Origin of the sequence: Nocardioides furvisabuli (assembly GCF_021083185.1) — a bacterium.
GTDB classification, from domain to species: domain Bacteria; phylum Actinomycetota; class Actinomycetes; order Propionibacteriales; family Nocardioidaceae; genus Nocardioides; species Nocardioides furvisabuli.
The window spans coordinates 281,755-394,564 of sequence record NZ_JAIGQB010000001.1 but is presented as its reverse complement, the minus strand read 5'-3'; the positions used below and the strand labels follow the sequence as shown (position 1 = coordinate 394,564).

Below are 112,810 nucleotides of genomic sequence, written 5' to 3'. Positions count from 1 at the left end.
GCGCTCACTCTGCTCCTGAGCGACTCATGCACAGCGGAACACCTCCCGGCCGGCGGCGGACGCCGCATCCTGCACCCGCAACGTGTCGCGGACCACCCCGAAGATCTCGTCGAGGTCCAGCGGCGCGTCGGCGATGCGCATGTGGGGGTTGGTCACCGCGACCGGGTGCCACCAGGCGCCGTCGGCGGTGATCACCGGCTCGGGCTCCAGCGAGTCGATGGAGACATGGATGCCGCTGTCGGCGAACCCCTCGGCGGCGACGGGCCGGATGACCCGATCCTCCTGCGCGATCCCCTCGGCATCGAGACGCTCGTGCAACTCCCGCACCCCCTCCGGGTCCTCGTCGAGCCGCGTCGCGGCGATCTTGACCCGGAAACCCAGCGAGTGGGCCAGACCAATCCCGTCCAGCGCTCGTGCCCATGATCCGGCGCCGCGCATCCTGTCGTGGATCTCGGGCGTCGCGGAGTCCAGGCTCACCTGCATGACCACGTCGCGGTCGATCGACTCGAGCAGCTCGCGACGACGCCCGCGGCCGAAGACCATCGCGTTGGTGAGGATCGTGCGCTCGAGGCCGGCGGCCGCATCGACGAGCTCGCCGAGCTGGGGGTGCATGAAAGGCTCACCCCCCGTGAGCAGCAGCTCCCTGCCCCCCTGGTCGCGGAACTGGGCGAAGAGCGGCCCGACGACCTCGGGATCCAGGCGCCGGGCATCGGCCTTCGGGGAGGACTCGGCGCAGCAATAGAGGCAGGCGAGGTTGCAGTCGAAGTTGGTGTAGGCCCAGAGGCGATGGCCGACGGGCGTCCGGCCACCGGTGCTGAACACCGTCCCGGCCTCCGGGCGGGCGACCCCATCGGCGCCCGCACCGTCCTTGCGCACCGCGAACCACCAGGGTCCGCCCCGGGTCTCGGCCAGCTCGACGACGACCTCGTGGCCGACCAGCTCGGCCCACACCGGGAGGTCGGTGACGACACTGGCCTCCGCGCTACGAACAGCCAGCAGGTCTCCACTGTCGAGCCGCCGCATCGCGCGGGTGATGAGCAGCAGGAGTCCGCTGCCGCAGTCCATGTCTCCCCCGTCGATCAGGCGAGCCACGTCACCGACGGGAGTGGTGGTCGGGGCTGAGCCGGGAGTGACCATGGGACCAACCTACGTCTCGTGTGCCCGGCTGGCCCACGGTCGACTCCTCACCGATCGGTGACAGGCGGCCGTTGACCCCGGTGCGGCGCCCCGGCATAGGGTCGGATGCATGGAACCTGCCGCTGCTCCGATCAGACCCGCGGATGGCGTCGCCCGATCCGACTACTGGGAGAACGTCCACGACGGGAAGCCCGAGGACGGTGTCTCGTGGTGGCAGTCCGTGCCGGAGCTGTCGCTCGGGCTCGTCGACGAGACCGGGCTCGGACGCGAGCGCTCCGTGATCGACGTGGGTGCGGGCTGGTCGACGCTGGTCGACCACCTCGTCGAGCGGGGCTACACCGACCTCACGGCGATCGACCTGTCGCTGACGGCCCTCAACACCGTGCGCGATCGGGTGGGCGAGGTCCCCGGACAGCTCGTCCTCGACGTGGCCGACGTCCTCGACTTCCGCCCTCCCCGGCAGTTCGCGCTGTGGCACGACCGCGCGGTCTTCCACTTCCTCACCGAGGAGGACGAGCGCGACGACTACCGGCTGTCTCTCGAGCACTGCCTCGAGCCGGGCGGCTTCGTGGTGGTCGCCACCTTCGGTCCCGACGGACCACTGACCTGCAGCGGTCTGCCGATCGTGCGCTACACCCATGCCGAGCTTGCCGCGGAGTTCCCCGGCTACCGACTCGTGTCGACCAGCGGGGAGGACCACGTCACACCCTGGGGCACGCGCCAGCAGTTCACCGCCATCCTGCTCCAACGCCAGGGCTGAGCGGCTGCCGAGGCCGGCGGCGCGGCCCGCTCAGGTGAGCCGCACCGCCAGCACTTCGTAGGTCGGGGGCACCCTGTCACGTCCTGGGGGGAACCGGCCGGGTGACGGGAGATCGACCGACCGGGTGCGACAGGTGCTCCCCTGCGACGCCTTTCGCATCCCTACTGCAGACGAGACGGTCCCGCCCCCGGGACATGACGCAGAACCGTGACGGAGATCTGCGGCCGCCTCACCAGCTGTCGGTGAGCCCCATCAGCGCGCCGACGAGGAAGACCACGGCCCGCACCGGGTCGTCTGGCAGCGGGGCCGCGCCGATCTCGGCCACGGCCTGGTCGTCCGCACCGCGGCCCGCGGCATAGAGCGCGCAGTCCTGGGCGAGACGGCGCAGCGACGACGCGTGGGCGGTGAAGGCTGTGGGTCGGGTCGCGGCCAGCACGACCGCCGCCGCCCCCGTGACCCGGGCCGCGGCGAGGATCGCAGGGATCGGGGTGTCGGCACCCAGGAAGCGGGCCCGGACCCCGCGCTCGCGCAGCATCAGCGCGACGCACAGCAGCACCAGGTCGTGACGCTCGCCGGGCGGGCAGGCCAGCAGCACCACGGGCGACGGCGCCGAGGCGTCGTCCAGCACCTGCTGCGGCGGGACCGCGGCCAGGGCAGACAGGGTTCGGCGCAGCATGTCGGTGACGAAGTGCTCGTGCGCCACCGACAGGGTGCCGGCCTCCCAGCGGTCGCCGACCTCGCGGAGGAACGGCAGCACGACACCCGTGACCGCCCCCGACAGCGGCACGTCCCACAGCAGCCGCGCGATGGCGACCTCCGCAGCCTCCGCATCGAAGGTCTCGACCGCGGCCCAGAGCTCGTCCGCCGTCGTCGTCGAGGTGTGCACAGACGCACGCTAGTGGCTGCGGGGCTAGCACGCGCCCCCACGGCGTACGCCCTCACCCCTCGGGGCGCCCACCCGGCCGGGGCCCGATCGACATGACCCCTGTCACACCGCAGGCGTGGAGGCCGTCCCACAGGGCAGGAAGCCCCGGTCGGCGCGGGACCGGCGGCTATCGTCTCTGCTTGTGGTAGCACCCGAAAAAGAGGTCAAGCAGCTCGACCGCGTCATCATCCGGTTCGCGGGCGACTCCGGCGACGGCATGCAGCTCACCGGAGACCGGTTCACCCAGGAGACCGCGGCTTTCGGCAACGACCTGGTGACGCTCCCGAACTTCCCGGCCGAGATCCGCGCGCCCCAGGGCACGCTCCCGGGAGTCTCGTCGTTCCAGGTGCACTTCGCCGACCACGACATCCTCACCGCGGGCGACGCCCCCGACGTGCTGGTCGCGATGAACCCCGCCGCGCTGCGCGCCAACCTGGGCGACCTGTCCAAGGGCGCGACGATCATCGTCGACACCCACGACTTCACCGCGCGCAACCTCACGAAGGCCGGCTACACCGAGAACCCCCTCGACGGCGACACCCTCGCGGAGTACGCCCTCCACACCGTCGACCTCACCGGCATGACGATCGAGGCGGTCAAGGAGTTCGGCCTCTCGCGCAAGGACGCCTCGCGGGCCAAGAACATGTTCGCCCTCGGCCTGCTGTCGTGGATGTACGGCCGCCCGACCGAGACGACCAACGCCTTCCTGGCCAAGCGCTTCGCGAAGGTGCCCGACATCCGCGACGCCAACATCGCGGCCTTCAAGGCAGGCTGGAACTTCGGCGAGACCACCGAGGCCTTCGTCGTCCGCTACGAGATCAAGCCCGCCAAGATGGCGCCGGGCAACTACCGCAACATCACCGGCAACCTGGCGCTGTCCTACGGCCTCATCGCCGGCGGCGTGCAGTCGGGGCTGTCGGTCTTCCTCGGCTCGTACCCGATCACCCCGGCCTCCGACATCCTCCACGAGCTCAGCAAGCACAAGGGCTTCGGCGTGACGACGTTCCAGGCCGAGGACGAGATCGCCGGCGTCGGCGCCGCGATCGGCGCCTCCTTCGCCGGACAGCTCGGCGTCACCACCACCTCCGGCCCCGGTGTCGCGCTGAAGTCCGAGGCGATCGGCCTCGCGGTGATGACCGAGCTCCCGCTCGTGGTCGTCGACGTCCAGCGCGGCGGCCCCTCGACCGGGCTGCCGACCAAGACCGAGCAGGCCGACCTGATGCAGGCGATGTTCGGCCGCAACGGCGAGGCGCCCGTGCCGATCGTGGCGCCGCAGTCGCCCGGCGACTGCTTCGCCGCCGCCGTCGAGGCGGTGCGGATCGCGGTCACCTACCGCACCCCCGTGATGCTGCTCTCCGACGGCTACCTCGCCAACGGCTCCGAGCCGTGGCGCATCCCCGGACTCGACGAGCTGCCGGCGATCGACCCGGACTTCGCGACCGAGAAGAACCAGGGCTCGGGCGACGACGCCGAGTTCTGGCCCTATCTCCGCGACGAGGCCACGCTGGCGCGTCCCTGGGCGATCCCCGGCACGCCCGGCCTCGAGCACCGCATCGGCGGGCTCGAGAAGGGCGACGGGCACGGCAACATCTCCTACGACCCCGCCAACCACGACTTCATGGTCCGCACCCGCCAGGCGAAGGTCGACCGGATCGCCAGCTCGCTGCCCCCTCTCGAGGTCGACGACCCCACGGGCGATGCGAAGGTGCTCGTGCTGGGGTGGGGGTCGACGTACGGCCCCATCGGCGCCGGCGTACGCCGGGTGCGCAAGGCCGGCTACCACGTCGCGCAGGCCCACCTGCGCCACCTCAACCCCTTCCCGAACGACCTCGGCGAGGTGCTGAAGCGCTACGACAAGGTGCTGGTGCCCGAGATGAACCTCGGCCAGCTGTCGCTGCTGCTGCGCGCGAAGTACCTCGTCGACGTCGTCGGCTACAACGAGGTCCGCGGCCTGCCCCTCAAGGCGGCCGTGCTCGCCGACGTGATCGGCGGCCTCGTCGCCGAGGCCGAGGGCATCGACATCGACCTCACCCCCGCGTCCATCCAGCAGGAGAGCCACGATGACTGACCTGGGACTTCCCGCCCTCCGCTCCGGCACCGAGTCGGTCCCGACGACCGACGAGAAGCAGACGGGCAAGGACTTCACCTCCGACCAGGAGGTGCGCTGGTGCCCCGGGTGCGGTGACTACGCCGTGCTCAAGGCCGTGCAGTCCTTCCTGCCCGACCTCGGCCTGCGCCGCGAGAACATCGTCTTCGTCTCCGGCATCGGCTGCTCGTCGCGGTTCCCCTACTACCTCGACACCTACGGCATGCACTCGATCCACGGCCGCGCGCCGACGATCGCGACCGGCATCGCCACGGCCCGCGAGGACCTCTCGGTGTGGGTCGTCACCGGCGACGGCGACGCGCTGTCGATCGGCGGCAACCACCTGATCCACACGCTGCGCCGCAACGTGAACATGACGATCCTGCTGTTCAACAACCGGATCTACGGCCTCACCAAGGGGCAGTACTCCCCCACCTCGGAGACCGGCAAGGTCACCAAGTCCACCCCGATGGGCTCGCTCGACCACCCGTTCAACCCGGTGTCGCTCGCGCTCGGCGCCGAGGCGTCGTTCGTCGCCCGCACCATCGACTCCGACCGCAAGCACCTCACCTCGGTGCTCGCGGCCGCTGCGGCGCACCGCGGCACGTCGCTGGTCGAGATCTACCAGAACTGCCCGATCTTCAACGACGGCGCCTTCGACGCCATCAAGTCGCCCGACACCAAGGCCGACGCGATCATCCCGCTCGTCCACGGCGAGCCGGTGCTCTTCGGCGCCCAGCTCGAGGACGGCCGCGGCGCGAAGGCATTGGTGCGCGACGAGGAGACCGGTGGCGTGAAGGTCGTCGCGACGGCCGACGTCCCTGCTGAGGACATCCTCGTGCACGACGCGCACAACCCGGACCCGACGATGGCGTTCGCGATCTCGCGCCTGACCGACGCGGGCTACCTCAACACCTCGCCGATCGGCATCTTCCGCCAGGTCCAGCGCCCGACGTACGACGACGCGGCCCGCGAGCAGGTCGCCACCGCGAGCACCGTGCCCGGGAACGACGACGCCGCCGACCGTTCCGCGCGGCTGGCGGCACTGATCGGCGGCGGCGACACCTGGACGATCCTCTGAGCGCTCCCACATGGGAGGCTCAGGGGATCACCCCGGCGAGCATCACTTGAAGTAGAGCGTCCAGACCTTGCCCTTGGTGTTGCTGAACCCGTTGGAGTGGTCGACCTTCGAGCGCCACTTCCAGCGACCCTTCTCGGGCGCGTAGATGCGGGTCTTGAAGACGCCGGCGTCGTCGGTCTTGATCTTCTTGACCGTCTTCCACTTGCAGGTGCCGCACTTCTTCTTGAGGATCTTCACCTGCTGGTTGGCGTAGGGCAGCACGGTGCCGTCGACCTGCGGCTCCAGGACGGTTCCCTTGAGCTTGAAGGCGTTGTAGGTGACCTGCTTGTTGCCCGGCGGCCTCTCGTCGATGATGCGCTCGGGCAGCGAGCCGGCGGTGGCGCCGGTGCTGAGTGCACCGGTCATGAGCAGTGCGGCCACGAAGGCCGCCAGGACGGCGCGGAAGACCCGCATGTTGAACTCCCCCTCGAGAGACGACGTCTGGTCGGACAGCGCGGGGTCCCAACCCCGAGCCCCCTCATCGTAGGCGACGGCCCCGCCCTAGACTCCCCGAGTGCCAGAAAGCCGTCGCGGCCTGATCCTCGGCGCCCTGGCCTACACCCTCTGGGGCACCTTCCCGCTCTACTGGACCCTGCTCGAGCCCGGCGGCGCCGTCGAGATCCTCGCGCACCGCATCGTCTGGTCGCTGCTGACCATGGTGCTGATCCTCGTGCTGTGGCACCGGGTCGACCAGCTCAAGGCCCTGCTCCGCGACCGCCGGAAGCTGCTCCTGATCAGCGGCGCGGCCGTCGTCATCTCCGTCAACTGGGGCGGCTACATCTGGGGCGTCAACAACGGCCGGGTCCTCGAGACGTCGCTGGGCTACTTCATCAACCCGCTCGTCACGGTGCTGATGGGCGTGCTGGTCCTGGGCGAGCGGTTGCGCCGGCTGCAGTGGGTCGCGATGGGCATCGCCTTCGTCGCGGTCGTGGTGCTGACCGTCGACTACGGACGTCCGCCGTGGGTGGCGCTCGTCCTCGCCTTCTCCTTCGGCACCTACGGACTGCTGAAGAAGCAGGCCGGCGTCGGCGCGGTGGAGAGCATCACCCTCGAGACCCTCGTGCTCGCACCGATCGCGATGGCGTACGTCGCATGGCTGGTCGCGACCAGCAGCTCGAACTTCGGCTCGCACGGCCTCGGCCACGCTCTCCTCTTCACCACCACCGGCATCATCACCGCCATCCCCCTGATGCTCTTCGGGGCCGCCGCGATCCGGGTCTCGATGGTCTCCCTCGGTCTGCTGCAGTACCTCGCACCGACGATCCAGTTCGCGCTCGGCATCCTGGTCTTCGAAGAGGCCATGCCCGCCAGCCGCTGGATCGGCTTCGGCCTGGTGTGGGTCGCGCTCGCGATGTTCACCGTCGAGGCCCTCAACCACCGCCGCCGCCAGCTGCGGCTGGTGGCCCACGCCAGCGCCGCCTGACCGCCCCTCATCGCTCTCGGTGATCGAGCGCTTCCCCCGCTGGTCGAGCAGCCGGAGCGAGGAACGAGCGAGGCATGTCGAGACCCCACCCCGCTGTCGGACCCCTTCTCTAGACTCGAACGCATGATCGAGGAACTGGAAGCAGGGGCAGAGGCCGGGGCAGACGCCCTCGGCCCCGCGGCCCTGCTCGCCTCGATCCGTTCGGCTCGGTCTGTCGAAGACGCTGCCGCGGCGGAGCAGCTCGACCTCGCCGCCCGGTGGGCCGACCTCCACCCACCCGAGTCCATCCACTCCGCCGCGACCTTCACGGTCGTGGGGTGTGAGCACGAGGAGCCCATCGCAGGACCGGGTACGCCGTTGGTGGCGGAGTTCTGTGTCGCCGAGCTCGGCACTGTCCTGGGCATCACCTCGGTGTCGGCGAAGAAGCTCATCGGCCACGCCCTCGAGCTGCGCCACCGCCTCCCGAGGTTGTGGGCGCAGGTCCACTCCGGACGCGTGCCGGCCTGGCGGGCCCGCGCAGTCGCCGAGGCCACCGTCCACTCCACACCGGCCCTCACCCGTGAGGCAGCCGGGTTCGTGGACGCGCAGGTCGCCGCGGTCGCAGGTCGGATCGGCCCCGCGCAGCTCGACCGCCTCGTCGCCGAGACCATCAAGCGCTACGACCTCGCGACCGCCGACCCGGCAGCTGACCCGGAGGACGGCTACCTCCACGTAGACCCGCGCCACGTCACGATCCACGACCAGGACGTCCACTTCGCCGGCACCGTGCGGCTCGAGGCGGAGGTCGACCTCGCCGACGGACTCGACCTCCACCAGGCCCTCGCCCACCGAGCCGCCACCCTCAAGGCCCTTGGGTCCGTGGAGTCGCTGGATGCCCGCCGCGCGAAGGCGCTGGGTGACCTGGCTCGTACGCAGACCGCGCTCGACCTCTTCCAGCACGGACACACCAACAGCTCGGACGACGGGCAGGCTCTGCCGGTCGCGCGGGAAGTCGTGCTCCACGCCCACGTCGACGCCACCCTGTCCGGCGACACCACGGTCTTCGGGCCGACCGGGCGGCTCGAGGAGGGACAGCGGCTGCTCCTGCTCGAGCAGCTGAAGTCCTGGTGCGGCGACTCCCGCACCAAGGTCACCGTCAAGCCGGTCATCGACCTCAACCAGCCGAAGGCCGCGCCCGGCTACGCGATCCCGGACCGGATCCGTGACCGCGTGGTCCTCCGCGACCGCGCCTGTGTTTTCCCGTGGTGCGGTCGCCCCGCAAGGGGTTGCGACGTCGACCACGTCACCGAGTACGACCATCACGCCGACGCAGAAGGCCGACCCCAACCCGGCCCCACGCACACCGACAACCTCGCGACCCTGTGCCGGTTCCATCACCGGTTGAAGACCCACTCCGCCTGGCACTACCGGATGACCGCGCCCGGGGTCTTCGAGTGGACGTCCCCGCACGGGCACCGTTACCGACGCGACCACACCGGCACCATCGCACTCGACCCACTCGACCTACCCGAAGCAGGTCCAGGCCCACCCCGGATCCCGTCACCCCGAAGATGACCCCGCCCCGCACCCCGCCACCATGTGATGGCGGGGTCACAGGCACGGGTGCCGGTGGAGTCGTGGCATCAGGCGCGCGCGGTGCTCACACTCGGGCTCGCTCCGCGAACCACTGCGCAGGCATGACGGCGCGGGCAGCCGGCTTGTCGACCGCGCGGACCACGGGCTGCCAGACCCGGGCCGGGACGCCCTCCGCGTACCAGCCGAAAGACCGGCGCGCGTCGAGCACCACCGAGCACCGGGATGGTGGCCAGTCGTGCGTGGGCCCGTCCGGATCAGGCGGAGCGGTTGGCCACGATGTCGGCGAACGACTCCAGCGCCTCGCGCACGGGGCCGGGGTCGAGCACCTCGAGCAGCTTCTTGGCCTGCGCGGCCTGCCCGAGGACGTAGTCGCGGGCCCGCACCATGGCGGGGTGCGCACGCAGCAGGGCGAGGGCCTCGGCGTGCTCGGCGTCGTCGGTGAGCGGGCGGCCGAGGAGCTCGAGCAGGCGGGCGTCCGCCGGGTCGGTCGAGGCCTGCGCCATGAGCACCGGCAGGGTGGGTACGCCCTCGCGGAGGTCGGTGCCGGGCGTCTTGCCCGAGGTGTCGGACTCCGAGTCGATGTCGAGGATGTCGTCGGAGAGCTGGAACGCCGAGCCGACGATCTCCCCGTAGGCGCTCAGCGCCTCGACGACCTCCTGGCGGGCACCGGCGAACATCGCGCCGTAGCGGGCCGACGTCGCGATGAGGGACCCGGTCTTGCCGGCCACGACCTCGAGGTAGTGGGCGAGCGGGTCCTCCCCCGGCTCCGGCTTCACCGTCTCGAGGATCTGCCCCTCGACCAGCCGGGTGAAGGTGCGCGCCTGGATGCGTACGGCGTCGGGACCGAGGTCGGCGGTGAGCTCGGAGGAGCGGCCGAAGAGGAAGTCGCCGGTGAGGATCGCGACGTGGTTGTCCCAGCGGGCGTTGGCCGTGTCGGCCCCGCGGCGCAGGGCCGCCTCGTCCATGACGTCGTCGTGGTAGAGCGAGGCGACGTGGGTGAGCTCGACGACGCACGCGGCCGTCTCCACCTCGTCGGCCTCCGGGTGCGGGCCGACCTCAGAGGCGAGCAGCACCAGCAGCGGCCGGAAGCGTTTCCCACCGGCCATCATGAGGTGCGTGGCGGCCCGCGTGACGTACGGCGTACGGCTGCGGCAGTGGCCCTCGAGCAGCTCCTCGATGCGCGCCAGCCGGCCGACCAGCCGCTGCTCGAGCTCGGCGTCGACGACGGGCAGTGCGAGGGGCGAGTCGGTCACCTGATGAATTCTCCTGCAACCCCCGCCAGGTCGAGCACCGGGCCCGGGATGACGCCCAGGACGAGGGTCAGCGCAGCGCCCACGGCGATGGTCGTCGCGGTCAGGACCGACGGGTAGGCCACGCTCGGACCGGCCCCGACGGGCTCGTCGAAGTACATGACCTTGATGACCCGGACGTAGAGGAACGCCGCGACGATGCTGGCGAGCACGGCCGCCACCACCACCGGCCAGGCGCCCGCAGCGAGCGCCGCGGAGAACACCGCGAGCTTGCCGACGAAGCCGGACGTGAGCGGGATGCCCGCCATCGCGAGGAGGAAGAAGGCGAAGACCGCCGCCACCACGGGCGACTCCTTGCCCAACCCGGCCCACCGCTCGATGGCCGTCGTCTCGCCTCCGCTGTCACGCACGAGGCTGACGACGGCGAAGGCGCCGATCGTCGCGAAGCCGTAGGTGGTGAGGTAGAAGAGCACCGCCTGGAGCGAGGTGATCTCGCCGACCGCGAGCTGGTCGGAGGCCTGGACGCCCAGCACGCCGGTCAGGATGAAGCCGGTGTGCGCGACCGAGGAGTAGGCCAGCAGGCGCTTGATGTCGCTCTGGGTGATGGCCAGTGCCGCGCCGACGAACATCGACAGGATCGCGATGATCCACAGCATCGGCTGCCACGACCAGCGGTCCGCGCCGAGGGCGACGTAGAACAGGCGCATCAGCGCACCGAAGGCCGCGACCTTGGTGCCGGCGGCCATGAAGGCCACCACGGGAGTCGGCGCGCCCTGGTAGACGTCGGGGGTCCAGGCCTGGAAGGGCACCGCACCGACCTTGAAGAGCAGGCCGACCGAGAGCAGGCCGGTGCCGATGAGCAGCAGGCTGGAGCTGCCGACGTCGTTGCGCACGGCCTCGTTGATGGCGGCGAAGTCCATCGACCCGGCGTAGCCGTAGAGGAGCGCCGCGCCGTAGAGGAAGAAACCCGAGGAGAAGGCACCGAGCAGGAAGTACTTGAGCGCGGACTCCTGGCTCAGCAGGCGACGACGACGGGCGAGGCCGCTCAGCAGGTAGAGCGGGAGGGAGAGCACCTCGAGGCCGACGAACATCGTCAGCAGGTCGTTGGCCGCGGGGAACAGCATCATCCCGAACACCGCGAACATCATCAGCGGGTAGACCTCGGTGTGCTCACGCCTCGCCGCGATCGCCGCGGTCTCCGCGTCGGTCCCGGGCACCGTGGCCGCCTGGCCGGCGAAGGCCGAGACGCCGCCGTCGAGGTGACGCTCGGCGAACAGCAGCACGCCCGCGATCGCCAGCGACAGCACCAGGCCCCAGATGAACAGGCTCGGGCCGTCGACGGCGATCGTGCCGCCGACCGCGAAGACACCGCGGGCGGCGCCGTCGTCGTACGACTGGACGTCGCGGGCCACCAGCACGACGCCGACCAGGGCACCGACGAGGCCGAGGAGGGCCACCGTGACCTGGGCGGTGTAGCGCACCGCGCGCGGCGCGAAGGCCTCGATGACGACGCCGAGGCAGGCGACGCCGAAGACCGCCAGCAGGGGCCAGAGCTCGAAGTACTGGATGCTCGGCTTCACGAACTCGGTCACTGGGGACCACCCTCCTGGCCGATGCCCACGCTCGCGAGCGAGTCCTGGACGAACGGGTTGATGACGTCGAGCAGCGGCATCGGGTAGAAGCCGAACAGCACGAGCGCGAGCAGCAGCGGGGCGAGGATGCCGACCTCACGCCGGTCGAGGTCGGGCACCACGGCAGCGCCCTCGCGACCGGGGCCGGTCATCGTGCGCTGGTACATCCAGAGCGCGTAGAACGCGGCCAGGACGATGGCGAGCACCGCGACCGAGCCGACCAGCCAGTGGTGGTCGAAGGCGGCGATGATGACCATCATCTCGGAGACGAACGGCGACAGCCCCGGCAGGCCGGCGGCGGCGAGGCCGCCGACGAGGAAGAAGCCCGCGAGGACCGGGGCGGCCTTCTCGACGCCGCCCATCTCGCGGATCGACGCCGTGCCGGTGCGCCGGATCAGGAACCCGGCCACCAGGAACATCAGCGCGGTCGCGATGCCGTGGTTGACCATGTAGAGAATCGCCCCGGCGCTGCCGGTCGAGCTGAAGACGAAGATGCCCAGCACGATGAAGCCGAAGTGCGACAGCGACGTGAGGCCGATCAGGCGCAGGACGTCGTCCTGGCCGATCGCCACGAGCGCGCCGTAGATGATCGAGACCAGCGCGAGCACCACGACCACCGGCGTGGCCCACTGCGAGGCGTCGGGCAGCAGCCCGAGGCAGAAGCGCAGCATGCCGAACGTGCCGATCTTGTCGAGGATGCAGACCAGCAGCACCGAGGTGCCGGTGGTCGCCTTCTCGGTCGTGTCGGCCAGCCAGGTGTGCACCGGGAACATCGGTGCCTTGATCGCGAAGGCGATGAAGAAGCCGGCGAACAGCCAGCGCTGCGTGATCGGGTCGATGTCGATCGCGGCGAGGTCGCTGATGAGGAAGCTCGGGTTGCCGGCGTCGGCGGAGACGACGTAGAGGCCGATCACCGAGGCGAGCATGATCAGTCCGCCCGCGAGCTGGTAGATCAGGAACTTGGTCGCCGCACGACCTCGACCGGCGCGACCGAACCCGCCGATGAGGAAGTAGGCCGGGATGAGCGTGGCCTCGAAGACGACGTAGAAGAGCAGCACGTCGGTGGCGGTGAAGACGGCCAGCGACATCGCCTCGAGGGCGAGGGTCCAGGCGAAGAACGCCTTGGCCCCGCTGTTGCCCGGCTCGTCGGACTCCTTCCAACCGGCGAGGAGCACGATCGGCACCAGCACGACGGTGAGCAGCACCATCAGCAGGCCGAGGCCGTCGACGCCCAGGGCGTAGTGCACCCCGAGGGACTCGATCCAGACGTGGGTCTCGGTGAGCTGCATGCCGCCGCCCACGGAGTAGCGGGTGGCGGTGACGACGCCTGCAAGCAGGGTCGCGGCCGCGAAGCCGAGGCCGACCAGCCGGGCGAGCGCACCGGGCACGAAGGCCGTGACGACCGCGCCGACCAGCGGCAGCAGAATGAGGATAGTGAGCATCATCCGAGGTTCACCGCCAGGAGGGCCAGGACGACCAGCAGGGCCCCGGCGAGGAGGGACAGGGCGTAGGAGCGGACGAAGCCGTTCTGGACACGTCGCAGCGTGGAGCTGAGCCCCCCGACGGCAGCGGACCCGCCCTCGACGGCACCGTCGACGCCGACGCGGTCGAAGGTGGCCAGTCCACCGACGAGCGAGGCACCGGGACGCACCACGACGGCGTCGTTGATCGCGTCGCCGTAGAGGTCGGCGCGGGCCGCACGGGTCGCGAAGGACACGTCCTGCGGGGCCTCACGCGGGATCTCGCGTCGGCCGACGAGGAACCAGGCGGCAGCGACGCCGATCGCGACCACCGCGGTGATGATCAGCGTGATCACGAGGGCGGGCAGCGGCGGCTCGTGGTGCTCCACGGTCCCGGTGACCGGCTCCAGCCAGGTCTTGATCCAGTCGCCGAGCAGCAGCACGCCACCCAGGACCGAGAGCGCCGCCAGCACGATGAGCGGGAAGGTCATCACCTTCGGCGACTCGTGCGGGTGGACGTCCTGGGCCCAGCGCTTCTCGGTGAAGAACGTCATCAGCATCAGGCGGGTCATGTAGAACGCGGTGATGCCGGCTCCGAGCAGGGCGAGGAGCCCGACGAACAGGTTCTCGGCGAGCGCGGTCTCGATGATCCGGTCCTTGGACCAGAAGCCCGAGAAGCCGGGGAAGCCGATGATCGCGAGGTAGCCCATGGCGAAGGTCAGGAACGTGACCGGCATCGCCTTGCGCAGCGCGCCGTAGTGGCGCATGTCGACGTCGTCGTTCATCCCGTGCATCACCGAGCCGGCTCCCAGGAACATGTTGGCCTTGAAGAAGCCGTGGGTGAGCAGGTGGAAGATCGCGTAGGGATAACCGGCCGGGCCCAGTCCTGCGGCCAGCATCATGTAGCCGATCTGGCTCATGGTGGAGCCGGCGAGCGCCTTCTTGATGTCGTCCTTGGCGCAGCCGAGGATCGCACCCCACAGGAGCGTGACCGTCGCGACGACGACGACCGCGGTCTGGGCGACCGGGGTGAGCTCGTAGATGAAGTTGGACCGGACCACGAGGTAGACACCGGCGGTGACCATGGTCGCCGCGTGGATCAGGGCGGAGACCGGGGTCGGGCCCTCCATCGCGTCGAGCAGCCACGCCTGCAGCGGGACCTGCGCGGACTTGCCGCAGGCACCGAGGAGGAGCAGCAGGCCAAGGGCGTTGAGCGTGCCCTGGTCGGCCTCGCCGGCCACCTCGCTGACCGCCGCGAAGTCGGTGGTGCCGAAGGTGGCGAACATGAGGGCGATCGCCAGCGAGAGGCCGATGTCACCGACGCGGTTGATGACGAAGGCCTTCTTGGCCGCGGCGGCAGCCGAGGGCTTGTGCTGCCAGAAGCCGATGAGCAGGTACGACGCCAGGCCGACGCCCTCCCAGCCCAGGAACAGGCCGACGAAGTTCGCCGAGAGGATCAGCGTGAGCATCGCCGCGACGAAGAGGTTGAGGTAGCCGAAGAACCGGCGGCGACGCGGGTCGTGCTCCATGTAGCCGATCGCGTAGACGTGGATCAGCGAGCCGACGCCGGTGATCAGCAGCAGGAACAGCGCGGCGAGCGGGTCGTAGAGCAGGTCCATGCCGACGCTGATCGTCGCCGTCTCGAACCACGTCCAGAGCTGCTGGCCGACCTGGCGCTCCTCCTCGCCGCGACCGAGCAGCGAGACGAACAGCACCAGGCTGAGCACGAAGGACGACACCGAGGTGGCGGTGCCGAGGAGGTGGCCGTGCTTGTCGAGTGCCGCCTTGGGTGAGCCCTTGAGGAAGGGCGCCACGCCGAGCAGCAGGAACGCGCCGAGCAGCGGCAGCGCGATGACCAGCCACAGCAGGTCGAACACACCACCGGCGCCGGCGTCGGGTGCGACCACCGGGATCTCGGTGCCTTCGGCCGCGCGAAGGACCGACTGGGACAACAGGTTCACGAGCTCTCCCTCAGTACTTCAGCAGGCTGGCGTCGTCGACCGAGGCCGAGCGTCGCGTGCGGAAGATGGTCATGATGATCGCGAGGCCGATCACGACCTCGGCAGCCGCCACCACCATCACGAAGAAGGCGGTGATCTGGCCGTCGAGGTTGCCGTGCTGCTTGGCGAAGGCGACGAAGGCGAGGTTGCAGGCGTTGAGCATCAGCTCCACGCACATGAACACCACGATCGCGTTGCGGCGGGTGAGGACACCCACGCAGCCGATGGTGAAGAGGATCGCCGACAAGACGATGTACTGGGTCACTTCTCCTCGCCCTTCTGCACGTCCTCTTCGGTGTGCGCCGGCGCGCCGGCCTTGCCGGAGGTCTCGGGCATCGTGGTCGGGTCGCCGTGCCCGTCCAGGCCGCCGATCTGGCGGCGTACGTCGTCGATGTCGTCGGCGAGCGCCGGGGCCGAGCGCACGGTGCCGCGGGCGACCAGGACCCGGGACACCGACGACTCGGCGGCGGTGCCGTCGGGCAGCAGGGCCGGGGTGTCGACGGCGTTGTGGCGGGCGTACACACCGGGCGAGGGCAGCGGGCCGAGGTGCTTGCCGTGCTCGGCGTAGTCACGCATGCGCTGTGCCGCGAGGTCGGCCTGGCCGAGCTTCGGGGTCAGACGCTCGCGGTGGGCGAGCACCATCGCACCGAGCGCGGCGGTGATCAGCAGCGCGCTGGTGGCCTCGAAGGCGAAGACGTACTTGCTGAACAGGATGTTGGCGATGGCCGGGACGTTGCCGCCGGCGTTGGCCTCGTCGAGGCCCACCACGGTCCCGAAGGTGACCTGGCCGATCCCGACGACCAGGACAATGCCGAAGAGCAGGCCCAGGACGACGGCCATGACCCGCTGGCCGCGGATCGTCTCGACGGTGGAGTCGGAGGCGTCGACACCGATCAGCATCATCACGAAGAGGAACAGCATGAGGATGGCGCCGGTGTAGACGATGATCTGCACCGCGAAGAGGAACGGCGCGTCCAGCACGGCGTAGAGGACCGCCAGGCTGATCATCACGACCGCGAGCAGCAGCGCGGCGTGCACGGCCTTGCGGACGAACAGGATGCCGAGCGCCGCCGCCACCATGAGCGGGGCGAGGAGCCAGAACGTCATCGTGTGGTCCCCCTGTAGTAGTCGCCCTCGTCGTCGCCCAGGCGCATCGGGTGCGGCGGCTGCTCCATGCCGGGCAGCAGCGGGGCGAGCAGGTCGGACTTCTCGTAGATCAGGTCGGCGCGGTTGTCGTCGGCCAGCTCGTACTCGTTGGTCATCGTCAGCGCGCGGGTCGGGCACGCCTCGATGCACAGCCCGCACAGGATGCAGCGCAGGTAGTTGATCTGGTAGACGCGGCCGTAGCGCTCGCCGGGGCTGAAGCGCTCGTCCTCGGTGTTGGAGGCACCCTCGACGTAGATCGCGTCCGCCGGGCAGGCCCACGCGCACAGCTCGCAGCCGATGCACTTCTCCAGCCCGTCGGGCCAGCGGTTGAGCTGGTGCCGACCGTGGAAGCGCGGCGCCGTCGGGAGCTTCTCGAACGGGTACTGCTCGGTGACGACCTTCTTGAACATCGTGCGGAAGGTGACGCCGAAGCCCGCGATCGGGTCCCAGACGCGCTGCTTGGCACCCTCCGGGCTCGTGGGGTCCTGGGACTCACTCATGGTTCTCCTCCGCTGCAGCGGTGACGGTGGTGCGGCCCGACTCGAACGTCAGCGGCGCGGCGCCGCCGCGTACGGCACCGCCCTGCGGCATCGGCGGGACGGGGAAGCCGCCCGCGAACGCGTCGTGGGGCTCGCGGTCGGCCTCGACCGGCGCCTCCTCGCCCTCGCCGTCGCTGTCGCCCAGGAACATCAGGCCGACGGTGATCACGAGCAGGACCGCGATCGCGGCCACGAGGTAGGTGCGGTTGACGTCGCCCTCGAGCGAGATGACGCGGATGGTGGCGACGGCCACGATCCAGGCCAGCGAGACCGGGATCAGGACCTTCCAGCCCAGCGCCATGAACTGGTCGTAGCGCATGCGGGGCAGTGAGCCGCGCAGCCAGACGAACATGAAGATGAAGAGGAAGACCTTGCCGAAGAACCACAGCAGCGGCCAGTAGCCGGAGTTGGCGCCGGCCCAGACGTGCTCGACGCCCCACGGCGCGGCCCAGCCGCCGAGGAAGAGCGTGGTGGCGATGGCCGACACGGTCGCGAGGTTGATGTACTCGGCCAGGAAGAACAGCGCGAACTTCAGGCTGGAGTACTCAGTGTGGAACCCGCCGACCAGCTCGCCCTCGGCCTCCGGGAGGTCGAAGGGGGCGCGGTTGGTCTCGCCGACCATCGAGATGACGAAGATGACGAAGGACGGGAGCAGGATCAGGCCGAACCAGAGGTCGTCCTGGGCGGCGACGATCTCGGAGGTCGACATCGACCCGGCGTAGAGGAAGACCGCCACGAGCGCCAGGCCCATCGCGACCTCGTAGGAGATCATCTGCGCGCTCGAGCGCAGGCCGCCGAGGAGCGAGTAGGTCGAGCCCGAGGACCAGCCACCCAGCACGATGCCGTAGATGCCGATCGAGGCGATCGCCATGACGAACAGGACGGCCACGGGCATGTCGGTGAGCTGGAGCGGCGTGCGCTCGCCGAAGAAGCTGACCTCCGGGCCGAACGGGATGACCGACCAGGTCACGAAGGCCGGCACCACGGCGATGACCGGCGCGAGCAGGAAGACGACCTTGTCGGCCGCCTTGGGGATGATGTCCTCCTTCAGCGCCAGCTTCACGCCGTCGGCGAGCGACTGGAGCAGGCCGAAGGGGCCGTGCACGTTGGGGCCGACGCGGTGCTGCATGCGGGCCACGACGCGGCGCTCGAACCAGATGTTGAAGAGCGTCAGCAGCACCAGGACCAGGAAGATGAAGACCGCCTTGAGGACGATCACCCACCACGGGTCCTGACCGAACTGGGCCAGGTCCGCGTCGGGCAGCGAGGCCGCCAGGGGCAGGATGGGCATCACTTGGCTCCCTTCACGATCACCGAGGAGCCCGGCGAGGCGAGATCGGCGAGGACACCCCGGCCGACGGAGCGGGCCGGGACCCAGACCACGTCGTCGGGGAGGTCGGCGACCACCACCGGCAGCGTGATGCTGCCGCGGTCGCCGGAGATGGTGGCGACCGGGTCCTGGCCGGCGTCGAGCATGCCGAACACCGACTCGTACGTCGCCCGGCTCAGGCGCGCCACGGGTGTGCGAGCGGTGGCGCGCAGGTGCGCTTCACCGTCCTGCATCGAGCCGAGGTCGATCAGCTGCTTCCAGGTCGCGAGGGCGAGCGCACCGGCCTTCGCCTTCGGGGCCTTCGGCGCCTTGCCTGCGTCGAGCGCCGGACGGGCGCCGTCCCACGGGCCGAGGGCCTGCATCTCCGCGCGCACCTGCTCCACCGTGCGGAAGCCGAGCGGGCGGCCGAGCTCGTCGGCGATCCCCGACAGCACGCGCAGGTCGGGCAGGGACGCAGGGTTGCTGAAGACGGCGACGAAGTCGCGGGTGCGGGCGTCCCATGTCACGAACGTGCCGGACTTGTCGGTGACCGGCGCGACCGGGAGCACGACGTCGGCGGCACGGGTCACGTCGGTCTCACGCAGCTCGAGGCTGACCACGAAGCCGGCCGCGCCGAGGGCGGCGCGGAAGGCGGCGGGGTCCGCGGTGTCGTCGGGGTCGACACCGGCGACCACGAGGCCGCCGAGGTCGCCCTTGACGAGCGCGGCGACGATGGCGTTGCCGTCGCGACCGACCTGCGCGGGCAGCGAGTCCACGCCCCACGCGGCGGCCACGTCGACCCGGGCCGAGGCCTCGGTGACGGGGCGACCGCCCGGCAGCAGGTTGGGCAGCGCGCCGGCCTCGACCGCACCACGGTCACCGGCGCGACGCGGCACCCAGGCGAGCCGGGCGCCGGTGCTGCGGGCGAGCTCCACCGCGGCGGTCAGCGCCCCGTGGGTCTGCGCGAGGCGCTCGCCGACGAGGATCACGGCGTCCTTGGTGACCCCGTGCTCGGCGTCCCGGAGCGAGCCGATGGCCTCGACCTCGGCGCCCGGCGCGGTCGCGACGAGGCGACCGTTCATCTTGCGCAGGCCGCGCGAGGTGAAGGGCGCCACGGACACGACCTGCGTACGCCCCGTGCGGGCCGCCTTGCGCAGCCGCAGGAAGATGGTGGCCGCCTCGTCCTCGGGCTCGAGGCCCAGCAGCACCACGACCGGGGCCGCCTCGAGGTCGGAGTAGGTCACGTCGCCGGACAGCGCGACCTGCGAGGCGAGGAAGCTCGCCTCCTCGGCGCTGTGCGGGCGGGCGCGGAAGTCGACGTCGTTGGTGTCGAGCGCGACGCGGGCGAACTTGGCGTAGGCGTAGGCGTCCTCGACGGTCAGCCGACCGCCAGTGAGGACCGCGGCCGCCCCCGCGTCACGCAGCCCGCGGGCGGCGACGGCGAAGGCCTCGGGCCACGAGGCGGGGCGCAGCACGCCGTCCTCGCGGATCCGGGGGTAGGTGATGCGGTCCTCGACCTGGGTGTAGCGGAACGCGAAGCGGTCCTTGTCGCTGATCCACTCCTCGTTGACCTCGGGCTCGTTGCCGGCGAGACGGCGCATCACCTTGCCGCGACGGTGGTCGACGCGGATGGCGGCGCCGCAGGCGTCGTGCTCGGCCACGCCCGGCGTCGAGACCAGGTCGAAGGGCCGCGAGCGGAACCGGTAGTCGGCCGAGGTGAGCGCGCCCACCGGGCAGATCTGGATCGTGTTGCCGGAGAAGTAGCTCTCGAAGGGCTCGCGCTCGTAGATCGCTACCTGCTGGAGCGCACCGCGCTCGGCGAGGGCGATGAACGGGTCGCCGGCGACCTGCTCGGAGAAGCGGGTGCAGCGCGCGCACAGCACGCAGCGCTCGCGGTCCAGCAGCACCTGCGCGGAGATGTTGATCGGCTTGGGGAAGGTGCGCTTCACGCCACCGGACTCGTTGAAGCGGCTCTCACCGCGCCCGTTGCTCATCGCCTGGTTCTGCAGGGGGCACTCGCCGCCCTTGTCGCAGACCGGGCAGTCGAGCGGGTGGTTGATCAGCAGGAACTCCATCACGCCCTGCTGGGCCTTGTCGGCCACCTCACTGGTCGCCTGGGTGTTGACGACCATGCCCTCGGCGACCGGCAGCGTGCAGGAGGCCTGGGGCTTGGGGAAGCCGCGGCCGTTGCCTGCGTCGGGGATGTCGACCAGGCACTGGCGGCAGGCGCCGACCGGGTCGAGCAGCGGGTGGTCGCAGAAGCGCGGGATCTGTACGCCGACCTGCTCGGCGGCGCGGATGACCAGCGTGTCCTTGGGGACGCTGACCTGGACGCCGTCGATGGTCAGGGTGACCGTCTCGACCTCGGTGCGCTCAGGAGTGGTGGTCATGCAGTGGCTCCCACGGGTGCGCTGGTGCTGGACGGGAAGGCGGTGGAGGCGGCGGGGTCGAACGGACAGCCGCCGTGGGTCAGGTGTGCGAGGTACTCGTCGCGGAAGTGCTGGATCGAGCTGGAGATCGGGCTGGTGGCACCGTCACCGAGGGCACAGAAGGAGCGGCCCAGGATGTTGTCGCACTGGTCGAGCAGGAGGTCGAGGTCGGACTCGCTGCCCTGCCCCTTCTCCAGCTTCGCCAGCGTCTGGGTCAGCCACCACGTGCCCTCGCGGCACGGCGTGCACTTGCCGCAGGACTCGTGCTTGTAGAACTCGGTCCAGCGCAGCACCGCGCGGACCACGCAGGTGGTCTCGTCGAAGAGCTGCAGCGCCCGGGTGCCGAGCATGGATCCTGCGGCTCCCACCGACTCGAAGTCGAGGGGGACGTCGAGGTGCTCGGGGGTCAGCAGCGGGGTGCTCGAGCCGCCGGGGGTCCAGAACTTCAGCTCGTGGCCCTCGCGCATGCCGCCGGCGAGGTCGATGAGCTCGCGCAGCGTGATGCCGAGCGGGGCTTCGTACTGGCCGGGGCGGGTGACGTGGCCCGAGAGGCTGAAGATGCCGTAGCCGTTGGACTTCTCGGTGCCCATGCCGGCGAACCAGGCGGCACCGTGGTTGATGATGCTCGGCACCGAGGCGATCGACTCGACGTTGTTGATGACCGTCGGGCTGGCGTAGAGCCCGGCGACGGCGGGGAACGGCGGGCGCAGCCGAGGCTGGCCGCGACGGCCCTCGAGGCCCTCGAGCAACGCCGTCTCCTCGCCGCAGATGTAGGCGCCCGCGCCGGCGTGGACGATCAGGTCCAGGTCGTAGCCCGAGCCGTGGATGTTCGTGCCGAGGTGGCCGGCGAGGTAGGCCTCCTGCACCGCGCGCTGGAGGCGGCGGATGACGTGGATGATCTCGCCGCGGACGTAGATGAAGGCGGTGTTGGCGCGGATGGCGTACGAGCTGAGGATGACGCCCTCGACCAGGGTGTGCGGGCTGGCCAGCATGAGCGGGGTGTCCTTGCAGGTGCCCGGCTCGGACTCGTCGGCGTTGACGACGAGGTACTTCGGCTTCGGGTTGTCCTGCGGGATGAAGCCCCACTTCATGCCGGTGGGGAAGCCCGCGCCGCCGCGGCCGCGCAGGCCGGACTCCTTGACGGCGTTGATCACGTCGTCGGGGGCCATGGCGAAGGCCTTGTCGAGTGCGGCATAGCCGCCACGCTCCTCGTAGGAGGCCAGGGTCCAGGCGCGCTTGGCGTCCCAGTTGTCGGTGAGGACCGGGGTGAGGGTGTCGGTCACTGGTCGTCTCCCTTCGTGGGCGTGGCGTCCTGGTCGGAGGTGTCCGTGCCGGCCGTCCAACCGTTTTCGCGCGCGATCTTGAGGCCGACGAGCGACGGCGCGCCGGCCGCGGGGCCCTCGTCGGCGCGGTCGTCGGGGAAGCCGGCGAGCACCCGCTCGGCCTCGCGCCAGGTGCCCAGGCGCGGACCGCGGGTCGAGTGGACCTCCTTGCCGGCGCGCAGGTCGTCCACGACCCGGACGGCCGACTCGGGGGTCTGGTTGTCCATGAACTCCCAGTTGACCATCATCACCGGGGCGTAGTCGCACGCCGCGTTGCACTCGACGTGCTCGAGGGTGATCTTCCCGTCCTCGGTCGTCTCGTCGTTGCCGACGTCGAGGTGGTCCTTGAGCCGCTCGAAGATCAAGTCGCCGCCCATCACCGCGCACAGTGTGTTGGTGCACACACCGACGTGGTAGTCACCGACGGGCTTGCGCTTGTACATCGTGTAGAAGGTCGCGACACCGTTGACCTCGGCAGCGCTGATGCCGAGCACCTCGGCGCAGGCCTCGATGCCCTCGGGGGTGATGCGCCCCTCGACCGACTGCACGAGGTGCAGCATCGGGAGCAGGCCCGAACGGGCCTGGGGGTAGCGGGCGGCGATCTCGCGCAGCTCGGTCCAGGTCTTCTCGTCGAGGCCGGTCGTGGGCTCGCTCATCGGTCGACTCCTCCCATGACGGGGTCGATGGAGGCGATGGCGACGATGACGTCGGCGACCATGCCGCCCTCACTCATCACGCTCGTCGCCTGGAGGTTGGTGAACGACGGGTCCCGGAAGTGCGCGCGGAAAGGACGCGTGCCGCCGTCGGAGACGACGTGCGCGCCCAGCTCGCCGCGCGGGGACTCGATCGGGACGTACGCCTGGCCGGCGGGGACCCGGAAGCCCTCCGTGACCAGCTTGAAGTGGTGGATCAGCGCCTCCATCGACTCCCCCATGATGTGGCGGATGTGATCGAGGCTGTTGCCCATGCCGTCGCTGCCGATCGCGAGCTGGCTGGGCCAGGCGATCTTCTTGTCCGACACCATCACCGGAGCGCCCTCGAGGCCGGCGAGGCGGTCGGCGCACTGCCCGACGATCTTCAGCGACTCCCACATCTCGTTGAGGCGGATGCGGAAGCGGCCGTAGGAGTCGCACGTGTCCCAGGTCTGGACCTCGAAGTCGTAGTCCTCGTAGCCGCTGTAGGGCTGGGTCTTGCGCAGGTCCCAGGCGTAGCCGGTCGAGCGGAGCACCGGGCCGGTCATGCCGAGCGCCATGCAGCCGGCCAGGTCGAGGTGACCGACCCCCTCGAGCCGCCCCTTGAAGATCGGGTTGGCGTTGCAGAGGGCGGCGTACTCGGGAAGGCGCTTCTTCATCAGTGCGATGAAGTCGCGGATCTCGTCGAGCGCGCCGGGCGGCAGGTCCTGGGCGACACCGCCGGGGCGGAAGAAGGCGTGGTTCATCCGCAGTCCCGTGATCAGCTCGAACAGGTCGAGGACCAGCTCGCGCTCGCGGAACCCGATCGTCATGACGGTCAGCGCGCCGATCTCCATGCCGCCGGTCGCGATCGCGACGAGGTGGGAGGAGATCCGGTTGAGCTCCATCAGGAGCACGCGCATGACCTGCGCTTTCTCCGGGATGTCGTCCTCGATGTCGAGCAGCCGCTCGACGCCGAGGACGTAGGTCGCCTCGTTGTAGAACGGGGAGAGGTAGTCCATGCGGGTGCAGAAGGTCGTGCCCTGCACCCAGGATCGGTACTCCATGTTCTTCTCGATGCCGGTGTGCAGGTAGCCGATGCCGCACCGTGCCTCGGTGACCGTCTCACCCTCGAGCTCGAGGATGAGGCGCAGCACGCCGTGCGTCGAGGGGTGCTGCGGTCCCATGTTGACCACGACCCGCTCCTCGGCGGCGTCGCCGATGCTCTGGGTGATGGAGTCCCAGTCCTGACCGGTGACGGTGAAGACGCGGCCCTGGCTCGTCTCGCCGGGAGCGGCGTACAGGTCCTGCTGGTTGGCGGTGCTCGTCTCGGTGCTCATCAGCTGTAGCTCCTGCGCTGGTCGGGCGGAGGAATGCTGCCGCCCTTGTACTCCACGGGGATGCCGCCTAGCGGGTAGTCCTTGCGCTGCGGGTGGCCCGGCCAGTCGTCCGGCATGAGCACCCGGGTCAGAGCGGGGTGACCGTCGAAGATCAGCCCGAACATGTCGTACGTCTCGCGCTCGTGCCAGTCGAGCGTCGGGTAGATGCTCACCAGGCTCGGCACGTGCGGGTCGCTGTCCGGCGCGGTCACCTCGACCCGGATGCGCCGGTTGTGGGTCATCGAGGTGAGGTGGTAGACCGCGTGCAGCTCGCGCCCGGTGTCCTCGGGGTAGTGCACGCCGCTGACGCCGGAGCAGAACTCGAAGCGCAGCGCCTCGTCGTCGCGCAGCATCTGCGCGACGAAGGGCAGGTCCTCGCGACGCACGTGGAAGGTGATCTCCCCGCGGTGGACCACGACGCTCTCGATGGCGGCGGTGAGGTCGGTGGCCGACAACCGGGCCTCGAGGGCGTCGGCGACCTCGTCGAACCAACCGCCGTAGGGGCGCTGCGACGGGGCCGGGAAGACCGTGGCACTGACCAGGCCGCCGTAGCCGGAGGTGTCGCCGGTGCCGGACGCACCGAACATGCCGTGGCGTACGCCGACCGCGCGGACCTCGCCGGTCGGCGCGGGGACGTTCTCCGGGGACTGCTCCGGCGCGGGCTCGGCGACGCCGCTGCCGGTGCCGGTCTCCTGCTTGGCCTTCTCGAGGTTGCTCTCCTCGGCCGGTCGGGCTGCCTTGTTCTGGTCGGTCTTGTCGTCGCTCACCGCAGCAGGCCCTTCATGTCCGAGGTCGGCAGGGCGCGCAGCGCGGCGGTCTCGAGCTCGGCGATCTCGGTGCGGCGGTTGACGCCCAGCTTGGTCTGCTGGACCTGGTCGTGCAGCTTGAGGATCGCGTCGATGAGCATCTCCGGGCGCGGCGGGCAGCCGGGGAGGTACATGTCCACGGGGACGACGTGGTCGACGCCCTGGACGATGGCGTAGTTGTTGAACATGCCGCCCGACGAGGCGCACACGCCCATGGCCAGCACCCACTTGGGCTCGGGCATCTGGTCGTAGATCTGGCGCAGGACCGGGGCCATCTTCTGGCTCACGCGACCGGCGACGATCATCAGGTCGGCCTGGCGCGGGCTCGCGCGGAAGACCTCCATGCCGTAGCGGGCGAGGTCGTACTTCGGGCCGCCGGTGGTCATCATCTCGATGGCGCAGCAGGCCAGGCCGAAGGTCGCGGGCCAGAACGAGGCCTTGCGCATGTAGCCGGCGACGCCCTCGACCGTGGTCAGCAGGACCCCGTTGGGCAGCTTCTCTTCAAGTCCCATGAATCAGTCCCAATCCAGTCCGCCGCGTCGCCACACATATGCGTAGGCGACGAAGACCGTGCCGATGAAGAGGACCATCTCGACCAGCCCGAACAGCGCCATCGCGTCGAAGTGGACGGCCCAGGGGTAGAGGAAGATGATCTCGATGTCGAAGATGATGAAGAGCATCGCGGTGATGAAGTACTTCACCGGGATGCGGCCGCCGCCGATCGGCTGCGGCGTCGGCTCGATGCCGCACTCGTAGGAGTCGAGCTTTGCCCGGTTGTAGCGCTTGGGGCCGGTGAAGGCGCTGATGACGACGGAGAAGACCGCGAAACCCGTCGCGAGCAGCGCCAGGGCGAGGACCGGGGTGTAGAGCTCCATCGATTCCCTTCCGGTGTGACCAGCGCCGGGCGGAGTGAGGACATGTGACTTTGTGAATGTCTTCACGAGTGGCGCGGGCCACAGTCTAGGACTCGGATGCGGCGTGCGTCACGCCGGGGTGGTGACCTGCCTCACGCACCCTGACCTGCAGATTTAGGCACGATCACGTGCGCTAAATCGCGGCAGGATCAGGCGGTCGCCCGGTGCAGGGCCACGATGCCGCCGGTGAGGTTGCGCCACTCCGGGCGCTTCCAGCCCGCCTCGGCCACCAGGTCGGCGAGGCCCGCCTGGTCGGGCCAGGCGAGGATGGACTCGGCGAGGTAGACGTAGGCGTCGCTCGCGCTCGCGGTCACCGACGCGATCCGCGGCAGCGCGCGCATGAAGCCGTCCATGTAGAGCGACCGGAAGGCGCCGTTGGTCGGGGTGCTGAACTCGCACACGACCAGCCGGCCGCCGGGGCGGGTCACGCGGAGCATCTCCCGCAGGCCCTTGACGGGGTCGACGAAGTTGCGCAGGCCGTAGGAGATGGTGACGGCGTCGAAGGTGTCGTCGAGGAACGGCAGCCGCGTGCCGTCGCCGGCCACGAACGGCAGGCCCGGCCGGTCCTTGCGACCCTGCTGCAGCATCCCGACGGAGAAGTCGCACGGCACCGCAGTGGCACCGTGGGCGGCGAAGGGTTCGCTGGAGCACCCCGTGCCCGCGGCGAGGTCGAGCACCAGGTCGCCGCGCTGCGGGTCGACCGCCGCGACCATCGAACGCCGCCAGCTGCGCTGGATCCCGGCCGTCATGAGGTCGTTGGTGAGGTCGTAGCGCTTCGCGACGGTGTCGAACATGCGACGTACGTCGGTCGGTTGCTTGTCCAGGTCAGCGCGGGCCACGCGCCGAGCGTAGGCGTCCCAGCCTGAGGCCGTGCAACGCGGGGGTGTCCGCGCGCGTCCCTATGATCGACGCGTCGACCGCCCGGTCGACGGCCCTCCGGGGGAGGAACCTCATGCCGCACCACACCTTGCCGCACGCCTCGCGCGTCGTCACAGTCCTGCTCACCCTGCTGTGCACCGTCGCGGCGCTCACCGCCGTCGGGTCGTCCCCGGCGACGGCGGCCCCGTCGACCGGCGCGTCGGCGCGCGGCTTCGAGCCGATGAGCCCCGGGGACACGGGTTGGCGGGTGCGCGTGCTCCAGAGCCGGCTGCACCAGCTCGACCTGCACTCCGAGGTGGTGACCAACCGATTCGACGAGCAGACCCGGACCGGGGTGGCGACCTTCCAGCGGCGCCGCGGCTGGACCGCCGACGGGGTCGTCGACGAGCGCACCTGGCTCAAGCTCGTCTCCCTCACCACGAAGCCGACGACGGAGGCGCTGCACAACGTCTACACCCCCGGTCGCGCACTGCTCGAGCGTGGCGACACCGGGATGTGGGTGCGCCAGGTCCAGGCGCGCCTCAAGCAGGTCCGGTGGTACGACGGCCGGGTGAGCGGCCGCTACGCGCGCTCGACCGTCGAGGCCGTGCGGGGCTTCCAGTCCAAGCGCCGGATCCCGGTCACCGGCCAGGTCGACCGCCGCACCCTGACGCGCCTGAAGGACATGACCAGCACCCCCACGAAGGCCGAGCTGTTCAACATCGTGCCGCAGGGACCCGCGCTCGACCCCCGCTGCACGACGGGCCGCGCGATGTGCATCGACAAGTCGTCGCGCTCGCTGCGCTGGGTGGTCGACGGCGTGGTGCTGAAGACCATGGAGGTGCGGTTCGGGTCCGACGAGCTGCCGACGCGCGAGGGCGCGTTCGCGGTCTCGCGCAAGTCGCGTGACCACGTCTCGAGCCTCTACGACACCCCCATGCCGTTCGCGATGTTCTTCTCAGGCGGCCAGGCCGTGCACTACTCCCCCGACTTCGCCGCCAACGGCTACAACGGCGCGTCGCACGGGTGCGTCAACGTCCGCGACCGTGCGGCGGTGGCCTGGCTGTTCGACCGGGTCCGGCTCGGCGACAAGGTGATCGTCCACCGGTCCTGACCTCAGCTCCCGGGGGCGCCCGCGAGGGAGAAGGCGCTGTCGAGGTCGCTGGTGCGGCCGCCGCGCCGGGGCAGCAGCTCCGAGGCAGCCTCGACCATCGGCGCCGCGGGGACGTGCACCACGGCGTGCTCCCGCGCCAGGTCGAGCCGGACCGCGGGATGGTGCGCGATGCGGCCGATGCGGAAGCCCAGCGTCGTGGCCAGGCCGCTGATCGTGCGGTTCACGCGTGCGTCCAGGGCGAGCACCCGGACCCGACCGCCCCACCACGGCACGAGGGCGACGACCTCGTCGGCGAGCTTGCGGCCGCGCGATCCCAGGCGGGCCTCGGCCACGCGCGCCGAGGTCGCCTCGAGGACCTCCCGCGGGGTCGGGTGCCACGGGGCACCGTCGATGATCCCGCCCTCGATGAGGTCCTCCAGGACCCGGGCGACAGTGTGGTCGAGCAGGACGTGGGTGGGCGAGAAGCGCGCCAAGGCCGCCTCGAGCCGCTCGGGACCCTCGACCCAGACCAGGGCGCAGCCGGCGCTGAGGTGCGCGTCGCGCACGACGGTGGTGAAGCGGTCGGTGGCCTCACCGGTGAGCACGACGACGTCGTCCACGGCGAGGTCGGACAGCGCGCCGGACGACTCGGGGCGGAAGAGCCAGGCCGGGCCCTTCTCACGCGGCAGGCCGAGCACGGCGCTGCTCGGGGCGTCGGCGCGTACGCCGTCCACCCAGGCGAGCACGTCGGGCTGGCGCTTGCGGCGCTCGAGGCCCATGCCGCGCAGCCGCTCCCAGGACCGGTCGTCGCACTCGAAGAGCTGCGCCTCGGCGAGGGCCGCACGGCGCAGCAGGGTCAGACGGCTCTCGTGGTCGACGATCACCAGGCGCACCTCGATCTCGTCGAGGAGCCGGCCGACCTCGGCGGGGTCGAGGTGCTCGGGCAGCAGCAGCGGCACGGCGCCGGCGATGCGCGTGGCGAGCTCGAGCTCGAGCAGCCGGATGCCGGTGGGCACCCGGATGACGACGACCGAGCCGGGGTCGACCCCGGCCTCGATCATGCCGGCGGCGCCGTCGATGACGCGGCGGTAGAGCTCGTTCCAGGTCAGCGTCGACCAGGACGCACCGCTCGGCTCGGCGACGGCGACCTCGAGGGCGCGGGCGCGGGCGTGGCGCGTGAGCCGCGTGAGCGGCGATTCCTGAGCAGGCACGGGTGTCCCCTTCACTCCCTGGTGTACCGCCGCAACCTAGGTCAGCACCTGCCGTCCTGTTCACGCTTTGCGCCATCTGCGCGCCAGCGGTTCGGACCACCGGCGTAGGCTGCCGCATCGTGACGACCCCCGCGTCCGCCGCCGTCCCCGGACCCGCCGCGCCCCTCGTGGTGCGCACCGTGCCGGTCGACCTGGCGGACCTGCCGCTCCTGGACCTGCTGCCCCAGCAGGAGCCGGTCAGCTGGCTGCGCCGCGGCGAGGGCCTGGTGGGCTGGGGTGTCGCCGCCCGCCTGGAGACCTCCGGGCACACCCGGTTCAGCGACGCGGTGAAGTGGTGGGCCGAGACCGTCGCCCGTGCCGAGGTGGACGACAGCGTCAACGAGCCCGGCACCGGGCCGGTGTGCTTCGGCACCTTCGCGTTCGCCGACGAGCCCGGCGAGTCCGTGCTGGTGGTCCCGCAGGTGATCGTGGGCCGACGCGGTGACCGCACCTGGCTCACCACGGTCTCGGTCGAGGAGCCGGTGCTCTCGCCCGCCACCCCGCCCGACCCGCCCGTGGGCCTCGTCTTCTCCGACGGCGCGCTCAACGGCGAGGAGTGGATGTCGGTCGTCGCCGAGGCCGTCGGCCGCATCGGAGCGGGTGAGCTCGAGAAGGTGGTCCTGGCCCGTGACCTGATCGCCACCACCGACGTCCCCCTCGACGTGCGCTGGCCGCTGCACCGCCTCGCCGAGCACTACGAGATGTGCTGGACCTTCCACGTCGACGGCATCTTCGGCGCCACCCCCGAGATGCTGGTGCGTCGCGAGCGGGGCCTGGTGACCTCGCGGGTGCTCGCCGGCACCATCCGGCGTACGGGTGACGACGACCGCGACCTGGCGCTCGCGGCCACGCTCGCGCGCTCGTCGAAGGACCTCGAGGAGCACGAGTACGCCGTGCGCTCGGTCGCCGACTCCCTGGAGCCGCACTGCTCGTCGATGAACGTGCCGGAGGCGCCGTTCGTCCTCCACCTGCCCAACGTGATGCACCTGGCCACCGACGTCAACGGCGTCGTCCACGACGAGGCGACGTCGCTCGAGCTCGCGGAGTCGCTGCACCCCTCGGCGGCCGTCGGCGGCACCCCGACACCCGCAGCGACCCGGCTGATCGACGAGGTCGAGGGCATGCCGCGCGACCGCTACGCCGGCCCGGTCGGCTGGATGGACGCCTCGGGCGACGGCGAGTGGGGCATCGCGCTGCGCTCGGCGATGGTCATCGAGGAGGGCGTACGCCTCTTCGCCGGGTGCGGCATCGTCGCCAGCTCCGACCCCGAGGCCGAGCTCGCGGAGTCGCAGGCCAAGTTCGTCCCGGTGCGCGACGCGCTCAGCGCCGGCTGAGCAAGACGGAGCCGGCGCGGTCAGAGCCGCTGTCCGGGCTCCCGGAGCTCGAAGGACTGCTCTGCGGGCAGCAGGTTGGCCATGTGCGAGGCCACCATGTCGAGACCGATGTCGCTGTAGACGCGGTCGTGGATGCCGAGCGACGTGGGCGCCCCCACCTCGCGCACGAAGTCGACGGCCTCCGACACCTTCAGCCACGGCGCGCTCACCGGCGCCAGCAGGACGTCGACCGCTCGCCCGGGCGGCGTGAGGGCGTCGCCGGGGTGGTAGACGCTGGTGCCGCCTGACTCCAGGACGTAGCCGGAGTTGTCGAAGCGGTCGTAGTCGGGATGGATCACCGCGTGCTTCTCGCCCACCACCTCCACCGACGTGCCGGCGACGGTGAGGCGGTCGCCGGGGCGTACGACGGTGACCCGCGCCGCGACGTCGGGCGCCTGCTCGCGCAGCAGCCGGGCGACGGCCTCGATCGTCCAGACGGGCACGTCGGTGTCGCGCAGGTGGTCGGGGTGCACGTGGTCGGCGTGCTCGTGGGTGATGAGCACCGCGTCGGCGCCCTCGAGCGCCGAGGGGTCGGTGAAGACGCCCGGGTCGATGACGACGACGCCGCCGTCGCCCCGGACCCGGACGCACGCGTGGCCGAGCTTGGTGATCTGCACGGGACCAGACTAGAACGGGACCGGGCCCGACGAACCTGCCGGGAATCGCACGACGGGTGGGGCGCGAGGTTAAGGTGTGACCAGCTCCCGACTGGGTGGAGTGCCCTGGGGAACACCTGATCGCACCCGAACGAAGAGAGTCCACATGTCTGCACGCCGCGTGCTCGCAGGCAGCGTCGCCGCGCTGCTCCTGCCCGCGTCCCTCCTCCTGTCGACCGAGACCGGGTCCGCCAACGACTCCGCGGCGCGTTCCGCGTCGGTCGCGGTGACGAAGAAGGCGAACCAGAAGATCTCGCTGGAGGTGCTTCCCCAGATCGTCCAGCAGGGCAAGCGCACCGCCAGCCCCAACTCGGCCAAGGCCGGTGTCACCGCCACCATCAAGCCGGTCAAGGTCGGCCGCAAGGTGGTCCTCGAGCAGTTCAACGGCTCGTCGTGGAAGAAGGTCGGCACCGCCAAGCAGGAGAAGTCGGGTCGCGCCCACTTCTCCGCCGCCGTCTCCAAGGGCGGGGCGGCCGTGACCTACCGGGTCGTCGCCCAGAAGTTCAAGGGCCTGAAGAAGGTCGCCAGCGACGGTGCTGACACCTCGCAGTGGCTCGTCCCGACCTTCACCGACGAGTTCTCCGGCCGCACCCTGAACCCGGTGTGGAGCATGCGCGGGCAGGACTACGAGCCGACCAGCAAGCGGGTGTGCTCCAAGGGCGACCCCAAGGCCGTCAAGGTCACCGGTGGCGCGCTCCGCCTGAGCGTCATCAAGGACAGCTCCAAGAAGGGCAAATGCGTCGCGAAGTCGCGCAAGTTGAAGAAGCGCATCGCCTACCGCCTCAACGGCCACGTCGGCACCAAGGAGGGCTTCAGCTTCAGGTACGGCGTCGCCGCGGCCCGCATCAAGATGCACAAGAGCCAGGGCCAGCACGCCAGCTTCTGGTCGCAGCCGACCAACGAGAACGGCCCGCACACCGACGGCCACGAGATCGACGTCATCGAGTACTTCGGTGACAAGCACCCGCAGGGCGGCCTGACGAGCTTCATCCACTGGTACAAGGGCAACAAGCTCATCAAGACCGGCTCGTGGATCAAGGACTCGAAGTCGTTCCTGAAGAACAAGCGCGACGGCTGGTCGAAGAACTACCACGTGTTCTCGGTCAAGTGGGACCCGAACAAGATCGTCTTCTACATCGACGGCAAGGAGACCTGGCGCACGTCGGCCCGCGTCTCCAAGGAGCAGCAGTACCTCATCCTGAGCCTGCTGGCCTCCGACTACGAGGCGCTGGAGATGAACGACAAGAAGCTCCCGCAGCACATGTACGTCGACTGGGTCCGCGTGTGGGAGACCCCGCAGGCCTGATCGACCGAACGACCGCGCACGACCACGATCCGCGCGTTGGCCCCCTGGTTCAGGGGGTCAGCGCGCGGATCTTCTCGTCCAGCTCGCGGCGGTTGTCGCGGCGTACGCGCGCCTCGACGACCTCGATGCCGCCGTTCGGCGAGGCGAGCGCCTGCTCGAGCTCCGGCAGGCTGTCGACGCGCAGGTGCGGCACGCGCGCGGCTGCGCACAGGCTGGCGAGGTCGACCCCGTGCGGGGTGCCGAAGAGGGTGTCGAACCGCTCGGCGTGCTCCGGTGCGCCCTGCTCGAGGGTGGCGAAGATGGAGCCGCCGTCGTCGTTGACCACCACGATCGTCAGGTCGGGACGCTCCTCACGCGGCCCGAGGAACATCCCCGTCGCGTCGTGCAGGAAGGTCACGTCACCGACCAGCGCGATCGCGCGCGAGGACTGCGGCCGACCCAGCGCGGCGCCGATCGCGGTGCTCGTGGTGCCGTCGATCCCCGCCAGGCCGCGGTTGGCGATCACCTTGCGACGCCCGCCCACCTCGTAGGGCGCGACCATCAGGTCGAGGTCGCGGACCGGGTTCGAGGCGCCGACGACGAGCAACCCGCGCGCCGGCAGCGCCCGGCTGACCGCCCCGGCGACCTCGTGGGGCGTCAGGTCCGGCTCGGCTGCCAGGAGGCGGTCGAGCTTGCGACCGACGGACCGGTCGACGAGCTGCCACTCCTCCAGCCACGCGGGGTCGTCGGCGACCGTGACCCTGGCACCGTCGTGCTCGCCCGACACCGGGAAGGGCCGGTCCGACCAGGTGCCGCGGTGCCGGACCGACACGACCTCGACGTCGTCGCGGGCGAGCAGGCGCGCCACCGGGCGGGACAGGGTCGGGTGGCCGAACACCACCACGCGCTGGACCCGCTCGCCCAGCTCGGTGCCGAGCAGGAGGCGGTAGGTGCGGATCGCGGCGTCCCCCGTGCGGCAGCCGCTGGACGGCTCGGCCAGCAGCGGCCAGCCGGCGCTCTCCGCGAGCTGACGGGCCGGCGGGCCGGCGTCGTCGCCGGCGACCACCACCGTGCGCGGGCCCGGGGCGAGCTCGGCCACGTCCCGATCGGTCGCCTCCGGGGTGACCCCCCAGGTGGGCACGTCTCCCCCGTCCCAGCCGTCGTCGTCGGGCAGCAGCGGGTCGTCGAGCTGGACGTTGAGGTGGACCGGTCGCACCCACTCGTGGGTGCGGACGAAGGCCAGCAGCTCGTCGAGGTCGGCCACCGTCACGTCGAGCGTGGGGGCGAAGGCGCCGAAGATGCCGACCTGGTCGGTGGTCTGGTTGGCGCCGGTGCCCCGCAGGCGTGCGGGACGGTCGGCGGTGACGACCACGAGCGGTACGCCGGCGTGCGCGGCCTCGACCACCGCGGGCAGCAGGTTGGCCACGGCCGTGCCCGAGGTGCAGACCATGGCGGCCGGTCGCCCGGTCACCTTGCCGAGGCCGAGCGCGAGGAAGCCGGCCGTGCGCTCGTCGATGCGGGTGTGCAGCCGCAGCCCGCCGGCCTGCGCGGCGTCGTACAGCGCGAAGGACAGAGGCGCGTTGCGCGAGCCGGGTGCGAGCACCACCTCGCACACCCCGGAACCCCGGAGCGCGGTCACGACGGTGCGGGCGAGCGCGGTCGACGGGGTGGTCATGTCCGGGGATCCTGCCCTACCGACACCAGCCGCGCGCGCCAGTGGGCGACCCGGTCGTCCGCGGCGGCGACCCCGGCCAGGGCGGCCTCGTCGACGTCGGGGCGGGCGACGACCAGCATGCCGTCGACCGGCAGCAACGGCTGCGCCACGACGTCGCCGGTGAGCATCTGCACGGTGGCGAGGCCGCTGGCGTGGTGGAGCTCGGGGAGCGCGGCCGCGAGGGCGACCCCGGCGGCGATGCCGATGCTCGACTCGATGGCGCTGGAGACGACCACGGGCAGCCCGATGTCCTCGGCGATCCGCAGGCAGGCGCGGACGCCGCCGAGCGGCTGCACCTTGAGCACGGCGATGTCGGCCGCCTCGAGGTCGCGCACGCGGTAGGGGTCCTCGGCACGCCTGATCGACTCGTCGGCGGCGATCGGCACCGAGACGCGGCGGCGTACGACGGCGAGGTCCTCGACCGAGGCGACCGGCTGCTCGACGTACTCCAGCCCACCGGCAGCGCGGGCGAGGGCGGCGATCGCGCGGACCGCCTCGTCGACGTCCCAGGCGCCGTTGGCGTCGACGCGGACCAGCCCGTCGGGACCGAGGGCGTCGCGGACGGCCTCGACCCGCGCGAGGTCGTCGGCCAGCACCTGCCCGCGCTCGGCGACCTTGACCTTCGCGGTGCGGCACCCGCCGGCCGCGACGATCGCGTGGGCCCGCTCGGGATCGGTCGCAGGGACGGTGACGTTGACGGGCACGCGGTCGCGCAGCGGCGTCGGCCAACCCACGTCGGCGGCCTCGCGGGCGGCCGCCAGCCACGGCCGCGCAGTGGCGTCGTCGTACTCCAGGAAGGGCGACCACTCCCCCCAGCCGGCCTCGCCGCGCAGGAGCACTCCCTCCCGCACGGTGATGCCGCGGAAACGGGTGCGCAGCCCGATGGCGAAGACGTGCAGGTCGCGCATCACAGGCCTGCTCGGACGGCCTGGCGGTCGACCTTGCCGTTGGGCAGCAGCGGGAGCTGCTCGACCCACCGGAACTCGCGCGGGGCCCACGAGCGCGGGTGCTCGGCGCTGATCCAGTCGCGCAGCTCGGCGTCGTGGGCGGTGCCGACGAGCACCGCGACGAGCTTCTGGCCCCACTCGGGGTCGGGCACGCCGAAGACCTCGGCCTGCTGCACCAGCAGGTGGCGGCGCAGCCGCTCGGCGACCGTGGTGAGCGGGATCTTCACCCCGCCGCTGATGATGACGTCGTCGACGCGGCCGAGGACCTGCAGGCGCCCGTCCTCGTCGAGGCGGCCGGCGTCGGAGGTGACGTACCAGCCGTCCACCACGGTCTCGGCGGTGAGCTCGGGGTCGTGGTCGTAGTGGCTGAACAGCGTGGGCCCGCCGATGCGGATGCGCCCCTCCGGGCCGAGGGTGACGGCCACGCCGTCGAGCGGCACGCCGTCGTAGACGCACCCGCCGGCGGTCTCCGAGGAGCCGTAGGTCGCGACCAGCCGGACGCCCTGCTCCTCGGCGCGCCGGCGCAGGTCGGGGTCCAGCCCGGCCCCGCCGACGAGCACGGTGTGGCAGCGCGCGAGAGCCGCCACCTGGTCGGGGTCGGTCATGATCCGGTGCAGCTGGGTCGGGACGAGGGAGACGAAGGTCGGGGTGTCGCCGTGGTGGGCAGCCGAGGCGCGCCCGACGTCGAGCCCGTCGACGACCACCGGCTCGTGCCCGGCCACCAGGGAGCGCACGATCACCTGCACCCCGGCGACGTACGACGACGGCAGCGCCAGCAGCCAGCGGCCCGACGCGCCCAGCCTGCGCGCGGACGCCTCGACGCTCGCGAGGACGGCCCGGCGGGGCAGCACGACGCCCTTGGGCCGACCGGTGGAGCCGGAGGTCTCGATCAGCAGCGGGGCGGGGGTGTCGGCCTCGAGCCAGCGCGACAGCTGCCTGATCGCGACCGAGGGCTCGTCCGAGGGCCGGAGGTGACTCACACGCCGAACGCTAGTGCTCCGTAGGCTCTGGGGCATGAGCGCCTACTGGATCTGCGTCTACAAGGCCGTGCACGACCCCGCCAAGGTCGCGGCGTACGCCGAGCTCGCGGGGCCGGCCATCCGCGAGGCCGGCGGCCGGTTCCTCGCGCGCGGCAACCCCGAGGTGACCTACGAGCAGGGCGAGCAGACCCGCACCGTCGTCATCGAGTTCGCGTCGGTGGAGGCCGCCCGCGCCGCGCACGACAGCGAGGCCTACCAGGAGGCCCTGCGTGCCCTGGGCGACGGCGCCGACCGCGACCTGCGCGTGGTGCCGGGGGCCTAGCGTGGACCTCTTCCGGCTCGTGCTCGTCGTCCTGGTGACGACGGGCGTGGTCGTGGCCGTCCTGCTGTTCGAGAAGCGACGTGCCGAGGGCATCCGCCGCGACACCCGGCGGATGGCCGAGGGACGTGACGAGGACGACTCCCGCGACGGGTAAATGACAGGACGCCCGGCGCCCTCGCGGGAGAGGATGACCGGCGATGCTCACCGCCCTGAAGAACTACGCCACGCCCCCGTCCACCCTCGCCCGGCGACTGTCGATCCAGTCGCTGCTCTTCGCGTCCGGTGACGGCACCTTCCTCGCCGGGTCTGCGGTCTTCTTCACCCTCGTGGTCGGGCTCTCGCTGGCCGAGGTGGGCATCGGGCTGACCATCGCAGCGGTCGCGAGCTTCATCGTCGCGGTGCCGATGGGCAAGCTGGTCGACCACTTCGGTCCCAAGCGGATGTGGACCCTGTCGGCGGCGGTGCAGGGCGCGCTCTTCCTCGCGTGGCCCTTCATCGACAGCTTCCCCGAGTACGTCGCGCTCGCCGTCGCGATGGAGGTCGCGGGCACCCTGGGCGGCACCGCGCACGGCGCCTACGTGATCGACATCCTGCCGCCGGCGGAGCGGGTGGAGTCGCGCGCCTACCTCTACTCCGCGCTCAACGTGGGCTTCAGCATCGGCGCCTTCCTCGGCGCAGGGGCCATCGCCTTCGGCACCGAGGCCCTGCGATGGGCGCCGCTGGTCAGCGCGGTGCTGTTCCTCCTCAACAGCGCGGCGATCCCACGACTGCCCGACGCCACCCACGACGTACGCAGCTCCGAGCCGCGGGCGAAGCCCGAGGGCATCCCCGCCATCCGCAACCGCAGCTGGATCGCGGTCACCTTCTTCACGGGCGTCATGTGGACCAACCAGGTGCTGCTGCACACGGTCATCCCCGTGTGGCTGGTGACCGAGACCGACGCCCCCAAGGTGCTGGTCGCGGTGCTCTTCGGCACCAACACGGTGATGTGCATCGTGCTCCCGCGGCTGGCCTCGCGCGGGATCCGTGACGTGGAGACCGCCCTGCGCGCCGTACGCCTCTCGACGCTGTTCTTCGTGCTGACCTGCCTCGTCACGCTGGCCACCCACGAGACGACCGGATGGCTCACCATCGTGCTGTTCTTCGTCGGCCACATCGTCCTCACCTGGGCCGAGCTGTTCCTCTCCGCCTCGGGATGGACGCTCGAGGCCGAGCTGATGGACCCCCGCCGCCGCGGCGACTACCAGGGCGTCTCCGAGCTCGGCGGCACGCTCGGCCGGTTCTGGGCACCGGCGGCCTACGGCTTCCTCGCGATGGAGTGGGGCGCCTTCGGCTGGCTCACCATCGCGGCGATCGTCACCGTCGGTGCGGTCGGCCTCCACGCCTCCGCGCACTCCGGACGACGCTTCCTCGAGCAGCACGTCCCGGCCGACGTCCTCGCCGACGCGCGGGCGAGCGGACCCGAGCCCGCGGCCGTCGCGGTCTCGCAGGAGCCCTTGCCGATGGAGCCGGACGGACCCCTGCCAGAATCCACCGGTGACCTCCACCGCTGACTGGCTCGCCGGCGCCCGGCCGCGCACCCTGCCCGCCGCAGTCGCCCCGGTGCTGGCCGGCACCGGCGTCGCGGCGTACGCCGACCAGGCGGTGTGGTGGAAGGCCCTGCTGGCCCTGGTCGTCAGCCTTGCACTGCAGGTCGGCGTCAACTACGCCAACGACTACTCCGACGGCATCCGCGGCACCGACGCCGACCGGGTGGGGCCGATGCGGCTGGTGGGCTCGGGCGCGGCGACCCCGGGGGCGGTGAAGGCCGCGGCCTTCACCGCGTTCGGCGTGGCCGCCCTGGCCGGGCTGGTCCTCGCCGCGACGACCGCCTGGTGGCTGGTGGCGGTGGGCCTGGTGTGCGTCGTGGCGGCGTGGTTCTACACCGGCGGCAACAGGCCCTACGGCTACCTCGGGCTCGGCGAGGTCATGGTGTTCGTCTTCTTCGGCCTCGTCGCGGTGGTCGGCACGACCTACGTCCAGACGCAGACCTGGGAGTGGGCGGCCCTCTACGCCGGCGTCGGCATCGGCGCGCTGGCGTGCGCGATCCTGGTCGCCAACAACCTGCGCGACATCCCCACCGACACCGTCGCCGGCAAGCGCACCCTGGCCGTGCGCCTCGGCGACGAGCGCACCCGCCACCTCTTCGCCTTCCTCGTGCTGGTCGCAGCCGCAGCGGTCGTCGCGGTCGCCGCCGCCACGACGTGGTGGGCGCTGATCGGGCTCGGCTTCCTGGCCCGCGCCAGCGTCCCGACCCGGGCCGTCCTCGGTGGCGCCACCGGCCCCGCCCTCATCCCGGTCCTCGCTGCCACCGGCGCCTCCGAGCTGGTGTGGTCGGTGCTCGTCGCGGCGCCGCTGTTCCTGCTCGGATAACCCGTGGCGGGCCCACCGGGCCGCTCACTAGCGTGGACGGGTGGACTACGACTTCGCCCTCCTCGACCTCTCCGACGACTCCCCCGCCGCGGCCGCGCGCCGTCGCGGGTGGATCGAGGCGGTCCTGCGCGGGTTCCGCGACGACCGCCCCGAGGACGACAGCGTCGAGCGGTGGGTCAGGCACTACCGCACCGACGACGTGACCGTCCGCGGCGCCTGGCTGCCCGAGGGAGAGCTCGGCGCCGGTCCCATGCCCGTCGCCACCTACGCCAGCCTCGACAAGACCCTCAACGCCGGCCGCGAGCTGCTGCCGCTTCGGATGATCACCGACGTCACCACCAGCGCGGCGCACCGCCGCAGGGGACTGCTGCGCCGGCTCATCGAGGACGATCTCGCCGACGCCGTCGCCCAGCGCGTGCCGATGGCCGCCCTGACCGCGGCCGAGGCCACCATCTACGGCCGCTGGGGCTTCGGCCCGGCCACCTTCCGCACGGGCGTCAGCGTCGACACCACCGCCGGCTTCGAGCTCCGCGACTTCCGCGACCCCGGCCGCGTCGAGCTCCTCGAGCCCGCGGAGGCGTGGCCGCACGTCAAGGCCGTCTTCGACGCCTTCCACGCCCGCCAGCGCGGATCGGTGGACTGGCCGGCCCAGTACGAGGACATGCACACCGGCGCCTGGGACCCCAGCGGCGGCGGCGCCAACCGCAAGATCCGCGTCGTGGTGCACCTCGACGCGAGCGGCGCGGTCGACGGCTTCGCCATCTGGAAGCCCGGTGAGGACAAGACGGTCAGGGTCGACGAGATGGTGGCGCTCACCCCGCAGGCGCAGCTCGCGCTCTGGTCCTTCCTCGGCCACATGGACCAGACCGCCAAGGTGACCTTCAACCTGTTCCACCCCGAGGACCCGCTCATGTGGGCCCTGACCGACCTCGACCGGGTGAGCACCACCGAGGTCCAGGAGTTCCTCTGGCTGCGGGTGCTCGACGTCCCCCGCGCCCTCGCCGCCCGCCCGTGGGCCGCCGACGGGTCGGTCGTGGTCCAGGTCGACGACCCGCAGGGCCACGCGGCCGGACGTTTCGCCGTGACGACCGTCGACGGCGTGGCGACCACCGCCCGCACCGACGACGCGTCCGACGTACGCCTCAGCGCCGAGACGCTGGGCTCGCTCTACCTCGGTGCCGTGCCGGTGCGGCAGCTGCACCGTGCCGGGCGCCTCACGGGCTCGGAGGACTCCGTACGCCGCTTCGCAGCGATGGCGGACCTCAGCGAGCCGGCGTACAGCCTGACGGGCTTCTGAGCACGGGGCCCAGCAAGGGTCAGCGCGGGTCCTCGTGGTCGTCGCGGTCCTCGCGGGCCTTGCGCTCCTCGAAGGCGGCGGCCGCGCGGGACGCTCGCTCCTCGACGCGCCGGGCGAACGCCTCGCGCTGCCGGTCGAGGATGAAGTAGGAGGCGATCCCGGAGATCAGGAAGGCGAGCACCACGGCCCAGAACAGGTTGTAGCGCCCGCCGAGGAACAGCGCCATCAGTCCGACGACGACGCCGAACGAGGCCAGGAACAGCACGATCCGCAGGACGGTGTAGACCACGAACTCCTTCACGGCCACCAGCCTAGGTGGACCCGACTACATTGGAGGAATGCTGAAGGTGCTGCTCGTGGTGGCCGCGATCGCGGTCGTCGTGTGGGTGCTGGTCAAGCTCGCCCTGCGCCGCCTCGACGGCGGCAGCGGCGGGGCGTCAGCGCCGCGGGTGATCGGCCCCGACGACGACCCGGACTTCCTCCGGGGCCTCGACCGGCGCCGCCGCGACCCGGAGGACGACTGAGCGCTCCGCACCCGCGCCCTCGGCGTAGGAGTGCTGGCTGGAGCTGCTGAAGAAGTTGATGCCGATGAAGTTGAACCACAGCGTCGCGGCACCGACCAGCGCCAGGATCGCGGCGTTGCGCCCGCGCCAGCCCACGGTCGCACGGGCGTGCAGGTAGGCGGCATAGACCACCCAGGTGATGAAGGCCCACACCTCCTTGGGGTCCCAGTTCCAGTAGGCGCCCCACGCCTGGTGCGCCCAGATCGGGCCGGTGATGAGGACCGCGAACGTCCACACCGGGAAGCCGAAGGCGTGCATCCGGTAGGACAGCCGGTCGAGGACCTTGGGCTCGGGCACGCGGGCGAGGTAGCCCGTGGTCGCGCTCGAGCGGGCCTTGACGAGGTAGAGCACCGAGAGCAGCGCGCCGATGGTGAAGGCGCCGGTCGAGATCACGGCCGAGACGACGTGGATCACCAGCCACGGCGAGTTGAGCGCGTCCGGGAGCGGCAGGACTGCGTCGTCGAGACCGAGGAACGCCGCCATCAGCGCGGCCACGACGAAGGTGGAGACGAGCGGGCCCAGCCACTCGATGTCGAGCTTGATCGTCGAGAGCACGAAGATCAGCGCCACCACGAAGGTGCCCGAGATCGTGAACTCGTACATGTTGCCCCACGGCACCCGGTTGGGGTCGGCGGCGAGCCCGCGAGCCACGAGCGCCACGAGGTGGACCACCACGCCGAAGACCGACAGCACCAGGGCCAGGCGGCCGGCCATCGCGGTGCGCTGGTCCTGGACGTCCTCGTCCCTCGCCACGCTCCGCAGGCCCGCCAGCTCGAAGAAGTAGGCCAGCATCGCGAGGAAGTAGAGCACTGCCGCGGCGATGACGCCCTGGTAGCTGAAGACCTCCCACTGTGCGTCGGTCACGACTGCTCCTTCCTGCTCCTGCTGCTCGTCGGCTGCGCACCCGTCGGGGCCTGCAGTGATGCCACGATCTCGGCGAGCTCGGCCGCGCCGTCCTCGGGGTCTCCCCCGGACGACCGGTCCAGCCGCGCCACCTCGACCCGCGTGGTGCCGTCGTCCTGCCTGCGCGCGCGCACCCACATCCGGCGCGGGCGGATGAAGAGCGAGCCCAGCAGGCCGACCAGGGCGAGCACCACGCCGCCGAGCGCCACCAGCTTGCCGGGGCTGCGGCTGATCTGGATCTTGTTCCAGCGCTGCACGCCCTCGAACGTCACCGTGCCGAGCCCGTCGGGCAGCGTCACGGTGTCGCCGGGGCGCAGGTCCATCCGGAACGGCTGGCCGTCGTCCTTCAGGACCTGGGTCGCGTCGGCCTTGTCGAGGACGTAGACCGACGAGGCGGAGCCGTCGTCGACGCCGAGGTCACCGGTCCACAGGCTCATCGAGACCAGCGGGTCGAGCGCGTCGCCCCACACCGACGCCGGCATGGTGAGGTTGCCGTCGGCGTCGCGGCCCATCGCGAAGGTCGGGTAGAAGGTTCCCTCGAGGCCGATCTGCTCGGGCTCGGCGAAGGGCGCCTTGACCACGCCGAACGACTCGAAGGTCTGGCCGTTGGTCGGCAGGAACACCACGGGGCCGGACTTGGTGACCTCACCCTCCCCGTCGCGGATCGTGATGACTGGGGCGTAGCCGTGGCCGATGAGGAAGATGTCGGTGCCGCCGATGGTCAACGGGTGGTTGACCCTCAGGTCGTAGTCCTGGGTCTCGCCACCGGGCTCGGTCTCGTAGGCGAGCTCGGCGACGAACTCGCGCGCCATGCCCGCCCGGTCGCCCTCGGTGAGCCAGTCGACCTGGAAGTCGGTGATGCTGAAGGAGAACGGCTCCATCACGTCGGGGTCGAACAGCGAGCCCGGGGCGAAGTCGTCGTACTGGGTGAGGTTGTTGGAGAAGCCGTAGTCCTCGCCGTTGAGCATGATGACGCCGCCCTTGTAGCCGAAGAGGCTGCCGACGGCGACGCCGACGAGCACCACGATCACGGCGAGGTGGAACAGCAGGTTGCCGGCCTCGCGGAGGTAGCCGCGCTCGGCGGACACCGCGTCGGCCTCGGTCGACGTCTCCACCCGGAACCGCTTGCTCCGCAGGGCGTCGGCGGCGCGCGCCAGCACGTCCTCGGGGGCCTCGTCGGTGGTGTACGCCGTCGAGTCGGGCAGGCGGGTGAGGTGCCGGGGAGCGCGGGGCGGCCGGGCCCGCAGCGCGCGGGCGTAGACGAACAGGCGCGGGATGATGCAACCGACCAGCGAGATCATCAGCAGGATGTAGATCGCGGAGAACCACACCGAGCCGTAGACGGAGAACAGGTCGAGCCGGTCCCAGATGGGCGCCAGGCGCGGGTGGTTGTCGCGCCACTGCGAGACCGCGAGGGAGTCGATGTCCTCCTGCGGGATCACCGAGCCGGGGATCGCGGCGAGCGCGAGCAGCAGGAGCAGCACGAGCGCGGTGCGCATCGAGGTGAGCTGGCGCCATGACCAGCGCGCGAGCTCGCGCGCGTTCAGGTCGTTGGGCAGCGACGTGGCCTGGCGGTCGTCGGACGACCGCTGGTCGAGGTGCGTCTGGAGGTCGGTCACACCGGCACCGCGAATCCCTGGACGACCTGGAGCTGGAGCCACTGCACGATCCGGTCCCACCAGCCCGAGACGAGCAGGAGGCCGACCAGGATCATCATCGCGCCGCCGAGGCGCACGACCAGCACCTGGTGGCGCCGGATCACGGCGAAGGCGCCGAGCATGCGGCGGTAGGCCAGGGCGGCCGCGATGAAGGGCAGCCCGAGGCCGAGCGCGAAGACGGCCGAGAGCAGGGCCCCGCGGGCAGCGGTGCCCTCGCCGACGGACAGGACGTTGATGGCCGCCAGCGTCGGGCCCACGCACGGGGTCCAGCCGACGCCGAAGAGGAAGCCGATCAGCGGGGCGGCGGCGAGGCCGACGGCGGGGACCTTGTGGATCCGCCAGTCCCGCTGGAGGAAGCCGAAGGCGCCGAGGAACGCGACCCCGAGCAGGATCATGATGACGCCGAGCACCCGGTTGAGCTCGCGGACGTGGGTGAACAGCCACGCCCCGGCTGCACCGGTGAGGCTGCCGAGGAGGACGAAGACGACCGAGAAGCCGAGCACGAAGAGGACCGCGCCGAGCACCAGCCGGCTGCGGCGGGCGTGCTCGAGGTCGCCACCGGAGATGCCGGTGGCGTAGGAGAGGTAGCCCGGGAGCAACGGGATCACGCAGGGGCTGAAGAACGAGATGAGCCCGGCGGCCAGCGCCACCGGCAGCGCCAGCAGCATCGACCCGGACAGCGCCGTCTCCTGGAACCAGTCACTCATCGAGGACCGCCTCCACCAGCGAGACCAGCGTCTGGGTCGTGGGGATCCGGCCGTTGACCGACGCCGCGATCCGGCCCTCGGCGTCGAGCACGACCGTGCTCGGGATCGAGCGCGGGGTGAGGGTGCCGGCGAAGGGCAGCAGCGCCGCGCCGTCGGCGGAGTAGATCGAGGGGTAGGGCACCTCGAGGTCGCGGACGTAGGCCTGCGCGTCCGCGGGCGAGGCGTCGCGGATGTTGAGGCCGACGAAGGACACCTGGTCGCCGAGCTCGTCCACGGCCTCGTTGAGGTCGGGCTGCTCGCTGATGCACGGCGGGCACCACGAGGCCCACACGTTGACCACGACCGGCTTGCCGCGAAGGTCGGCGAGGTCGAGGTCCCCGCCCTCGAGGTCGGTGCCGCTCAGCTCGATCGGCTCCCCGCGGTCCACTGCCTCCACCTCAGTGGGCACGCCTGTGCCGGAGATGTAGCCCTTCTGACCGGTGCCGGACAGGCCGGAGCAGCCTGTCAGCGCGAGCAGGCAGGCGAGCGCCACGAGGGGCGCAGCGAGGCGGCGCGGCATCGTCAGGGTCGCTCCCCCTCCGAGGCCCCGCCCGCGGAGAACGGCGCGGAGCGGTCGCCGACCGGGATCAGGTCGCCGGCGGGCTCGGAGTAGCGCACCTGCACCATGCGGTCGCCGTCGAAGACGACGCTGGTCAGCGAGCAGAGGGTGCACTGACGGTTCTTCGGGTGGTGGAGGTAGCTGCGCTTCTCGAGGAAGAGCCGCGTCGTCCAGATCGGGAGCTGGTGGGACACCACGACCGCCTCGTGGCCGCGGGCGGCGTCGCGGGCGTCGTGGATCGCGGCGACCATGCGCCCGGCGATCTCGTCGTACGGCTCCCCCCACGAGGGAGTGAAGGGGTTGTAGAGGTGGCGCCACAGGCGCGGGCGCTTGATGATCGTCATCGCGCCGTCGCCGAAGCTCAGGCCCTCGAAGGCGTTGGTGGACTCGATCACGCGCGGGTCCACGACGGGGGTCAGGCCACGGGCCTGCGCGAGCGGGGCGCCGGTCTCCTGCGCACGCTCGAGCGGCGAGGTGCGGATGTGGACGATGTCGCGCTCCCCGATGGTCTCGGCGATGCGCTGGGCCATCTGGTGCCCGAGGGCGGAGAGGTGGAACCCGTCGCGGCGGCCGTAGAGCACGCCCTCGGGGTTGTGGACCTCACCGTGGCGCAGGAGGTGGACGATGGTCTGCTCGGCCATCTCAGTGACCTCCCGCCACGGCGGCGGCCAGTGCGGCGGCCGGGAGCGCGTCGAGGACGGTGGAGACCGCCCGCTCGTCGTGGGCCGCGGAGACGAACCACGCCTCGTAGGCCGACGGCGGGAGGTAGACGCCCTGGTGGAGCATCGAGTGGAAGAACGCGGCGTAGGCCGCGGTGTCCTGCGTGGAGGCCTCCGCGAAGTTGCGGACCGCCTCATCGCGGAAGAACACCGAGAACATGGTGCCGGCTGCCTGGACGACGTGCGGGACGCCCGCGGCCGCGAGGTTCTCGGCCACGGCGGTGCGGATCGTCAGCGCGGTCGCGTCGAGCTGGGCGTAGACCTCGGGCGTGGCCAGGCGCAGCGTGGCGAGGCCAGCGGTCGTGGCCACCGGGTTCCCCGACAGCGTGCCGGCCTGGTAGACCCGGCCCTCGGGCGCGAGGTGGGCCATCAGGTCCGCGCGACCGCCGAACGCCGCGGCCGGGAAGCCGCCGCCCATCACCTTGCCGAAGGTCATCAGGTCGGGCGCCCAGCCCTCGATCGCCCCGTCGAGGCCCCAGCCGCCCTGATCGGTGGCGCGGAAGCCGGTCATCACCTCGTCACTGATGAAGAGCGCGCCGTGGGCGCGGCAGGTCTCGGCGAGGAAGGCGTTGAAGCCCGGCGTGGGCGGGACGACGCCCATGTTGCCCGGGAAGGCCTCGGTGATCAGGCAGGCGATGCGGGGGCCGTGGGCCTCGAACGCCGCCTGCACGGCGTCGCGGTCGTTGTAGGGCAGGACGAGGGTCTCGGCTGCCGAGCTCGCCGGCACCCCGCTGGTGCCGGGCACCGCGAGCGTGGCGATGCCGGAGCCGGCCTCGGCCAGCAGCGGGTCGACGTGGCCGTGGTAGCAGCCGGCGAACTTCACGACGAGGTCGCGACCGGTCGCGCCACGCGCCAACCGGATGGCCGACATGGTCGCCTCGGTGCCCGAGGACACGAAGCGGACCCGCTCCACCGGGGTGCGGGCGACGATCTCCTCGGCCAGCTCGACCTCGGGCTCGGTGGGGGTGCCGTACGACGTACCGCGGGCCACTGCGCCGGCCACCGCCGCCTGCACGTCGGGGTGCGCGTGGCCGAGGAGCATCGGGCCCCACGAGCAGATCAGGTCGACGTAGTCGTTGCCGTCGGCGTCGGTGAGCCAGGCACCCGAGGCGGAGGTGATGAAGCGTGGCGTCCCGCCGACCGCCGTGAAGGCACGCACGGGCGAGTTCACGCCGCCGGGCGTCACGGCTCGAGCGCGCTCGAAGAGGGCCTCGCTGGCCGCAGTCGTCGAGGTGGTTGTCGCGAAGGTCACCTGGTCATTGTCACGCAGGAGGACAAAGGATCCCCAGTCGGTGCGCACGCGCCTGTGGGCCGTGTGCCTTGGCCCACATGCCGTTCGTGCGTAACGTGGAGCGATGATGCGTCGTTGACCAGGTGTTAGTGCGCCCGGAGGGGGCATCATGACACCCGGACGACCCAGGGGAGATGAAGGACATGGCGAGCTTCGGCCGGCTGCACCGCGCGACCGCGATCATCCCGCTTGCGGTGCTCTCCGCCGCGTGGACGGCCAGCCTCGCGGGCGTGGGCGTCGGGTCTGCCAGCGCCGACCCCGACGGATCGAGGACCCTGCCCGACGGCACCGTCCTCCCGGCCGCCGCCATCGAGGCACCCGCCAGCATCGGTGACCCGGTCACCCGGGCGGCCGCCCTCACCCCCGGCTCGGCCAGCAGCATCCCGCAGGCCGCGCTCTCGGCCTACCAGCGCGCCGAGGGCGTCATCAACAAGGCCGACCCGGGCTGCAACCTGCCGTGGGAGCTCATCGCCGCGATCGGTCGCGTCGAGTCCGACCACGGTCGCTTCGGCGGCAACGTCCTCGACGACCAGGGCGTGGCCCGCCCGGGCATCTACGGCATCGCCCTCAACGGCAAGAACGACACCCAGGCCATCGCCGACACCGACGGCGGCCAGTACGACGACGACACCCGCTGGGACCGCGCCGTCGGACCGATGCAGTTCATCCCCTCGACCTGGTCGGTCGTGGGGGTCGACGGTGACAGCGATGGCGCCCGCAACCCGCAGGACGTCGACGACTCCGCGCTCGCGACGGCCGTCTACCTCTGCTCCGGCGACGACGACCTGTCGGAGGAGAAGGGCCAGCGTGCCTCGGCCTACCGCTACAACCACTCCAACGACTACGTCGACCTGGTGCTGGAGATCATGCAGGCCTACCTCGACGGCGACTTCAGCGCCGTGCCGACCTCCACGCTGACCTCGGGCGTGATCATGCCCGACACCACCGCGACCCCCGGCGCCAAGGACGGCCAGGGCGACCGCGACGGCAAGCGCGACCCCGGCGACAAGGGTGGCAGCACGCCGACCCCGACCGTGAAGCCGACGCCGACGAGCACCCCCACGACGCCGACCACCACCCAGCAGCCGACCCAGACGCCGCCCCAGACGTCGACGTCCACGCCCACCAAGGACCCGACGAAGGACCCGACGAAGGACCCGACGACGGTCCCGACGACGGTGCCCACGGTCCTGCCGCCGCCGCTCCCGCTGCCCACGGAGACGATCACCGCACCGCTCACCGAGCTGGAGGCCCGGGCGCAGTGCCTGGCCTCGGGGATCTCCGCGCTCGACGTCGCGGCGCTCAACGCCTGCGTGGCCGGGCTGCTCAACCCCTGAGCCGGATCACCGGGGCAGGTCAGCGGCGCAGCAGCCGCGCGGCCTCGGAGGCCCAGTAGGTGAGGATCACGTCGGCGCCGGCGCGGTGGATGGACGTCAGGGTCTCGAGGATCGCGGCCTCGCGGTCGATCCAGCCGTTGGCGGCGGCCGCCTCGACCATCGAGTACTCACCCGAGATGTTGTAGGCCGCGACCGGCACGTCGACCGCGTCGCGCACCCGGCGGACGACGTCGAGGAAGGCCAGGGCCGGCTTCACCATCACGATGTCGGCGCCCTGCTCCACGTCGAGCAGTGCCTCGCGCACGCCCTCGACGGCGTTGGCGGGGTCCTGCTGGTAGGTCTTGCGGTCACCCACCAGCGAGGAGTCGACGGCCTCGCGGAACGGGCCGAAGAAGGCGGAGGCGTACTTCGCCGAGTAGGCCAGGATCGAGACGTGGCTGAGGCCGGCGGCGTCGAGCGCCTGCCGCACCACGGCGACCTGGCCGTCCATCATCCCGCTGGGCCCGACCATGTCGACACCGGCGGCCGCCTGGGCGAGCGCCATCTCGGCGTACGCCGCCAGCGTCTGGTCGTTGTCGACCTCGCCGTCGGGCGTCAGCAGCCCGCAGTGGCCGTGGTCGGTGAACTCGTCGAGGCACAGGTCCGACATGACCGTGAGCTGGTCACCGACCTCGGCGACCACGTCGGTGATCGCGAGGTTCAGCACGCCGCCCGGGTCGATCGCACCGGAGCCGGTCGCGTCCTTGTGCTCGGGGACCCCGAAGAGCATCACGCCGCCAAGGCCGAGCTCGGCCGCCTCGGCGACGGCACGCTTGAGCGAGTCGCGCGAGTGCTGGACGACGCCCGGCATCGAGGAGATCGGGCGCGGCTCGCCGAGGCCTTCGCGCACGAAGACCGGGAGCACCAGCGAGCTGGGCACCACGTGGTGCTCGGCCACCATCCGCCGCAGCGCCGGCGTACGACGCAGGCGGCGCGGTCGGACGAGCGGCGTCTCCAGCTCGCGGTGCTCCTCGCTCACTTCGCGCGCGCCTTGCGGCGGCCCGAGGCGGTGCGCTCGCTCGGCCGGGTGACGGGCTCGCCGCTCTCCAGCATCGCGAGGCGTCGCGCGGAGCCGAAGTCGGCCAGTGCGTCGACGAGCACCTCGACGTCGGGGGTGGGCGCGAGGACGTCGACCCGCAGGCCGTGCTCCTCGGCGGTCTTCGCGGTCGCGGGACCGATCACGGCGATGATCGTCGACGGGTGCGGCTTGCCGGCGATGCCGACGAGGTTGCGCACGGTCGAGGACGAGGTGAAGACCACGGCGTCGAACCTGCCGGTCTTGATCGCGTCGCGCACCGGCGCCGGAGGCGGGGTGGCGCGCACGGTGCGGTAGGCGGTGACGTCGTCGCACTCCCAGCCGAGGTCGACCAAGCCGGCGACGAGGTTCTCGGTGGCGATGTCGGCGCGCGGCAGGAAGACGCGGTTGATCGGGTCGAGCACCTCGTCGTAGGGCGGCCACTCGGCGAGCAGGCCGGCGGCGGACTGCTCGCCCGACGGCACCAGGTCGGCCCGCAGGCCCCACGCGGCGATCGCCTCGGCGGTCTTGTCGCCGACCGCGGCGATCTTGAGGCCGGAGAAGGCGCGGGCGTCGAGGCCGTACTCCTCGAACTTCTCGCGCACCGCCTTGACCGCGTTGACCGAGGTGAAGGCGATCCACTCGTAGCGGCCCTCGACGAGGCCGCGCACGGCCTTGTCCATCTGGAGCGGGTTGCGCGGGGGCTCGACGGAGATCGTCGGCACCTCCTCGGGCACCGCGCCGTACTCGCGCAGGCGGCGCGACAGCGACCCGGCCTGCTCCTTGGTGCGGGGCACCAGGGCACGCCAGCCGAAGAGCGGCTTGGTCTCGAACCACGACAGGGTCTGGCGCAGGTCGACGACGTCGCCGATGACGGTGATCGCGGGCGGGGCGATGCGTGCCGCACGGACGTCGGCACCGATGTCGGCCAGCGTCGAGATGAGGGTCTGCTGCTCGGTGGTGGTGCCGACGCGGGTCATCGCGACCGGCGTCTGCGGCGAACGGCCCGCCTCGATGAGGGCGGCGGCGGTCTCGGCGATGCTGCCGACACCGGAGAGCAGGACGAGGGTGCGGTCGTCGGCGTAGGCGCTCCAGTCGACCTTCTCGCCACAGGTCACCACACACATCTCGCGGTGGCGCTTGGTGGTCAGCGGGATGCCGGCATAGGCCGGGACCGCGCTCACCGAGGAGACGCCGGGGACGACCTCGAACCCGACGCCGGCCTTCACGCAGGCCTGCGCCTCCTCGGGGCCGGAGGCGTAGAGGAAGGGGTCACCGGTCATCAGGCGCACCACGCGCTGCTTCTTGCCGTGGCGTACGACGACCTTGGCGCGCGCGGCGTGGGTGAGGGGCTGGCCGTCCTCGCCGAAGCCGCCGTCGACGACCTCCGGGCCGTCCCAGGTCCCGTCTGCGCCCTCGAGCAGGCCGAGCACCGACCGGACGAGGTCGACGTGCTCGGGAGCCTCGGTGACGATGACCTCGGCGCTCCTGAGGAGCTCGACGGCACGCACCGTCAGCAGGCCCGGGTCACCGGGTCCACTGCCGACGAACGACACCCACCCGGGGTTCGTCCCCTTGTCCGGGCTGCTGGCCTGCGGGGTCTGTACTCGCGTCATGCGTGCTGGTTCCTCACTGGTGGTGCTTCCATCAGGTCTGCTGCTCCCTCGTCGAGCATGTCGCTCGCGAGGCGTGTTCCTAGCCGGGCGGCCTCGTCGACCGGGCCGGTCGCGCTCATCCGCACCGAGAGTCCGCCGTCCTCCGACAGGGCCACGGCACGCAGCCACAGCTCCTCGCCGTCCTCACCCTCCACGACCTCCGCGAGCGCACCCAGCGGGGCGGAGCAGCCCGCCTCGAGGGTGGACAGCACGGCGCGCTCGGCGGTGACCGCCGCGCGGGTGGGGGCGTCGTCGAGCAGCGCGAGCCCGGCGACCAGGTCGGCGTCGTCGGAGCGGCACTCCACGGCGAGGGCGCCCTGACCGGGCGCGGGGAGCATCTGGAGCGGGTCGAGGACCTCGGTGACCTCCTCGAGGCGACCCAGCCGCGCGAGCCCGGCGCGGGCGAGGACGACGGCGTCGACCTGGCCCTCGCGGACCTTGCGGATCCGGGTGTCGACGTTGCCGCGGATGCCCTCGAGCTCCAGGCCGAGGCCGAGCGCCGCGAGCTGGCTGACGCGGCGCGGGGAGCCGGTGCCGAGGCGGCTGCCGACCGGCAGCTCGCCCAGCGTCAGGCCATCACGCGCGACGACGACGTCGCGCGGGTCCTCGCGGGGCGGCACGGCCGCCAGTGCGATGCCGTCGGCGGGGGCCGTCGGCAGGTCCTTGAGGGAGTGCACGGCGACGTCGACGCGGCCGTCGAGCAGGGCGTCGCGCAGTGCGCTGACGAAGACGCCGGTGCCGCCCATCGAGGCCAGCGGTGCCGAGCTCCGGTCGCCCTCGGTGGCGACCTCGACCAGCACGACCTCGCGGCCGAGGCGCTCACGGATGAGCTCGGCGACGTGGCCGGACTGGGTGGTGGCCAACGCGGACGCACGGGTGCCGAGACGGATGGCGGGAAGGGTGGTCATGGCGTGCCCTCCGCTCGCGTCATGCGGTCGACGGCCTCGGGGTCGAGGCGGAACAGCTCGGCCAGCGCGGCGGTGTAGGAGACCGCCGGCTCGGCGTCGGCCAGCTCCTTGACCCGCACGGTGGGCTCGTGGAGCAGCTTGTCGGCCACGCGGCGCACGGTCTGCAGCACCTCGGCACGGGTGGCCTCGTCGAGGCCGGGCAGCCGGGAGGCGAGCCGCTCCATCTCCGCGTCGACGACGGAGGTGGCCATCGAGCGCAGCGCGACGACCGTGGGCGTCACGCTCGCCTGACGGCGTACGGCGAGGAAGGCGGAGATCTCCTGCCCGACGATCGTGCGGACGTCCTCGACCCCGGCGGTGGCCTCGAGGCCGCGCAGCTCGTCGGCGAGGCCCGCGAGGCTGATCAGCTCGACGCCGGGCAGGTCGGCGACCGACGGGTCGACGTCGTGGGGCAGGGCGAGGTCGATGACGGTGAGCGGGCGGTCGCTGCCGCCGCGCGCGGTCACCACGTCGGCGAGGCGGACCAGCGGCTCGGGCGAGCCGGTGCAGGAGATGACGATGTCGGCGGCAGCGAGCTCGTCGCCCAGCGCGGACAGCGGCACCGAGGTGGCGTCGTACTCCGCGGCGAGCCGCTCGGCGTTGGCGGCGGTGCGGTTGAGCACCGAGATGCTGGTGGCCCCGCCGCGGGACAGGTGCGCGACGGCGAGCGATGCCATCGCACCGGCGCCGAGCACCACGGCTCGCGCCCCGGCGACCGACACGGTGCTGCGCTCGAGCGCAGTGGTGACGAGCGAGGGGGCGGCGCGGTCGATGTCGGTCTCGGCGTGCGCCCGCTTGCCCACGCGCAGGGCCTGCTGGAACAGCGTGTTGAGGGCCGGGCCGACGGTGCCGTGCTCCTGGCCGACGCGCAGCGCCTCGCGGGTCTGGCCGAGGATCTGGCCCTCGCCGACGACCATCGAGTCGAGGCCGGCCGCGACCTGGAAGAGGTGGGACACCGCGCCCTCGTCGTAGTGGACGTAGAGGTGCGGCAGCAGGGCCTCCGTGGACTGCGCGGCGCGCTCCACCAGGAGGCCGGAGAGGTCCTCGACGCTGCCGTGGAAGCGGTCGACCTCGGCGTAGACCTCGAGGCGGTTGCACGTGACGATGGCCGTGGCCTCGGTGACGTGCTCGCCGGCGATGACGTCGGCGATCAGCTTGACGGTGCCGTCGGCGTCGAGCGCGAGGCGCTCGAGCAGCTCGACCGGCGCGGACTTGTGGGAGATCCCCACGACCAGGACGCTCATGACACCGCCCCTGCTCCGGGCGCGACCGACTTGCGCTGCTCGTGGTAGGCGAGGATCTGCAGCTCGATCGACAGGTCGACCTTGCGTACGCCGACGCCGTCGGGCACCGACAGGACCGTCGGCGCGAAGTTGAGGATGCTGGTGATCCCGGTGGCGACCATCCGGTCCGCGACGGACTGGGCGGCGACGGCCGGGGTGGCGATCACGCCGATGGAGACGTCGTGCTCGGCGACGATGGACTCGAGGTCCTCGAACGAGCGCACCTCGAGGCCGGCGACGACCTCCTCGTGGCGGTCCGGATCGGCGTCCAGCAGCGCCACGACGCGGAAGCCGCGGCTGCGGAAGCCGGAGTAGTTGGCGAGCGCGTGGCCGAGGTTCCCGATGCCCACGATGACCACGGGCCAGTCCTGGGTCACGCCGATCTCGCGGGCGATCTGGTAGCGGAGGTACTCCACGTCGTAGCCGACACCGCGGGTGCCGTAGCTGCCGAGGTAGGACAGGTCCTTGCGGAGCTTGGCGCTGTTGACGCCTGCGAAGGCCGCCAGCTCCTCGCTGGAGCAGGTGGTGATGCCCTCCTCGGCGAGGCTGATCAGGGCACGCAGGTACACGGGAAGCCTGGCGACGGTTGCCTCGGGGATGTCCCGGGCGGAGTCGGGGGTCCGTGCGGTCACAGCTGCTTCTTTCCAGTCCTCGCGAACCTCGCTCGGACTCAGCCACTGTAGGAGTTTGTGAACGGGAGAACAAAACGAGAACAGGGGTGGCTAGCACATGTGAGAAGACCCACCCCACACGGGGTCCCCTCGACTTGCGCGCGGGGTGCCGCAGGGCATATCGCGGGCGCTTCCCCGTCCGTGGTCCAGCAGCCGAGCGGACCCTCCATCCTCGGTGGTCGAGCAGTCGAGCGAGGCGTGTCGAGGCCCTGCCCCGCTGTCGGACCCCTTCTCTAGAGTCGAACGCATGATCGAGGAACTGGAAGCAGGAGCAGAGGCCGGGGCAGACGCCCTCGGCCCCGCAGCCCTGCTCGCCTCGATCAAGGCCTCCCGCTCCATCGAGAACACCGAAGCCGCACGGCAGCTCGACCTCGCCGCCCGCTGGGCCGACCTCCACCCTCCCGAGTCCATCCACACTGCAGCCTCGTTCGCGGTCGCGGGGTGTGAGCACGAGGAGCCGATCGCCGGCCCCGGCACGCCGCTGGTGGCGGAGTTCTGCGTCACCGAGCTCGGCGCTGTCTTGGGCATCACCAGCGTGTCGGCGAAGAAGCTCATCGGCCACGCCCTCGAGCTGCGCCACCGACTGCCGCGGCTCTGGAGCCAGGTGCATGCCGGCCGGGTGCCGGTCTGGCGCGCCCGCGCGGTTGCGGAGGTCACGATCCACTCCACCCCGGCCCTCACCCGGGAAGCAGCCGCGTTCGTCGACGCGCAGGTCGCCGCCGTCGCCGCGAAGATTGGGCCCGCCCAGCTCGACCGGTTGGTCGCGGAGACGATCAAGCGCTACGACCTCGCGACCGCCGACCCGGCAGCTGACCCCGTGGACGGCTACCTCCATCTCGACCCGCGCCACGTCACGATCCACGACCAGGACGTCCACTTCGCCGGCACCGTCCGACTCGAGGCGGAGGTCGACCTCGCCGACGGCCTCGACCTCCACCAGGCCCTCGCCCACCGAGCCGCCACCCTCAAGGCCCTCGGCTCGCAGGAGTCCCTGGACGCACGTCGGGCCAAAGCGCTGGGCGACCTAGCCCGGACGCAGACCGCGCTCGACCTCTTCCAGCACGGACACACCAACAGCTCGGACGAAGGGCAGGACCTGCCGGTCGCGCGGGAGGTCGTGCTCCACGCCCACGTCGACGCCACCCTGTCCGGCGACACCACGATCTTCGGACCGACCGGGCGCCTCGAGGAGGGCCAGCGCCTCCTCCTGCTCGAACAACTCCGCTCCTGGTGCGGCGACTCCCACACCAAGGTCACCGTCAAGCCGGTCATCGACCTCAACCAGCCGAAGGCCGCGCCGGGCTACGCGATCCCGGACCGGATCCGCGAGCACGTGGCTCTCCGCGATCGCGTGTGTGTCTTCCCGTGGTGCGCCCGCCCAGCCAGGGGATGCGACATCGACCACGTCACCGAGCACGACCACGACGCCGACGCAGAAGGCCGACCCCAACCCGGGCCGACGCACACCGACAACCTCGCGGCCCTGTGTCGCTTCCATCACCGGCTGAAGACCCACACCGCCTGGCGCTACCGGATGACCGCGCCCGGGATCTTCGAGTGGGCCAGCCCGCACGGCCACCGCTACCGCCGAGACCGCGACGGCACCACCGCACTCGACCCACCCGAAGCAGGTCCAGACCCGCCCCGGATCCCGTCACCGCGAAGGTGACCCTGCCCCACACCCCGCCGACCATGCGTCGGCGGGCCCAGGGGCATGTGCGGACGCCACCGGATCGGCCGCCACCGGTGACGGCAGCCGCCTGCCTAGACACGGGCGTCAGCCGTGTGACCTCTGCAAGTCCTCGATCTCTTTCGCCACTCTCCCGGGCAGACCTCCCGCGCACCGGGGCGGGCGGGACTGCCGTGAGCCACTTGCGGCACACGAGGTGCACGACCCGCGTGGCCGTCCGGGCGCGCAACAACTCGCATGTGTGTGATGACGCGTCCGTTGAGGTCTGCTCGCACACCAGCGGCGGGCGTGACCGCGTCGAGTCCCGCCTACGCTACGAGTCTGCGGATTCACCGGTGCAGGAGCTCGCCCAGCCCGCACACTGTGCAGGACATGGAGACCTCGCCTCGCACCGTCACCACCGCCGCAGCTCTGCTGACCGCCCTCTTCGTCGGCCTCTGCTTCGCCGGCCCGGCCGACGCTCGCGGGCCCGCCGAGGCCCGCAAGGACACCGTCACGCTCGTCGCCGGCGAGACGGTGCGCATCGACGTCCTCGGCAATGACCGCCTCCCGTCGAGGCGCGGCGTGAAGATCGGGCTGATCGCAGTCCCCACAACCACACCTGGCACCGTCGTCGTCGGGTCGAACCGCACGCAGCACGTCGTCATCAAGACCACAACGGCCACCGCACCCGGTCGTTACACAGCCACCTACAAGCTCACCGACAAGCGCGGACGCAGCGACAAGGCTCGCATCGTCATCACCGTGAGGGCCGCGGGCACCCCGACCGCGCAGCCCACGGTCACCCCGACCACCGTGCCCACGACCACCCCGACCACCGTGCCCACGGTCACCCCGACCACCGTGCCCACGCCCGAGCCGACCGCACAGCCCACCGCAGAACCGACCACAGAGCCCACCGCAGAACCGACCGCAGAGCCCACCGCGGAACCGACGGTGACCCCGACCACCCTGCCGGCCCCGAACTCACTCGTTGCTGTCATCAGCTCGCTGCCCGTCGCCGCCGAGGTCCGCGCCGGCTATGACCGCGCCACGTGGAAGCACTGGAACGCCGGCCTCTACGCCGATGGCTGCGACACCCGCTCGGAGGTCCTGAAGGACGAGGCTGTCGTCCCCGTCGCCGCCGGCACGGCGTGCCCGATCTACTCCGCGCGCACCGGCGGCGGATCCTGGTACTCCTACTACGACGGCGTGACCGCCACCGACCCGAGCGGGTTCGACATCGACCACCTCGTCCCGCTCGCTGAAGCCCACGACTCGGGGGCCTACGCGTGGACCGCCGCGCAGAAGGAGATCTACGCCAACGACCAGGGCGACCCCCGTTCGCTGGTCGCGGTCACCGCGGGCTCGAACCGCTCCAAGTCCGACCAGGATCCCGGCGAGTGGTGGCCGCTGCTGGAGCGCTGCCGCTATGCGGCCGAGTGGACCGCCACCAAAGCGCGCTTCGACCTCACCGTCGACCAGGCCGAGAAGGACGCGCTCCTCCTCCAGGCGAGCCGCTGCGACACCATCACAGTCACCTACACCAAGGCGTGGTGAACCCAGCGATCAGGGCCGCCCGTGACCCGGGCAGCGATTCCTCAGCCGACGCCCGGGGCCTCACGCCCCCAGCGCCGCCCGCAACCGACCCTCGTCCACCCGCCAGAAGTCGTGCTGGCGCCCGTCGACGAAGGTCACCGGGACCTCCTCGCCGAAGCGGTCCTCGAGGTCGGGGTCGCTGTCCACGTCGACCTCCACGAAGTTCTCCCCCAGGTCCGCGCACACGCGCGCGACCACGGCTCGGGCGTCGTCGCAGAGGTGGCAGCCGACGCGGGAGTAGAAGGTGACCCGGGGCTCGGCGCTCACTCGAGCAGGCCCAGCTGGCGGCGGCGCTCGAGGCCGCGCAGGCGGCCCTTCTGCACCTTGCCCGTCACCGTCAGCGGCAGGGCGTCGACGACCTCGATGCGGGTGGGCTGCTTGAAGCGCGCCAGGCGCACGACGGCGTGCGCCCGGACCGCCTCCTCGAGGTGGGTCAGCGGCCGCGACGCGACGACGTACGCCACGACGGCCTCGCCGGTCTCGGGGTCGGGAGCACCGATGACGGCGGCGTCGGCGACGCCGTCGACCTCGCGGATCACGTCCTCGACCTCGGTGGGGTAGACGTTGAAGCCGCTGACGATGATCAGCTCCTTGACCCGGTCGACGAGGAAGAGGTCGCCCTCGGCGTCGAGGAGGCCGACGTCGCCGGTGGCGTACCAGCCCTCGGCGTCGGGGCCGTCGGCGCCGTCGGGCCAGTAGCCGGAGAAGAGGTTGTCGCCGCGCACCTGGATCTGGCCGGGGTCCTCTCCCTCGACCTCGCCCCACGTCTCGTCGACCAGGCGCAGCTCGATGCCGGGCAGCGCGGCGCCCACGGAGCCGGGCGCCGGGTGGGCGCTGCACAGCGTGCTCGTGACGACCGGCGAGGCCTCGGTCAGCCCGTAGCCCTGGTGCACCGGGATGCCGGTGATCCCCGTGAACTCCTCGATGACCGACGCCTCGAGCGGTGCGGAGCCCGAGAGCACCAGGCGCACCGGGCCGAGCCGCTCACGCAGGTGCTCGTCGGGGAGCCAGTGGGCGAAGGCCGGCGGCGCGATCGGCACCACGCTGCACGCCTCGTCGTCGATGAGGTCCAGCACGGCCTGCGGGTCGAACCTCTCCACCAGCAGCAGCCGCGCGCGGTGGCGCAGCACGCCGCCCAGGACGGCGTTGAGGCCATAGACGTGGAAGAGCGGCAGCACGCCGAGCACCACGTCGTCGCCGTGCATCATCGGCGGCTCGACGGCCGCGACCTGCTCGATGTTGGCGAGCAGCGCGCGGTGGCTCAGCATCGCGGCACGCGGACGCCCGGAGGTCCCGCTGGTGTAGAGCAGGGCCGCGAGCTTCTCCGGGTCGGGCAGCGGGGGCACGGGGCGTACGACGTCCGCGCGCAGCTCGGCGAAGGCGAGCTCGCCCTCGCCCGGCTCGGCACCGACGACCACCAGGGTCGGCGCCGGCACCTCCCCCGCGGCGGCCAGCTCGGCCAGCCCCGCGCGTACGACGTCGAGGGCGCTCGCATCGGCGATCACCAGGCGCGTGCCGGAGTCGGCGACCATCCGGGCGAGCTCGCCCGACGCTGAGCGCGGGTTGACGGGGACGGCGACGACCTGCGCGCGGAGCACGCCGAGGTAGGCGGTGACGAACTCGATGCGGTTCCCCACGGCGATCATCACCCGCTGGCCGGCACGGATGCCGTGCACGCCGAGACCGGTGGCGATCCGGGCCACCTCGTCCTCGAGCGCGGCCCACGTCAGCGAGCGCCCACCGCTCTCCACGAGGGCCTGTCGGTCGGGCACGTCGGCAGCCGCCTCGGCCACGAACGCGGAGATGTCGTTGCGCGGCATGCCCAGATCCTTGCACGACTAGGCTTGCCGGGTGACCCCGTCCGAGCGACCGCGACGCCTCAACCTGCAGCAGCGCTCGGCCCTCGCAGGCGAGGCGGCGGCGGCCTCGGCGGAGGTCGAGAACGCCCTCAGCACCCCCAGCGACCCGACCGCGGCGGCCTTCTTCGACGTCGACAACACGGTCATGCAGGGCGCCAGCATCTTCCACTTCGCGCGCGGGCTGCACCGCCGGCAGTTCTTCACCACCCGCGAGATCGCCTCGGCGGCCTGGAAGCAGACCTACTTCCGCATCGTCGGCGTCGAGGACCCCGAGCACGTCACCGACGCCCGCAACTCCGCGCTGTCCTTCATCGCCGGGCACACCACCACCGAGCTCGAGGAGCTCGGCGAGGAGATCTTCGACGAGGCGATGGCGCACCGGATCTGGCCCGGCACGCGCGCCCTGGCCCAGCTCCACCTCGACGAGGGCCAGCGCGTGTGGCTCGTGACGGCCGCGCCCATCGAGATCGCGAGCATCATCGCCCGCCGGCTCGGCCTGACCGGCGCGATGGGCACCGTCGCCGAGCACGTCGACGGCGTCTACACCGGCCAGCTCGTCGGCGACCTCCTCCACGGCCCCGCCAAGGCTGAGGCGATCAGGGCGCTCGCGGCCCGCGAAGGCCTCGACCTCGCCCGCTGCTCGGCCTACTCCGACTCCAGCAACGACCTGCCGATGCTCTCCATGGTCGGCGACCCGTGTGCGATCAATCCCGACGCCCGGCTGCGGGCCCATGCCCGCGCCCACGGCTGGCGCATCCACGACTACCGCACCGGCCGCAAGGCCGCCCGCGCAGGCCTGGTGGCGGCCGCGGTCGCCGGCGCCGTGTCGGGCGCGGTCGCCGCTGGGGTGAGCGTGCGGGGACGTACGCACTCCACCTGAGGTGTAACTGATAGTTACCGACGGGTTCACAACTCCCCTCCGGCCACTTATCGTGTGAGGTGCTGCACACCGGGAGGGACACCGCATGCGGTCATCACACGACCTTGGGCATGCCTTCGACGAGGGCATGGACGCGCTCCGGCGCGCCGTCCTCGCTGCCCTGACCCTCCAGCCGGCCCCCCACGTCCTGCTGGCCGAGGCCGCCACCTCAGGCCCCGCACCCGCCCCGTACCCGAGCCGCGGCGGCGCGCCGGGCAGCCCCGTCGGCGACGAGGACCGCGCGATGTCGTCGGAGGTCGACGGCGCCGAGCGTGAGCGGCTGATCGCCCTCGTCGAGCTGGCCCGCGCCGGCGACAAGGAGGCGTTCGGCCTCCTCTACGACCACTACCAGGCCTCGGTCTACCGCTTCCTCTACTACCGCACCCGGTCGCAGACGCTGGCCGAGGACCTCACCTCGGAGACCTTCTTCCGCGCGCTGCGGAGCATGAACAACTTCCGGTGGCAGGGCAAGGACTTCGGCGCGTGGCTGATGACCATCGCGCGCAACCTCACCACCGACCACTTCAAGTCCGGGCGCACCCGCCTCGAGATGACCACCGAGGACATGACGCCGCACGACGACAGCACCGAGGGCCCCGAGGACGCGGTGATCGCCGGGCTCACCAACGAGGTGCTGCTCCAGGCGCTCACCGAGCTGCCGACCGAGCAGCGCGAGTGCCTGATCATGCGGTTCCTGCAGGGCATGTCGATCGCGGAGACGGCGCTCGCGCTCGCCCGCTCGGACGGCGCCGTCAAGCAGCTCCAGCTGCGCGGCGTACGGAACCTGGCCAAGCTCATGCCGGAGGGGTTGAGGGATTCGTGACCCGACCCGTAACCCGCGCCTCCTCCCGCTCGTTCGTCCGTGTGGGAGGACCCACGAGCAGCCAGACAGGACGAGAGCAATGACAGCCGCATTCTCGGCACGACGGCGTGCCGACGAGTTCGAGGCCCTCCTCAGCCGGGGGGCCGACTCCTCCCTGTCCGAACGCGACACCCAGAGGTACGCCGACCTCCTCGAGGTCGTCTCCGACCTCAGGTCGCTGCCCGACGTCACCGCGCGCCCCGAGTTCGTCGGGACGCTGCGCGTGCGCCTGATGGCCGAGGCGGACACCGCGCTCGTGCGCCAGCCGCCCGCTCCGCAGCGCCTCGCGATGCCCACCACCACCCGTCGCCGCGACCGCCGCCTCGGCGCGTTGCTCGGAGGTGCCGCACTGGTCGGCGCGACGGCCACCATGGCCGTCGCCGCGCAGACGTCGCTGCCCGGCGAGTCGCTCTACGGCGTCAAGCGCGGCATCGAGGCCGCCCAGGTCCGGCTGGCCGACGACGAGTCGCAGCGCGGGCGCGCGCTCCTCGCGCACGCCGACACGCGGCTCACCGAGCTCGAGCAGCTCGTTGCGGGCGACGGTGGGAGCCAACAGCTCATTCCCGACACGCTCGACGCCTTCACCGAGCAGTCCAGCACCGGCGTACGCAGCCTGCTGACGTCCTACGACCGCGGGGTCGAGCAGGACGCCCAGCGCGCCCTCGACTTCACCGCCACCAGCCTCGCGCGGCTCGACGCCCTCGAGGGGCAGCTCCCCGAGAGCGCGCGCGACGAGCTGCTGGCCGCCGGGCGCACGTTGACCGACCTCGACCTCGAGGTCAGCAGCGCCTGCCCGGTCTGTTCGGGCGGCATCACCGCCACCCCCGACTTCCTGCTCACCAGTGCCCCCGTCGACCTGCTCACCGGGCTCGACGTCGACGAGCTGACGCTGGAGGCGGCGCCCGTCTCGGGCCAGGACCTCACCGGGATCGTGGTGCCCGAGGTGCTGAAGGCGCCGCCGACGGCCGTGCCCACCTCGACGGCCCTGCCGACGCCGGCCACGACGTCGCTGCCCGACCCGACGAAGACCAACCCGACCACGACCGACGCTGGCAAGCCGATCAAGGACCTCCCCGACCAGGTCACCGGCACCTCCGGCAACCTGGTCGACGAGGTCGACGGGATCACCGGCGGCGCGATCGGCGGCCTGACCAGCGAGGTCGACGACGCGACAGGAGGGCTGATCGGTGAGATCACCGGCACCCTCGACCCGCTCACCGGCAACACGCTCGGCGACGCGACCGGCGGCCTGCTCCCCTGACGTGGACCGTCAGCTGAAGACGCCGTCGCGCTCGCGCAGCAGGTCGAAGAGCGTGTGCTGGATGGTCTCGCGCACCTGGTCGGTGACGTTGAAGACCAGCATCGGGTCCTCGGCCTCCGCGGCGTCGTAGGAGTCGGTGCGGATCGGCTCGCCGAACTCCAGGACCCACTTCGACGGCAGCGGCACCATGCCGAGCGGACCGAGCCACGGGAAGAACGGCGTGACGGGGATGTAGGGAACCCCCAGCAGCCGCGCCAGCGAGGGCACGTTGCCCACGAGGGGGTAGATCTCCTCGGCCCCGACCACGGAGAGCGGGATGATCGGCACGCCGGTGCGCAGCGCGGCCGACACGAAGCCGCCGCGGCCGAAGCGCTGGAGCTTGTAGCGCTCGCTGAACGGCTTGCCGATGCCCTTGAAGCCCTCGGGCCACACCCCCACGAGGTCGCCGCCGGACAGCATCCGCTCGGCGTCCTCGACGCACGCCAGGGTCGCGCCGCCCTTGCGTGCCAGCGAGCTGACCACCGGGAGCTTGAAGACGAGGTCGGCGCCGAGCGGGCGCAGGAAGCGGTGCGCGTGGTCGTGCACGGTCAGCATCGTCATCAGGCCGTCGAGCGGGACCGTGCCGGAGTGGTTGGAGACCACCAGGGCGCCGCCCTCAGCGGGGATGTTCTCCAGGCCGCGCACCTCGAGGCGGAACCACTTCTGCGCGATCGGGCGCAGCGCGGTCATGAAGAAGCGTTCGGTGAGCTCGCGGTCGAAGCCGTAGTCGTCCACCTCGTAGTCACCCTCGAGCCGGCGCCGGGCGAAGGCCAGCAGCTCGGCGAGGCGCCGCTCCCAGTCGTCGCCGAAGACCTCCAGCGCCGCGCCCTGCAGCGCGGAGAGCCAGTCGCCGACGGGGATGCCGGTGTCGAGGCGGGGCCGGGTGGTCGCGGGGCCGGGCGTCGGGTCGGGCGCGTCGGCAGCCCGCTCCGGAGCGGGCTTCTTCGGAGTGGGCTTCTTCGGGGTGGCCTTCTTCGCCGCGGCGCGCTTCCTCGGCGCGGGCTTGGCGGCCGGGGGCGCGAGGTTGCGCGCGGCCGACGACGGGCGGGCGCTGCCCGAGCCGCGGCCCGGCCTGCCGCCGGTGCCGATCGGGATCACGACGGCGTCCTCCCGGGCCTCCTCAGCCACGGCTCGCCCCCTGCGGCTCGGCGGGCGCGAGGGCGCGACAGAAGTCGGCGAAGGCCTCGGCGGTGGAGTACGCCGGCTCGAAGCCGAGGTGGGTGCGCATCCGGGTGGTGTCCACACCCCGACCGTAGGTCAGGTAGCCCAGCTGCTCGGGCGAGAAGTCCGACAGGCGGGCCTGGCGCATCGTGGCGCCGAGGCGACCGACCGCGAACCGCGGGAGCGCGACCGACGGCGTGCCGAGGCGGCGTACGGCCTGGCTCAGCGTGAGCAGCCCGTCACCGGCGACGTTGAAGGTGCCGGGGATGCCGGAGGTGGCGGCGTGGCGCAGCACCGCCATCAGGTCGTCCTCGTGGAGGAACTGCAGGCGCGGGTCGAAGCCCAGCACCCGCGGGATGACCGGCAGGCGGAAGTAGTTGGTCAACGGGCTCGCCACGTGGGGCCCGATGACGTTGGCCGCGCGGATCATCGTGACGTCGACGTCGGGCCGGCGCCGGGCGAAGCCGCGGACGTAGCCCTCGACCTCGAAGACGTCCTTGGCATAGCCGGAGGACGGCTGGCGCTTGGGCCCCATGTCCTCGGTGAACATCGCGGGGTCACGCGGGCTCGAGCCGTAGACGGTGGTGGTCGACTTCACCACCAGGCGCTCGACGGTCGTCGACTTCTGGCACGCAGCGAGCAGCTGCATGGAGCCGATGACGTTGAGCTCCTTCATCGTCCCACGCCCGCCCGCGGATCCGGGCGTGGCGATCACGCTCATGTGGACGACGGTGTCGACGTCCTCCTTGGCCAGGACCTTGGCGATGACGGGGTTGCGGATGTCGGCGCGAACGAAGGAGACGTCCCCGATGTCGCCCCGGGGAGGGACGACGTCGACCCCGATGACCCGCTCGATGGACGGGTCGCCGGCCGCGGCGCGCGCGAATCGTCGCCCGATGTCCCGGGAGATCCCGGTGACCAGCACGACCCGTCCCATGGTCGAGGGGGTGTTACTTGCCGAGCTTGCGGCGCTGGACGCGCGTCTTCTTGAGCAGCTTGCGGTGCTTCTTCTTGGCCATGCGCTTGCGCCGCTTCTTGATGACAGAACCCACGTGGATCAGACCTTCCTTTCGGCCGACGCTCGTCGGCCGGACCCGCCCACCCTACTTGGCGGGGGTGGGCAGCGCGGAATCGGTCCGGACGAGGGGTCAGCCCGCGTTGTAGAAGCTCTTGCGCAGGTACTCGTTCACGTCGTCCTCGGTCACCCGGAAGGACCGGCCGACGCGCACCGCGGGCAGCTCGCCGCCGTGGACGAGCCGGTAGACCGTCATCTTCGAGACCCGCATCTTCGACGCGACCTCGGCAATGGTCAGGAACTGCGCCTCGGACATGTCGCCAGGGGTGTTCTCAGCCATGGTGTCCACCGATCCTTCTGTACGGCGACGGCGCCGGCTTCCGCGCCGGCGTCACAGGCGTGCCGCTCTTGGTGACAATAGGGCTCGCGTGACGCGTGGGGAAGAGGAATGCCAGAGAAACATGTGGGACTGGCGGCGTGTCGGGTTGATTCTTTACCCGACGAGGCTCGCGGACCCTCGCCTGCGGATCAGGGCAGCGGGTCGAGGCCGTGGAGCGGGAAGGCCTCCATGCGCGTGGCGTGGATCGCGCGGTCGAGCCAGGCCTCGGGGTCGTAGCCGGCGGACCAGTCGCGGTAGGCGGGCGTGCGGCCGTCGGTCATCCGGTGCGGCGCGGTGGCCCCCAGCACCTCCTCGACGTACGCCCTCCACGCCGGCGGCGTCGGGGTCGCGGGGTCGAGCGGACGACCCGCGGCGATCGCCAGCAGGTGTGCCCAGGCGCGGGGCACGACGTCGACCACGCTGTAGCCCCCGCCGCCGGTGACCACCCACCGGCCGTCGGAGACCTCGTGGGCGAGCTCGTGGAGGGCGAGGTACGCCGCACGCTGGCCGTCGACGCTGAGCATCATGTGGGCGAGCGGGTCGTTCATGTGGGAGTCGCACCCGTGCTGGGTCACCAGCACCTCGGGGCGGAACTCGCGCAGCAGCGGCGGCACGACGGCGTGGAAGGCGCGCAGCCAGCCCGCGTCGGCCGTCCCGGGCGGGAGCGCGACGTTGACGGCCGAGCCCTCGGCGGCAGGACCGCCGGTGTCGGTCGGGAAGCCGGTGCCGGGGAAGAGCATCTGGCCGGTCTCGTGCAGGGAGATCGTCAGCACGCGCGGGTCGTCCCAGAAGATCTTCTCCACCCCGTCGCCGTGGTGGACGTCGACGTCGACGTAGGCCACGCGCTCGGCGCCGTCGGCGAGGAGCTGCCTGATCCCGACGGCCACGTCGTTGTAGATGCAGAAGCCGCTGGCCTTCTCCGGCATGGCGTGGTGGAGCCCGCCGGCGATGTTGACCGAGTGCAGCGACTCCCCGCTCCAGACCTGGCGGAAGGCCTCGAGGGTGGCGCCGACGACGTGCGCGCTGGCCCGGTGCATGTCGGCGAAGACGGGGTCGTCCTCGGTGCCGAGGCCGCGCGCGGCGTCCTCGTAGCCCGGCGTCGCGCCGGCGCGGGTGACGGCGTCGATCAGGCCCTGGTCGTGGACGGTGGCGATCTGGGCGTCAGTCGCGACGGGGGCGTCGACGCGCTTGATCGACTCGAGCACGCCGAGCTCCTCGGCCAGACGCATCGTGAGATCGACGCGCACCGGCGACATCGGGTGCGTCGGGCCGAAGTTGTACTCGCAGAGGGTCTGGTCGAACACGACCGACGTGGGCCCGGAGCACTCCATGTGGCGGACGTTACTCCGACCTCGGGGTCGGTCCGACCAGCGGACGGCCCTCGGAGCGTCTCAGGAGCCCTCGGCCAGCTCGCGCGAACGGTTGCGCGCAGCCTCCATGGCGGCGAGGAACGCCGCGCGGACCTTGTGGATCTCGAGCTCGCGCAGGGCGGAGGCGGTCGTGCCGCCGGGCGAGGTGACCTGCTCGCGGAGCACGACGGGGTGCGACCCGGTCTCGCGCAGCATCGTGGCCGAGCCGACCAGCGTCTGGACCACCAGCTCGGTGGCCGTCGCGCGCGGCAGGCCGAGATGGACGCCTGCCTCGATCATCGACTCGACGACGAAGAAGATGTAGGCCGGGCCGGAGCCGGAGATCGCGGTGACCGCGTCCATCTGCTTCTCCGGGATGCGGAGCACCTTCCCGGTCGAGGCCATCAGCGACTCGGCCTCGGCGAGGTGGGACTCGTCGCAGTGCGAGCCGGGCGCGATCGCGGCCATGCCCTCGTCGACGAGGGCGGGGGTGTTCGGCATGACGCGCACGACGGCGACGCCCGCCGGAACGCGCGACTCGATGAAGGCGGTGGTGATGCCGGCGGCCAGCGACACGAGCAGCTGCCCGGCGCGCAGGTCGGGCGCGATCTCGGCGAGGACGTCGGCCATGTCCTGCGGCTTGACCACGAGCGCCACGGTGTCGGCCTTCGCGGCGGCCTCGCGGTTGGACACCACGGCCACGCCGTAGCGGTCCTCGAGCTCGCGGGCGCGCTCGGAGCGCTTCTCGCCGACCATCAGCTGGTCGACGCGTCGCCCTGCGCGGACGAGTCCGGACAGCAGGGTCTCCCCCATCACGCCGGCACCGATGATCGCTGTGCTCATGGAGCCAACCTACTGCGCCCCGGCGACCCTATTTCTTGCTGATCAGGGAACGAACGAAGAAGCCGAGGTTCTGGGGCTTCTCGGCCAGGCGGCGCATGAGGTAGCCGTACCACTCGGTGCCGTAGGGGACGTAGACGCGCACGGTCTCCCCCGCGGCTGCCAGGCGCTTCTGCTCCTCCGGGCGGATGCCGAAGAGCATCTGGAACTCGTAGGTCCCCGGGCGGCGGCCGAAGCGGCTCGCGAGCGAGGAGGCGATCTGCACCATGCGCGGGTCGTGGGTGGCGATCATCGGGTAGCCCTGGCCGCCGAGCAGCACCTTGAGGCAGCGTACGTAGGACTTGTCGACCTCGACCCGCTCCTGGAAGGCGACGTCGGCGGGCTCCATGTAGGCGCCCTTGCACAGGCGCACGCGTGAGCCCTCGTAGGCCAGCGCACGGCAGTCGGCCTCGGTGCGGTGCAGCATCGCCTGCAGGACCGCCCCCGTCTCGGGGAAGTCCTTGCGGAGCTCGCGCAGGATCGAGAGCGTGGAGTCGGTGGTGGTGTGGTCCTCCATGTCGAGGGTCACCGTGGTGCCGGCGTTGCGGGCGGCGCGGCAGATGTCACGCGCGTTCTCCAGCGCGACCTTGTGGCCGCTGTCGGGGAGGGACTGCCCGATGGCGCTGAGCTTGACGGAGACCTCGGCGTGGGGCGCGAGGCCCTGCGAGGCGAGCTCGGCCAGGAGCTCCTTGTAGGCCCGGACCGTGGCCTCGGCCTGGGCGGCGTCGGTGGTGTCCTCGCCGAGGTAGTCGAGGGTCACGTGCAGCCCGTCGGCCTCCAACGTCCGGGTGGCCCCGACGGCGGACTCCGTGGTCTCGCCGGGGACGTGACTGGTGACGATGCCGCTCGAGACAGGCATGGTCGAGACGAGCTTCTTGACCCCCTGGCTGCGGGCGAGCAGGAGGATCGGCTGGCGGAGCAACGACATGGCGAGAAGGCTACGCCGCTCTCCCTGCGGCCTCCATCCACCCTGCGGAGGTCAGGGCGTACGCCGTCGCAGGGTCGCCGCACCCAGCGCGAGCGAGGCGACCGCGAAGCCCGCCACGACGCCGACCGATCGCCAGACCTCGCGCTCGTCGGCGCGGCCGACGAGCTCCTGCATCGCGTCGACGGCGTACGACAGCGGCAGCAGGTCGCTGATCACCTCGAGCACGCCCGGCATCGCCTCGCGCGGGACGAAGAGCCCGCAGAGCAGGATCTGCGGCAGCACGAAGGCCGGCATGAACTGCACCGCCTGGAACTCCGTGGTCGCAAAGGCGCTCACCAGCAGGCCCAGCGCGGTGCCGAGGACCGCGTCGACGACCGCGACGAGCCCCAGGAGCCAGACCGGGCCGTTGACGTCGAGGCCGAGCAGACCGACGCTGACCGCCACCGCGAGCGCCGACTGCACCGCGGCCAGAAGGCCGAAGGCGAGGGCGTAGCCCATGAGGAAGTCGAGCTTGCCCATCGGCATGGTGAGCAACCGCTCGAGGGTGCCCGACGAGCGCTCGCGCAGCGTGGTCACGCTGGTCACGAGGAACATCACGATGAAGGGGAACATCGCCAGCAGCGCCGGCCCGAAGCGGTCGAACATGTCACCCGGCAGGTCGTCGAACATCCACCACAGCAGGCTGATCAGCACGCACGGCACCACCAGCAGCATCGCGAGGGTGCGGTGGTCGCGGCGCACCTGGGTGAGCACGCGACCGGCAACGGCGAAGGTGATGCGGGCGTTCATCGCGGGGCCCCTACGGCGTTGTTCGGGGGCGCGCAGCGGAGGAGAAGAACGTCGTGGGGTGCGTTCATGCCGCCGCCCCCTCGACGAGGTGCAGGAAGGCCTGCTCGATGTCGGCGGCGCCTGTCCGCGTCCTGATCTCGCTCGGCGTGCCGTCGGCGATGATGCGGCCCTCGCGCATGAGGAGGAGCCGGTCGCAGCGCTCGGCCTCGTCCATCACGTGGCTCGAGACCAGCACCGCCGCACCGCCGTCGGCGATGCGGTGGAACAGCCCCCACAGGTCTCGCCTCAGCACCGGGTCGAGGCCGACCGTGGGCTCGTCGAGCACGAGCATCTCGGGCGAGCCGAGCAGCGCGACGGCGAGGCTCACCCGGCTGCGCTGGCCTCCCGAGAGCCTCCCGACCACCTGGTGGCGATGGTCGGCCAGGCCGACGGACGCGACGACCTCCTCGGCGCTCGAGCGCTCGACACCCAGCACGCGCGCGAAGAAGGTGAGGTTCTCCGCGACCGTCAGGTCGTCGTAGACGCTGGCCGCCTGCGTGACGTAGCCGACCCGGGTGCGCAGCGGGGCGCTGCCCGCCGGCTCGCCCAGCACCTCCACCGATCCAGACCGCAGCCGCTGCGCGCCGACCAGGGCACGCATCAGCGTCGTCTTGCCGCACCCGCTGGGCCCGAGCAACCCGGTGACGCCGGGCGTCACGTCGAGCGAGATGCCGGGCAGCACCTCCTGCGAACCGCGTACGACGACCAGGTCCCGCACCTCGATGATGTTTTTCATCATGTGTTGAATTGTGCGCCTGCGGGGAGGAGGCGTCAAGACCCGTGCAGCGGTGGGTGACGCACGTTCTCCTCGAGCAGAAGGTGTCTCACCCACCGCCCACGCGAGGCCGGAGTCCGGCGCGGTGAGTGAGGCAGGTTCTCGGCGGTGAGAACCTGTCTGACTCACCGCTGGACGGGGGCGACAGGGGACGACGTACGCCGACTCAGGCCAGGTCGCCGGTCAGGTAGTGCTGCAGCACCGGCCCCATCCGGGCGACGAGGTCCTCGGCGGGCATCTGCGCCATGGCCGGGAGCGCGACGACGTAGCGGGCGACCACGAGCCCGATGATCTGGCTGGCGACGAGCGGGATGCGGTCCTCGGGGCGGTCCGCCACGATCTGGGCGAGCACCGGGCCCACCACGACGGGGATGAAGGCGTCGCGCACCATCGGTCCGGAGTCGTCGCCGAGGAGCGAGCGCGCGAGGGCGAGCAAGCCGGGCTGGATGGCGGGGTCGTCCCATACGCCCAGGAGGGCTCGCAGCAGGCGCTCGCCGGCACCGTCCGGCCCGTCGGCCACGACCGGCGCCATGACCTCACGGGGGTCGACGGGGATCTCGAGGGCGGCGACGAAGAGGTCGTCCTTGGTGCCGAAGTAGTGGTGCACCAGCGCCGGGTCGACGCCCGCCGCGGCCGCGACGGAGCGGATGGTGGTGCCACGGAAGCCCAGCTCGCCGAAGGACGCCCGCGCGGCAGCGAGCACCTCGGCGCGGGTGTCCGGCGCACCCGGTCGTCGGCCGCGTGACGCACGGGCGGTCATGGGGTGGTGACGCCGAGGTGGGCGCGGGCGAAGGCCAGCGACTCGGCGAGGTCGGCCTCGCGCTCGGCACGGTCGGCCGCCCGGCGCGTGTTGATCTCCAGCACGACGTGGCCGGAGAAGTCGACGCCGGCCAGGTGCTGGAGGAACTCCGCGGCCCGCATCACCCCCCGCCCCGGCACGAGGTGCTCGTCCTTGGCCGACCCGGAGCCGTCGGTGAGGTGGATGTGGCGCAGCCGCTCCCCCATCCGCTCGGCCATCTCGATGACGTCGGAGCGGGCGATCGCGGCGTGGGACAGGTCGATCGTGGTGTTGGCGTAGGCCTCCGTGCTGGGGTCCCAGCCGGGGAGGTACATCTCCATCCCGCGTCGCGAGGACGCACGCCAGGGGTACATGTTCTCGACCGCGAAGGCGACGCCGGTGCGGGCCTCCAGGGAGGCGATCCCCTCCACGAAGCCGGCGGCGTAGTCCTTCTGCCACCGGAACGGGGGATGGACGACGACGACGTCGGCGCCGACCTCCAGGGCCATCTCGGCCGACTTCTCCAGCTTGCCCCACGGGTCGGTGCCCCAGACCCGCTGGGTGAAGAGCAGGCAGGGCGCGTGCACGGCGCAGATCGGCACCTGGTGGTGCTCGCTGAGCTTCTTCACCGCGTCGATCTGCTGGCTCAGCGCGTCGATCCCGACCATGACCTCGACGGCGTCGTAGCCGAGCGAAGCCGCCCAGCCGAAGCCGTGCGCCGTCGACTCGGGGTAGACCGAGGCGGTCGAGAGGCCGATCCGAGGGGTCGAGGACATGGGATCAGTGCAGCCTCGTCACGACGGAGATCTGGTCGAGGCGCTCGAGGATCACGCCCTCGCGCAGCGCCCACGGGCAGATCTCCAGCGACGGGAGGTCGAAGATGTCCATGCACGCCTCGGCGACGAGCGCGCCGGGCACGATCTGGTGGGTGCGGCTCGGCGAGACCCCCGGCAGGTCGGCGAGCTCCTTGCCCGGCATGTCCATCAGCTTGGGGATCCAGGCCGACAGCGTCTCGAGCTCGAGGGTGCGTGGCACTAGTGGCCCGTCGCCGCTGGGCGCGGCGCCGCAGATGCGGGCGAGGGAGCGGAAGGTCTTCGACGTGGCCGCGGCCTTGTCCGGGACGCCCGGGCGCAGCAGGTTGCCGGCGTCACGCGCGATCTCGGCGCGGATCTCGCGCCTCAGCTGGCGGATCTCCTCCTCCGAGGGCCGGCCCCCGCCGAACCACGCGCGGGCCATCCGGGCCGCGCCCAGCGGGAGCGACCAGGCCACGTCCGGCGCCTCGTCGGCGCCACCGGCGATCTCGAGGGAGCCACCGCCGATGTCGAAGACCGCGAGCCGACCCGCCGACCAGCCGAACCAGCGGCGTACGGCCAGGAAGGTCAGCCGCGCCTCGTCCTCGCCCGAGAGCACCTCGAGCGCGACGCCGCTGTGTCGCTCCACGTGGGCCAGCACCTCGTCGGAGTTGACCGAGTCGCGCACCGCGGAGGTCGCGAAGCCCAGCATCTCCTCGCAGCCCTTGTCCTCGGCGATCCGCGTGGCGGACGCGCAGAAGTCGGTGAGTGCCTTCACCCCCTGCGGCGTGACCGCACCATCGGGGTCGAGGTGCTCGGCGAGGCGCAGCGCCTGCTTGTGCGACGAGGCCGGCAGCGGCGCGGCACCGCCGTGCGCGTCCACCACCAGCAGGTGACCGGTGTTGGATCCGATGTCGAGGACGCCCAGGCGCATGGCTGCCACGCTACTAGGCCTGCGGCACGCCACTAGGCTGGCCGAGTGCCCGAAGTCGACCTGGTGTTCCCCCGCGCGTACGTCGAGTTCGCCGATCCCGCCGACGACAGCCAGGTCTTCCGCTGCGACCTGACGTGGCTGACCTCGGCCTACACCTGCATCTTCGGCCAGGGGTGCCAGGGGATCTACGCCGACGCCCCCGACGTCGGCTGCTGCACCCTCGGTGCCCACTTCGCCGACGAGGACGACGAGTCGCGGGTCGCCGGCTTCGTCGCCCAGCTCACCCCCGACGACTGGCAGCTGCACCCCGGCCGGGCGGTGAGGAAGTCCGACTGGATCGAGACCGAGGACGACGGCGAGCGCAAGACGCTGGCGATGGAGGTCGACGGCCAGCAGGCCTGCGTGTTCCACAACCGCACCGACTTCGCGCCCGGCCAGGGGTCCGGCGGTGCCGGCTGCGCGCTCCACGGCCTCGCGCTGCGCCAGGGCCGCAACCCGCTGGAGACCAAGCCCGACGTGTGCTGGCAGCTGCCGATCCGGCGCCAGTTCCGCACCGTCGAGGTGCAGGACGGGACGTCGTACACCGAGGTCTCGATCGGTGAGTACGACCGTCGCGGCTGGGGCCCCGGCGGGCACGACCTGGACTGGTACTGCTCGGGCAACACCGAGGCGCACGTCGCGCTCGAGCCCGTCTGGGTGACCCACCAGCCCGAGCTCGTCGAGCTCATGGGGCCCGAGGCGTACGCCGAGCTCTCCCGCCACTGCGAGGCGCACGCCCGCTCCCGCTCGGCCCTCGCGCTGCACCCCGCCGACCCGCGCTGAGGTCGCCACGGGATCCGCAGCGCGAGATTGCTCGATGTCAAGAGATCCCGACCCCGGTGTCGTGCGTCCCGGGACGTGAGCACAGAATCTGGTCATGCGCCTGGACCACGTCAGCTTCGCCGCCGGACCTGATGGACTTGCCAGCACCGCCCAGCGCATCGGGGGGCTGCTCGGCACGGACTTCGTCGACGGTGGTGTGCACCCTCGCTTCGGCACCCGCAACGTCACCCTGCCCCTGGCCGGTGACACCTACATGGAGATCGTGGAGGTCCTCGACCACCCCGCCTCCGACAAGGCCCCCTTCGGCCAGGCCGTGCGCGCCCGCTCGGCCCTCGGCGGCGGCTGGATGGGCTGGGTCGTCTCCGTCGACGACATCGCCCCCATCGAGTCGCGCCTGGGCCGCGAGGCGGTCAAGGGCAACCGGCACCGCCCCGACGGCACCGAGCTCGTCTGGCAGCAGATCGGCGTCAACGGGCTGCTGTCGGACCCGCAGCTGCCGTTCTTCATCCAGTGGCAGTCGCCCTCCGAGATGCACCCGGGCAACGGCGCCACCGGCGACTACTCGCTCGCCTGCCTCGAGATCGCCGGCGACCCGCAGCGGGTCAGCGAGTGGCTCGGCGAGACCGTCGAGGCTCCGCTGGAGGACGTGAAGGTCGAGTGGGTCGCCCCCAACGGCACCCCCGGCATCGTCGCGGTGCAGATCCAGACCCCGCACGGCCTCGTCCGCATCTGAGACGAGCAGCGCCGAGCCAGGCACGAGCTCGTCGCGTGGGCTCGGCCAGATCGAGCAGGCCCCGCGACCGAGGCACGAGATCGTGACGGGCGCGTCGAGATCTCCACTTCCATGAGAGCAAGAGCACGACCCTCACCCAACATCTGGCACACGCCCGAGCTCTACGAGCTCGAGAACCGTGCCGCCGACCCGCACGGTCGGATCGTCGCCGCCATGCACGAGATCGGCGACTGGTCCGGGCGCACCGTGCTCGACGTCGGCTGCGGCTCCGGGTTCCACCTCCCGCTGTGGGCCGAGCGCGCCGCGAACGTGGTGGGCGTCGAGCCGCACCCGCCGCTGGTGTCGCTGGCGAAGCGGCGCACGAAGCGGCTGGCGAACGTCACCGTGCTCAGGGGGATGGCTGAGGCCCTCCCCCTGCCCGATTCGTCCGTCGACGTGGTGCACGCCCGCTGGGCCTACTTCTTCGGGCCCGGCTCCGAGCCGGGCCTGCGCGAGCTGGACCGGGTCGTACGCCGTGGCGGCACGGCGTTCGTGATCGACAACGACCCCACCCGCTCCACCTTCGGCGCGTGGTTCCGTCGCGGCTACCCCGAGGTGGACCCGGTCGCCGTGGAGCGGTTCTGGTCGCAGCACGGCTGGCGGCGCAGGGAGATCGACATGGGCTGGTCCTTCACCTCGCGCGAGGCGCTCGAGGCCGTCGTACGCATCGAGCTGCCGCCCGCCGCCGCCGAGGAGGCGCTCGCCTCGCACGCCGGCACCGAGGTCGACTACGCGGTCAACCTGTGGTGGCGCGACTTCTAGCTCGACTCGCGGATCGCCAGCGTCGGCTCGAGGAGCACACCGCGGGTCTCGACGGGCTGGTGCGACAGCAGCTGGCGCAGGGTCCGCACGATCTCGACCGCCACGTCCTCGAGCGGCTGGCGCACGGACGTGAGCCCGACGGGGTAGACCTGCGCCACCTGCGAGTCGTCGAAGCCGACCACGGCGATGTCGCGGCCAGGGGCGAGCTGACGGATCCAGAGCGTGTGGAGCACGCCCATGGCGAGGGTGTCGGAGGCGCAGACGAAGGCGGTGGGCGCGGACTCGTCGAGCAGCACCGCGGCCGCCTCGGCACCGCTGTGGACGACGTCCTCGACGCGTGAGGCGAGACCGGTCGTGGGCAGGCCGTTGTCGTGCATGGTCGTCAGCCAGCCGGAGCGACGGTCCTCGCCGATCGGGGAGTCCTTGCGCCAGCCGATCCAGGCGATGCGGGTGTGCCCGCGGTCGATGAGGTGCTGGGTGGCGAGCCGGGTGCCGGCCGCCCCGTCGACGTCGACCCAGACGTGGCGCGCTGCGTCGTCGTCCCAGGGCCGGCCGAAGGCGACGAACGGCGCCCGCTGCTGGGTCAGCCAGGTGGCCTGCGGGTTGCCGAGGTAGGTGTCGGTGACGACGAAGGCGTCGACCGCGGTCGAGCGCAACAGGTTGTCGTAGCCGCCGACCGGGTCCTCGTCGTCGGCGGCGAAGAGCAGCACGGCGTAGCCGGCCTCCTCGCTCGCCTCCACGAGCGAGTGGACGAAGCGGTCCATCGCGGCGTTGGCCGTGCCCTCCTGTGTCGGGGTGAAGCGCAGCCCGATCAGTGACGAGGTGCGGGTGCGGAGGTTGCGGGCGGCGCGGTTGGGCGAGTAGCCGAGCTCCGCGATCGTCTGGCGGACCCGCTCGAGGGTGTCGGGACGCAGCAGGTCGGGCTTGTTGACGGCGTTGGAGACGGTCTGGCGTGAGACCCCGGCACGCTCCGCGACGTCGGCGAGGGTCGTCGGTGTGACGGGCAGCTGGATCCCGCCCCGATGCTCACTGCGCCCCATGCTGCTGCCCCCTTGATCGATCCAACGAGCGCCAGCATAAGCCTTACCCACGTGGTAGCACGCCTGCCCGAACGGGTGAGCGGGTTCGGTGCATGCGGCCGGCGCGTCCCCAGCCGAGCGGTGGTTGTCCACAGGTTCCACACGTTGTCCACAGGCACGGCGTACGCGCTGTGGACGGCGGCCGGCACGCGTGTGCCCCGCGATCGGGGTGCCGGGGCGCGGCGTACCTGCGCTGTCGGTGCCCTCGCCTAGCGTGAGGTCCATGTCCACCAAGGCGAAGACCCGCTCCTCCTACCGCTGCACGGAGTGCGGCTGGGAGACGGTCAAGTGGGTCGGCCGGTGCGGCGAGTGCCAGGCGTGGGGCTCGGTCGCCGAGGTCGGCGCCCCCACGATGCGCGCGGCGGCGGGCCCGGTCTCCACGCCGGCGGTGCCGATCGGGCAGGTCGCCATCACCGAGTCCGTCGCCCGGTCGAGCGGCGTGCCCGAGCTCGACCGCGTGCTGGGCGGGGGCCTGGTGCCCGGCGCCGCGATCCTGCTCGCCGGCGAGCCGGGCGTCGGCAAGAGCACGCTGCTGCTCGAGGTCGCGGCACAGACTGCCCGCACCCGCCAGCGCACCCTCTACATCACCGGCGAGGAGTCAGCCGCGCAGGTGCGGCTGCGCGCCGACCGCACGGGCGGCGTCCACGACGAGCTGTTCCTGGCCGCCGAGACCGACCTGGGTGCGGTCCTCACCCACATCGAGGAGGTCCGGCCGTCCTTGGTCGTGGTCGACTCGGTGCAGACGATCGGCGCCTCCGGCATCGACGGCGTGCCCGGCGGGGTCACGCAGGTCAAGGAGGTCGCCGCGGCCCTGATCCGGGTGGCCAAGACCCGCAACATCACCACGGTGCTCGTGGGCCACGTGACCAAGGACGGCTCGATCGCCGGGCCCCGCGTCCTGGAGCACCTCGTCGACGTGGTCCTGCACTTCGAGGGCGACCGCAACTCCCGCTTCCGGATGGTCCGGGCGATGAAGAACCGCTACGGCCCCGTCGACGAGGTCGGCTGCTTCGACCTGTCGTCCGAGGGCATCGCCGCGGTCACCGACCCCACCGGGTTGTTCGTCGAGCACCACACCCAGGACGTCTCCGGCACGTGCGTGGCCGTGACGATGGAGGGGCGTCGACCGCTGCTCGCCGAGGTCCAGGCACTGCTGACCCCCTCCCCCCTGGAGCGTCCGCGCCGCACCGTCTCCGGGGTCGAGTCGTCCCGCGTCGACATGGTCCTCGCGGTCCTGACCCGCCACGCCCGGCTCCGCATCGCCGGCAGCGACACCTTCGTCGCGACCGTCGGCGGGGCCAAGCTCCACGACCCGGCCGCCGACCTCGCCATCGCCGTCGCGGTGGCCAGCTCCCACCTGGGCGTCCCCGCGCCGCGCGGGGCGGTGGCGATCGGCGAGATCGGGCTCGCCGGTGAGCTGCGCCGGGTCCGCGACCTGCCCCAGCGGATCGCCGAGGCGGCACGCCAGGGCTTCAAGGTGGCGGTCGTCCCGCGCGGCCGCGCGCTCGCCAGCGAGCGCGGCATCCCGACGCGCCGGGTGGTGGACGGCCTCCGGGTGGTCGAGGTGGACGACGTGTTCGGCGCCCTGCTCACCCTCGACCTCACGCCGCCGCTGTAGCCCGCCGGCGCCCGCAGGTCACGGCTTGTTAACGGAACGGCCGAAACCCCGGGAGCGCCCTACACTTCACCGGGGTGCCCGGGGGCGGCGCCAGCACGAACAGGTGGAGGACCGGTGGCAGAGCGCATCGACGAGCAGCTGAGGCTGCGCGCGACCCTGGCATCGATCGCGCCCGGTACGCCGCTGCGCGACGGACTCGAGCGGATCCTGCGCGGTCGCACCGGGGCCCTGATCGTGCTCGGGCTGGACCGCACCGTGGACTCGATCGCCACCGGCGGTTTCACCCTCGACGTGCCCTTCACCGCCACCGGGCTGCGCGAGCTGGCCAAGATGGACGGCGCGATCATCCTCGACAAGGACATCACCCGGGTGCACCGCGCCGCGGTCCACCTGATGCCCGACCACACGATCCCGTCCGAGGAGACCGGCACCCGCCACCGCACGGCGGAGCGGGTGGCCAAGCAGACCGGGCACCCGGTCATCTCGGTCTCGCAGTCGATGCAGATCATCGCCGCCTACGTCGGCGACATCCGCCACGTGCTGGAGGACTCGGGCAAGATCCTCTCCCGCGCCAACCAGGCCCTCGCCACGCTCGAGCGCTACAAGCTCCGCCTCGACGAGGTCTCGGCCACGCTCTCCGCGCTCGAGATCGAGGACCTCGTCACCGTGCGCGACGTCGCCGTGGTGGCCCAGCGGCTCGAGATGGTCATCCGGATCGCCCGTGAGATCGAGGACTACGTCCTCGAGCTCGGCACCGACGGCCGCCTGCTCTCCCTCCAGCTCGAGGAGCTCGTGACGGGCGTCGATGCCGAGCGCGAGCTGGTCGTGCGCGACTACCTCCCCTCGGGCAAGCGGCGCCAGGCGAGCCCGGAGAACCACCTCGCCGAGCTCGAGGGGCTCTCCCCCACCGAGCTCGTCGACCCGGCGTCCGTCGCCCGCGCGATCGGCCTCGGGGGTGCCGAGCACCTCGACGCTGCCGTGGCACCCCGTGGCTACCGGCTGCTGGCGAAGGTGCCGCGCCTGCCCGCCGCCGTCGTGGACCGGCTCGTCGACCACTTCGGTGGGCTCCAGCAGCTCCTGTCGGCCGGCATCGACGACCTCCAGGCCGTCGAAGGGGTCGGCGAGCTGCGCGCCCGCAGCGTCCGCGAGGGCCTCTCGCGCCTGGCAGAGTCGAGCATCACCGAGCGCTACATCTGAGACACGCAGTCGCGCGTCCTGCGTCGCGTGGCCAGGTCGAGTGGGCCCCGCGACTGAGGAACGAAGCCCTCCGCTGACGACGTAGGTGAACGAAGCGCCCGGTCGCCGTCCCTGACGGGAACGAAGCGCCCGGTCAGCCCGCGGAGTTCCCCGCGCCGTCCTCGCCGGGCGTGTGCGAGGTGTCGCCGTCCCTGTTCTTCTTGCCGCCGTTCTTGCCGGGCTTCGGGTCGGCGGTGGTGGTCACGACGGCCGGCTGGGGCGCGACGAGCTCGAACTGCACGTCGGTGCCTTCTCCGCCCAGGGACGCCGCGAGGACGTGGTAGAAGCCCGGGAACGCCCATTCGGTGCGACCGGAGCACGTCTCGTCCGAGCGCTTGGCGTCGGCCCACGTCACGACGACGGGGGTGTCGACGGCCTGGCGCACCACGACGTCCTGCACCGGGATAGCCGAGGGGCACTCCCGGGTGCTCCAGATGAAGTCACTGCCGCTGGTGATGGTCAACGTCAGCGTCTGCGGGGACACCTGCCAGGTGCAGGCTTCCGCGACGACAGTGCGCAGGTTGACCGTGATGGGCACGTCGGCGCCGCCGGTGGCGGTCGTGAGGGCCGGGGTCGCGACGATGTCGGAGTCGGCGCACGGCCCGGAGGGCTCGGCGAGCACCGGCTCGGGCGGGACGACGACCTCCTGCTCGCGCTTCTTCTTGCCCTTCTTGCCCGTCTTGCCCTTGCGGTCCTTCTCGACGACGGCCGTCGGGCCGGCGGTCGGCGCGGCGGCGGGCTCGGTGACGCTGGCGCCGGCCTGCGTCGCCGTCGGGGTGGTCGCGTCCTTGCCGTCCGAGGAGCCACCCAGCACGCGCGCGAGCACGACGACGAGGAGCAGCGGGATGCCGAGCACGACGATGCGCCGGGTCCAGTAGACCCGTGCCGGCAGCGGCCCGCGAGGTCGTACGGTCGAGGCCATGGGGTCAGGTTAGGGAGCCGGCGGCCCGTCTCGGCGCAGGCGCACCGGCTCACCTACGATCGCCGCGATGGATGCCGCCACTGTCCCCGCCCTGCACGACGCCGTGCTGAGGTGGTACGACGACCACGCGCGGGAGCTGCCCTGGCGCGGGACGGCGGCAAGCCCGTGGTCGGTGATGGTCAGCGAGCTCATGCTCCAGCAGACGCCGGTCGCCCGCGTGCTGCCGGTGCACGCCGCGTGGCTCGAGCGCTGGCCGACCCCCGCTGCCCTCGCCGAGGAGTCCACGGGCGAGGCCGTGCGGATGTGGGGACGGCTGGGCTATCCCCGGCGGGCCCTGCGGCTGCACGCCGCGGCCGTCGCGATCGTCGCGCGTCACGACGGCGAGGTGCCGACGTCGTACGACGACCTGCTCGCGCTGCCCGGCGTCGGCGACTACACCGCCTCCGCGATCGCCAGCTTCGCCTTCGGCCAGCGCCACGTCGTGCTCGACACCAACGTGCGCCGCGTCCTGGCCCGCACCGTCTCCGGCGTGGAGTTCCCGGCGACCGCGGTGACCCGCGCGGAGCGGGACGTGGCCACCAGCGTGCTCCCCGACGACGAGGCGACCGCCGCCACCTGGGCCGTGGCGACGATGGAGCTGGGCGCGCTGGTCTGCACGGCCCGGCAGCCGTCGTGCGACGCCTGCCCGGTCGCGGACCTGTGCGCGTGGCGCGGTGCCGGCTTCCCGGCGTACGACGGCCCCCCACGGCGCGGACAGGCCTGGGCGGGCACCGACCGTCAGTGCCGCGGACGCATCATGGCGCTGGCCCGCGAGACCGCGTCGAGCATCGGCGCCGCACAGGTCGAGGCGGCGTGGCCGCAGGCCGAGCAGCGCGAGCGGTGCCTGGCCGGCCTCGAGGCCGACGGCCTCCTGACGCAGGTCACCCCGGGGCGCTGGGCGCTCCCGGGGTGATCTGGTGAGGCTGGGTCAGGCTTCTCGTCTCAGGACTCGTTGGCCTTCGGCACGTCCGTGGGACCCTCGGTGTCGTCGGGACCCACGACGGGGGTCCCTTCGGCGTCGACCGTCTCCAGCGGCGGCATGTCGGGCACCGTGGAGTTCTTCTGACCGCGGAAGGTGAACTTCGCCGCCGGACCCTCGCCCTCGATGTCGACCAGCACGATCTGACCGGGGCCCACCTCGCCGAAGAGCATCTTCTCGGCGAGCACGTCCTCGATCTCACGCTGCACCGTGCGGCGCAGCGGTCGGGCTCCGAGGACCGGGTCGAAGCCGCGCTCGGCCAGCAGCGCCTTGGCGGGCTGGGTGAGCTCGAGCGACATGTCGCGGTCCTTCATGCGCAGCTCGACGGCGGCGATCATGTTGTCGACCATCGCCACGATCTGCTCCTGCGACAGCGGCGGGAAGACCACGATCTCGTCGACACGGTTGAGGAACTCGGGACGGAAGTGCTGCTTGAGCTCCTCCGACACCTTGCTCTTCATCCGCTCGTAGGACCCCGCCGGGTCGGCGCCGACCGCGCCGAAGCCCAGGTTGACGCTCTTGGCGATGTCGCGCGAGCCGAGGTTGGTGGTCATGATGATGACGGTGTTCTTGAAGTCGACGACACGACCCTGCGAATCGGTCAGACGGCCTTCCTCGAGGATCTGCAACAGGCTGTTGAAGATGTCGGGGTGGGCCTTCTCCACCTCGTCGAACAACACGACCGAGAACGGCTTGCGCCGCACCTTCTCGGTGAGCTGGCCGCCCTCCTCGTAGCCGACGTAGCCGGGGGGCGAGCCGAAGAGGCGCGAGACGGTGTGCTTCTCGCTGAACTCGCTCATGTCGAGCTGGATGAGCGCGTCCTCGTCACCGAAGAGGAACTCCGCCAGCGTCTTGGACAGCCACGTCTTGCCGACACCCGAGGGGCCGGCGAAGATGAACGAGCCGCCGGGGCGCTTGGGGTCCTTGAGGCCCGCACGCGTACGCCGGATGGCGCGGCTGAGGGCCTTGACGGCCTCCTCCTGGCCGATGACGCGCTTGTGGAGCTCGTCCTCCATCTTGAGCAGACGGGTGGACTCCTCCTCCGAGAGCTTGACGATCGGGATGCCCGTGGCCACGGCCAGGACCTCGGCGATCAGCTCCTCGTCGACCTCGGCGATCTCGTCGAGGTCACCGGCGCGCCACTGCTTCTCACGCTCGCCGCGGCGGGCGGAGAGCTGCTTCTCCTCGTCGCGCAGGCGGGCCGCGGCCTCGAAGTCCTGCCCGTCGATGGCGGCCTCCTTGCGCTGGCGCACGTCGGCGATCTTCTCGTCGTACTCGCGCAGGTCCGGCGGCGCGGTCATCCGGCGGATGCGCAGTCGCGAACCGGCCTCGTCGATGAGGTCGATGGCCTTGTCGGGCAGGAAGCGGTCGGAGATGTAGCGGTCGGCCAGCGTCGCCGCCGAGACCAGGGCCTCGTCGGTGATGGTGACGCGGTGGTGCGCCTCGTAGCGGTCGCGCAGGCCCTTGAGCATCTCGATCGTGTGCGCGATCGAGGGCTCCTGCACCTGGATCGGCTGGAAACGGCGCTCGAGCGCGGCGTCCTTCTCGAGGTACTTGCGGTACTCGTCGAGCGTGGTGGCGCCGATGGTCTGGAGCTCACCACGGGCCAGCATCGGCTTGAGGATGCTGGCGGCGTCGATCGCGCCCTCGGCCGCGCCGGCACCGACGAGGGTGTGGATCTCGTCGATGAAGAGCACGATGTCGCCGCGGGTGCGGATCTCCTTGAGCACCTTCTTCAGGCGCTCCTCGAAGTCACCGCGGTAGCGCGACCCCGCGACCAGCGCACCCAGGTCGAGGGTGTAGATCTGCTTGTCCTTGAGCGTCTCGGGCACGTTGCCCTTGACGATGTCCTGCGCCAGGCCGGCCACGATCGTGGTCTTGCCGACGCCGGGCTCACCGATGAGGACGGGGTTGTTCTTCGTGCGGCGCGACAGGATCTGCATCACGCGCTCGATCTCCTGCTCGCGCCCGATGACGGGGTCGAGCTTGCCCTCGCGCGCGGCCTGGGTCAGGTTCTGGCCGAACTGGTCGAGCACCAGCGAGCTCGACGGGGCCTCTCCGCCGGAGCCGGAGGTCTGGGCGCCGGCCGCGGCCGACTCCTTGCCCTGGAAGCCGCTGAGCAGCTGGATGACCTGCTGGCGGACCCGGTTGAGGTCGGCGCCGAGCTTCTGCAGCACCTGGGCCGCGACGCCCTCGCCCTCGCGGATCAGGCCGAGCAGGATGTGCTCGGTCCCGATGTAGGAGTGGCCGAGCTGGAGCGCCTCGCGCAGCGAGAGCTCGAGCACCTTCTTGGCGCGGGGCGTGAACGGGATGTGGCCGGAGGGGGCCTGCTGCCCCTGGCCGATGATCTCCTCGACCTGGGCGCGCACGGCCTCCAGGGAGATGTCGAGGGACTCGAGGGCCTTGGCGGCGACGCCCTCGCCCTCGTGGATGAGGCCGAGCAGGATGTGCTCGGTCCCGATGTAGTTGTGGGAGAGCATGCGGGCCTCTTCCTGGGCCAGCACGACAACTCGCCGGGCTCGGTCGGTGAACCGCTCGAACATGTGCGCTCCTCTACGTCTGCGTGGTCCGCCCGTCCCCCGCCGGAGCGGGAGCGCGGACACTGGGCTCAACGCCCGGGATCAGCCTACGTGTTCCCGCCCCAGTCACCAGAGCGTCCGCTCACAGCGAACGTGAGCGGACGCCGGCGACAGGGGCGTACGTCAGTGCGCGGCGTCGTAGGCCTGCTGCACGTCGGCGGAGATGCGCCCGCGCTCCGAGACCTCCATGCCCTGGGACTTGGCCCACTCGCGCACGTCCTTGGTGTTCGACGCCGACGCGGCGCCGGACTTGCGGGCGCGGCGCCCCCCGCCGCTGACCTTGCGGGCGTGGCCGACATAGCCGCTCATCGCCTCGCGCAGCGCGGCGGCGTTGCCGTCGTTGAGGTCGATCTCGTAGCTCACGCCGTCGAGGCCGAACGTGACGGTCTCGGTGGCCTCGGTGCCGTCGAGGTCGTCCACGAGGACGATGTTGACCTTCTGCGCCATGGTCTTTTCCATTTCTATGAGAGCGAATCGAATTCCCCCACGACGTATTATTGATGCTTTTCTGCATGCGCGCCAATTAATGGAAAAAGGCGCGTCGCCATTGTGGCGCAATTCAGCGACGCTCCCTTTCTCGACGAGACCCGGAGCAACCGGCGGTCGCCGCGTGCCACGGTTGCGCGAACCGCGATGGCTGAAAACCCACGTGGGTGACTCGCGCACGCCTTAGCCTCGGCCGCGCCGGCGTCTGCCGGACGCTCGAGGTGGGGGAAGCTGATGGTCGGACTGCGGCGCGCAGTGGCAGTGGCAGTGGCAGTGGCAGCGCTCGGGCCGGGCGTGATGGCGGTGCCGGCGACGGCCGCGGCAGAGCCGGGGCGCGCAGCCGCTCCGCGGGCCAAGGCGAGCCTCACTGTCACGCCGGGCTCCGTGGTGCCGGGCGAGGCCGTCGTGCTGACCGGCCGGTCGTCCCCTCGCATCAAGCGCCGTCTCGTCGTGCAGCAGCAGCAGGGCAAGCGGTGGAAGTCGGTGGCGAAGGGCACGACCACCAAGCGCGGCGCCTTCCGCGTGAGCGTCGTGCCCCGGATCGCAGGGACGGGGAAGGCGCGCCTGCGGGTGCGGCTGGCCCCGGTCCCCCGACGACAGGCCCGCGCGCTCCTCACCCCGGTCCGCTCCGTGACCGCGACGGCGCAGGGCGCCACCATCGCGCTCCCGCCGAGCACCTTCGTCAACAAGGCGGTCACCGTGACCGGCGCCTTCAGCCCGGCTCGCCCCGGGCGACCCGTGAGCCTCCAGCAACGCTCGGGGGCGGACTGGGTGACCGTCACGACGATGGCGCAGGACGCAGCGGGCACGGTGTCGGCACACCTCGGGGCTGCGGCCACCGGGACCTTCGACTACCGGCTCACGGCCGCGGCGCTCGCGGGCGCTCCGGCGGTGTCGAGCACAGCAGCCTCGCTCACAGTCGCCCCGGACCCGGTCGTGGTGACACCCAAGCTCGAGGCGCTGACGCCGGCCGAGTCCGCGGCACTGTCCTTCGACCCTGCGACCGGACTGCTCACCTTCGGCCAGGGCGCGCCTGCCAGCGTGCGCGACATCGCGGTGGGTGACTTCGTCGCCGTACCTCCGCGCCCACAGCTCGACTCGGGCACCTTGGTGAAGGTCACGTCCGTCGCCGCGCTCGCCACCGGCACCGTCATGACGAGCACGCCGGCCGCTCTTCCCGACGTCGTCAAGGACGTCCCGGCGGGAGCCGATGAGATCGCCATGACCGCCGTGGGCGCTCCCGTGGTCACCGACGTGGGTGACGGCGTGCGCGTCTCGGTGCTGCCCTCACCCCGCGCATCCGCCGGACTCAGCGCTCCCTCGGGCCTGGTCAGCCTCGACGGCCCCGAGGTCGTCGCGGATGTCGCCGTGGAGCTGGAGACCACGCAGGGCGACGCGTCGGCCCAGGCCAGCCTGACGGGATCAGTGGTCGTGACCCCCGTCGTGGAGATGGGCCTCGACGTCGACTGGTTCGAGGTGAGGTCCTACCGCGTGGGGGCCGGACTGAAGGTCCGCGACTCCCTCCGGGTCGCCGCCCAGATGCAGTTCGAGCAGGAGTGGAAGAAGAAGCTGTTCGAGGTCTCGATGGTGCGTGGCGGCTTCATCGGCGCCGTCCCCGTGTGGGTCGAGGTGACCGGGTCGGTCCACGCCGAGATCGACGCGAGCGGGAGCGTCGACGCCTCGATCACGTGGAACCGCAGCGGGGCGAACATCGTCGGCCTCCGCGGCGACTCCTCCGACGGGCTGCGTCCCCACGCCTACCAGCAGACGTCGACCGCCGGCTCCCGTGTCGCGCACGCCCGGGCATCCGGCGACCTGCACGGAGAGGTCTACGGCAAGGTCTCCCTCGAGCTCTACTCGGTCGTGGGGCCGTACGTCGACCTCGGCTACCAGGGGGACGCCTCCATCACGGGCGACACCGAGACCGGCATCTCGTGCAAGGTCTCGCACGGGCCGCTGGCCCGGATCGGGCTCTCCACCCCGGCCATGCTCGAGAAGATGATCAACAAGACGGTCGGGACGCTGGAGCACTCGTTCGACCTGCCGCAGACCACGGTGGCCGAGTGCCCCTCCGGCACCTCGACGGGCCGACCGGTCATCGTCACCACCGCGCTTCCTCCTGCGCAGCTCGGCGCGGCGTACGACACCCGCCTCGCCACCGCGGACGACCGGCCGGGTTCGTGGCGCCTGGCATCGGGCCAGCTGCCGCCCGGGCTCGCGCTCGACTCCGTCACCGGTGTCGTCTCGGGCACCGCCAACGGCTTCGAGGAGAAGGCGACGTTCTCGGTCGGCTTCGTGGACACGGCGGGCATGGCTGCGGTCGAGGTGGCCCTGTCGATCGACGTGACCGACACCCCGCCGGACGCAGGCTCGAGCGGACCGTGGCTGTGGACCCTGCCGGAGATGCAGAAGGAGGGGGCGGCCTACCCCACCCAGAACAACGCCTACGTGCTCCAGCGCGACTACACGCTGCGCACAGATGTCCCCGGGCACTACTTCCACACCACCCTGGTCGTCCCCGAGGGCATCACCCTGACGATCCCGCCCGGGACCCGCATCAAGGTCGGCCACTGCTACTGGACCGTCCACCTCCCGGCCGGGTCGTGCCTCAACGTGCAGGGCACCGTGAACATGGGGGGCGACCCGTCGCGACCCGTGATCGTCACGGCCTACCGCGACGACTCGGTCGGCGGCGACACCGACGGCGTCGCGCCGGAGCACAACTACGCCGGCTCGGCTCCCATGTCCGTCAGCGAGGCCGGCAGCCTCGTCGCGAGGGGGGTCGATCTCCGCTGGACCGGCGTCACCCTCACCGGGACCGGCGCCAGCTCGTTCAGCGACGTCAAGCTTCGCCAGTCATCCGTGCTGCAGACCACCAGCAGCGGACCCACCACGCTGACCCGCGTCCACCAGATGGCCGGAGCCGGTGCCGTCCAGCTCTACCACGGCCCTCACTCGGCGACGGCATCGCGCTTCGAGGCCGAGTCGTGGCACGGGCTCGCGCTGAACGGCGAGGCCCGGGTCAGTGACAGCACCGTCCTCGGAGGCAGCGTCTACATCACCGGCTCGGACGTCGGCTTCGAGCGCAACGCGCTCGGGCAGGACGTCCGGCTGCAGGCGTCCAGCGACGGCGCGGGCGCAGACTTCTCCGGGACCCGGGTGAGCGGCGGTGGCCGGCCGCGCCTCTACGTGGACCAGGGCTCTGTCTACCGCGACGTGTCGTGGTCCTCCGACGTGGTCCACACACTGTCCGGGCACGTACGGGTGCTGCCTGACGTGCGCCTCTCCCTACCACCAGGCTCCGTGGTCGTCGGTCTCGCCAAGGTCGGCTACTTCGGGTCCTCGGGGGGCTTCGTCGTCGAAGGACGGCTCGTCGCCTCGGGGACGAGCACAGCCCCCGTGACGATGACCAACGCCTCGGACCCCTCCCTCGAGCTGGTCGACGCGAGCGGCTACGGGTACTCGTGGGGTGGCCCCAGCGTGTGGGCAGGAGGCTCGCTGGACCTCACCCACACCCGCGTCGAGGGCCTCGACCAGGACACCCTGTTCGCGCCGGGCTCGACCGTCACGCTCCGTCACGTCACCTGGAGGTCGCAGACCCTGCTGGCCGTCCAGAGCCCCGACGCGCTGGTCGAGGACTCGGTCCTGGACGCACGTGACGTCGTGATGACGAGCGGTTCGCTGCGCCGCGCCACGGTGGTGGACACGCCGCTGCAGGTGCACGCGGCCGACGTCCGACTGGAGGACGTGGAGGTCCGTGGGGCCGCGTCGGCGCTCCGCGCCTCCCCGAGCGGAGCAGGAACCGACTGGAGCAGCGTCCGCACCACCGGGGGGGCCGTGCGTGCCGTGCTCGTCTCGCCGGGCGACACGACGGGCGACGTGGTGTGGCCGTCAGGCATCCCCTTCCTGCTCGACGGACGGGTCGGGGTGCCGGCCGACAGCACGCTCACCCTGGCCGCGGGAGCCGTCGTCAAGGGCCAGAGCACGGGAGGGTGGAGCCCTCAGGCCTCGGCCTTCGTCGTCGACGGGGCCATGTCCGCTCTCGGCACGGACGCGGCGCCGGTGACGCTCACCCATCGCTCGGACCCGACCGGCGGCGCCACCCCGGTCGACAGCTGGATGAACGGCGAGGTGTGGCAGGGCATCCAGCTGCGCGGAGCCGGACGGCTGGCTCTCGCCCACACCGACGTACGGGGCACCCAGCGCTTCCTCTCGGCCCCCGAGCCCACCTCGGTGACGACCCTGGACCACGTCGACCTGCGCGAGATCCGGGAACACAACGTCCAGGTCGAGTCGTACGGCGACCTGGTCGTGCGCGACTCGACCTTCGTCATGCCGAGCGAGCGGGTCGCAGTGGTGCTCAACGGGGCCGCGCAGCTCGATCGCAACCTCTTCGACCGCACAGGCATCTCCAGCGGCGCCACGTCGTTGCGACTCACCGGCAACGCGTTCGTCGGCCTCTCGGGTCCGCGGCTCCAGCACTACGGGGAGTCCACCGTCGATGCCGAGCGCAACTGGTGGGGCCACTCCGGCGCCCCCGTCGTCGCCACGTCGTGGACGACGGGCACGGACGTCGTCGGCCCGGTGGACGTCGACCCGTGGTGCCTCGACGAGACGTGCGCGGCGGTGTCCGCCGCCCCCTAGGTGGTCGACGGCTCAGGAGTTGCGTTCGAAGACGAGCCGTAGACCCTGCAGAGTCAGCCACGGGGAATGCACGGTGAAACACCCGCAGTCATCGACGAGCAAGGACGCCAGATGGCCGGTGGAGATCACCGTGACGTCCGCGGCGGGTTCTCCGAGCTCGGCGATCATCCGCGCGACCAGGCCCTCGACCTGCGCCGCGACCCCGAAGACCATCCCGCTCTGCAGTGCCTCGACGGTGTTCTTCGCGATCACCGAGCGGGGGCGTACGAGCTCCACCTTGCGCAGCTGTGCACCCCGCCGGCCCAGCGCCTCCAGGGAGATCTCGATGCCCGGGGAGATCGCACCGCCGACGTACTGTCCCTTGCCGTTGACGACGTCGAACGTCGTCGCGGTGCCGAAGTCGACGACGATCGCCGGGCCTCCGTAGAGGGTGGCGGCGGCGAGCGAGTTCACGATGCGGTCGCTGCCGACCTCGCGGGGGTTGTCCATCAGCACCGGGATGCCGGTGCGCACACCGGGCTCGACGACGATCGCGGCGACGTCGGGGAAGTGGCGCTCGAGCATCTCGCGCCACTCGTGCAGCACGGCCGGCACGGTCGCGCACACCGCGATGCCGTCGACGTCGGCGACGCGGTCGGCGAGCAGGCCGCGCAGCAGCACCGACCACTCGTCGGCCGTGCGGCGCTCGTCGGTCGCCACCCGCCAGTGGGCGGTCACCTCGGCGCCGTCGAGGAGACCGACGAAGGTGTGGCTGTTGCCGATGTCGGCGGCGAGCAGGCTCATTCCACGAGGTCCATCCCGAGGTCGAGCACGACGACCGAGTGGGTGAGCGCGCCCACCGAGACGTAGTCGACGCCGGTGGCGCCGATGCGCGCGGCCCGCTCGAGCGTGATCCCGCCGCTCGCCTCGAGCGGCACCCGCCCGGCCGTACGGCGTACGGCCTCGGTCATCGTCTCGTCGTCCATGTTGTCGAGCAGGACCCGCTCCGGCGGCGCGGGCAGCGCGAGCAGGTCGTCGAGCTGGTCGAGGGTGGTCACCTCGACCTCCACCGGCAGGCCGGGGAAACGACCGCGGATCGCCTCGAGCGCCGGCAGCACTCCACCGGCGGCGATGACGTGGTTGTCCTTGACCATCGCCATGTCCTGCAGGCTCGTGCGATGGTTCACGCCGCCGCCGCAGCGCACGGCGTACTTCTGGAGCGCGCGCAGGCCCGGCAGCGTCTTGCGGGTGTCGAGGACCCGTGTCGCAGAGCCCTCGAGCGCCTCCACCCAGCGGGCGGTCGCGGTGGCGACGCCGGAGAGGTGGCAGGCGAGGTTCAGCGCGGTGCGCTCGGCGACGAGGAGCTGACGAGTGCGACCGGACACCCGCATCACGACGTCACCGCTCTCCACCCGCGTGCCGTCGGGGAGCCGATCGTCGATCCGGACGTCGGTCCCGAGGAAGGCGTGGAAGACCAGTGCGGCGACACCGAGGCCAGCCACGACACCCGGTTCGCGGGCCCCGAGGACGGCCTGCGCGGTCGCGTCGTCCGCGATGGTGGCCCAGCTGGTCGGGTCGACGCCGGTGCCGTCGGGCAGGTCCTCCTCGACCGCGACGCGGACCTGGCGCCAGAGCGCCTCGGGGTCGAGGCCTGCGGCGACCAGCTCGTCGCGCAGCTCGGCAGGGACGTCGGCGAGGCTCGTCATGCCCGGGCTCCTTCGGTGCTGGGGTCGGTCGAGGGGGTAGCGATCCACTCGACGCGGACGGTGCCGTCGTCGTCCAGCCACGAGTCGACGTGGCCGGCCCTCGTGTCGTCGCGGTCGGGGAAGTCCTCGCGCCAGTGGGAGCCGCGGGTCTCGGTGCGCAGGGCGGCGGCCTCGGCGAGCGCGGTGCTGATCGCGAGCAGGTTGGTGGTCTCCCACGCTGCGGGCTCGACGACGGGGTCACCCGGGTCGAGACGATGCAGGAAGTCGAGCGCCTCGGCCAGCCCGTCGGCGTGGCGCAGCACGCCGACCCGGGTCGTCATGACCTCCTGCAGGCCCCGGCGCCGGTCACCGGAGACCAGCCCCTCGACCCGCTCGTCGGCAGCGGGCCCGGCCCACGGGCGCAGCTCGCCGGGCAGCACGTCGGCGATGCGGCGTGAGAACACCAGGCCCTCGAGCAGGGAGTTGGACGCCAGCCGGTTGGCACCGTGGACGCCCGAGCAGGCGACCTCGCCGGTGGCGTAGAGGCCCGGCACGGACGTACGCCCCCACAGGTCGGTCGCGACGCCGCCGGAGGCGTAGTGCTGGGCCGGGGCGACCGGGATCAGCTCGGTGACCGGGTCCACCCCGTGCTCACGGCAGACGCGCAGGATCGTCGGGAAGCGCCTGCTCCAGAACTCGGGGCCGAGGTGGCGGGCGTCGAGCCACATGTGCGGGCGGTCGGTCTCGAGCATCCGGCGGGTGATGGCCTTGGCGACCACGTCGCGCGGGGCGAGGTCGGCGAGCGGGTGCTCGCCCTGCATGAAGCGCCGGCCCTCGTCGTCGACGAGGAAGGCCCCTTCTCCGCGGACCGCCTCGGAGATGAGCGGCTGCTGGCCCTGCGAGTCGGGGCCGAGCCACATCACGGTCGGGTGGAACTGCACGAACTCGAGGTCGCGCAGTCGGGCGCCGGCGCGCAGGGCGACCGCCATGCCGTCACCGGTCGAGACGCTCGGGTTCGTGGACTGGCTGAACACCTGCCCCAGCCCGCCGGACGCGAGGACGACGGCACGACAGTGGACCGCGCCGACACCGTCGCGTTGGCCCTCGCCGAGCACGTGGAGCGTCACCCCCGCGACGCCGCCGTCGCCGGCCAGGAGCAGGTCGACCGCGAGCGCGTGCTGGACCACCTCGATCAGTGGCGACTGCTCGACCGCGGCGATGAGGGCACGCTGGATCTCCGCGCCGGTCGCGTCACCGCCCGCGTGCGCGATGCGATCGCGGTGGTGCCCGCCCTCGCGGGTCAGCGAGAGCTCCCCGTCGGGGTGGTGGTCGAACTGGGTGCCGAGCGCGATCAGCTCCCGGACCGCGTCGGGGCCCTCGGTCACCAGCGCACGGACCGCGTCGACGTCGCACGCGCCCGCACCGGCGACGAGAGTGTCGTGCTCGTGCTGCTCGGGGGTGTCGCCGGGCCCGAGGGCCGCAGCGATGCCGCCCTGGGCCCACTGCGTGGAGCCCGCGGCGAGCACGTCCTTGGTGACGACGAGGAGGTGGAGGGAGGGATCAGCCGCATGGATCCGCAGGGCGGCGGTGAGCCCGGCGATGCCGGATCCCACCACCACCACGTCGGCGCGGGTGGTCCAACCGGGTGCGGGCGCGCGCAGGCGGCCCGGGACCGGCCGGTGGTCAGTCATCCGTGCAGGCTAGCGAGCCACGGCGTCGCCACGCGTCAGCGAGGCGTCCCCGAAGGTCTCGGCCGGGTCGTAGCCGGTCGCCATCACCCGGTTGTCCGCGTCGACGAAGACCACGTGGGGCTTGAGCTCCCTGGCCTCCGCGGTCTCCATCTGGGCGTAGGCGATGAGGATCACCGTGTCCCCGGGGTGCACCAGGCGGGCGGCGGCACCGTTGATGCCGATGACGCCGGAGCCGCGCTCGCCGGCGATCGTGTAGGTCTCGAGGCGGGCACCGTTGGTGACGTCGACGATGTGCACCAGCTCCCCGGCCAGGAGGTCGGCGGCATCGAGCAGGTCCTCGTCGACGGTGACCGACCCGACGTAGTGCAGGTCGGCCTGGGTCACGGTGGCGCGGTGGATCTTGGACTTCATCATCGTGCGCAGCATCAGTCTCAGCCGCTCCTCTCACTGGTGGTCGAGGCCGCAGGAGCGGTCCCCGCTGACACGTCCGGGGCGACCCGGTCGAAGGTGAGCGGCAGGTTGTCGATCAGCCGCGTGGTGCCGACCCGTGCAGCCACCAGGATCCGGCCGGGACCGGTCTCCGGGGGCTCGCCGAGGTCGGGCGAGGTGAGCGCGAGGTAGTCCAGCTCGAGGCCCGGCTCCATGTCGAGCACCGCCATCGCCGCCCGGCGCGCGGCAGGGACGCCGTACGCCGCCTTGTCCTGCGCCGCGCGCAGCGCGCGGCTCAGCGCGAGGGCCGAACGACGCTGGTCGGCGTCGAGGTAGCGGTTGCGGCTCGACAGGGCGAGACCGTCGGGCTCGCGCACCGTCTCCCCGCCCACGACCTCGATGTCCAGGCACAGGTCGCGCACCATCCGGCGGACCAGCGTGAGCTGCTGGAAGTCCTTCTCGCCGAAGACGGCGACATCGGGACGCACCAGCCCGAAGAGCTTGGCGACGACGGTGAGCACACCGTCGAAGTGGCCAGGGCGCGACGCGCCGTCGAGGATCGCGGCCAGCGCACCGGGTGCCACGGTGACCCCGTCGTGGACCGAGTCGTGGCTGAAGCCGCCGGGGTACATCTCCTCGACACCGGGCGCGAAGACGACGTCGACGCCCTCGCGCGCGCAGACCTCGAGGTCAGCCTCCAGGGTGCGGGGGTAGCGGTCGAGGTCCTCGGTCGGGGCGAACTGCATCGGGTTGACGAAGATGCTGACCACGACGGGTCCGGTCGTGGCAGAGCGAGCCGTGCGCACCAGGCTGGCGTGCCCGTCGTGGAGGGCGCCCATCGTGGGCACGAAGGCGACGCGCTCGCCCTCGCGCCGAGCGGCGGAGAGCAACCCGGAGAGCTCCTCGCGGGCGCTCGCGAGGACGGGGGTCGACGTCATCGACGGTGGTCGGCCGGGGTGCCGGCGGACCCAGCGGCAGCCTCGGCGTCGGCCAGCACCCGGAGCATCCGGGAGGCCCGGATCGGCAGCAGCCGACCGTCGGTCACGGCACGGTCGAGGGTGGCGTGCGCCAGGGCGACGTACGACGCCAGCGTCTGGGGGGCGTCGGCGAGCAGCCCGGCGACGTGGGCCCGCACCGTCTCGACGTCGCCGCGGACGATGGGACCGGTCAGCGCGGCGTCGCCGTCGGCCAGCGCATTGTCGAGCGCGGCGGTGAGCAGCGGGCGCAGCGTGGCGGCCGGGTCGTCGGCACCGGCGGCGGAGAGGATCTCCATCGCCTCGGTGACGAGGGTGACGAGGTGGTTGGCGCCGTGGGCCAGACCTGCGTGGTAGAGCGCGCGCCGCTCCTCGGGCACCCACATGGGCCGGCCGCCGAGGTCGGCGACGACGCTCTCGGCCAGGCCCCGGTCGGCATCGTCCGCGGTGACGCCGAAGACGCAGCCGGGCAGGCGCGGCAGGTCGACCTCGGTGCCGGTGAAGGTCATCGCCGGGTGGACGGCGATCGTGCGGGCACCGATCTCGCGGGCCGGTTCGAGCACCGCGAGGCCGTGGCGACCGCTGGTGTGCACGACGACCTGGCCCTCGCGGATCGCACCGCTGGCGCTGAGCACGCTGACCACGTTGGACAGCATGTCGTCCGGCACGGTGAGCAGCAGCAGGTCGCAGCCACGAGCGACGTCGGTGGGCTTGGCCACCGTGACGCCGGGCAGGAGCGCGGCGATGCGCCGGCGGGAGGCGTCGGACTCGCCCGCGGCCGCCACGACCTCATGACCCGCGGAGCGGAGGGCGGCTGCCAGCACGGCACCGACCCTGCCGGCGCCGACCACGCCGATGGAGTGTTCATGCCTCGTCATGTCGACCTCTTCGTTTCAGTCCCTCGCGGGTACCGATCTACTGCGATCAACAGCGAGCCTACGCCTGCGGATTCCGCGGTGGGAACCGCCGCGGGCGTGACGCACGCCACGCGCGACGATGAGTAGATTGACAGCCTGACTAGTTGGCGTCACTATCTAGCCATGCCGACGACCGCCCCACAGCCATGGCCCACGGAGTGGCTGCGCGGCGCCCTCAGCATGTGCGTGCTGCACGTGATCGCCGACGGCCCCACCTACGGCTACGCCATCGCCAGCGCTCTGGCCGAGGCCGGTCTCGGCGCGATCAAGGGGGGCACCCTCTACCCCCTCCTCGCGCGGCTGGAGGAGGCCGGGCTGGTCACCGTCGAGTGGCGCGCCGGCGACGGTGGCCCGGGCCGCAAGTTCTACGACCTCACCGACGCCGGCCGCACCGAGCACCAGCGCCAGACCGCCGAGTGGCAGGCCTTCACCGAGGTCACCACCACCTTCGTCAGCACCGCCGTACCCACCTCCGGGAAGGACCCGTCATGAAGATCGACACCCACACGCCCCACGTCGAGCCCGCATGGGCCGAAGCCTTCGTGGTGGAGCTCCGGCTGCGGGGCGTCGACGGTCGTCGCATCGGCGCGGCCCTCGCGGAGGTCGAGGCCCACTGCGCGGAGAGCGGCGAGAGCGCCCACGAGGCCTTCGGCGACCCCACGGCGTACGCCGTCGAGCTGGCGCCGGACGGCACCGTGTCGCTGGACTGGCGCGGTGAGCTGGTGCCGGCGGCCCTCGGGCTCGGCGGCATGATGCTCACGCTCGGCGCCGTCGGCGCGAGCCGGTCCGGCACGCAGGTCGAGCTCACCACCGGGCTGGTGCTCGTGGTCGCGCTCGCGGTGCTCGGCACCACCCTGGTCGTGCGCTACGCCGACCGGGTACTCCGCGCAGTGGTGCGGCACTGGTGGGTGGCGGTGGTCGGCGCGCTGGCCCCGATCGGTCTCTTCGTGGCGATCCTGCTGCTCGGTCGACAGACCCTCGTGGCCCTGCCGCCGGCTTGGACCCTGGTCGTCGGCGTGGTGCTCCTCGGCGCCAGCACCGCGATGGCACTGCGCATCGCCGAGCCGGCCGACCCCGTCGTCGGGCCCACGGAGGCCGGCGGCGCAGGGACCATGGCGGAGGGCGCAGTGTCGCGAGGCCTGCAGCGGCTCACGCCGTGGCTCTTCCCGGTGCTCACCGCGGTGATGGCGCTGCCCTGGCTGCTGATCCAGCGCTAGGAGCCGCTCACGCGCGCAGGTGCAGCCTGGCGTGGTCGGGGTCGTCGACCACGAAGGGGCGCGGCGCACGCGGCAGCCAGGTGTGGGTCACGTGGTCGACCACGTGGACGCCCTCGGGCGCCACGATCTCCACGACGCCCTCGGGCACCTCACCGGCGTGCAGCGCGTTCCACACCAGCCACTCGCGACGCTTGCGGCGGTTGCGGATCGAGGTCGCGAAGGACTCCGGGTTGGTCCAGTGGGCGAACTCGTCGCCGTCGAGCCACTTGAGCTCCACGCACAGGCCCTGCGGCAGCGCGAACATCTCGATGTGGTCGGGCGTCGTGCGGATCTCCCACTCCGGCGCCTTGGTGTAGACGTAGTCGGGGCTCATCGGGAAGCCCCACTCCTCGATGTTGCGCAGGCCCAGGTCGAGGAAGGCGCGCCGGTCGGACTCGATGTAGAGGCCGTGGCGCGGGAAGCGGATCACGGCCTCCGCCGTGCCGACCTGCCACGACAGGTCCGCCATCGACACCTCACCCTCGGTGGTGAGGACCATGTCGCCGTCCCACTTCCACGAGTAGCGGGTGCGGACGTGGGAGAAGCACCAGTTGTAGAAGTAGGCCAGCGAGTGCACCGACCGCTCGTTGACCGACAGGTGCTCGGCCCCGGCGCGGGCCACCTGGAAGGGGTACTCCTCCAGGGTGAACCGGTCCTCGAGGCCGTGCTCGGCAGCGACGCGCAGCGCCTCCTCGCCGGTGCCGTCGTCGGAGCCGTTGTCGACCAGCAGCACGTGGTCGCACGCGCGCAGCAGCGGCGGCAGGACGAAGCGCAGACCCGGCGCCTCGTTCTTCACGCGCAGCACCGCGGTGGCTCCGCGGCGCAGCCCTCCGGGCTGGTTCCACGGCCACACGATGTCGAAGTCCTCGTGGCCCTCGAGGTTGGTGATCCCGTGGCCGGACCCGATCGGGACCGTCACTGCCCGTCCCCCGCGGACCCGCGCTCGCGCCCGAGCGCCTTGCGCACGCCGCGGCGCACCGACGGAGGGATCGCGGCGCGTACGTCGTGGGGCAGCCGGTCGGCGAGCGAGTGCGGGGCCTCCGCGGCCTCGGCCAGCGCCCGGCGGCGTGCCCGCAGGCGGACGTGCTCGGCGCTGGAGCGGCTGATCGCCTCGGCCTCCTCGTAGAGGTCGACGTACTCAGCGCGCAGCTCGTCGAAGGTGCGGTGCGCCTCGGCGGTGTCGCCGCCCTCGTCGGCGAGCTTGTTGAGCTCCTCCCAGGTCTGGCCCGTGAGCTCGTGCAGCCGCCTGGGCAGGGCCAGGTCGTCGAGGCTGGAGGAGACCCGGCGCAGGGTGGGGTCGATGAAGCGGTGGACCTCGCGGATCTGGTCGCTGCGGGTGTGGATGATCGTCTGGAGGTCGAGCGCGTGGCCGAGCGCGGTCGTCGTCTTCACCCAGTCGGTCAGCAGGTCCTCGTAGCGGACGAAGACCCGGCCGCCGTCGCCCTCGGCGGGACGGGTGGCACGCTCGGTGTGGAGGAGCATGTTGACCCAGCTGGCGGCCAGGTGGGACGAGCCGAGCTTGTTGGCGTAGTACTTCTGCTTCGAGCCCACCACCTCCGCCGGCGGGCGCAGCATCGTGGCGAAGACGGGCGTCGCGCCCGTGCGGATCGCGGCGACGCGCCACAGGCCGAGGAACCAGCTCAGGCGCGGGTCCTTGACGACCAGCTCGGGATGCTCGGCGAAGTGCGGCTCGAGCCACTCGCTCACCCGGATCCGGGCCGGCTCGCGGCTGCAGATCCGCCCGGTGTCGAACCATGCGCCCGGACGGGAGTCGCTGACCTGCACGAGCGCCTCGGAGAGCCACTCGTCGTGGACGTCGACGACCCACTGCGGCTCGCTGAAGCCGCGCGGGTTGGAGTCGTCCGGCGGAACCTCGGGGAGCGGCACGTGCATGCCGAGGCGGGACACGATGCCGGCCAAGGTGCTGGTCCCGCTGCGGCCGGCGCCGGCGACGAGGAGGACCTTGCGCGCGACTCCGTCGGGGTTCATCTCGTCGATGGCTCTCGGCTGCTCGGTCACGGCGGGCAGCCTACCGGCGGCCGGGTCCGGGCCTTCGGCACCACTAGGCTCGCGGCCCATGAAGAGGCTCTTCTCGCGCGCTCCCCTCCTCGGCGTGGTGATCCCCGCCTGGGGCGTGGAGGACTACCTCGACGACTGCGTCCGCTCCCTCCTCGCCCAGACGCACACCCGCTGGGAGGCGGTGATCGTCGACGACGGGTCGACCGACCGGACCGGCGAGATCGCCGACGGCTGGGCACGTCGCGACAGTCGCGTCAGCGTGGTGCACTCGGTCAACGGCGGTCTCGGTGCGGCCCGCAACCTCGGCACCCTGCAGGTGCGCGGCGACTACCTCGCCTTCCTCGACTCCGACGACGTGCTGCCGCCCACGGCGTACGCCGACCTGCTGGGCGCGCTCACCCGGTCCGGCTCCGACTTCGCCACCGGTTCGATCGTGCGCTGGGAGGGTGACGACCTGGTCGAGCCGCCGTGGATGCGGCGCCTGCACCGCCCCCTGCGCGGCGCGCGGGTCGAGGAGCGGCCCGAGGTCCTCGGCGACGTCTTCGCCTGGAACAAGGTGTTCCGCCGGTCCTGGTGGGACGCGGCCGGCCTGGAGTGGCCCGAGGGCGTGCGCTACGAGGACCAGCCGACCACCACGCGGGCCTTCCTCGAGGGCCGTTTCGACGTGCTCGACGAGGTGGTCTACCGCTGGCGGATCCGCGAGGGCTCGATCACCCAGACCCGCGCCTCGTCGGTGCAGGACCTCGCCGACCGCTGGGAGACCAAGCGGATGGCGCTCGCCTCGGTGCGGGCGCACGGCTCGCGCGAGGTGGAGGAGGTCTTCGTCGACCGGGTGCTGGCCGGGGACCTGTGGCGCTACTTCCTGCTCGTTCCCGGGTGCAGCCCGCAGTGGTGGCGCCTCCTGCGCTCCGGTGTGCTGGAGCTCTGGGGACAGCGGTCCCTGGTGCACAGCGGCCTCCCGCCGGTGCACCGGCTCGCGGGCTGGCTCGTCGAGCAGGACCGCCACGCGGACGTCGCCGCGCTCATGGAGTGGGTCGAGACCCTCGACGGACCTGCGCCACGGGCGCAGGACATGGGGACCGGAGCGTGGCGTCTGTCGGTGCCGCCGTCGGTGCTGGACGAGACCACCGTGGTCCCGGAGGCGCTGGCGCTCCGGGACCACGAGGTCTGAGGAGCTACAGCAGGCCCTCGGACTCCAGGAACTCCTGGGCCACGTCGGCCGGCTGCTCACGGTCGATCTGGACGCTGACGAGCAGCTCGCCCAGCGTCTCGTTGTCCAGCGCGGCCATCAGGTCGTTGAGCAGGCCCTCGACGTCGGGGTTGTCGGCGAGGAAGTCCGTCGACACCGCGGGGACGAGGTTCTGCGCCGGCTGGATGCCGCGGTCGTCCTCGAGCAGGAGCAGGCCCTGGTCCTCGAGCGTGCCGTCCAGCGTGCTGGTCTGGCCCAGCTGCGCCTCGCCGTCGAGGACCGCCTGGAACGTCTCGGTGGAGGCGTAGCCGAGCGGCTCGAGGGTGATGTCGATGCCGTAGGTGTCGCTCAGGCCCTTCTCGCAGTCGGCGCGACCCTTGCAGTCGGGCGCCGCGGCGAGGGTGACGGACTGTCCCTCGAGGTCGGACAGCTTGGTCACGCCCTCGGCGTCGGAGAACTCCTGGCTCGCGAAGTAGCCGTTGGCCGAGAACGCCTCCGACGGCTCGAGCAGGGTGATGCCCTTCTCCTCCAGCAGCGAGGCGCCGGCGTCGATGCTCTCCTGGGCGTCGCTGGTCGACAGCGGCTCGGCGTCGGGGCCGTTGGCGTCGGTGTTGAGCTGGTCGACGATGCCGGCGACGTACTCGGGGGCGATCTGCACCGCGTCGGGCATCTCGTTGAGGTAGACCGGGCGGGTGTCGACCAGGCGGGTCTCGACCTCGTAGCCCTGGGCCTCGAGGACCTGCTGGTACATCGCGGTGACGAGCGCGGCCTCGTCGAAGCTCTGGCTGCCGATGACGACGGAGGTGCCCTCGCCGCCTCCCGAGCCCGAGGTGGGCTCGTCGTTCTCGGCCGCGAGGTCGTCGCCGGCACAGCCGGCGAGGAGGGCGGTGAGTGCCAGTCCGGTCACCGCCAGCAGCGGACGTCGTACGTGCATGAGTGTCAACCTTCTGTGTCCCGCGACGCTGGGCCGCGCGTGTCCGGTGATGCGAGCGGGTCCGCTCAGCTCCCGGTGGGAGCCACTGCCACGCTAGTCGAGTCCACCGACAAACCGTCATCACGATCCGGTGACGGTCCGCTCGGCATCGGGTCCACCGCGCGCTGGAGCGCCGCGGCCGCCACCTCCAGCACGAGCGCCACGAGCGCGACGACGACCGCCCCGGCCATGCCCTGGGCGTAGTCGTTGCGGGCGAAGCCCTCGGTGATGATGCGCCCGAGCCCGGGACCCGCGACGAGGGCGGCGATGGTGGCGGTGGCCCACACCTGCACCAGCGCGAGGCGTACGCCCGAGGCGACCACCGGCAGCGCCAGGGGCAGCTCGACGCGGCGGAAGCGCTGCAGGCGCGACATCCCCATGCCGTCGGCGGCCTCCTTCACGTCGGTCGACACCTCGCGCATGGCGACGTAGCCGTTGGTGATGAGGGGCGGGAGGGCGAAGAGCACGAGCGCGATCAGGGTGGCGAGCCCGGCGCGGCCGTAGGGACCGAAGTCGCTCGACCCCGGCCAGTCGGCCGCGACGAGCAGGGCGAGCAGCGCGAAGGTGGGGATCGCGCGGCCCACGTTGGAGATGTTGACCGCCAGGAACCCGCCGCGCCCGAGGTGGCCCAGCCACAGCGCGAGCGGCAGGCCGAGCAGCATCGCGGCGGCGAGCGCGGTCGCGGTGAGGAGGAGCTGCTCCAGCAGGCGCGCGACGAGACCGCCGCCACCGGTCCAGCTGTCGGCGTCGAGGAGGTACTGCCAGGTCTCGGCGAAGAGGTCCATCAGCGCGCCCCCGCCGTCCACGGGGTCAGCACCCGCTGCAGCAGCACCAGCAGCACGTCGAGGACGACCGCCAGCACCACGCAGAGCACCGCGGCGGTCATCAGCTCGGCGCGGAAGTCGCGCTGCACGCCGTGCGAGATCAGGTCGCCGAGACCTCCGTAGGACACCAGCGTGCCCACCGTCGTGAGCGCGATGGTCGACACCGCCGCGACGCGCAGGCCGGCCATCGCGACGGGCAGGGCCAGCGGCATCTCGATGCGGGTCAGCATCCGCGCGCGGCCGTAGCCGAGCCCGCGGGCCGCCTCGCGCACGTCGTCGGGCACCGAGCGCAGACCGTCGAGAAGCGCGCGGACCAGGATGGTGAGGGCGTAGAGGCCGAGCCCGATCACCACCGTGGCCGCCGAGAGACCGGTGAACGGCACCAGCAGCGGCAGCAGCGCGAGCGAGGGCACCGTGTAGACGCCGGTGCTGAAGCCCAGCACCGCCGACTCCAGGCGCGGGACGCGGCGCGCGAGCAGGGCCAGCGGGATCGCGATCGCGATGCCGAGCGCGAGGGCGGAGAGGGTGATGAGCACGTGCTCCACGAGGGCGTCGGTGATCTGGCCCTGGCGGTCCTCGACGTACTGCCAGCAGAACCATTCGTTGACGAACCGGCTGTAGCAGCTCGGTCCTGAGTCAGCGGCCCCCAGTATGGTCACCGCATGGACGCTACACGGGGCGACGAGCCGATGATCCGGCTCCAGGGCGTGGGCAAGACCTATCCCGACGGGACCGTCGCGGTCCACGAGCTCGACCTCGACGTCGCGCGCGGCGAGATGGTCTGCCTGGTCGGCCCGTCCGGCTGCGGCAAGTCGACGACGCTCAAGATGATCAACCGGCTCATCGAGCCGACCACCGGCCGGATCTGGCTCGACGGCGACGACGTCACGGAGGTCGACCCGGTCGAGCTGCGCCGCGGCATCGGCTACGTCATCCAGCAGATCGGGCTGTTCCCGCACCAGCGCATCGAGCAGAACGTGATGACGGTCCCGCTGCTCTACGGCGAGTCGCGGTCGATCGCACGCGAGCGCGCCCACGAGCTGCTGAGCACGGTCGGACTCGACCCCGAGCAGTACGCCCGCCGCTACCCCCACGAGCTCTCGGGCGGTCAGCGCCAGCGGGTCGGCGTGGCCCGCGCGCTCGCGGCGAACCCGCCCGTGCTGCTGATGGACGAGCCCTTCGGCGCCGTCGACCCCGTCGTGCGCGGCCGGCTGCAGGACGAGTTCCGCCGCCTCCAGGCCGAGCTCGGCAAGACCGTGGTGCTGGTGACCCACGACATCGACGAGGCGATCCGGATGGGCGACCGGGTGGCGGTCTTCGCCGCCGGCGGCCGCCTCGCGCAGTACGCCACCCCCGCCGACCTGCTGGCCCACCCGGCCGACGAGCAGGTGGCCGACTTCGTGGGCTCCGGCGGCCTGCGCACGCTCACCGTCACCCGGCTGCGCGAGGAGCACCTCGAGCCCCTCGACGGCGTCTCGACCGGAGACCTCGGGTCGGCGATCGACATCGACTCCTCGCTCGAGGACGCCCTCGCCGCGATGCTGCGCGACGACAAGCCGATGGTCGGCGTGCGCCGCGGCCCCACCTTCCTCGGCGTGCTCACTCCGGCGGGCGTGCACCGGGCGCTGCGGGCGTCGCTGCGCTGAGCCTCACTCAGGCGACCGGCGTGGTTTCGGCGCGTCGGCCCCGGCTTCGCAGGCTCAGCCGGGCGACTTGCTCAACCTGGCCGGATCCACGCAGGGCGCTCGTTCCTCACGCCCTACGTGACCGGCACATCCCGGTGCCAGGACTCGGTGACGTACTTCGTCCCCCAGCCCATCGAGGTGTAGAGCCCGTCGGCACCGGTCGGTGAGTCGGCGTCCACCTCGAGGCCGACGCGGTCGCGGCCGCGGGACGCGGCGTCGGCGATGATCGTGCGGAGCAGACCGGTGGCCACGCCGCGTCCGCGCGCGGACTCCAGGACGCCGAGGTAGGAGACGTACGACCCGTCGGGGCCGGTGTCGGACTCGCTCACCGTGCCGACGAGGGCGCCCGCCGGCTCGGGGTCGCCGTCGCCGTCGGTGATCTCGGCCAGCCACCAGTGGTCCCAGCGGTGGCCGGGGTCCTCGCGCACGCGGTGGATGAACTCCTGGAAGGTCTCCTCGGCGGAGTTGAAGTGGTCGGTGAACGCTCCCTCGAGCACCTGGTGCACCGCGCGGAGGTCGGCCACGTCGGGCATGCTGCCGGGGCCGCCCTCGCGCTCGACGAGGCGGAAGACCACGCCCTTGCGCTCCCACCGGGCCGGGTCGGGCACCAGCTCGGCCTCCGCGGCCTCCACGGAGCGGCTCATCTGCCACCACGTGCGTACGCGCTCGAAGCCGGCGGCGGCGAGCCACTCGTGCTGGCGCTCGTCGTCGGCGAAGGCACCGGTGTCGATCTGCTGCACGGCCAGGCCGCGCGCGGCACCCACCGCGCGCGCCTGCGCCTCGGCCCACTCGAAGAGCACGTCGCTGCAGCGTCCGGCCAGGCGCTCGTCGACCTCGCGGTCGACGATGTGGACGAAGAGCATCCGGCCCTCGGCGCGGTCGTGCACGCTGCCCCAGGCACGGATCAGGCCGTCGGCGTCACGGACGACGAGGTTCTCGCGCATGGCCAGACCGTGCTCGGACACCTCGACGCGGACCTCGTCCTCGCCCGAGCCGGCCCAGCCGCGTCCGGCACGCTCGTGACCGCGCAGCAGCTCCGCCAGGCGGGCGACCGTGGCGGGGTCGGAGCCGTCCGGCGCCTCGGCCGTCCAGCCCTCGGGAAGCCCCGGGTCCTCGGGCAGCGCGTCGTCGGGGTCGCTCTCGAACCGGTTGTCCTCGGGGATCACGAGCGCCATTGTTCCGTACTCCACGAACTGGCGGCCGTCGGGCGCAGCGGTGAGTGGTACATGTTCGGACGGCAGAGAACCTGCCTCACCCACCGCGCACCCGGCATCAGCTCGGGCGGTGGTGCGTGGAGCAGGTTCTCGGCGCTGGAAAGATGTCTCACTCACCGCCCCGGGGGAACCGGGGCGAGGTGGTCAGGCGCTGCGGTGGTTGCGGCGCGCGGCAGCGGCGCGCAGCGAGTCGAGCTCGGCGCGCACGACGTCGATCTCGGCCTCGAGCTCGGCGATGATGACGATCGCCTCGGCCGCACGGGTCTCGGCCTCGTCGCGACCGCGCTCGGCGGCCTCGCGGCCGGCGTCGGCAGCGTCGGCACGACGAGCCTCCTGGCCGCGCTTGAGGGTCTGCTCGGCGGCGTTCTTCTGCGCCGACGACAGGGCCCGCTCGAGCACGTCGATGGCCTCCTCGCGCTCGAGGATCTTGCGGCGCATGTCGGCGGCGAACACCGCGGACTCGGCCGTACGCCGCTCGGTGAGGGCGCGGTACTCCTGGGCCTGCTCGGCACGCTCACGCGCGGCGTCGCGACGGGCCTGCATCACCTCGGAGTGCGTGATGCGGGTCGCGGCGGCACCGAGGACCACGGCGAGGACAGCAGCGACGGCGGTGAGGCCGGCCGACGACGACGCGAGGGCGCCGAGGACGATCGCGGCGGAGACGGCGAGCAGGGCCACGGCCACGACCAGGCGCGTGCTGCGCTGGCGGCGACGAGCCGGGGTGCGGGACGCCTGTGACTGCTGAGGCTGCTGGGAGGACATGGCGCCAGACTAGGGCCGCGGTCGGCCCCCGTCGGTGCGACACGCACGCTCCAGCACCAGCGAGGCGAGCATCACGCCCGCCGCGCCGAGCGCGGCGACGACCGAGCGGACGATCCAGCGGTCCGCCAGCGCGGACTCGTCGCCCAACCAGCTGATGGCGTAGCCGACGTAGCCGGCGGTCACGAGCGCGCCCGCCAGCGCGCAGGCCCGGGCCAGGACGAGCCGGTTCACCGAGCGGTGCGGCTCGAGGCGCTCGCCTCGCACCTGCACGGTCTGCCAGGTCTGCCAGGCGACGAACGACATGATCGCGGCCACCAGCACCAGAGCCAGGGCCTGCACCCACGAGACCAGGGGCGGTCGTCCCACGAGCCGGTCCATGAGCGGGTGCAGTCCCCACCCCGCGACGAGGCCGACGACCGCGAGGGTCGTCAGCGCGCCCGCCGAGGTGGGGTGCAGGGTGCCGCGCGGCTCCGGGCGCTCCTCCTCGGGCTCGGGGTCCCTCACCCGACCTCGAGCGCGAGGTCCTCGCGCCTGCGCACCCCGGTGACGTCGGTGGTGTCGAGGAGATCGGCGATCGGCCCCCGCTCGGGGAACACGGCGTCGGGCTCGAGGTCGTGCCACGGCTGAAGCACGAAGGCGCGCTCGTGGGCGCGCGGGTGCGGCAGGCGCAGGAAGTCCTCGTTGGAGCGGCGGTCGCCGACCACGATGAGGTCGACGTCGAGGGTGCGGGGCGCGTTGCGGACCTCGCCCCGCTCGCGCTCGAAGGCGTCCTCGATCGCCAGCGCGCGCTCCATCAGGCGGCGGGCGGGCAGCGTGGTGTCGGCCAGGAGCACGGCGTTGAGGTAGGGGCCGGAGCCCTCGGGAGCGTCCACCGGGTCGGTCTCGTAGACCGGGGAGACGCCGGTGACGAAGAAGTCAGGGGTGTCGGCGAGCGCCTCGACCGCACCCTGCAGCGTGGCCATCCGCTCCCCGAGGTTGGATCCGAGAGCCACCACCACCCGCCGGATCGGGTGCATCTCTCCGGTGAGGGAGTCGGTGTCCACGATGTTGGGGTTGGGGGTCTCAGTCATGAGCGTTGCCTCGCGTTCTGGTGATCGTCAGCGCGACGTCCGAGTACGTCGCGTCGATGGGTGCATCAGGTTTGTGGAGCGTGACTCGCGCCCATTCAACACGAGGGTCCAACAGGCACACATCGGCGATGCGTTGCGCGACGGTTTCTATCAGGTCGACCGGGTCGCGCTCCACTGCGGCCTTCACGTCCATGGTGAGGGAGCCGTAGTTCACGGTGTCCTCGAGGTCGTCGGAGGCGGCCGCCGCCCGGGTGTCGATGCCGAGGACGAGGTCGACGACGAAGACCTGGCCCTCGCGCTTCTCGAAGTCGAAGACACCGTGGTGGGCGAAGCACTCGATTCCTGTGATCGAGAGCTGATCCTGGGGAGGGCGCCCTGCGCCCGTCCCGATGGGCTCGTCGGTCATCCTTCGTCCTTCTTCCGGTGGGCCGGCAGGTGGGGCTCGTCCTCGTGGCGTACGCCCATCGCGGCCGCCACGGCCAGCGCGTCACGCGTGGCGCGTACGTCGTGCACGCGCAGCACGTCGACGCTGCGACCGGCCAGCACGGCGACCAGCGCGGCGTGGGCGTGCTCGCGGTCCTCGACCGGGCGGGCGACGCCGTCGGTGGCCAGCAGGGCACCGAGGAACGACTTGCGGCTCGCGCCGACGAGCAGCGGGCAGCCGAGGGCGGCCAGCTGGTCGAGGTTCTCCAGCAGCTCCCAGTTGTGGTGGGGCTCCTTGGCGAAGCCCAGCCCGGGGTCCAGGACGATCCGCTCGCGCGCGATGCCGGCGGCCTCGGCCGCGGACAGGCGCTCGGTGAGCTCACGGCGCACGGACGCCACGACGCCGTCCGGGGAGTAGTCGGTGAAGTCCCGCATCCGGTCGGCGTGGGCGCGCCAGTGCATCGCGACGTAGGTCGCGCCGGCCGCCGCGACGACGTCGAGGATCCGCGGGTCGGCCAGGCCGCCGGAGACGTCGTTGACGATGGCTGCTCCCGCCCCGAGCGCCGCCTCGGCGACCTCGGCGCGCATCGTGTCGACCGAGACGACCGCCCCGCCACCGGCGAGCTCACGGATCACCGGGACGACCCGGTCGAGCTCCTCGGCCACCAGCGGACGGGTCGCACCGGGCCGCGTGGACTCGCCCCCGATGTCGAGCAGGTCGGCACCGTCGGCGAGCAGCGCGCGTCCGTGGGCCACGGCCCGCTCGGTGGTGTCGTAGCGACCGCCGTCGGAGAAGGAGTCGGGGGTGACGTTGACGATCCCCATCACCCGGGGGGCGTGGCGGACGGCGCCCTCGGTCACCTGGTGCCTGAGTGGATCAGCGCCATCGCCTCGGCGCGCGTCGCCTGGTGGGTGAGGAACGCGCCGCGGACCGCGGAGGTGATGGTGCGGGCACCGGCCTTCTTGACGCCGCGCATCGTCATGCAGAGGTGCTCGGCCTCGATCACCACGATGACGCCGCGCGCCTCGAGGATCTCCATGAGGGAGTCGGCGACCTGCGTGGTGAGCCGCTCCTGCACCTGCGGGCGCTTGGCGTAGACGTCGACGAGGCGCGCGAGCTTCGACAGACCGGTGATCTTGCCGGTCTCGGAAGGGATGTAGCCGACGTGCGCCACGCCGGTGAACGGCACGAGGTGGTGCTCGCACATCGACCACAGCTCGATGTCGCGCACGAGCACCATCTCCTCGTGGCCGAGGTCGAAGGTGGTGGTGAGCACGTCCTCCGCGGTCTGGCGCAGGCCCTGCGTCAGCTCGGCGTACGCCCGGGCGACGCGGGCCGGGGTCTCGAGCAGGCCCTCACGTTCGGGGTCCTCCCCGATCGCGTGGAGCAGCTCGCGCACGGCGGCTTCCGCGCGCTCGTGGTCGAAGTCCGGGACGTCCTCGGGCGCACGCTCCGGGACGGTGACCGGGTCGGTCATCGTGCCTCCGGGGACGGCGGCGTCGGCGTGTCCGGGCCCAGCCCGGGGCCACCGTGGACGTCGCCACCGGCGCCCGGCGGGGTCAGGATCGCACCGGCACGGGTCTCGTGCTCCTGGGCGGAGGCGTCGGCGTTGACCCGGTCGCGGATCGCCTGGGGGATGTCGACCGGCGGGATCGTCGACGGCAGCCGTTCCGGCGAGCCGGTCCATGCGGGACGGGCGGGCCGGCGGGTCAGCGCCTCGAAGATCTCGGCGATCTCGGCCTTGTCGAGGGTCTCCTTGTCGAGCAGGGCGAGCACCAGCGCGTCGAGGACGTCACGGTTGGTCTCGAGGATCTCGAAGGCCTCCTGGTGGGCGTGGCCGAGCAGCGCCTTGACCTCTCCGTCGACCGCCGCGGCCGTCTCCTCGGAGTAGTTGCGCGTGTGGCCCATGTCGCGGCCCAGGAAGGGCTCGGAGTTGCTGTCGCCGAGCTTGACCGCGCCGAGGCGCTCGGTCATGCCGTACTGGGTCACCATCGCGCGGGCCAGGTTGGTGGCCTTCTCGATGTCGTTGCCGGCACCGGAGGTGACGTCGTGGAAGATCAGCGCCTCCGCGGCCATCCCGCCGAGCATGTAGGCGAGGGAGTCGAGCATCTCGCTGCGGGTCTGGGAGTACTTGTCGCGGTCGGGCAGCACCATCGTGTAGCCCAGCGCGCGACCGCGCGGCAGGATCGTGACCTTGTGCACCGGGTCGGTGCCGGGCAGTGCCGCGGCGACCAGGGCGTGGCCGCCCTCGTGGTAGGCGGTGATGAGCTTCTCGCGCTCGCTCATCAGGCGCGTACGCCGCTGCGGGCCGGCGATGACGCGGTCGATCGCCTCGTCGAGCGCCTCGTCGGTGATCAGCTTCTCGTTGGTGCGCGCGGTGAGCAGCGCGGCCTCGTTGAGCACGTTGGCCAGGTCTGCGCCGGTGAAGCCGGGCGTGCGCCGCGCGATGCTGAGCAGGTCGATGTCCTGCGCGATCGGCTTGCCGCGCGAGTGCACCTTGAGGATCTGGTGGCGTCCGTTGAGGTCGGGCGCGTCGACCTGGATCTGGCGGTCGAAGCGGCCCGGGCGCAGGAGCGCGGGGTCGAGCACGTCGGGGCGGTTCGTGGCTGCGATGAGGATGACCCCGCCGCGCACGTCGAAGCCGTCCATCTCGACGAGCAGCTGGTTGAGGGTCTGCTCGCGCTCGTCGTGGCCGCCGCCCATGCCGGCGCCGCGGTGGCGACCGACGGCGTCGATCTCGTCGATGAAGACGATGGCCGGCGCGTTCTCCTTGGCCTGCTCGAACAGGTCGCGCACGCGGGAGGCGCCGACGCCGACGAACATCTCGACGAAGTCCGATCCGGAGATCGAGTAGAACGGGGTGCCCGCCTCGCCGGCGACCGCGCGCGCCAGCAGCGTCTTGCCGGTTCCGGGAGGGCCGTAGAGCAGGACGCCCTTGGGGATCTTGGCGCCGACCGCCTGGAACTTCGCCGGGTCGGTGAGGAACTCCTTGATCTCGCCGAGCTCCTCGATCGCCTCCTCGCAGCCCGCGACGTCGCTGAAGGTCGTCTTCGGCATGTCCTTGGTGATCAGCTTGGCCTTGGACTTCGCGAACTGCATCACGCCGCGCCCGCCACCGCCCTGGGCCTGGTTCATCAAGAAGATGAAGAGCAGGATGATCAGCGCGAAGGGCAGCAGGGTCGCCAGCAGCGAGCCGAGGAAGCTCGGCTGGGGGACGGTCGAGTTGTAGGAGTCGATCGTGCCCGCGGCCTTCTGCTCCCGCACGGCCGCGAGGAGCTCCTCCTGCTCGCCGTCGACGTACTGCGCGACGACCTTGTCGCCGGCGTCGCGGGTGCCGGCGTCGAGCGTGGCCTGGATCTCGAAGTCGGCGCCGTTGAACTCGATCTCCTCGACCGAGCCCTCGTCGATGTAGGAGGCCAGGGTCGAGGTGTCGACCTCGTCGTAGCCGTCACTGGGCGCGAGGAACTGGATCGCCAGCAGCACCGCGAAGGCGGACAGGACGATCCACAGCCAGGGACCCTTGAATATGCGCTTCACAGGCAACTTTCACCGGTTCGGAGTTGGTGGGGCGACGCTACAGGCCGCTCGGGCGCCCATTGTTTCAGGCAGGGTGAAGCCGGGCGCCCGCGCGCGACCCGCTCAGGAGTAGACGTGGGGTGCGAGGGTGCCGATGTCACGCAGGTTGCGGTAGCGCTCGCGGTAGTCGAGGCCGTAGCCGACGACGAACTCGTTGGGGATGTCCCAGCCGACGTACTTCGGCTCCACCGGCATCGACAGCGCCTCCGGCTTGCGCAGGAGAGTGGCGATCTCGACGCTGGCCGGGTTGCGGCTGGAGAGGTTGTTGACCAGCCAGCTCAGCGTGAGGCCGGTGTCGATGATCTCGTCGACGATCAGCACGTCGCGACCGCTGATGTCGGTGTCGAGGTCCTTGAGGATCCGCACGACGCCGCTGGACTTGGTGCCGGAGCCGTAGGAGCTGACCGCCATCCAGTCCATCTCCAGGTGACCGGGCATCGCTCGCGCGAGGTCGGCCATCACCATCACCGCGCCACGCAGCACACCGACCACGAGCAGGTCGCGACCGGCGTAGTCGTCGGTGATCTGGAGGGCCATCTCCCCCAGCCTCTGCTGGATCTGGGCCTCGGTGAAGAGGACGTTGACCAGGTCGTGCTCCACGTGGGACGAGTCCATGGACGCAGCCTAGGGCGCTGGTCCGGGTGCGCGGTCCCCACCCGATGCATTTCCACTCGTGCGCGCGGAAGTTCAGGCCCCGGATCACCCTTCCGCGCTCGACCGACGATGCACTTCCACCCGTACGCGCGGAAGTTCAGGCCGCCTCCCGCCCCGGGAAGTGCGGGCGCCAGTCCGGGCTCGGCCGCTCGGGCAGTCCCTCGAGGCCGCGCGCGCGAAGCAGGCCGTGCACGCGCTCGACCGTCCGTCCGGGGTCGACGTAGACGCCCGACGCGACGACCACGAGGATCCGCCATCCCTCGTCGTCGATCTCCTCGCGCCGCGCGAGGTCGGACTCCCACTGCTCGATCCGCTCCACGTGGTGGCGACCGTCGTACTCCACGATCACGCGCACCTCCGGCCAGCTCAGGTCGAATCGCCGCACCGGTTGGCCGTCGACGTCGTGCACGCTCATGTTGACGCGGGGCTCGGGGATGCCGGCGAGCACGAGCAGCATCCGCAGGCGCGACTCCATCGGCGAGTCGACGCGGGCGCGGACGTGGCTCGCCGCCCTGCGAGCGAGGGCGCCCGCGCGCCCGGGAGCGTCCCGCGCCGCGCGTCGGAGGTCCGCGACGCGTACGCCGTGGCGACGCACCATCCAGTCGCCGGCGACGACGAGCTCGACGAGCGCGAGCTCCTCCGCGAGCTCGACGAAGAGGTCGGTGAGGACGGACACCCGCACCCCCCGGCGTACGACCACCGCGGCGTCGGGTCGGTGGTGGCTGGTGACGCCCGCGCGTCGCAGGCGTTGACCGTCCTCGGGCACGCTGACGTGCTCCCCGGGACGGGTCTTCACCGGCACGCCCCAGACGCGGGCTGCCGACGCATGGCTGGCGTGCGCGTCGTCGAAGAAGCAGGCGAGAGCGGCCTTGACCCGCAGCAGGGCGGAGTCGGGGACGTCCGCGTCGACGATCACTCCGTGCAGGAGGCGCCGGAAGGCCGGGGAGTCGACCACCGAACGCGGCAGGCCCGCCTGGAGCGCCCGGAACCGGGGAAACGGCTGGCGCCGGTCGAAGGGGCGGTTGCGGTGCATCGATCCAGCGTGCCCACGAACGAGCAGGGACGGCGTACGTCATCCACAGGCACCACCGCGGTCCCGGCAATGGACTTCCACTCACAGGAGCGGAAGTCCAGGCGGTCGAGGGGCTGTCCACGCTCGACCGGCGAAGGACTTCCACTCGAGCGAGTGGAAATCCAGCGTCGCCGGACTCAGGGACGCTCGAAGGCCAGGATCCCGTCACGTCGCAGCGCACGCAGCGGGCCCGGGAGGTCGATCCACTTCTGCCCGCGCCAGCCGGTGAGGAGCGCGTCGACGGACAGGACGTGGTCGCGATTGAGCTCCGAGGCCGGGGCGCCCGCGTCGAGGGCGGCACGGTGGACGACCCGGTGGCGGATCGCCGGCGGTTCGGCGGCGAGGACGTCCACGTCGAGGCCGACGTCGCGGCGCACCCGCTCCAGCGCAGCGCTCGCGAGGTCGTCGAGGAGGGCCGTGTCCTCCCGCAGCCGGTCGGCCGTGCGCGCCAGCGCCGACGCGACCCCCGGGCCGAGCTCGGACTCGAGGACCGGCAGCACCCGCTCGCGCACCCGGACCCGGGTGTAGCCCGGGTCGTGGTTGTGCGGGTCGTCCCAGACGTCGAGGCCCTCGACCTGGCAGGCGGTGACGGTGTCGTCACGGCGTACGCCGAGCAGCGGACGCACGAAGACCCCGAAGCCGGGCCGCATGCCCTGCAGCGAGCGTCCGCCCGAGCCGCGGGCCAGGCCGAGCAGCACCGTCTCGGCCTGGTCGTCCAGGGTGTGCCCGAGCAGCACCGCCCGCGCGCCGAAGTGCTCGGCGACCTGCTCGAGGACGGCGTACCTCGCCTCCCGGGCGGCGGCCTCCGGTCCTGTCCCGCCCCCGGTGTCGACCCGCACGCGTGCGGTCAGCGTCTCGTCGACGCCCATCGCCGCGAGCTGGGCGACCACGCGCTCGGCCTGGGCATCCGAGCCGGGCTGGAGGCCGTGGTCGACCGTGGCGCCGACGACGCGCAGCGCCCGCTTGTGGCCCTCGAAGACCGCGGCCGATGCGAGCGCGAGCGAGTCCGCGCCACCGCTGCACGCCACGACCACGACGTCACCGGGAGCGAGGACCGACAGGGCGCGTCGGACCGGGAGCCGGACCGCCGCGATCGACGGGTGGAGCGTCACAGCACGCGGGCGACCCACGCGTCGGGGTCGGTGATCTCGGCCTTGGACGGCAGCGTCTCCGGACCGGTCCACACAGCGTTGAACTGCTCCATGCCGACCTTGTCGACGACGTGGCGCACGAAGACCGCACCGTCGCGGTACTGCGCCATCTTTGCGTCGAGGCCCAGGAGCCGGCGCAACAGCTTGTCGAGGCTGCCGGCGCCCTTGCGGCGCTGGTTGAACTTCGTGCGGATCTCGGCGACGGACGGGATCACCGACGGACCGACGCCGTCCATCACCACGTCGGCGTGGCCCTCGAGGAGCGACATCACCCCGGTGACCCGGTCGAGGATCTCCTTCTGCTCCGGCGAGGAGACGAGGTCGAGCACGCTGCCGTTGCCGCTGCGGATCGACTCCGCGCCACGGCGCAGGCCCTCGAGCAGGGCGCTCGGCTCGATGGTGTCGGCCACCGCGTGCATCTGGGCGAGCAGGTGGTCGCCCAGCCACGGGTTCGCGGTGAACTGCACGCGGTGGGTCTCCTCGTGCAGGCACACCCACAGCCGGAAGTCGGTGGGGTCGGCGGACAGCTCGCGCTCGATGTGGACGATGTTGGGCGCCACCAGCAGCAGGCGGCCGTGCGGAGCGAAGAACGGGTCGAACTGGCCCAGCACCTTCGAGCCGAGGAAGCCGAGCATCAGCCCCACCTCGGCGCCGGTCACGCGGGATCCGATGGCCTCGGCGATCGCCGACGGCGGGCCCTTCTTCTCGGTCAGCTTGTCGACGATGGGCGCGAGGATCGTGGCGAACCCGTCGGCGTTGGCCCGCAGCCAGCCGGCGCGGTCGACCACGAGCACCGGGGCGGTGGCAGCGGCGGCGTGGAGGCCGGTGAACTCGCGCACCAGCGGCGTGGAGCGCGCCGCGCCCTCGCGCAGCTCCAGCACGGCGGCAGCAGCCTCCTCGGCGCTGACCTCGGGCCCGGGGCCCGCCACCCTCGACCCCACGGTCACGGCGAAGTCCCAGTCGACGAGGTTCATTCCTCGACCCTAGCCGGGGGTGCGCGAGCAGCGGCAGGTCGCGAGCGAGCCCGCCGCCCGGTCGAGCGCGTCCTGTGCGTCGTACCGGTCCTCCGGCGCCACCTTGTCGGCGGCGAGGACGAAGGCGAGCGGCACGCCGTCGCGGTCGACCGCGATCCCGGCGAGTGCATGGACACCGGTGAGGGTGCCGGTCTTGGCCCGCACCAGGCCGCGGGCGAGGGCGGGGCCCTCGTCGAAGCGGTAGGTCAGCGAGCCGGTGAACCCAGCGACCGGCAGGCCCGTGACGAGGGTGCGCAGCGGCTCCCCCTCGTCGCCGGCGGCCCGCTGGAGCAGGCCGAGGACCGTCGAGGTGGAGATCCGGTTGCGGCGCGAGAGGCCCGAGCCGTCGTACACCTCGTCGCCGGACACGTCGATGCCGAGCCCGGCGAGCGTCGCCAGCACCCCGGCGGCTCCCGCCTCGAACGAGCCCGTGCCGGACGTGGCGATGCCGACGTGGTGCGCCAGGACCTCGGCGCCCTCGTTGTCGCTGACGTCGAGGACCCGCTCGGCGACCTGGGCCAGCGGCGCGCCCTCGACGACGGCCAGCTGCTCCGCCCCGGGGCGTACGACGTCGCGGCGGGGCTCGCCGACCACCCGGAGGCCGGCGGCGCCGAGGGCGTCGGCGAACGCGTCGGCGGCGGCCAGGGAGGGGTCGTCGGAGCGCGAGAGCCCGTCGGGCGCCACGCCGCCGTCGACCATGAGAGCGGTGATCGGGCTGACGATGTCGTCGGGGACGTAGTCGCGGCGCCACGCGGGGTTGTCGGTGGGGCCGGTGAAGAGGGTGTCGTCGTAGCGCACCCGCACCCGCCCGCCCCCGCCGAGCGCGTCCGCGGCC

Annotated in this window: 110 protein-coding genes (2 of these 110 running past the window's edge); 31 read left to right on the top strand and 79 right to left on the bottom strand. The window is 71.9% G+C overall.

Going from position 1 to position 112,810, the window contains the following annotated elements:
* On the bottom strand, nt 1-8 hold the 5' portion of the coding sequence (locus K4G59_RS01860) for an Rv1678 family membrane protein (RefSeq protein ID WP_231248835.1). Its footprint begins 925 nt before the window's first position; only the first 8 of its 933 coding nucleotides appear in the window; it begins with the start codon at nt 6-8; its stop codon lies off the left edge, out of view.
* 16 nt (nt 9-24) lie between these two features.
* On the bottom strand, nt 25-1,137 hold the full coding sequence (locus tag K4G59_RS01855) for a radical SAM protein (protein ID WP_231248833.1): 1,113 nt from the start codon (nt 1,135-1,137) through the stop codon (nt 25-27).
* 109 nt (nt 1,138-1,246) lie between these two features.
* Between K4G59_RS01855 and K4G59_RS01850 the strand changes: the two genes are divergently transcribed.
* Nucleotides 1,247-1,897, top strand: coding sequence for a class I SAM-dependent methyltransferase (locus tag K4G59_RS01850; RefSeq protein ID WP_231248825.1), 651 nt, complete (start codon nt 1,247-1,249; stop codon nt 1,895-1,897).
* A gap of 229 nt (nt 1,898-2,126) precedes the next feature.
* Here the strand turns inward: K4G59_RS01850 and K4G59_RS01845 are convergent, their stop codons facing one another.
* Entirely contained in the window at nt 2,127-2,783 is a 657-nt protein-coding gene (locus tag K4G59_RS01845) for a cobalamin B12-binding domain-containing protein (protein ID WP_231248823.1), read from the bottom strand.
* Between the two features lie 181 nt (nt 2,784-2,964).
* Between K4G59_RS01845 and K4G59_RS01840 the strand changes: the two genes are divergently transcribed.
* Together K4G59_RS01840 and K4G59_RS01835 are read left to right on the top strand one after the other, a co-directional pair.
* Nucleotides 2,965-4,890 (top strand): 2-oxoacid:acceptor oxidoreductase subunit alpha, encoded by a 1,926-nt coding sequence (locus K4G59_RS01840; protein WP_231248821.1) that lies wholly within the window; start codon nt 2,965-2,967, stop codon nt 4,888-4,890.
* On the top strand, nt 4,883-5,989 hold the full coding sequence (locus K4G59_RS01835; RefSeq protein ID WP_231248819.1) for a 2-oxoacid:ferredoxin oxidoreductase subunit beta: 1,107 nt from the start codon (nt 4,883-4,885) through the stop codon (nt 5,987-5,989). The genes K4G59_RS01840 and K4G59_RS01835 overlap by 8 nt, the downstream gene beginning before the upstream one ends.
* Before the next feature lie 42 nt (nt 5,990-6,031).
* Here the strand turns inward: K4G59_RS01835 and K4G59_RS01830 are convergent, their stop codons facing one another.
* Complete coding sequence (locus K4G59_RS01830; protein ID WP_231248817.1) at nt 6,032-6,442, bottom strand: hypothetical protein; 411 nt, start codon at nt 6,440-6,442, stop codon at nt 6,032-6,034.
* Nucleotides 6,443-6,542: 100 nt separating this feature from the next.
* Here K4G59_RS01830 and rarD point away from each other — a divergent pair, with 100 nt between their 5' ends.
* Together rarD and K4G59_RS01820 are read left to right on the top strand one after the other, a co-directional pair.
* Nucleotides 6,543-7,451: an EamA family transporter RarD gene (rarD, locus tag K4G59_RS01825; protein ID WP_231248815.1), complete on the top strand. Its 909-nt coding sequence runs from the start codon at nt 6,543-6,545 to the stop codon at nt 7,449-7,451.
* A gap of 123 nt (nt 7,452-7,574) precedes the next feature.
* A complete protein-coding gene (locus tag K4G59_RS01820; RefSeq protein ID WP_231248809.1) occupies nt 7,575-9,005 on the top strand; it encodes an HNH endonuclease signature motif containing protein in 1,431 nt (476 codons plus the stop codon).
* A 275-nt stretch (nt 9,006-9,280) separates the two neighbouring features.
* Here K4G59_RS01820 and K4G59_RS01815 read toward each other — a convergent pair whose 3' ends face one another.
* The 16 genes from K4G59_RS01815 to K4G59_RS01740 all read right to left on the bottom strand — a co-directional run bounded on the left by K4G59_RS01815 (nt 9,281) and on the right by K4G59_RS01740 (nt 26,721).
* The gene (locus tag K4G59_RS01815; protein ID WP_231248807.1) at nt 9,281-10,279 is read right to left on the bottom strand and encodes a polyprenyl synthetase family protein; all 999 of its coding nucleotides are present in this window, start codon (nt 10,277-10,279) and stop codon (nt 9,281-9,283) included.
* Nucleotides 10,276-11,868 carry an NADH-quinone oxidoreductase subunit NuoN gene (nuoN, locus tag K4G59_RS01810; protein WP_231248806.1) on the bottom strand — a complete coding sequence of 531 codons (1,593 nt, stop codon included), beginning with the start codon at nt 11,866-11,868 and terminating at the stop codon, nt 10,276-10,278. The genes K4G59_RS01815 and nuoN overlap by 4 nt, the downstream gene beginning before the upstream one ends.
* Nucleotides 11,865-13,349, bottom strand: a complete 1,485-nt coding sequence (locus K4G59_RS01805; protein WP_231248805.1) for an NADH-quinone oxidoreductase subunit M — start codon at nt 13,347-13,349, stop codon at nt 11,865-11,867. The genes nuoN and K4G59_RS01805 overlap by 4 nt, the downstream gene beginning before the upstream one ends.
* Nucleotides 13,349-15,274, bottom strand: a complete 1,926-nt coding sequence (nuoL, locus tag K4G59_RS01800) for an NADH-quinone oxidoreductase subunit L (protein WP_231249258.1) — start codon at nt 15,272-15,274, stop codon at nt 13,349-13,351. Before nuoL ends, K4G59_RS01805 begins: the two co-directional genes overlap by 1 nt.
* Before the next feature lie 64 nt (nt 15,275-15,338).
* The gene (gene nuoK, locus K4G59_RS01795; protein ID WP_207083879.1) at nt 15,339-15,632 is read right to left on the bottom strand and encodes an NADH-quinone oxidoreductase subunit NuoK; all 294 of its coding nucleotides are present in this window, start codon (nt 15,630-15,632) and stop codon (nt 15,339-15,341) included.
* The gene (locus tag K4G59_RS01790) at nt 15,629-16,474 is read right to left on the bottom strand and encodes an NADH-quinone oxidoreductase subunit J (protein ID WP_231248803.1); all 846 of its coding nucleotides are present in this window, start codon (nt 16,472-16,474) and stop codon (nt 15,629-15,631) included. The genes nuoK and K4G59_RS01790 overlap by 4 nt, the downstream gene beginning before the upstream one ends.
* A complete protein-coding gene (nuoI, locus tag K4G59_RS01785; RefSeq protein WP_231248801.1) occupies nt 16,471-17,013 on the bottom strand; it encodes an NADH-quinone oxidoreductase subunit NuoI in 543 nt (180 codons plus the stop codon). Before nuoI ends, K4G59_RS01790 begins: the two co-directional genes overlap by 4 nt.
* Nucleotides 17,006-18,343 (bottom strand): NADH-quinone oxidoreductase subunit NuoH, encoded by a 1,338-nt coding sequence (nuoH, locus tag K4G59_RS01780; protein WP_231248800.1) that lies wholly within the window; start codon nt 18,341-18,343, stop codon nt 17,006-17,008. The genes nuoI and nuoH overlap by 8 nt, the downstream gene beginning before the upstream one ends.
* Complete coding sequence (locus K4G59_RS01775) at nt 18,343-20,751, bottom strand: NADH-quinone oxidoreductase subunit G (RefSeq protein ID WP_231248799.1); 2,409 nt, start codon at nt 20,749-20,751, stop codon at nt 18,343-18,345. Before K4G59_RS01775 ends, nuoH begins: the two co-directional genes overlap by 1 nt.
* Nucleotides 20,748-22,073 carry an NADH-quinone oxidoreductase subunit NuoF gene (nuoF, locus tag K4G59_RS01770; RefSeq protein WP_231248798.1) on the bottom strand — a complete coding sequence of 442 codons (1,326 nt, stop codon included), beginning with the start codon at nt 22,071-22,073 and terminating at the stop codon, nt 20,748-20,750. Before nuoF ends, K4G59_RS01775 begins: the two co-directional genes overlap by 4 nt.
* Nucleotides 22,070-22,768: an NADH-quinone oxidoreductase subunit NuoE gene (gene nuoE / locus K4G59_RS01765; protein ID WP_231248797.1), complete on the bottom strand. Its 699-nt coding sequence runs from the start codon at nt 22,766-22,768 to the stop codon at nt 22,070-22,072. The genes nuoF and nuoE overlap by 4 nt, the downstream gene beginning before the upstream one ends.
* On the bottom strand, nt 22,765-24,123 hold the full coding sequence (locus K4G59_RS01760; protein WP_231248796.1) for an NADH-quinone oxidoreductase subunit D: 1,359 nt from the start codon (nt 24,121-24,123) through the stop codon (nt 22,765-22,767). The genes nuoE and K4G59_RS01760 overlap by 4 nt, the downstream gene beginning before the upstream one ends.
* The gene (locus K4G59_RS01755; RefSeq protein WP_308189320.1) at nt 24,123-24,929 is read right to left on the bottom strand and encodes an NADH-quinone oxidoreductase subunit C; all 807 of its coding nucleotides are present in this window, start codon (nt 24,927-24,929) and stop codon (nt 24,123-24,125) included. The genes K4G59_RS01760 and K4G59_RS01755 overlap by 1 nt, the downstream gene beginning before the upstream one ends.
* Complete coding sequence (locus K4G59_RS01750; protein WP_207083870.1) at nt 24,926-25,480, bottom strand: NuoB/complex I 20 kDa subunit family protein; 555 nt, start codon at nt 25,478-25,480, stop codon at nt 24,926-24,928. Before K4G59_RS01750 ends, K4G59_RS01755 begins: the two co-directional genes overlap by 4 nt.
* Before the next feature lie 3 nt (nt 25,481-25,483).
* Nucleotides 25,484-25,843, bottom strand: a complete 360-nt coding sequence (locus K4G59_RS01745) for an NADH-quinone oxidoreductase subunit A (RefSeq protein WP_207083869.1) — start codon at nt 25,841-25,843, stop codon at nt 25,484-25,486.
* 188 nt (nt 25,844-26,031) lie between these two features.
* Nucleotides 26,032-26,721 carry a demethylmenaquinone methyltransferase gene (locus tag K4G59_RS01740; protein ID WP_231248795.1) on the bottom strand — a complete coding sequence of 230 codons (690 nt, stop codon included), beginning with the start codon at nt 26,719-26,721 and terminating at the stop codon, nt 26,032-26,034.
* 113 nt (nt 26,722-26,834) lie between these two features.
* Here K4G59_RS01740 and K4G59_RS01735 point away from each other — a divergent pair, with 113 nt between their 5' ends.
* Nucleotides 26,835-27,854 carry a L,D-transpeptidase family protein gene (locus K4G59_RS01735; RefSeq protein WP_231248794.1) on the top strand — a complete coding sequence of 340 codons (1,020 nt, stop codon included), beginning with the start codon at nt 26,835-26,837 and terminating at the stop codon, nt 27,852-27,854.
* 2 nt (nt 27,855-27,856) lie between these two features.
* On the opposite strand, the gene K4G59_RS01730 is transcribed toward K4G59_RS01735, so the two are convergent.
* Nucleotides 27,857-29,044: an AMP-binding protein gene (locus K4G59_RS01730; protein ID WP_231248788.1), complete on the bottom strand. Its 1,188-nt coding sequence runs from the start codon at nt 29,042-29,044 to the stop codon at nt 27,857-27,859.
* A gap of 119 nt (nt 29,045-29,163) precedes the next feature.
* Here K4G59_RS01730 and K4G59_RS01725 point away from each other — a divergent pair, with 119 nt between their 5' ends.
* The gene (locus K4G59_RS01725; RefSeq protein ID WP_231248772.1) at nt 29,164-30,417 is read left to right on the top strand and encodes an isochorismate synthase; all 1,254 of its coding nucleotides are present in this window, start codon (nt 29,164-29,166) and stop codon (nt 30,415-30,417) included.
* Between the two features lie 20 nt (nt 30,418-30,437).
* Here K4G59_RS01725 and K4G59_RS01720 read toward each other — a convergent pair whose 3' ends face one another.
* Nucleotides 30,438-31,073, bottom strand: a complete 636-nt coding sequence (locus K4G59_RS01720) for an MBL fold metallo-hydrolase (RefSeq protein ID WP_231248769.1) — start codon at nt 31,071-31,073, stop codon at nt 30,438-30,440.
* A 145-nt stretch (nt 31,074-31,218) separates the two neighbouring features.
* Here K4G59_RS01720 and K4G59_RS01715 point away from each other — a divergent pair, with 145 nt between their 5' ends.
* Nucleotides 31,219-32,418: a glycoside hydrolase family 16 protein gene (locus tag K4G59_RS01715; RefSeq protein ID WP_231248768.1), complete on the top strand. Its 1,200-nt coding sequence runs from the start codon at nt 31,219-31,221 to the stop codon at nt 32,416-32,418.
* A gap of 49 nt (nt 32,419-32,467) precedes the next feature.
* On the opposite strand, the gene menD is transcribed toward K4G59_RS01715, so the two are convergent.
* From menD to K4G59_RS01700, 3 genes are read right to left on the bottom strand one after another with little or no spacing between them, the layout of a single operon-like run.
* Nucleotides 32,468-34,072, bottom strand: a complete 1,605-nt coding sequence (gene menD / locus K4G59_RS01710; protein WP_231248767.1) for a 2-succinyl-5-enolpyruvyl-6-hydroxy-3-cyclohexene-1-carboxylic-acid synthase — start codon at nt 34,070-34,072, stop codon at nt 32,468-32,470.
* Nucleotides 34,069-35,019 carry an o-succinylbenzoate synthase gene (locus K4G59_RS01705; RefSeq protein WP_231248764.1) on the bottom strand — a complete coding sequence of 317 codons (951 nt, stop codon included), beginning with the start codon at nt 35,017-35,019 and terminating at the stop codon, nt 34,069-34,071. Before K4G59_RS01705 ends, menD begins: the two co-directional genes overlap by 4 nt.
* Complete coding sequence (locus K4G59_RS01700; protein ID WP_231248763.1) at nt 35,019-36,038, bottom strand: AMP-binding protein; 1,020 nt, start codon at nt 36,036-36,038, stop codon at nt 35,019-35,021. Before K4G59_RS01700 ends, K4G59_RS01705 begins: the two co-directional genes overlap by 1 nt.
* Nucleotides 36,039-36,072: 34 nt before the next feature.
* Here K4G59_RS01700 and K4G59_RS01695 point away from each other — a divergent pair, with 34 nt between their 5' ends.
* Genes K4G59_RS01695 through K4G59_RS01675 form a run of 5 tightly spaced genes read left to right on the top strand, consistent with a single transcriptional unit; the run spans nt 36,073 to nt 40,069 of the window.
* Nucleotides 36,073-36,360, top strand: coding sequence for a DUF1330 domain-containing protein (locus K4G59_RS01695; RefSeq protein ID WP_231248760.1), 288 nt, complete (start codon nt 36,073-36,075; stop codon nt 36,358-36,360).
* Nucleotide 36,361: 1 nt separating this feature from the next.
* Nucleotides 36,362-36,514: a hypothetical protein gene (locus tag K4G59_RS01690; RefSeq protein ID WP_231248758.1), complete on the top strand. Its 153-nt coding sequence runs from the start codon at nt 36,362-36,364 to the stop codon at nt 36,512-36,514.
* A 43-nt stretch (nt 36,515-36,557) separates the two neighbouring features.
* Entirely contained in the window at nt 36,558-37,913 is a 1,356-nt protein-coding gene (locus K4G59_RS01685) for an MFS transporter (RefSeq protein WP_231248757.1), read from the top strand.
* Entirely contained in the window at nt 37,897-38,772 is an 876-nt protein-coding gene (locus K4G59_RS01680) for a 1,4-dihydroxy-2-naphthoate polyprenyltransferase (RefSeq protein WP_231248756.1), read from the top strand. Before K4G59_RS01685 ends, K4G59_RS01680 begins: the two co-directional genes overlap by 17 nt.
* Before the next feature lie 40 nt (nt 38,773-38,812).
* Nucleotides 38,813-40,069, top strand: coding sequence for a GNAT family N-acetyltransferase (locus tag K4G59_RS01675; protein ID WP_231248752.1), 1,257 nt, complete (start codon nt 38,813-38,815; stop codon nt 40,067-40,069).
* A gap of 19 nt (nt 40,070-40,088) precedes the next feature.
* On the opposite strand, the gene K4G59_RS01670 is transcribed toward K4G59_RS01675, so the two are convergent.
* Nucleotides 40,089-40,370 (bottom strand): DUF4229 domain-containing protein, encoded by a 282-nt coding sequence (locus K4G59_RS01670; protein WP_231248750.1) that lies wholly within the window; start codon nt 40,368-40,370, stop codon nt 40,089-40,091.
* Nucleotides 40,371-40,407: 37 nt separating this feature from the next.
* Between K4G59_RS01670 and K4G59_RS01665 the strand changes: the two genes are divergently transcribed.
* Nucleotides 40,408-40,593 carry a hypothetical protein gene (locus tag K4G59_RS01665; RefSeq protein WP_231248749.1) on the top strand — a complete coding sequence of 62 codons (186 nt, stop codon included), beginning with the start codon at nt 40,408-40,410 and terminating at the stop codon, nt 40,591-40,593.
* Here K4G59_RS01665 and ccsB read toward each other — a convergent pair.
* From ccsB to hemL, 6 genes are read right to left on the bottom strand one after another with little or no spacing between them, the layout of a single operon-like run.
* Complete coding sequence (ccsB, locus tag K4G59_RS01660) at nt 40,507-41,496, bottom strand: c-type cytochrome biogenesis protein CcsB (RefSeq protein WP_231248748.1); 990 nt, start codon at nt 41,494-41,496, stop codon at nt 40,507-40,509. The genes K4G59_RS01665 and ccsB overlap by 87 nt on opposite strands.
* Nucleotides 41,493-43,154: a cytochrome c biogenesis protein ResB gene (gene resB / locus K4G59_RS01655; RefSeq protein ID WP_231248746.1), complete on the bottom strand. Its 1,662-nt coding sequence runs from the start codon at nt 43,152-43,154 to the stop codon at nt 41,493-41,495. The genes ccsB and resB overlap by 4 nt, the downstream gene beginning before the upstream one ends.
* Nucleotides 43,151-43,900: a cytochrome c biogenesis CcdA family protein gene (locus tag K4G59_RS01650; RefSeq protein WP_231248745.1), complete on the bottom strand. Its 750-nt coding sequence runs from the start codon at nt 43,898-43,900 to the stop codon at nt 43,151-43,153. The genes resB and K4G59_RS01650 overlap by 4 nt, the downstream gene beginning before the upstream one ends.
* The gene (locus tag K4G59_RS01645) at nt 43,893-44,459 is read right to left on the bottom strand and encodes a TlpA family protein disulfide reductase (RefSeq protein WP_231248744.1); all 567 of its coding nucleotides are present in this window, start codon (nt 44,457-44,459) and stop codon (nt 43,893-43,895) included. The genes K4G59_RS01650 and K4G59_RS01645 overlap by 8 nt, the downstream gene beginning before the upstream one ends.
* A 2-nt stretch (nt 44,460-44,461) precedes the next feature.
* Nucleotides 44,462-45,139 (bottom strand): histidine phosphatase family protein, encoded by a 678-nt coding sequence (locus K4G59_RS01640; protein ID WP_231248743.1) that lies wholly within the window; start codon nt 45,137-45,139, stop codon nt 44,462-44,464.
* Between the two features lies 1 nt (nt 45,140).
* Nucleotides 45,141-46,469: a glutamate-1-semialdehyde 2,1-aminomutase gene (gene hemL, locus K4G59_RS01635; protein ID WP_231248742.1), complete on the bottom strand. Its 1,329-nt coding sequence runs from the start codon at nt 46,467-46,469 to the stop codon at nt 45,141-45,143.
* A gap of 173 nt (nt 46,470-46,642) precedes the next feature.
* Between hemL and K4G59_RS01630 the strand changes: the two genes are divergently transcribed.
* A complete protein-coding gene (locus K4G59_RS01630) occupies nt 46,643-47,845 on the top strand; it encodes a lytic transglycosylase domain-containing protein (protein ID WP_231248741.1) in 1,203 nt (400 codons plus the stop codon).
* Between the two features lie 19 nt (nt 47,846-47,864).
* Here K4G59_RS01630 and hemB read toward each other — a convergent pair whose 3' ends face one another.
* From hemB to K4G59_RS01605, 5 genes are read right to left on the bottom strand one after another with little or no spacing between them, the layout of a single operon-like run.
* Nucleotides 47,865-48,863, bottom strand: coding sequence for a porphobilinogen synthase (gene hemB / locus K4G59_RS01625; protein WP_308189319.1), 999 nt, complete (start codon nt 48,861-48,863; stop codon nt 47,865-47,867).
* Nucleotides 48,860-50,515 carry a bifunctional uroporphyrinogen-III C-methyltransferase/uroporphyrinogen-III synthase gene (locus K4G59_RS01620; RefSeq protein ID WP_231248740.1) on the bottom strand — a complete coding sequence of 552 codons (1,656 nt, stop codon included), beginning with the start codon at nt 50,513-50,515 and terminating at the stop codon, nt 48,860-48,862. Before K4G59_RS01620 ends, hemB begins: the two co-directional genes overlap by 4 nt.
* Nucleotides 50,512-51,462: a hydroxymethylbilane synthase gene (gene hemC / locus K4G59_RS01615; protein ID WP_231248737.1), complete on the bottom strand. Its 951-nt coding sequence runs from the start codon at nt 51,460-51,462 to the stop codon at nt 50,512-50,514. Before hemC ends, K4G59_RS01620 begins: the two co-directional genes overlap by 4 nt.
* Nucleotides 51,459-52,745 (bottom strand): glutamyl-tRNA reductase, encoded by a 1,287-nt coding sequence (locus tag K4G59_RS01610; RefSeq protein WP_231248736.1) that lies wholly within the window; start codon nt 52,743-52,745, stop codon nt 51,459-51,461. The genes hemC and K4G59_RS01610 overlap by 4 nt, the downstream gene beginning before the upstream one ends.
* The gene (locus tag K4G59_RS01605) at nt 52,742-53,416 is read right to left on the bottom strand and encodes a redox-sensing transcriptional repressor Rex (protein ID WP_231248735.1); all 675 of its coding nucleotides are present in this window, start codon (nt 53,414-53,416) and stop codon (nt 52,742-52,744) included. The genes K4G59_RS01610 and K4G59_RS01605 overlap by 4 nt, the downstream gene beginning before the upstream one ends.
* Nucleotides 53,417-53,702: 286 nt before the next feature.
* Here K4G59_RS01605 and K4G59_RS01600 point away from each other — a divergent pair, with 286 nt between their 5' ends.
* Nucleotides 53,703-55,124, top strand: a complete 1,422-nt coding sequence (locus K4G59_RS01600; protein WP_231248734.1) for an HNH endonuclease signature motif containing protein — start codon at nt 53,703-53,705, stop codon at nt 55,122-55,124.
* Between the two features lie 393 nt (nt 55,125-55,517).
* A complete protein-coding gene (locus tag K4G59_RS01595) occupies nt 55,518-56,684 on the top strand; it encodes an Ig-like domain-containing protein (protein WP_231248733.1) in 1,167 nt (388 codons plus the stop codon).
* Nucleotides 56,685-56,744: 60 nt separating this feature from the next.
* Here K4G59_RS01595 and K4G59_RS01590 read toward each other — a convergent pair whose 3' ends face one another.
* Nucleotides 56,745-56,990 (bottom strand): glutaredoxin family protein, encoded by a 246-nt coding sequence (locus K4G59_RS01590; RefSeq protein WP_231248732.1) that lies wholly within the window; start codon nt 56,988-56,990, stop codon nt 56,745-56,747.
* On the bottom strand, nt 56,987-58,543 hold the full coding sequence (locus tag K4G59_RS01585) for a class I adenylate-forming enzyme family protein (protein ID WP_231248731.1): 1,557 nt from the start codon (nt 58,541-58,543) through the stop codon (nt 56,987-56,989). Before K4G59_RS01585 ends, K4G59_RS01590 begins: the two co-directional genes overlap by 4 nt.
* A 31-nt stretch (nt 58,544-58,574) precedes the next feature.
* Between K4G59_RS01585 and K4G59_RS01580 the strand changes: the two genes are divergently transcribed.
* The 3 genes from K4G59_RS01580 to K4G59_RS01570 all read left to right on the top strand — a co-directional run bounded on the left by K4G59_RS01580 (nt 58,575) and on the right by K4G59_RS01570 (nt 61,624).
* Nucleotides 58,575-59,462, top strand: coding sequence for an HAD family hydrolase (locus tag K4G59_RS01580; protein WP_231248730.1), 888 nt, complete (start codon nt 58,575-58,577; stop codon nt 59,460-59,462).
* 85 nt (nt 59,463-59,547) lie between these two features.
* Complete coding sequence (locus K4G59_RS01575; RefSeq protein WP_231248729.1) at nt 59,548-60,324, top strand: sigma-70 family RNA polymerase sigma factor; 777 nt, start codon at nt 59,548-59,550, stop codon at nt 60,322-60,324.
* A 79-nt stretch (nt 60,325-60,403) separates the two neighbouring features.
* Nucleotides 60,404-61,624: a DUF5667 domain-containing protein gene (locus K4G59_RS01570; protein WP_231248728.1), complete on the top strand. Its 1,221-nt coding sequence runs from the start codon at nt 60,404-60,406 to the stop codon at nt 61,622-61,624.
* Nucleotides 61,625-61,633: 9 nt separating this feature from the next.
* Here K4G59_RS01570 and K4G59_RS01565 read toward each other — a convergent pair whose 3' ends face one another.
* The 12 genes from K4G59_RS01565 to K4G59_RS01510 all read right to left on the bottom strand — a co-directional run bounded on the left by K4G59_RS01565 (nt 61,634) and on the right by K4G59_RS01510 (nt 71,480).
* On the bottom strand, nt 61,634-62,791 hold the full coding sequence (locus K4G59_RS01565) for a lysophospholipid acyltransferase family protein (protein WP_231248727.1): 1,158 nt from the start codon (nt 62,789-62,791) through the stop codon (nt 61,634-61,636).
* Nucleotides 62,784-63,761, bottom strand: coding sequence for an NAD-dependent epimerase/dehydratase family protein (locus K4G59_RS01560; RefSeq protein ID WP_231248726.1), 978 nt, complete (start codon nt 63,759-63,761; stop codon nt 62,784-62,786). The genes K4G59_RS01565 and K4G59_RS01560 overlap by 8 nt, the downstream gene beginning before the upstream one ends.
* Nucleotides 63,762-63,774: 13 nt before the next feature.
* Nucleotides 63,775-63,876, bottom strand: a complete 102-nt coding sequence (locus tag K4G59_RS01555; RefSeq protein ID WP_008356322.1) for a 30S ribosomal protein bS22 — start codon at nt 63,874-63,876, stop codon at nt 63,775-63,777.
* 96 nt (nt 63,877-63,972) lie between these two features.
* Nucleotides 63,973-64,179, bottom strand: coding sequence for a helix-turn-helix domain-containing protein (locus K4G59_RS01550; RefSeq protein ID WP_207083836.1), 207 nt, complete (start codon nt 64,177-64,179; stop codon nt 63,973-63,975).
* Between the two features lie 188 nt (nt 64,180-64,367).
* Entirely contained in the window at nt 64,368-65,549 is a 1,182-nt protein-coding gene (locus K4G59_RS01545; protein WP_231248725.1) for an acetoin utilization protein AcuC, read from the bottom strand.
* Between the two features lie 60 nt (nt 65,550-65,609).
* Nucleotides 65,610-66,410, bottom strand: coding sequence for a pyrroline-5-carboxylate reductase (gene proC, locus K4G59_RS01540; protein WP_231248724.1), 801 nt, complete (start codon nt 66,408-66,410; stop codon nt 65,610-65,612).
* A gap of 28 nt (nt 66,411-66,438) precedes the next feature.
* The gene (locus K4G59_RS01535) at nt 66,439-67,374 is read right to left on the bottom strand and encodes a proline dehydrogenase family protein (protein ID WP_231248723.1); all 936 of its coding nucleotides are present in this window, start codon (nt 67,372-67,374) and stop codon (nt 66,439-66,441) included.
* Nucleotides 67,375-67,425: 51 nt separating this feature from the next.
* Nucleotides 67,426-68,163 (bottom strand): ABC transporter permease, encoded by a 738-nt coding sequence (locus K4G59_RS01530; protein WP_231248722.1) that lies wholly within the window; start codon nt 68,161-68,163, stop codon nt 67,426-67,428.
* Nucleotides 68,164-68,227: 64 nt separating this feature from the next.
* Nucleotides 68,228-68,941, bottom strand: a complete 714-nt coding sequence (locus K4G59_RS01525; RefSeq protein ID WP_231248721.1) for an ABC transporter ATP-binding protein — start codon at nt 68,939-68,941, stop codon at nt 68,228-68,230.
* 202 nt (nt 68,942-69,143) lie between these two features.
* Nucleotides 69,144-69,737, bottom strand: coding sequence for a TetR/AcrR family transcriptional regulator (locus K4G59_RS01520; protein ID WP_231248720.1), 594 nt, complete (start codon nt 69,735-69,737; stop codon nt 69,144-69,146).
* On the bottom strand, nt 69,734-70,531 hold the full coding sequence (locus tag K4G59_RS01515) for a sugar phosphate isomerase/epimerase family protein (RefSeq protein WP_231248719.1): 798 nt from the start codon (nt 70,529-70,531) through the stop codon (nt 69,734-69,736). The genes K4G59_RS01520 and K4G59_RS01515 overlap by 4 nt, the downstream gene beginning before the upstream one ends.
* A gap of 4 nt (nt 70,532-70,535) precedes the next feature.
* The gene (locus tag K4G59_RS01510) at nt 70,536-71,480 is read right to left on the bottom strand and encodes a Ppx/GppA family phosphatase (protein WP_231248718.1); all 945 of its coding nucleotides are present in this window, start codon (nt 71,478-71,480) and stop codon (nt 70,536-70,538) included.
* Nucleotides 71,481-71,525: 45 nt separating this feature from the next.
* Here K4G59_RS01510 and K4G59_RS01505 point away from each other — a divergent pair, with 45 nt between their 5' ends.
* The 3 genes from K4G59_RS01505 to K4G59_RS01495 all read left to right on the top strand — a co-directional run bounded on the left by K4G59_RS01505 (nt 71,526) and on the right by K4G59_RS01495 (nt 73,836).
* Nucleotides 71,526-72,302: a DUF3109 family protein gene (locus tag K4G59_RS01505; protein ID WP_231248717.1), complete on the top strand. Its 777-nt coding sequence runs from the start codon at nt 71,526-71,528 to the stop codon at nt 72,300-72,302.
* Between the two features lie 94 nt (nt 72,303-72,396).
* Complete coding sequence (locus K4G59_RS01500) at nt 72,397-73,035, top strand: VOC family protein (RefSeq protein WP_231248716.1); 639 nt, start codon at nt 72,397-72,399, stop codon at nt 73,033-73,035.
* 111 nt (nt 73,036-73,146) lie between these two features.
* On the top strand, nt 73,147-73,836 hold the full coding sequence (locus K4G59_RS01495; RefSeq protein ID WP_231248715.1) for a class I SAM-dependent methyltransferase: 690 nt from the start codon (nt 73,147-73,149) through the stop codon (nt 73,834-73,836).
* On the opposite strand, the gene K4G59_RS01490 is transcribed toward K4G59_RS01495, so the two are convergent.
* Entirely contained in the window at nt 73,833-74,876 is a 1,044-nt protein-coding gene (locus K4G59_RS01490; protein ID WP_231248714.1) for a LacI family DNA-binding transcriptional regulator, read from the bottom strand. The two genes, K4G59_RS01495 and K4G59_RS01490, sit on opposite strands and share 4 nt — an antisense overlap.
* 262 nt (nt 74,877-75,138) lie before the next feature.
* Between K4G59_RS01490 and radA the strand changes: the two genes are divergently transcribed.
* Nucleotides 75,139-76,533, top strand: coding sequence for a DNA repair protein RadA (gene radA / locus K4G59_RS01485; RefSeq protein WP_231248713.1), 1,395 nt, complete (start codon nt 75,139-75,141; stop codon nt 76,531-76,533).
* Nucleotides 76,534-76,647: 114 nt separating this feature from the next.
* A complete protein-coding gene (disA, locus tag K4G59_RS01480; RefSeq protein WP_207083819.1) occupies nt 76,648-77,730 on the top strand; it encodes a DNA integrity scanning diadenylate cyclase DisA in 1,083 nt (360 codons plus the stop codon).
* A 133-nt stretch (nt 77,731-77,863) separates the two neighbouring features.
* On the opposite strand, the gene K4G59_RS01475 is transcribed toward disA, so the two are convergent.
* A complete protein-coding gene (locus tag K4G59_RS01475) occupies nt 77,864-78,691 on the bottom strand; it encodes a hypothetical protein (protein WP_231248712.1) in 828 nt (275 codons plus the stop codon).
* A 67-nt stretch (nt 78,692-78,758) separates the two neighbouring features.
* Between K4G59_RS01475 and K4G59_RS01470 the strand changes: the two genes are divergently transcribed.
* Nucleotides 78,759-79,643 (top strand): iron-sulfur binding domain-containing protein, encoded by an 885-nt coding sequence (locus tag K4G59_RS01470; RefSeq protein WP_231248711.1) that lies wholly within the window; start codon nt 78,759-78,761, stop codon nt 79,641-79,643.
* Nucleotides 79,644-79,672: 29 nt separating this feature from the next.
* Here the strand turns inward: K4G59_RS01470 and K4G59_RS01465 are convergent, their stop codons facing one another.
* Together K4G59_RS01465 and K4G59_RS01460 are read right to left on the bottom strand one after the other, a co-directional pair.
* The gene (locus tag K4G59_RS01465; RefSeq protein WP_231248710.1) at nt 79,673-82,252 is read right to left on the bottom strand and encodes an ATP-dependent Clp protease ATP-binding subunit; all 2,580 of its coding nucleotides are present in this window, start codon (nt 82,250-82,252) and stop codon (nt 79,673-79,675) included.
* 159 nt (nt 82,253-82,411) lie between these two features.
* The gene (locus K4G59_RS01460) at nt 82,412-82,735 is read right to left on the bottom strand and encodes a histone-like nucleoid-structuring protein Lsr2 (protein ID WP_231249255.1); all 324 of its coding nucleotides are present in this window, start codon (nt 82,733-82,735) and stop codon (nt 82,412-82,414) included.
* A 273-nt stretch (nt 82,736-83,008) separates the two neighbouring features.
* Between K4G59_RS01460 and K4G59_RS01455 the strand changes: the two genes are divergently transcribed.
* Nucleotides 83,009-87,418, top strand: coding sequence for a putative Ig domain-containing protein (locus tag K4G59_RS01455; RefSeq protein WP_231248709.1), 4,410 nt, complete (start codon nt 83,009-83,011; stop codon nt 87,416-87,418).
* Nucleotides 87,419-87,430: 12 nt separating this feature from the next.
* On the opposite strand, the gene K4G59_RS01450 is transcribed toward K4G59_RS01455, so the two are convergent.
* From K4G59_RS01450 to K4G59_RS01425, 6 genes are read right to left on the bottom strand one after another with little or no spacing between them, the layout of a single operon-like run.
* Nucleotides 87,431-88,201: a type III pantothenate kinase gene (locus tag K4G59_RS01450; protein WP_231248708.1), complete on the bottom strand. Its 771-nt coding sequence runs from the start codon at nt 88,199-88,201 to the stop codon at nt 87,431-87,433.
* The gene (nadC, locus tag K4G59_RS01445; RefSeq protein ID WP_231248707.1) at nt 88,198-89,103 is read right to left on the bottom strand and encodes a carboxylating nicotinate-nucleotide diphosphorylase; all 906 of its coding nucleotides are present in this window, start codon (nt 89,101-89,103) and stop codon (nt 88,198-88,200) included. The genes K4G59_RS01450 and nadC overlap by 4 nt, the downstream gene beginning before the upstream one ends.
* Complete coding sequence (locus K4G59_RS01440; protein WP_231248706.1) at nt 89,100-90,773, bottom strand: L-aspartate oxidase; 1,674 nt, start codon at nt 90,771-90,773, stop codon at nt 89,100-89,102. The genes nadC and K4G59_RS01440 overlap by 4 nt, the downstream gene beginning before the upstream one ends.
* 9 nt (nt 90,774-90,782) lie before the next feature.
* Nucleotides 90,783-91,199 carry an aspartate 1-decarboxylase gene (gene panD, locus K4G59_RS01435; protein WP_231248705.1) on the bottom strand — a complete coding sequence of 139 codons (417 nt, stop codon included), beginning with the start codon at nt 91,197-91,199 and terminating at the stop codon, nt 90,783-90,785.
* 5 nt (nt 91,200-91,204) lie between these two features.
* On the bottom strand, nt 91,205-92,140 hold the full coding sequence (gene panC / locus K4G59_RS01430) for a pantoate--beta-alanine ligase (protein ID WP_231248704.1): 936 nt from the start codon (nt 92,138-92,140) through the stop codon (nt 91,205-91,207).
* Nucleotides 92,137-93,054: a Rossmann-like and DUF2520 domain-containing protein gene (locus K4G59_RS01425; protein ID WP_231248703.1), complete on the bottom strand. Its 918-nt coding sequence runs from the start codon at nt 93,052-93,054 to the stop codon at nt 92,137-92,139. Before K4G59_RS01425 ends, panC begins: the two co-directional genes overlap by 4 nt.
* Nucleotides 93,055-93,216: 162 nt before the next feature.
* Here K4G59_RS01425 and K4G59_RS01420 point away from each other — a divergent pair, with 162 nt between their 5' ends.
* Nucleotides 93,217-93,585, top strand: a complete 369-nt coding sequence (locus K4G59_RS01420; protein WP_231248702.1) for a PadR family transcriptional regulator — start codon at nt 93,217-93,219, stop codon at nt 93,583-93,585.
* Complete coding sequence (locus K4G59_RS01415; protein ID WP_231248701.1) at nt 93,582-94,310, top strand: hypothetical protein; 729 nt, start codon at nt 93,582-93,584, stop codon at nt 94,308-94,310. The genes K4G59_RS01420 and K4G59_RS01415 overlap by 4 nt, the downstream gene beginning before the upstream one ends.
* Nucleotides 94,311-94,317: 7 nt before the next feature.
* Here K4G59_RS01415 and K4G59_RS01410 read toward each other — a convergent pair whose 3' ends face one another.
* Together K4G59_RS01410 and K4G59_RS01405 are read right to left on the bottom strand one after the other, a co-directional pair.
* A complete protein-coding gene (locus K4G59_RS01410) occupies nt 94,318-95,268 on the bottom strand; it encodes a glycosyltransferase family protein (RefSeq protein ID WP_231248700.1) in 951 nt (316 codons plus the stop codon).
* Nucleotides 95,265-96,368, bottom strand: a complete 1,104-nt coding sequence (locus tag K4G59_RS01405) for a sulfotransferase family protein (RefSeq protein WP_231248699.1) — start codon at nt 96,366-96,368, stop codon at nt 95,265-95,267. The genes K4G59_RS01410 and K4G59_RS01405 overlap by 4 nt, the downstream gene beginning before the upstream one ends.
* 58 nt (nt 96,369-96,426) lie before the next feature.
* Between K4G59_RS01405 and K4G59_RS01400 the strand changes: the two genes are divergently transcribed.
* The gene (locus K4G59_RS01400; RefSeq protein ID WP_231248698.1) at nt 96,427-97,539 is read left to right on the top strand and encodes a glycosyltransferase family 2 protein; all 1,113 of its coding nucleotides are present in this window, start codon (nt 96,427-96,429) and stop codon (nt 97,537-97,539) included.
* Between the two features lie 4 nt (nt 97,540-97,543).
* On the opposite strand, the gene K4G59_RS01395 is transcribed toward K4G59_RS01400, so the two are convergent.
* The 3 genes from K4G59_RS01395 to K4G59_RS01385 form a co-directional block, all read right to left on the bottom strand.
* The gene (locus K4G59_RS01395; protein ID WP_231248697.1) at nt 97,544-98,491 is read right to left on the bottom strand and encodes an ABC transporter substrate-binding protein; all 948 of its coding nucleotides are present in this window, start codon (nt 98,489-98,491) and stop codon (nt 97,544-97,546) included.
* 65 nt (nt 98,492-98,556) lie between these two features.
* The gene (locus K4G59_RS01390; protein ID WP_231248696.1) at nt 98,557-99,336 is read right to left on the bottom strand and encodes an ABC transporter permease; all 780 of its coding nucleotides are present in this window, start codon (nt 99,334-99,336) and stop codon (nt 98,557-98,559) included.
* The gene (locus tag K4G59_RS01385) at nt 99,315-100,013 is read right to left on the bottom strand and encodes an ABC transporter permease (RefSeq protein ID WP_231248695.1); all 699 of its coding nucleotides are present in this window, start codon (nt 100,011-100,013) and stop codon (nt 99,315-99,317) included. The genes K4G59_RS01390 and K4G59_RS01385 overlap by 22 nt, the downstream gene beginning before the upstream one ends.
* 3 nt (nt 100,014-100,016) lie before the next feature.
* Between K4G59_RS01385 and K4G59_RS01380 the strand changes: the two genes are divergently transcribed.
* On the top strand, nt 100,017-101,000 hold the full coding sequence (locus K4G59_RS01380) for an ABC transporter ATP-binding protein (protein WP_269209486.1): 984 nt from the start codon (nt 100,017-100,019) through the stop codon (nt 100,998-101,000).
* 113 nt (nt 101,001-101,113) lie between these two features.
* On the opposite strand, the gene K4G59_RS20330 is transcribed toward K4G59_RS01380, so the two are convergent.
* From K4G59_RS20330 to dacB, 13 genes are all read right to left on the bottom strand, one after another.
* A complete protein-coding gene (locus K4G59_RS20330) occupies nt 101,114-102,205 on the bottom strand; it encodes a GNAT family N-acetyltransferase (protein WP_231248694.1) in 1,092 nt (363 codons plus the stop codon).
* 192 nt (nt 102,206-102,397) lie between these two features.
* Nucleotides 102,398-103,015 (bottom strand): hypothetical protein, encoded by a 618-nt coding sequence (locus K4G59_RS01370; protein WP_231248693.1) that lies wholly within the window; start codon nt 103,013-103,015, stop codon nt 102,398-102,400.
* Between the two features lie 9 nt (nt 103,016-103,024).
* A complete protein-coding gene (locus K4G59_RS01365; RefSeq protein WP_231248692.1) occupies nt 103,025-103,519 on the bottom strand; it encodes a DUF3180 domain-containing protein in 495 nt (164 codons plus the stop codon).
* On the bottom strand, nt 103,516-104,085 hold the full coding sequence (folK, locus tag K4G59_RS01360) for a 2-amino-4-hydroxy-6-hydroxymethyldihydropteridine diphosphokinase (protein WP_231248691.1): 570 nt from the start codon (nt 104,083-104,085) through the stop codon (nt 103,516-103,518). Before folK ends, K4G59_RS01365 begins: the two co-directional genes overlap by 4 nt.
* A complete protein-coding gene (folB, locus tag K4G59_RS01355; RefSeq protein WP_231248690.1) occupies nt 104,078-104,491 on the bottom strand; it encodes a dihydroneopterin aldolase in 414 nt (137 codons plus the stop codon). The genes folK and folB overlap by 8 nt, the downstream gene beginning before the upstream one ends.
* Nucleotides 104,488-105,333 (bottom strand): dihydropteroate synthase, encoded by an 846-nt coding sequence (gene folP, locus K4G59_RS01350; protein WP_231249254.1) that lies wholly within the window; start codon nt 105,331-105,333, stop codon nt 104,488-104,490. The genes folB and folP overlap by 4 nt, the downstream gene beginning before the upstream one ends.
* Nucleotides 105,334-105,365: 32 nt before the next feature.
* A complete protein-coding gene (folE, locus tag K4G59_RS01345) occupies nt 105,366-105,986 on the bottom strand; it encodes a GTP cyclohydrolase I FolE (protein ID WP_231248689.1) in 621 nt (206 codons plus the stop codon).
* Nucleotides 105,983-108,046: an ATP-dependent zinc metalloprotease FtsH gene (gene ftsH, locus K4G59_RS01340; protein ID WP_372461781.1), complete on the bottom strand. Its 2,064-nt coding sequence runs from the start codon at nt 108,044-108,046 to the stop codon at nt 105,983-105,985. Before ftsH ends, folE begins: the two co-directional genes overlap by 4 nt.
* A gap of 102 nt (nt 108,047-108,148) precedes the next feature.
* The gene (gene hpt, locus K4G59_RS01335; RefSeq protein ID WP_207083793.1) at nt 108,149-108,700 is read right to left on the bottom strand and encodes a hypoxanthine phosphoribosyltransferase; all 552 of its coding nucleotides are present in this window, start codon (nt 108,698-108,700) and stop codon (nt 108,149-108,151) included.
* 136 nt (nt 108,701-108,836) lie between these two features.
* Nucleotides 108,837-109,772, bottom strand: coding sequence for a DUF559 domain-containing protein (locus tag K4G59_RS01330; RefSeq protein ID WP_231248687.1), 936 nt, complete (start codon nt 109,770-109,772; stop codon nt 108,837-108,839).
* 176 nt (nt 109,773-109,948) lie between these two features.
* Nucleotides 109,949-110,923, bottom strand: coding sequence for a tRNA lysidine(34) synthetase TilS (tilS, locus tag K4G59_RS01325; protein WP_231248686.1), 975 nt, complete (start codon nt 110,921-110,923; stop codon nt 109,949-109,951).
* The gene (locus K4G59_RS01320; RefSeq protein WP_231248685.1) at nt 110,920-111,936 is read right to left on the bottom strand and encodes an Rv3626c family coenzyme F420 biosynthesis-associated protein; all 1,017 of its coding nucleotides are present in this window, start codon (nt 111,934-111,936) and stop codon (nt 110,920-110,922) included. Before K4G59_RS01320 ends, tilS begins: the two co-directional genes overlap by 4 nt.
* Before the next feature lie 9 nt (nt 111,937-111,945).
* Nucleotides 111,946-112,810: the 3' portion of a D-alanyl-D-alanine carboxypeptidase/D-alanyl-D-alanine endopeptidase gene (dacB, locus tag K4G59_RS01315; protein ID WP_231248684.1), read on the bottom strand. Its footprint extends 617 nt past the window's final position; 865 of the gene's 1,482 nt are visible here — the last part of the coding sequence; its start codon lies off the right edge, out of view; it ends in the stop codon at nt 111,946-111,948.

Coding starts and splice junctions, on each gene's coding strand:
- K4G59_RS01855 (WP_231248833.1), bottom strand. CDS start 1,137: ATGGTCACTCCCGGCTCAGCCCCGACCACCACTCCCGTCGGTGACGTG.
- K4G59_RS01850 (WP_231248825.1), top strand. CDS start 1,247: ATGGAACCTGCCGCTGCTCCGATCAGACCCGCGGATGGCGTCGCCCGA.
- K4G59_RS01835 (WP_231248819.1), top strand. CDS start 4,883: ATGACTGACCTGGGACTTCCCGCCCTCCGCTCCGGCACCGAGTCGGTC.
- K4G59_RS01830 (WP_231248817.1), bottom strand. CDS start 6,442: ATGCGGGTCTTCCGCGCCGTCCTGGCGGCCTTCGTGGCCGCACTGCTC.
- K4G59_RS01820 (WP_231248809.1), top strand. CDS start 7,575: ATGATCGAGGAACTGGAAGCAGGGGCAGAGGCCGGGGCAGACGCCCTC.
- K4G59_RS01805 (WP_231248805.1), bottom strand. CDS start 13,349: ATGCTCACTATCCTCATTCTGCTGCCGCTGGTCGGCGCGGTCGTCACG.
- K4G59_RS01790 (WP_231248803.1), bottom strand. CDS start 16,474: ATGACGTTCTGGCTCCTCGCCCCGCTCATGGTGGCGGCGGCGCTCGGC.
- nuoI (WP_231248801.1), bottom strand. CDS start 17,013: ATGAGTGAGTCCCAGGACCCCACGAGCCCGGAGGGTGCCAAGCAGCGC.
- nuoH (WP_231248800.1), bottom strand. CDS start 18,343: ATGCCCATCCTGCCCCTGGCGGCCTCGCTGCCCGACGCGGACCTGGCC.
- K4G59_RS01775 (WP_231248799.1), bottom strand. CDS start 20,751: ATGACCACCACTCCTGAGCGCACCGAGGTCGAGACGGTCACCCTGACC.
- nuoE (WP_231248797.1), bottom strand. CDS start 22,768: ATGAGCGAGCCCACGACCGGCCTCGACGAGAAGACCTGGACCGAGCTG.
- K4G59_RS01760 (WP_231248796.1), bottom strand. CDS start 24,123: ATGAGCACCGAGACGAGCACCGCCAACCAGCAGGACCTGTACGCCGCT.
- K4G59_RS01750 (WP_207083870.1), bottom strand. CDS start 25,480: ATGGGACTTGAAGAGAAGCTGCCCAACGGGGTCCTGCTGACCACGGTC.
- K4G59_RS01745 (WP_207083869.1), bottom strand. CDS start 25,843: ATGGAGCTCTACACCCCGGTCCTCGCCCTGGCGCTGCTCGCGACGGGT.
- K4G59_RS01735 (WP_231248794.1), top strand. CDS start 26,835: ATGCCGCACCACACCTTGCCGCACGCCTCGCGCGTCGTCACAGTCCTG.
- K4G59_RS01715 (WP_231248768.1), top strand. CDS start 31,219: ATGTCTGCACGCCGCGTGCTCGCAGGCAGCGTCGCCGCGCTGCTCCTG.
- menD (WP_231248767.1), bottom strand. CDS start 34,072: ATGACCACCCCGTCGACCGCGCTCGCCCGCACCGTCGTGACCGCGCTC.
- K4G59_RS01705 (WP_231248764.1), bottom strand. CDS start 35,019: ATGCGCGACCTGCACGTCTTCGCCATCGGGCTGCGCACCCGTTTCCGC.
- K4G59_RS01695 (WP_231248760.1), top strand. CDS start 36,073: ATGAGCGCCTACTGGATCTGCGTCTACAAGGCCGTGCACGACCCCGCC.
- K4G59_RS01685 (WP_231248757.1), top strand. CDS start 36,558: ATGCTCACCGCCCTGAAGAACTACGCCACGCCCCCGTCCACCCTCGCC.
- K4G59_RS01665 (WP_231248749.1), top strand. CDS start 40,408: ATGCTGAAGGTGCTGCTCGTGGTGGCCGCGATCGCGGTCGTCGTGTGG.
- K4G59_RS01650 (WP_231248745.1), bottom strand. CDS start 43,900: ATGAGTGACTGGTTCCAGGAGACGGCGCTGTCCGGGTCGATGCTGCTG.
- K4G59_RS01645 (WP_231248744.1), bottom strand. CDS start 44,459: ATGCCGCGCCGCCTCGCTGCGCCCCTCGTGGCGCTCGCCTGCCTGCTC.
- K4G59_RS01640 (WP_231248743.1), bottom strand. CDS start 45,139: ATGGCCGAGCAGACCATCGTCCACCTCCTGCGCCACGGTGAGGTCCAC.
- K4G59_RS01630 (WP_231248741.1), top strand. CDS start 46,643: ATGAAGGACATGGCGAGCTTCGGCCGGCTGCACCGCGCGACCGCGATC.
- K4G59_RS01620 (WP_231248740.1), bottom strand. CDS start 50,515: ATGACGCGAGTACAGACCCCGCAGGCCAGCAGCCCGGACAAGGGGACG.
- hemC (WP_231248737.1), bottom strand. CDS start 51,462: ATGACCACCCTTCCCGCCATCCGTCTCGGCACCCGTGCGTCCGCGTTG.
- K4G59_RS01610 (WP_231248736.1), bottom strand. CDS start 52,745: ATGAGCGTCCTGGTCGTGGGGATCTCCCACAAGTCCGCGCCGGTCGAG.
- K4G59_RS01600 (WP_231248734.1), top strand. CDS start 53,703: ATGATCGAGGAACTGGAAGCAGGAGCAGAGGCCGGGGCAGACGCCCTC.
- K4G59_RS01595 (WP_231248733.1), top strand. CDS start 55,518: ATGGAGACCTCGCCTCGCACCGTCACCACCGCCGCAGCTCTGCTGACC.
- K4G59_RS01585 (WP_231248731.1), bottom strand. CDS start 58,543: ATGCCGCGCAACGACATCTCCGCGTTCGTGGCCGAGGCGGCTGCCGAC.
- K4G59_RS01575 (WP_231248729.1), top strand. CDS start 59,548: ATGCGGTCATCACACGACCTTGGGCATGCCTTCGACGAGGGCATGGAC.
- K4G59_RS01570 (WP_231248728.1), top strand. CDS start 60,404: ATGACAGCCGCATTCTCGGCACGACGGCGTGCCGACGAGTTCGAGGCC.
- K4G59_RS01560 (WP_231248726.1), bottom strand. CDS start 63,761: ATGGGACGGGTCGTGCTGGTCACCGGGATCTCCCGGGACATCGGGCGA.
- K4G59_RS01550 (WP_207083836.1), bottom strand. CDS start 64,179: ATGGCTGAGAACACCCCTGGCGACATGTCCGAGGCGCAGTTCCTGACC.
- K4G59_RS01545 (WP_231248725.1), bottom strand. CDS start 65,549: ATGGAGTGCTCCGGGCCCACGTCGGTCGTGTTCGACCAGACCCTCTGC.
- proC (WP_231248724.1), bottom strand. CDS start 66,410: ATGAGCACAGCGATCATCGGTGCCGGCGTGATGGGGGAGACCCTGCTG.
- K4G59_RS01535 (WP_231248723.1), bottom strand. CDS start 67,374: ATGTCGTTGCTCCGCCAGCCGATCCTCCTGCTCGCCCGCAGCCAGGGG.
- K4G59_RS01530 (WP_231248722.1), bottom strand. CDS start 68,163: ATGAACGCCCGCATCACCTTCGCCGTTGCCGGTCGCGTGCTCACCCAG.
- K4G59_RS01525 (WP_231248721.1), bottom strand. CDS start 68,941: ATGATGAAAAACATCATCGAGGTGCGGGACCTGGTCGTCGTACGCGGT.
- K4G59_RS01520 (WP_231248720.1), bottom strand. CDS start 69,737: ATGACCGCCCGTGCGTCACGCGGCCGACGACCGGGTGCGCCGGACACC.
- K4G59_RS01515 (WP_231248719.1), bottom strand. CDS start 70,531: ATGTCCTCGACCCCTCGGATCGGCCTCTCGACCGCCTCGGTCTACCCC.
- K4G59_RS01510 (WP_231248718.1), bottom strand. CDS start 71,480: ATGCGCCTGGGCGTCCTCGACATCGGATCCAACACCGGTCACCTGCTG.
- K4G59_RS01500 (WP_231248716.1), top strand. CDS start 72,397: ATGCGCCTGGACCACGTCAGCTTCGCCGCCGGACCTGATGGACTTGCC.
- K4G59_RS01495 (WP_231248715.1), top strand. CDS start 73,147: ATGAGAGCAAGAGCACGACCCTCACCCAACATCTGGCACACGCCCGAG.
- K4G59_RS01490 (WP_231248714.1), bottom strand. CDS start 74,876: ATGGGGCGCAGTGAGCATCGGGGCGGGATCCAGCTGCCCGTCACACCG.
- radA (WP_231248713.1), top strand. CDS start 75,139: ATGTCCACCAAGGCGAAGACCCGCTCCTCCTACCGCTGCACGGAGTGC.
- K4G59_RS01475 (WP_231248712.1), bottom strand. CDS start 78,691: ATGGCCTCGACCGTACGACCTCGCGGGCCGCTGCCGGCACGGGTCTAC.
- K4G59_RS01470 (WP_231248711.1), top strand. CDS start 78,759: ATGGATGCCGCCACTGTCCCCGCCCTGCACGACGCCGTGCTGAGGTGG.
- K4G59_RS01465 (WP_231248710.1), bottom strand. CDS start 82,252: ATGTTCGAGCGGTTCACCGACCGAGCCCGGCGAGTTGTCGTGCTGGCC.
- K4G59_RS01460 (WP_231249255.1), bottom strand. CDS start 82,735: ATGGCGCAGAAGGTCAACATCGTCCTCGTGGACGACCTCGACGGCACC.
- K4G59_RS01455 (WP_231248709.1), top strand. CDS start 83,009: ATGGTCGGACTGCGGCGCGCAGTGGCAGTGGCAGTGGCAGTGGCAGCG.
- K4G59_RS01450 (WP_231248708.1), bottom strand. CDS start 88,201: ATGAGCCTGCTCGCCGCCGACATCGGCAACAGCCACACCTTCGTCGGT.
- nadC (WP_231248707.1), bottom strand. CDS start 89,103: ATGACGAGCCTCGCCGACGTCCCTGCCGAGCTGCGCGACGAGCTGGTC.
- K4G59_RS01440 (WP_231248706.1), bottom strand. CDS start 90,773: ATGACTGACCACCGGCCGGTCCCGGGCCGCCTGCGCGCGCCCGCACCC.
- panD (WP_231248705.1), bottom strand. CDS start 91,199: ATGCTGCGCACGATGATGAAGTCCAAGATCCACCGCGCCACCGTGACC.
- panC (WP_231248704.1), bottom strand. CDS start 92,140: ATGACGTCGACCCCCGTCCTCGCGAGCGCCCGCGAGGAGCTCTCCGGG.
- K4G59_RS01425 (WP_231248703.1), bottom strand. CDS start 93,054: ATGACGAGGCATGAACACTCCATCGGCGTGGTCGGCGCCGGCAGGGTC.
- K4G59_RS01420 (WP_231248702.1), top strand. CDS start 93,217: ATGCCGACGACCGCCCCACAGCCATGGCCCACGGAGTGGCTGCGCGGC.
- K4G59_RS01415 (WP_231248701.1), top strand. CDS start 93,582: ATGAAGATCGACACCCACACGCCCCACGTCGAGCCCGCATGGGCCGAA.
- K4G59_RS01400 (WP_231248698.1), top strand. CDS start 96,427: ATGAAGAGGCTCTTCTCGCGCGCTCCCCTCCTCGGCGTGGTGATCCCC.
- K4G59_RS01395 (WP_231248697.1), bottom strand. CDS start 98,491: ATGCACGTACGACGTCCGCTGCTGGCGGTGACCGGACTGGCACTCACC.
- K4G59_RS01380 (WP_269209486.1), top strand. CDS start 100,017: ATGGACGCTACACGGGGCGACGAGCCGATGATCCGGCTCCAGGGCGTG.
- K4G59_RS01370 (WP_231248693.1), bottom strand. CDS start 103,015: ATGTCCTCCCAGCAGCCTCAGCAGTCACAGGCGTCCCGCACCCCGGCT.
- folK (WP_231248691.1), bottom strand. CDS start 104,085: ATGACTGAGACCCCCAACCCCAACATCGTGGACACCGACTCCCTCACC.
- folB (WP_231248690.1), bottom strand. CDS start 104,491: ATGACCGACGAGCCCATCGGGACGGGCGCAGGGCGCCCTCCCCAGGAT.
- folP (WP_231249254.1), bottom strand. CDS start 105,333: ATGGGGATCGTCAACGTCACCCCCGACTCCTTCTCCGACGGCGGTCGC.
- folE (WP_231248689.1), bottom strand. CDS start 105,986: ATGACCGACCCGGTCACCGTCCCGGAGCGTGCGCCCGAGGACGTCCCG.
- hpt (WP_207083793.1), bottom strand. CDS start 108,700: ATGGACTCGTCCCACGTGGAGCACGACCTGGTCAACGTCCTCTTCACC.
- K4G59_RS01330 (WP_231248687.1), bottom strand. CDS start 109,772: ATGCACCGCAACCGCCCCTTCGACCGGCGCCAGCCGTTTCCCCGGTTC.
- K4G59_RS01320 (WP_231248685.1), bottom strand. CDS start 111,936: ATGAACCTCGTCGACTGGGACTTCGCCGTGACCGTGGGGTCGAGGGTG.